Raw genomic sequence first — 113,427 nt, 5'->3', positions numbered from 1 at the left:
GAGTCGTCGACCGTGTCCAGCAGCATCAGCACCGGCAGGTCCTTGCCGCTGGCGTCGACTGCCTGCATGACCTTGGTGATCGGCACCAGCGTGGCCTCGCGCGCGGCGAGCACCAGGTCCGGCGACTGACTCGCGATGAGCGTGGCCAGTTCGTTCTCGTTTTCCGGTCGCGACGGCCGCACGGCGATGCCGCTGTTGCGCAGGCCGCTGACGATGGCCTCGGCTGCCTCGACGCTGTCGTCGACGATCAGCAGGCGCAGCGCCGTGTCTTTCCCGAATTGCATTGCGTCACCTCCCCATGCACGAGTTATGACATGAACGGGAGTGTTCAGTCCATTCACGCACGCCGGTTTTGGGGGATATGACGGTTTAGCGACCAACGCGGGCCGAACTTGAGACCGGCGTCGCGCTGGCACCGTCGAGTCCGACGAGGCGGCGGCGCTCGGCTCAGAGCGGGCGTTTGCCCGGGTCGCCCGCCACTTCGCGCACCAGCTTCGGCACGAGATAGCCCGACACCCGCGCGGCGAGTTCGCGATGCAGGCGCAGGGCGGTGTCGTCGGCGACCTCGAAGTGGGCCGAGCCCTGCACGCGGTCGAGCTGGTGCAGGTAGTAGGGCAGCACGCCGGCGGCGTGGCCCCGTTCGCTCAGCGCGGCGAGTGCGTCGACCGAGTCGTTGACCCCGCGCAGCAGCACGGCCTGGTTGAGCAGCATCGCGCCGGCGCCACGAAGCCGGGCCAGCGCCGCGTCGACGTGGGCGTCGAACTCGTTCGCATGGTTGGCGTGCAGCACGACGGTGACCGGCCAGGGGAGCGCGGCGAGCCAGGCGGCCAACGCCTCGTCGACGCGCTCGGGCAGCACGACCGGCAGCCGCGTGTGCACGCGCAGGCGCTTGAGGTGCGGCACCGTCGCCAGCGCATCGGTGAGTTCGACGAGCTTGGGCGTGGCCAGCGACCACGGATCGCCACCGGAGAGGATCACTTCGTCGATCGAGTCGTCGGCGCGGATCGCGGCCACGGCATCGCGCCAACCGGCCGCCGCGGCGGTTTCCTCGGCGTACGGGAAGTGGCGCCGGAAGCAATAGCGGCAGTGGATCGCGCACGAGCCGGTGGCGATCAGCAGCGCTCGACCGCGGTACTTGCGGATGACGCCGTGGCCGGCCTTGGCCGCCGAGTCGCCGACGGGGTCGAGCGTGAAGCCCGGCATCGGCTGCATCTCGGCGTCCAGCGGCAGCACCTGGCGCAGCAGCGGGTCGTGCGGGTCGCCGTGGTGCATGCGCGCGACGAAGCCGTGCGGCACCCGCAGCGGGAACTGCGCGGCTGCCTCGCCCGACAGGCGCAGGCCGGCCGCTTCCAGCCCCAGCATCGCCAGCAGCTCCCGCGGGTCGCGCACGGCGTCGCGCCACAGCTGTTGCCAGCGCGGCGGGGCGGCAGGGGACGGAGCAGGGTGAAGAGCGGTGGGGGCAGCAGGTATCATGGCGGACCGGTTTTCCTTGCGCCGCGGCCATCGGCCGGGCACAACAGCCCGACATTCTAGCCTCCCGCCTGCATTTCACCCGAAGTGGGGCGGCCCGGCGACACCTATTCACCTACGCAGGAGCTCCACTCATGGCCACCCTGGGCATGAACGACGTCAAGACCGGACAGAAGATCCTGGTCAACAACGACCCGTGCATCATCACCGAAACCGAGTACGTCAAGCCGGGCAAGGGCCAGGCCTTCACGCGCGTGAAGTACCGCAGCATCAAGTCGGGCCGCGTGGTCGAAATGACCATGAAGGCGACCGACAACGTCGAGCAGGCCGACGTCGTGGATACCGACATGCAGTACCTGTATTCGGACGGCGAGTACTGGCACTTCATGAACCAGGAGTCGTTCGAGCAGGTGCAGGCCGACAAGGCGGGCATGGGCGGCGCCGAGAAGTGGCTCAAGGGCGAGGAAGAGTGCGTGGTCACGCTGTGGAACGGCACCCCGATCGCCGTGCAGCCGCCGAACTTCGTCGAGCTGAAGATCACCGAGACCGACCCGGGCGTCCGTGGCGACACCTCGGGCGGCGGCGGCAAGCCGGCGACGCTGGAAACCGGCGCCGTGGTCCGCGTGCCGCTGTTCGTCGGCCAGGAAGAAGTGATCAAGGTCGACACCCGCTCCGGCGAATACGTCAGCCGAGTGAAGTGACGATCTGACCCGTGGCCGCTGCGCGGCCACGGCTTTGTCAGATCGTCATCCCGGCGAAAGCCGGGATCCAGCGTCATCCCGGCGAAAGCCGGGATCCAGCGTCATCCCGGCGAAAGCCGGGATCCAGGCTGTCACGCGACCCGGAAGAAACCGGGCCGTGACCTTCCCCAAACACCGGGAAGTCATCCTGGAACAAAGCGGGCCGCCCACGGCCCGCCTCCTCCCCAACCCTTCCCTGCAGGCAGGGGAGGGAGCAGACAAAGCGAGAACGCATGACCCACGACCGCACGCCCGAATCCTGCGATCTGCTGATCGAAGCCGGCTGGGTCGTGCCGGTCGTCCCGCACGGCGTGGTCCTTGAAGACCACGCCGTTGCCGTTCGTGACGGCGCGATCCTCGCCGTGCTGCCGATCCGCGAGGCGCGCGAGCGCTTCGCCGCGAAGGAAAACGTCTCACGTCCCGACGCCGCGTTGGTGCCGGGCCTGGTCAACGCGCACACGCACAACCCGATGACGCTGCTGCGCGGCATCGCCGACGACCTGCCGCTGATGGAGTGGCTGCAGGGCCATATCTGGCCGGTCGAAGGCGCGGTGATGGGGCCGGAGTTCATCGAGGACGGCATCGCGCTGGCCATCGCCGAAATGCTCCGCGGCGGCACCACCTGCGCCAACGAGAACTACTTCTTCCCCGACGTGCAGGCCGCGGTCTACAAGCAGCACGGTTTCCGCGCGCGCGTCGGTCTGCCGGTGATCGATTTCCCCACCGCGTGGGCGAAGACGTCGGAGGAGTATTTCGAGCGCGCCGGCGAAGTGCACGACCAGTGGCGCGACGACCCGCTGGTGGCGACGACCTTCGCGCCGCACGCGCCGTACACCGTGTCGGACGAGAACTTCGAGCGCATCCGCATGCTGTCGGACCAGCTCGACATCCCCGTGCACCTGCACACGCACGAGACGGCGCAGGAAGTCGTGGAGTCGCACGACAAGCATGGCCAGCGTCCGATCGCGCGCCTTGACCGCCTCGGCTTGATCAACGATCGCCTGATCGCCGTGCACATGACGCAGCTCACCGACGCGGAAATCGCGCTGTGCGCGCAGCGCGGCGTGAGCGTGGTGCATTGCCCCGAATCCAACCTCAAGCTGGCCTCGGGTTTCTGCCCGGTCGGCAAGCTGGTGAAGGCCGGCGTGAACGTCGCCATCGGCACCGACGGCTGCGCCAGCAACAACGACCTGGACATGTTCGGCGAAACGCGCACCGCCGCGCTGCTCGCCAAGGCCGTGGCCGAAGACGCGTCCGCGTTCGATGCCGCCACGGCGCTGCACGCGGCCACGCTCGGCGGCGCGCGTGCGCTGGGTTTCGACGCGACGATCGGTTCGATCGAACCGGGCAAGCAGGCCGACCTGGTCTGCGTCGACCTGGGCCAGATCGAGACGCAGCCGCTGCACCACATCGTCTCGCAACTGATCTACGCCACCGGGCGCCACCAGGTGAGCGACGTGTGGATCGCCGGCCGCGCGAAGTTGCGCGAACGCATGCTCGTCGACATGGACGCCGCCGCGCTGGTCGCCAACGCGCGGCAGTGGCGCGAGCGGATCGCGGCGATCCGTTTGACCTGACGGCGCAACGACGCTTCGTGCCTTCCTCCCCGCGGGGGGCGACGCTTCAACGAGGACTCCCATGACTGCCCAGACGTCCAGCGACACCAATTACACCCAGTCCGAACTCGACAAGTTCGGCGCGCTCGCGCAGCGCTGGTGGGATCCCGAAGGTCCGCAGAAGCCGCTGCACGCGCTCAATCCGGCACGCCTGGGTTACGTCGCCGCGCGCATGCCGCTGCGCGGTGCGCGCGTGCTCGACGTCGGCTGCGGCGCGGGGCTGCTGAGCGAGGCGATGGCGCGCGAAGGTGCGCAGGTCACCGCGCTGGACCTCGCGCCGGAGCTGGTGAAGGTCGCGCGCCTGCACGGCCTGGAATCGGGCGTGAAGGTCGATTACCGCCTGCAGTCGGTCGAATCGCTCGCCGGGGAAATGGCGGGGCAGTTCGATGCGATCACCTGCATGGAAATGCTCGAGCACGTGCCCGATCCGGGTTCGATCATCCGCGCCTGCGCGACGCTGCTGCGTCCGGGCGGCAAGCTGTTCCTGTCGACGTTGAACCGCACGCCGGCGGCATTCGCGCTGGCGATCGTCGGCGCCGAATACATCGCGCGCCTGCTGCCGCGCGGCACGCACCAGTACCGCGATTTCATCAAGCCGCACGAACTGGCGGCGTGGCTGCGCGAGGCCGGATTGTCGCTGGAAGACGTGAGCGGCCTGATGTACGAGCCGTGGCGCAACGGCGCGCGCATCATCCCGCGCACCGACGTGAACTACCTCGCCTGCGCGGCGAAGCCGGACGCCGCCTGATGGCCGTCGAGGCGGTGAAGTTCCCGAAGGCCGTGCTGTTCGATCTGGACGGAACGCTGCTGGACAGCGCGCCCGACATGGTCGCCGCCATCGACGCGATGCGCGCCGCGCGCGGCCAGCCGCCGATGTCGCTGGAGGCGTTGCGTCCGCATGTGTCCAAGGGCGCGCGCGCGATGGTCAAGGCCGCGTTCGGCGACGTACCGGAGGAAGAACGCGAGCGCTGGATTCCCGAATTCCTCGACTGCTATCAGCAGGCGCTCGGCAAGCACGGAACGCTTTTCGACGGCGTGGACGCGATGCTCGCCGCGCTGGAAGACGCCGGCTGCGTGTGGGGCATCGTCACCAACAAGCCCGAATACCTCGCGCGCGAGCTGATGCCCGTGCTGGGCTGGGAACAGCGATGCGCGGTGCTGATCGGCGGCGATACGCTGAGCGCGCGCAAGCCCGATCCGCTGCCGCTCATCGTCGCGGCCGAGCGCATCGGCATCGCCCCGGAAGACTGCGTGTACGTCGGCGACGACGAGCGCGACATCATCGCCGCGCGCGCCGCCGGCATGCCCTCGGTGGTCGCGCTGTGGGGTTATCGCCTCGACGAGGACGATCCGATCGCCTGGCAGGGCGACGTCATGATCGACGTGCCGTCGCAACTGATCGCCGCGCAGGCGTGGCCGACCACGCGATGAGCGATGCCGCACACGAGCCCGCCGGCCCGGCACGCGACGAAGCGCTCGACAGCTTCCTCGACAAATGGCGCGCGCGCTGGCCGGAATGGGCGGTCGCGCAGGCGTTCGTGCCGCCGCAGCAGCGCGACATCGCCATCGCATGGGCGGCGTTGCAGCAGGAGCTGACCGACGCGGCCTGGGGCGGCAGCGACGCGCGCCCGGGCGAGGCGAAGCTCGCGTGGTGGATGGAAGAACTGCAGGGCTGGTCGCGCGGCCTGCGCCGGCACCCGCTCGGCATCACGCTGCAGAAGCACGCCGCGCCGTGGACGAGCTTGGGCGCGGCGATTCCTTCGTTGCGCGACAGCCGGGAGCGTCCGCGCGATCGCGACGACGCCTTCGCCGCGTTGGCGCCCTTCGCGCAGGCGGTGGTGCAGATCGAAGCGGCGCTGTTCGACGCGGGCGCCGCCGATGCCGCCATCGTGCAGGCCGGGCTGCTGCAGGCGCGCCTTGCGCACACCGGTGAGGCGTCGGTGCCGATGAGCGTCATCGCGCGGATGGGCGAGGGCAGCACGCGGGCCTGGGCGGCGGAACTGCTCGATCACTGGCCGCACGGCGACGCCAGCCGTCCGCGCCGCGTCTGGAACGCCCTCGCACGCCAGCGCCTGCGGCGAGGCGATGCCTCGCTGCCGCTGCCGCCGTGGGCGGCCCTCTGGACGACCTGGCGTGGCGCCCGCGGCTGAGGTTTCGCGGCGCCTATCGCCACGATAGGCGCGCCGATGCGTCGAAACTGACTGTTGCAGCCTGTCCGACTGGCCGTCCGGATGCGGCCGCTACAATGGCCCGGCTTGCGCTCCCCCGCGCCAACCCCACATCGTCCGCCGTGACCACGACTTCCTCCACTCCGCGCCGTCTGCCCGATGTCGCCTTCGATGCCGCGGCCGCGGCGCGTCCGCTCGACTGGGTCGGCATGTCCAACATCGCCCTGCCGCTCCGCGTGGCCGGGCCCGACGGCGAGGCGATCACCGTCGCCGCCTCGGTCGACGTCAGTGTCGACCTCAAGGACGCCAACGCCCGCGGCATCCACATGTCGCGCATGTACCTGCAATTGCAGAACGCCTTCGCCAGCGAGACGGTGACGCCCGCCGGCCTGCGTCGCGTGCTGCAGACGCTCATCGAGAAGCAGGGAGGCATTTCCAGCGCCGCCCGGCTGGTCCTGCGCTACGAGCAGCTGCTGCTGCGCCGTGCCCTGGCCAGCGAAAACGCCGGCTGGAAGCGCTATCCGGTCGAGATCGACGCGACCCTGCGCGACGGCCACCTGCATCTGGGGCTGGCCTTCTCGGTCGAATACTCCAGCACCTGCCCGGCGTCGGCCGCGCTGTCGCGCCAGCTCAATGCCGAACGTTTCGCCGAGGATTTCGCCGCCGCGCGTCCGCTGTCCACGGCCGTGGTGAGCGAATGGCTGGCGTCCGAACGCGGCCTGGCCGCGACGCCGCATGCCCAGCGCAGCCGCGCCGACGTTCGCGTCGAACTGCGCCCCGCCTTTGACGAGGTGCCGCTCGCGGCGCTGATCGACGGTCTGGAAGCCGCCCTCGCCACGCCGGTCCAGACGGCCGTGAAGCGCGAGGACGAGCAGGCCTTCGCCCGCCTCAACGCCGAAAACCTGATGTTCTGTGAAGACGCCGCCCGCCGCGTCGCCGCCGCGCTGTCGGCCGACCCGCGCATCGAGCGCTTCGACGCCCAGGTCTCGCACTTTGAAAGCCTCCACGCCCACGACGCCGTCGCGCGTGTGACCGGGCAGGGCGCCGCCCAGGCCTGACGCTGCGGGGCACCGCCGGCCCCGGCGTCGCTGCCCTTCGTCGGAGGGTTTCGCGACCGGCGTCTCATTACGCTATGCTCCCCGACCTTGCTCGGGGACCTAGACGGGTTATGGGGAAACCCTTTCGTCGGTGGTGGCAGGCCATGCTGGCCGCGTTCGGCATGCTGGTGGCGACGTCCGCGTCGGCGCAGCTGTTCGACGTGTCCCGCCTGGACGGCGATCCCGTCCCGCTGGAAGTCCTCTCCGGCCGGCACCAGGGCGAGTTCGCCAGCGTCGAAGGCCAGGCCATCCACGAGACGAGCCGCCGCCCGCGCTGGTGGCGCCTGACCGCCCGCGAAGCGGTGCAGCCGGCCGATGCGCCGAACCTGGTCCTGCGCTTTCCCTACCTCAACCGCGTCGAAGTCTGGCGCCCCGGCGACGCGATCCCGCTGCGCCGCGCGCTGGTCGGCGGCGATGCCGACCTCGACTTCTCGACCCGCGCACTCGTCGTCCCGCTCCCGCAGGGCCTGGCGACCGGCGAATCGATCTACCTCCGCGTGACCGCCCTGTCGCCGACGCCGATGTCCGTCGCGGTCGAACCGCTGGCCGCCGTGCACCGCCAGGACCTGCGGCACGTCGCGCTGCGCACCTTCGTGCTGGGCACGCTCACGGTCCTCGCGCTGCTGGCGGTGGGGTTCTGGGTGGGAATAGGCGAGCGCACCTACGCCTACCTGTCGCTCACGCTCGCCGCGCAGGCGTTCTACCTCGCCTGCGTGGGCGGCGAGGTGCGCGCGCTGCCGTGGCTGGCCGAACTGGTCGGGTCCGATCCGCGCGTCGGGCGCATGTTCGGCCTGCTTGGCGTGGTGGCGAGCAACAGCTTCGTCGCGCTCTACCTCAATCTTCCCGAGCGGCATCCGCGCTTCATGCGCGTGCTCCACGGGTGCAATGCCGCGCTGCTGGTGCTGCTGCTGGCCAACCTCGGCACGATCGCCACGTGGTTGGCGTGGGTGGCGAACGTGGTGTTCCTGGTGTCGGCCGCGACGACCTTCGCCGTCAGCGTCACCGCCGCCTGGGGCCGCCAGCGTGAGGCGTATTTCATGGTGCTGTCGTGGGCGCCGATGATCGCGCTGGTGCTGCTGCGCGTGGGCGAACTGCTCGGCGGCTGGCGCAATCCGGAGTGGATGGAATATGCCTTCCCGATCGGCCTGGCGATGGGCGGCCTGGTGCTCACCATCGGCCTGACCGACCACATGCACCAGATGCGTCGCGATCGCGATCACGCGAGCCGGCTGGCGACCTACGACGTGCTCACCGGCGCGCTCACGCGTTCGGCGATCAACGAACGCCTGGAAGCGCTGGCCGAAGCCGCGCATCGCGGTCGCCGCCCGCTTTCGGTGGTGTTCTTCGATATCGATTTCTTCAAGCGCATCAACGACGCGCACGGCCATCGCGTGGGCGACCAGACGCTGCGGATCGTCGCGCTGCGCACGCGCAACCGGCTGCGCACGTACGATCTGTTCGGCCGCTACGGCGGCGACGAAATCCTCGTCGTGCTGCCCGACACGCAGCTGCGCGAGGCGCTGTGCGTCGCCGAGAACCTGCGCGCGGCGGTGAACTGCCGGCCGCTGTCGATCGAAAACCGCCTGTTCAACACCACGCTGAGCCTGGGCGTGGCGGAGCTGCATTACGGCGAGACGGTCGAGAAGCTCCTCGAACGCGCCGACGCGGCGCTGTACGCGAGCAAGGCCGCCGGCCGCGACCGCGTTACCGGCTACACCGCCTCCCGCCTGCGCACCACGGCGGCGACGCCAGTGTCGAATACGGCGAACTCGCACGGGGCGAGCACGGTGGTGTGAGTGACTTCGCCATCCGTCGACGACGGGGGTGAGCGAACGCGTCGTAGCGGTTCCATTCCGTCATCCCGGCGAAGGCCGGGATCCAGGCCGTCACGCCCTCAGCCAATGATTCCGTCATTCCAGCGAAAGCTGGAACCCATGTTGCTTTCGAAGCGCACTCCAACCGCCTTCCACGCACCGACCTAGGCGGCGCCATCTACGTATTTACTGCGTGCGCTCCAGCACCAGCAACGGATCCACGCGCACGTCGAACCAGTTCATCCCCCAATGCAGATGCGGCCCGGTCGCACGCCCGGTGGCGCCGACCGCGCCGATCACCTGTCCCTGCTGCACGCGATCGCCCACTTTTACGTCGATGCGCGACAAATGCAGGAAATTCGAGCTCACGCCGTGGCCGTGGTCCAGCAGCAGCGTGCCGCCGGTGAGGTAGAGATCGGGGCCCACGAACGTGACCACGCCCGATGCCGGCGCAAGCACCGGCGTGCCGGTCGGGGCCGCGATGTCCATGCCGGAGTGCGGGGATTTCGGTACGCCGTTGTAGACGCGCTGGTTGCCGAAGCGGCCGCTGATGCGGCCCTTCACCGGCCATACGAATGCCTGCGCGAAGTCGGCGCGATCGTCGTCGCGACCGCGCGCGGCGGTGACCTGCGCCTGTTCGCGCTCGATGCGCGCGGCGATCTCCGGCGGCGGCTCGACCGTCTTGGGCGGCACGCCGCGCACGTTTTCGACCGGCCAGTCGCGCGGCGTCACCGCGATGCTCGCGGTCTGCGTGCGCCCGTCGGCGGTGGTGACGTCCACGCGCACCGGGCCGGCTTCGTCGCGCCCGATGCCGAACACCACGGTGCCGTAGTTCGTCGGCCGCAATTCACGCGCGCCGTAGCGCACGCGCGCATCGGCCGGCACCTTGCCGAACACCAGCGAGCCCTGCTGCACGGACGCGGGAAACACGACGCGCGTATCGACCGGCACGTTCGCCGACGCCGAAGCCTGCGCAACCGCGGGGACCGCCGGCGACACCGGTGCCGCGGCACAGCCCGTCGACGCCATCGCCAGCAGCGACAGCGCGATCGTCCTTGCAAACCTCATCGATCGAACGCCAGGCGCTCGCCGCGCGGCTGGCCGACCAGCTGCCGCCCGTCCCACGCCAGTTCGCCGTTGACCCAGGTCGAGGCGATGCGCGAACGGAACGTCGTGCCTTCGAACGGCGACCACGCGCACTTGGACAGCACGTCCTCGCGCTGCACGGTGAACGGCGTGTCGTCGATGAGCACGAGGTCTGCCGCGTAACCTTCGCGAAGGAAACCGCGCCCCTTCACGTCGAACAGCTGCGCCGGCGCGTGTGCGAATTTCTGCACGACCTGCGCGGTGGTGAGGCGGCCTTCGTGCACCAGTTCCAGCGCGGCGACCAGCGCGTACTGCACCAGCGGCAGGCCGCTCGGTGCGCCGGTGTAGGGACGGGCCTTTTCTTCCAGCGTATGCGGCGCGTGATCGGTGGCGAGCACGTCGATCACGTCGTCGGCCAGCGCCTGGATCAGCGCTTCGCGGTCGCGGGCGTCCTTGATCGCCGGATTGCACTTGATCAGATGCCCCAGCCGCGCGTAGTCGGCGCGATCGAAGCGCAGGAAATGCACGCACGTCTCGGCGGTGATGCGCTTGCGGCTGCCGTCGGCGCGGATCAGCGGGCCGGTTTCGAACAACGCCAGTTCCTCCGCCGTGCTGATGTGCAGCACGTGCAGGCGCGTGTCGTGCTTGCGCGCGAGCGACAGCGCGAGCTGCGTCGACTTCATGCAGGCTTCGCGCGAGCGGATGTCTGGATGGCATGCGGCCGGGATGTCGTCGCCGTACTTCGCCTTGTAGCGGGCGAGTTCGGCATCGATCATCGGCGTGTCTTCGCAGTGCGTGATGATCGGCGTCGGCGCGTCGCGGAAGATGCCGTCGAGGATCTCCGGGTTGTCCACCAGCATGTTGCCGGTGGACGCGCCCATGAACACCTTGATGCCCGGCGCGGTGAGCGGATCCAGCGACTGGATCGCGGCGAGGTTGTCGTTGCTCGCGCCCAGGTAGAAGCCGTAGTTGCCCCAGGCACGGCCGGCGGCGCGGCGGTACTTGTTCTCCAGCGCCTCGGCGTCGAGCGTGGGCGGGTTGGTGTTGGGCATGTCCATGAAGGACGTCAGTCCGCCCGCGACGGCCGCGGCCGACTCCGTCGCGATGTCGGCCTTGTATTCCAGACCGGGTTCGCGGAAGTGCACCTGGTCGTCGATCATGCCCGGCAGCAGGCGACGCCCGCCGGCGTCGATCACGGTGTCGTTCGCGCGCGCCGACAATCCTGTGCCGATCTGGGCGATCCGCCCGTCCTCGAAACGCAGGTCGCCGTCGAATTCGCGGCCTTCGTTGACCAGGCGGGCGTTGACGATCAGTGTCGATGGCATGTGGTTTTCCCGGAAGGTGGTTCCGGCACGGGATCGATCCCGCCCGGGTGAAGGGGATGGCAACGCAGGATGCGGCGCAGCGCCAGCCAGCTGCCCTTGAACGCGCCGAAACGGGCGATGGCCTGCATGGCGTATTCGGAGCACGTCGGATGGAAACGGCAGCGCGGGCCAAGCAGCGGACTGATCCAGCGCTTGTAGCCTCGCAGAAGGACGATGAGCAGACGGTCGATCACGGTTCCTTAATGCGGACAGGCATCTGAATATGCGGTTGCCGCAGGTGCCGGGGCAGGGTATAACAGCGCGCTTTCCCGTCACAAGGCTCCAGTTTTCGTTCGATCCACGGATCGAACGACCTTCGCGGAACCAGCACGATCGAGGCTCCGCGGACGGTGTCCGGCACATGCATGCGATGTCATGCTGCGCGGACACGAAGTGGGGCATGCTGTGCTCCACACCGCCTTCGGACCCGTCGTCCGGAGGTCCTCAGGGATCAGAAGGACACGTCGCTCGTGGCAGTGAAAAAAACCGCGAAGAAGGCCGCCAAGGCCGTCAAGAAGACCGTCAAGCCGGCCGCCAAGAAGGCCGCGTCCAGCAAACCCGCAGCGAAGAAGACCGCGGTGAAGAAGCCGGCCGCGAAGAAGGCTGCGCCGGCCAGGAAGCCGGTGGCCAAGAAGGCCGCTCCGGCCAAGAAGTCTCCCGCCACCAAGCCCGTCGCCAAGAAGGCCGCGGTGGCGAAGAAGGCACCGGCCAAGCCGGTCGCCAGCACGAAGAAGCCCGTGGTCGCCAAGAAGGCGGCTCCGGCAGCCAAGCCGGTCGCCAAGCAGGCTCCGGCGCCCGCCAAGAAGGCCGCCCCTCCGGTGAAGTCCACGCCGGCGAAGGTCGCCCCCCAACAGGAAGGCAAGCCCACGGCCGCGAAGCCGGAGAGCAAGCCTGTCGTCAAGAAACCCGCAGCAGTGCGACCGGCCGCCGAATCCCCGGCGGCGAAACCGGTCGCCAGCAAGCCAGAAGTCGCCAAGAATCCAGTGACGCAACCCGTATCCAACAAGGCGCCTGCAACCAAAGCGGCGGCCGCAAGCAATCCCGCGACCAAGACCGCTCCGCGCCCGGCCGGCAAGGTGGCCGTGGCCGTCGTCGCAAAGCCGCAGACTCCTGCGCCCAAAGGCAAGGTCAAAGTCGTGCCGTACGAGACAGATGAGGCCACTGGCCGCCCGCTCGTCCCGCAGGGTTACAAGCCCGGCGTCGACGAGGAATACATGAACCCGCTCCAGCTCGAGTATTTCCGCAAGCGCCTGCTGCAGTGGCGTGCGGACCTGGTCGAGGAATCCAAGCAGACGATCGAGAACCTCAAGGACGAAGTCCGCGACGTCGGCGACGAAGCCGAGCGCGCCACCCGCGAGACCGAAAACTCGCTCGAACTGCGCACGCGCGACCGCTACCGCAAGCTGATCAGCAAGATCGACAGCACGCTCAAGCGCGTGGATTCGGGCGATTACGGCTACTGCGTCGACACGGGCGAGGAAATCGGCCTGGAGCGCCTGGAAGCGCGCCTCACCGCCGAGCGCACCATCGACGCGCAGGAGCGCTGGGAACACCTGCAGAAGCAGATGGGCGATTGATCCGCCGATCCTTCGTTCATCGCGACATGAAAAGCCCGGCCTCGTGCCGGGCTTTTTCTTTGCCTCATCGTCGCGAGACTCCCTGGACGGAGGGGTGGCAAGGCGGCTCGGTCCGCCCGCATTCGCACGGATGACGCCACCGGGGCCTTCGCTACGCGAGCGGCCCGATCCGGTCCATGCGCGCTCGACGCTGCAGGGGCATGCTGGTCCTCCCGCAAGTCCGGACCACGCCCATGCCCGAATCCATCGACTTCATGCGCGAAGCCATCGACCTCGCACGTGCGAACGTCGCCGCGGGCGGCCGCCCGTTCGGCGCCGTGCTCGTGCGCGATGGCGAAGTGCTCGCGCGTGCCGTCAATCGCATCCACGAAACCGGCGATCCCACCGCGCACGCCGAACTGCTGGCGATCCGCGATGCTGCGCAGCGTTCCGGTTCGCCGCGCCTCGACGGCGCGGTGATCTACGCCAGCGGCCATCCGTGTCCGATGTGCCTGGCCGCGATGCACCTGTGCGGCGTGGCGCGCGCGTATTACGCGTATTCGAATGAGGACGGCGAGCCGTTCGGGCTGTCCACCGCCGCGGTCTATGCGCAGATGGCGCGGCCGCCGGCACAACAGACGCTTGCGCTCCAAGCGCTGCGGCCAGCGGGCGAGGGCGGCTTGTACGAGGCGTGGGCCGCGGGACGCGGTTAATCCGTCGCGAGCGACTTGCGCATGAAAACGCGCGTGTGTGCGTCGGGATAACGGTCGAGCACTGCAAAGCGCTCGTAACCGTGGCGGCGATAGAACGCCTCGGCCTGCCAGTCGAAGGTGTCCAGTCGCGCCGAGTGCGCGCCCACCTGCATCGCGCGCCGCTCGCATGCGTGCAGCAACGCAGCGCCGTGCCCGTGCGCACGCGCGTCGTCGCGCAGCCAGAGGACGTGGATTTCGAGCCATCCAAGCAGCACGTCGCCGACGATGCCGCCCAGCAGTTCGCCTGCCTCGTCACGGGCGGCGAGCTGGATCGGCGTGGATTCGATCGACCCCACCACCGCGCGGTTGAACGCCTGCAGGCCTTCGCAGATGCGATGCGTTTCCAGCTCGCTCGCGTTGGTGATGTCGGCCATGCGGATTCGCCGGCGCTCAGTGCAAATCGCGCAGGTCCAGCCGGCGCAGTTTCGGCGCCAGCCTCGCCGTCGCGCCGACGACCGCCAGCGTCATGCAACCGCCGAAGATCAGTGACGGCACCAGGCCCATCAGCCGCGCCGCGACGCCCGACTCGAACGCGCCCAGCTCGTTGGACGAGCCGATGAAGATGCCGTTGATCGACGACACGCGGCCGCGCAGATGGTCGGGCGTGGCGAGCTGGAGGATCGTCGAGCGCAGCACGACCGACACGCCGTCGCACATGCCAGAGAGCATCAGCATCAGCGCCGACACCCACAGCTCCCGCGACAACGCGAAGCCGATGATGCTGAGGCCGAAGCCCGCGACTGCGATCAGCAGCACACGTCCGGCGTGGCGCTGCAGCGGGCGTCGCGCGAGGTAGATGCCCATCAGCACGGCGCCCGCCGCCGGCGCTGCGCGCAGCAGGCCGAGCGCTTCGGGCCCGTAGTGCAGGATTTCGCTGATGAACGCCGGCAGCAGGGCGACCGCGCCGCCGAACAGCACCGAGAACATGTCCAGCGCCTGCGCGCCGAGCACGACCTGCGTCTTGAAGACGAAGTTCAGGCCTTCGCCGATGCTCTTGAAGATGGGCGCGCGTTCGGCGGGCAGGGGCGGTTCGGTCACGCGGATCGTGATGACGGCGATGGCCGCCGCCGCGGCGAACGCTGCCGCCACCAGGTAGGCCGCGCTCTTGCCGCCCCACGCCACCAGCAGTCCGCCGGCCGCCGGGCCGAGCACCAGGCCCGACTGCATGACCACGCTGCTCACGCCCGCGCCGCGCACGAACTGCTCGCGCTTGAGCACGCGCGCGAACAGCGACATGTACACCGGCGCGAGGAACGCGCGCACCACGCCGTTCACCGCGATGGCCGCGTAGATGGTCAAGGTGCCGAACGACGAAGTCCCCGCCGGCAACACGCCGGACGCCACGCCTGCGAGCGTCAGCGTCGTCAGCAGCAGGCCGATGCACGCCGCCATGCCGAGCTTGCGGCGAGGCAGGTGGTCCACCGCATAGCCGGCGAACAGCGCGAAGCAGAAGTAGGGAATGACCTCGGCCAGGCCGATCAAACCGAGCGCGAACGCATCGCGCGTGAGTTCGTACACATGCCAGCCGACGGTGACCGCGACGATCTGGTACGACAGCATCGCCAGCAGGCGATACGTCATCAGCCCGGTGAAGCCGCGGTTCCGCAGCAGGTCGCCGACGCCGGGAGCGGCAGGCGCGTCGGCAGGTGCGGCGTCGCTCACCGGCGGTCGCTCACAGGGCCTGTCGGGCGCGTTCGCGGATGAAGCCCAGCAGCGCGGCCAGGCCGTTGCTGCGGGTCGGCGAGAGGTGCTTGGCCAGGCCGATCTCGGCGATGTAGTCGGCGTCCGTGTCGACGATTTCCTTCGCGCTGCGGCCCGAATAGACGCGCAGGGCGAGGTAGATCAGGCCCGAGACGATCGCCGAGTCGCTGATGGCGTGGAAATCGAGGCGATCGGCATCGCCCTGCGCGACGATCCACACCATCGACTGGCAGCCGTGCAGGCGATGTTCCTCCGTCTTCCACTCCGCAGGCAGGTCCGGCAGCTTGCGGCCGAGGTCGATCAGGTACTGGTAGCGCTCCGACCAGTCGCCGAAGAAAGCGAACTCATCGCGAATGGCCTGCTGCGCATCGTGCGTGCTGGCTTCGAGCGGGAACGGGCTGGTGGGGGAGGCGATGGCGTTCATTGTTTCGATTTTAATGCTCTAACAGCGTCCGCAGCTTCAAATCAGCGTGAAGACCTGACCATTTCGTAGTCGAATGCCCATCGGAGGTGATCGGCAAAATACGCTCCCTTTGATGCGGCATTTATTAGCCCAGCGTGCAGATCAGGGGAGACGTCGAAGTACTTATAAACGGCGCCGCTTTCAAACTCGATTTCCAATATTTTGCTTTGTGCGTCATAGCCCACGCTGATGATTCCGGACGACTGAACTACCACCTTTGTCGGTGTGTCTTTCAACGTCACTCCGAATGCGGCCAGTTGATCGCGGATCGCATCTGCTCGCGCGAAGTCCCGCGCCTGTTTGGCTTCGGCTCGCTGTTGAATCAAGTTTTCTAGCTGAGCGTCCTGGATGTTGGCCCCGCGCGCGAACCACGCCGCCGGCTCCTGTTGAAGCAGCCCGAGCGCCAGGCCGGCGCCAAGCAGCTCGGACTTCAGCCGCGCCTTATCGCTGGCCGACTCCGCCTTGCGCGCGTCGCCGGCGATGCGGGCGATCTCCGCCATCACCTGCGGCGTGTTGAGGTCGTCGTCGAGCGATGCCTCGACCGAGGCCGGAATCGCGGCGTCGGCCTCGACATCGGCCAGATCGCGCAGCGTTCCGTACAGGCGATCCAGCGTGCGCACGCTTTGTTCGATCAATCCATCCGACCACTCCAGCGGCTGGCGGTAATGCGCCGAGAGCAGCGCGAAACGCAGCGCCTCCGGCGGATACTGCTTGACCAGATCGTGCACGCGCTGGATGTTGCCGACGGACTTGGCCATCTTGGCGCCGCCGAAATTGAGCATGCCGTTGTGCAGCCAGTAGCGGGCGAAGATCTTGCCGCCGTGGGCGCACTCGCTCTGCGCGATCTCGTTCTCGTGGTGCGGAAACTGCAGGTCGACGCCGCCGGCGTGGATGTCGATGGTTTCGCCCAGATGCGCGGCGGCCATCGCCGAGCACTCGATGTGCCAGCCCGGACGGCCCCGACCCCACGGGGAGTCCCAGCCGGGCAGATCGTCGGTCGACGGCTTCCACAGCACGAAATCGCCCGCGTCGCGCTTGTACGGCGCGACGTCGATGCGCGCGCCGGCGAGCAGTTCTTCCGGATCGCGGCGCGAGAGCTTGCCGTACCCGGCGAAGGTGCCCACCGCGAAGAGCACGTGGCCTTCGGCCTCGTAGGCGTGGCCGGCGTCGATCAGGCGCTGGATCATCGCGATGATCTGCGGCACGTGCGCCGTCGCTTCGGGCTGGATGTTCTGCGGCTTCACGCCGAGCGCGGCCATGTCGTCCAGGTACGCGGCGGTGAAGCGGCCGGTGATCTCGGAGATCGGCACGCCGCGCTCGCGAGCGGCGTTGTTGATCTTGTCGTCGATGTCGGTGATGTTCCGGGCGTAGGCCAGCTCGCCGTAGCGGCGGCGCAGCACGTCGGCCAGCACGCCGAACACCACCGGCCCGCGGGCATTGCCGATGTGGACGAAGTTGTAGACCGTCGGCCCGCACAGGTACATCGTCGGGCGGGCGGGATTGAGGGGCGCGAACGGCTCGACCCGACGCGTCAGGCTGTTGAAAAGGTGCAGGCTCATGGGGTTACCGCCGGAAGTGCCGGCCATTCTAGCGGCAGCGCCCGGACGCGCGACGCGGGTCGGTCGAGGCGGCCGGCGGCGGCAAGCTAAAGGCGGGGTTCAGAACCGGCCCACCGTATCCGCTTACACTTTCTGAACATTTCCCCACCTTGCGAGCGTGATGGCCCCTCCAGTTCCGTCCCTGTCGGCGAAAGCGGCTCCCTCGCAGGGGCGCATCGCCGTGATGGCCATGGCGGTCCTGTGGGCGGCAGCGGCGCAGGCGCAGCAGGCGGCACCGACGCAGACCACGGTCATCCAGGCGGAGAACGTCCGCTTCGATTACGCCCAGGTGCTGCGCGTGACGCCGGTCTACCAGACGCTGAAGGCGAGCTCGGTCGAGGAACAGTGCGAGGAAGCCAAGGGCGACTCCAAGCTGTCGCGCGCCCTGGGTGCGGTGAAGGAAGCGCTCGGCCGCGAGGAAAAGCCCGACAAGCCCGCGGTGGTCCCCGACTGCAAGCCGGTGACGGTCGAGCGCGAGTTCCGACGCCCGATCGCCTACGACGTCGACTACACCTACAAGGGCGCCAAGTACCGCTCGCGCCTGCCGGACGATCCGGGCAACCGCCTGCGCATCCGCGTCTCCGTGACGCCGGTCGTACAGCCGCCACGAAGCCGATAGGTCCGGCCCGCGTGCCTTGCCGGATCATCGTCCCCGCGAAAGCGGGTACCCACGCGACGTTGGCATGACGCGCGGGCTTGCCGGATCGCTCCATTCCCGCGGGGCCGAAACCTTCCCATTGCAACTGCGCGCCACAAATGGGTTGCGCCGCCTTCCATCGCGTGCGAGCATTCGCCCCCTCATGAACCCCCTTTACGCCGACGCCGACGTGCTCACCTCCGCCTGGATGGCGGCGGGGATGACCTCGCGCGCGCGCCGACCGTACACCCACCAATCCGCTGGGTAGACGGTCGCACGCGCCATTCGCAACAGGCGAAGTGACACACGAAAAGCCCAGCCTACGCGCTGGGCTTTTTTGCTTTTCGGCCCAGCGATCCACTCCCCACCGGAACGCAGTCGATGACCCTCAGGCACTTCCTCAATACCCAGGACTGGTCGCGCGACGACCTCGACGCGCTGCTCGCGCAGGCCGCGCGGTTCAAGCGCAGCAAGCTCGGCGACCAGCTCCGCGGCAAGTCGATCGCGCTGGTGTTCTTCAATCCGTCGATGCGCACGCGCACCAGCTTCGAACTGGGCGCCTTCCAGCTCGGCGGCCATGCCGTGGTGCTGCAGCCGGGCAAGGACGCGTGGCCGATCGAGTTCAACCTCGGCACGGTCATGGACGGCGACACCGAGGAGCACATCGCCGAAGTCGCGCGCGTGCTGGGCCGCTACGTCGACCTGATCGGCGTGCGCGCGTTCCCGAAGTTCGTCGACTGGCAGTACGACCGCCAGGACATCGTGCTCAACAGCTTCGCGAAGTACTCGCCGGTGCCGGTGATCAACATGGAGACGATCACGCACCCGTGCCAGGAACTCGCGCACATCCTCGCGCTGCAGGAGCACTTCGGCACGAGCGACCTGCGCGGCAAGAAGTACGTGCTGACCTGGACCTACCACCCCAAGCCGCTCAACACCGCCGTGGCGAATTCCGCGCTGACGATCGCCACGCGCATGGGCATGGACGTCACGCTGCTGTGTCCCACGCCGCAATACGTGCTGGATGATCGCTACATCGGCTGGGCGGAGCGCAACGTCGCCGAGAGCGGCGGTTCGTTCCGCGTCAGCCACGACATCGAAAGCGCGTACAACGGCGCCGACGTCGTGTACGCGAAGAGCTGGGGCGCGCTGCCGTTCTTCGGCAACTGGGAGCCGGAAAAGCCTATCCGCGAGGAGTTCAAGCACTTTATCGTCGACGAGGCGAAGATGGCGCTGACCAACAACGGCGTCTTCAGCCACTGCCTGCCGCTGCGCCGGAACGTGAAGGCCACCGACGCGGTGATGGATTCGCCGCAGTGCATCGCCATTGACGAAGCCGAGAATCGCCTGCACGTGCAGAAGGCCATCATGGCCGCGCTGATGCAGGGCCGTGATTCGTGATTCGCTAATTGCGATTTCGAAAAAACAGTCGCGATCCAGTTCTCCACCTCTCTTCGAAATAGAGCCCCCCATGTCCCAGCAGAACGCTTCCACGAATCCCGAATCCCAAACCCCGAGTCATGGCGCCAGGGACATCGTCCTCGCCTTCTCCGGCGGCCTCGACACCAGCTTCTGCGTTCCGTACCTGAAGGAGCGCGGCTGGAACGTGCACACCGTGTTCGCCGACACCGGCGGCGTGGACGCGGAAGAACGCGCCTTCATCGAACAGCGCGCCGCGGAGCTCGGCGTGGCCTCGCACGTCACCGTCGACGGCGGCCCGGCGATCTGGGAAGGCTTCGTCAAGCCGTTCGTGTGGGCGGGCGAAGGCTACCAGTCGCAGTATCCGCTGCTGGTGTCGGATCGTTATCTCATCGTCGATGCCGCGCTGAAGCGTTGCAACGAGCTGGGCACCAAGGCCATCGCGCACGGCTGCACGGGCATGGGCAACGACCAGGTGCGTTTCGACCTGGCGGTGAAGGCGCTGGGCGACTATGAAATCGTGGCGCCGATCCGCGAGATCCAGAAGGAACACACCGAGGTCCGCGCCTACGAACAGAAGTACCTCGAAGACCGCGGTTTCGGCGTTCGCGCCAAGCAGAAGGCGTACACGATCAACGAGAACCTGCTGGGCCTGACGATGTCCGGCGGCGAGATCGACCGCTGGCAGGCGCCGGGCGAAGGCGCGATCGGCTGGTGCAAGCCGCGCAGCGAATGGCCGACGCAGCCGCTGCGCGTGAAGATCGGCTTCGTCAACGGGGAAGCGGTGACGCTCGACGGCCAGAAGATCGAAGGCCATGCGATGCTCGCCAAGCTCAACGGCCTGTTCGCGCAGTACGGCGTGGGCCGCGGTTTGTACACGGGCGACACGACGATCGGCCTGAAGGGCCGCATCATCTTCGAAGCGCCGGGCCTGACTGCGCTGCTCGCCGCGCATCGCGCGCTGGAGGAAGCCGTGCTGAGCAAGCAGCAGAACCGCTTCAAGCCCGAAGTCGCGCGCAAGTGGGTGGAGCTGGTGTACGAAGGCTTCTTCCACGATCCGCTGAAGACCGACCTGGAAGCGTTCCTGCAGTCGAGCCAGTCGACCGTCAACGGCGAAGTCACGCTGGAAACGCAGGGCGGCAACGTCACCGCGGTGGCGATCGACTCCAGGCACATCCTCAATGCTAAGGGCGCGACCTACGCGCAGGCGGCCGACTGGGGCGTGGCGGAGGCCGAAGGCTTCATCAAGCTGTTCGGCATGAGCAGCACCCTGTGGGCCGAGGTCAACCGGAAGGGCTGAAACGCGAGGAACAGCAGCGGGAAGCGGGCGAAACGGCTCGCTCCCCATTCCTCTCCACTCACTCCCGCATACGACATGCTCGACCAGACCCTCCAACATCTCGACGCGCTGGTGTCCTTCGACACGCGCAACCCGCCGCGCGATATCGGCACGGGCGGCATTTTCGATTACCTGCGCACGCAGCTTCACGGCTTCCGCATCGAGGTCGTCGACCACGGTGCCGGCGCCGTGTCGATGCTCGCGGTGCGCGGCAATCCGAACCGCCTGTTCAACGTGCACCTGGACACCGTGCCGTCGTCGGAAGCGTGGAGCGCCGATCCGCACGTGCTGCGCGTCACCGGCGACCGGGCCATCGGCCTGGGCGCGTGCGACATCAAGGGCGCCGCCGCGGGGCTGGTCACCGCGGCATCGCGCACGAAGGGCGATGCCGCGTTCCTGTTCTCCACCGACGAGGAAGCCAACGATGCCCGCTGCATCGCGGCGTTCCTCGCCACCGCGCATGCGTTCCAGGACGTGATCGTCGCCGAGCCGACGAAGTGCGAGGCGGTGCTCGCGCACCGCGGCATCAGTTCGGTGCTGATGAAGTTCCGCGGCATCGCCGGGCATGCATCGGGCGCGAACGCGATGCAGGCCAGCGCGTTGCATCAGGCGATCCGCTGGGGCGGCCACGCGCTGGATTTCGTCGAAAGCCAGGCGCACCAGCGTTTCGGTGGTTTGACGGGCCTGCGCTTCAACATCGGCCGCGTGGAAGGCGGGATCAAGGCGAACATGATCGCGCCCAGCGCCGAGCTGCGTTTTGGGTTTCGCCCGCTGCCGTCGATGTCGATCGATGCGCTGCACGAGCGTTTCGGCACGCTGGTCGAAGCCGGCGCGGTGGAGCGCTACGAGGAAACCTTCCGCGGTCCGTCGCTGCCGTCGGGCGACATCGCCGATGCGGAGAATCGCCGCCTGGAGGCGCGCGACCTCGCCGACGCGCTGGGTTTGCCGATCGGCAATGCGGTGGATTTCTGGACCGAAGCGTCGCTGTTCTCTGCCGCCGGCCTCACCGCGATCGTCTACGGCCCCGGCGACATCGCGCAGGCGCATACCGCCGACGAATGGGTCGCGCTGGAGCAGTTGCAGCGCTATACCGAATCGGTAACCCGCATCCTCGAACATTGACTGCAGCGCGATGCGGCAACCAGCCGCATCGGCGCCGCGATTCCCGGGTGGGCTGCGCTTACCCGGGCTACAGGACAGCACCACGTGAACGACACACGAGACATCCAGACCCGCCAGACCATCGTGCGCCTGCTTTCGAGCATGGCCAGCGCGAAGGAAATCTCGCAATACCTCAAGCGCTTCTCGCAGCTGGACGCCAAGCGCTTCGCCGTGGTGAAGGTCGGCGGCGCGGTGCTGCGCGACGACCTCGAAGCGCTGACCTCATCGCTCGCGTTCCTGCAGGACGTGGGGCTCACCCCCATCGTCATCCACGGCGCCGGCCCGCAGCTGGACGAGGAACTGTCCGCCGCCGGCATCGTCAAGCAGACGGTCAACGGCCTGCGCGTCACCTCGCCCGAAGCGCTCGCGATCGTGCGACGCGTGTTCCAGTCGCAGAACCTGAAACTCGTCGAAGCGCTGCAGGCGTTCGATGCGCGCGCGACGTCGATCGTCTCGGGCGTGTTCGAATCCGACTACCTCGACCGCGACACCTACGGGCTGGTCGGCGAAGTGAAGCGCGTGAACCTCGCGCCGATCGAAGCCAGCCTGCGTGCGGGCTCGATTCCGGTGATCGCAAGCCTGGGCGAAACCGCGTCCGGGCAGATCCTCAACGTCAATGCCGACTTCGCCGCCAACGAACTGGTGCAGAAGCTGCAGCCGTACAAGATCGTCTTCCTCACCGGCACCGGCGGCCTGCTCGACGACAACGGCCGGGTGATCGATTCGATCAACCTGTCGACCGAGTACGACCACCTGATGTCGCAGCCGTGGATCAACGGTGGCATGCGCGTGAAGATCGAGCAGATCAAGGACCTGCTCGACAAGCTGCCGCTGACCTCCTCGGTCTCGATCACCAAGCCGAGCGAGCTGGCGAAGGAGCTGTTCACGCACAAGGGCTCGGGCACGCTGGTGCGTCGCGGCGAACGCGTGCTGCAGGTGTCGAAGTGGGACGAGCTCGACCTCGAACGTTTGCGCGAACTCATCGAATCCGCATTCGGCCGCCGTCTGCTGCCGGACTACTTCGAGCGCACTACGCTGCATCGCGCGTACGTGAGCGAGAACTATCGCGCGGCGGTGATCCTCACCAGCGAGGATGCCGGCATCTATCTGGACAAGTTCGCCGTGCTCGACGAAGCGCAGGGCGAGGGACTCGGCCGCGCGGTCTGGCAGGTGATGCGCGAACAGAACCCGCGCCTGTTCTGGCGCTCGCGGCACGGCAACCCGGTCAATCCGTTTTATTACGCCGAGTCCGATGGCTGCCTGAAGCAGGAAAAGTGGAAGGTGTTCTGGTATGGCATTGAATCGTTCGACGAGATCGCCCGCTGCGTGGCGCACTCCGGCGGACGCACCGCGACGTTGAAGGACTGATGACGCGATGGGCGCGCAAGTCGACCACTGGAACACCGTTCCCAACCTGCGCGGCCAGCATGTCGCGTTGGAACCGCTGCGCGCGCAGCACGCCACCGGCCTGCGCGACGCGCTCGGCGATGGCGAGCTGTCGCGCCTGTGGTACACGAACGTGCCCGCGCCGCAGGACGTGGAGGCCTACATCGCCTCGGCGCTCCAGATGCAGTCGCAGGGCCGTGCCCTCGCATTCGCCGTGCACGACGCGCACGGCGAAGTGGTCGGCTGCACGCGTTTCTACGACCTCGATCCGGCTGTCCCGCGCGTGCAGATCGGCTACACGTTCTATGCCCCGCGCGTGCAGCGCACCGGGCTGAACACGCAGGCCAAGCTGTTGCTGCTCACGCACGCGTTCGAGACGATGGGCTGCGTGTGCGTGGGCTTCGAAACCAGCTGGTTCAACCACGCCTCGCGCGCGGCCATCGCGCGCCTGGGCGCGAAGCAGGACGGCGTGCTGCGCAGCCACCGCCGCCATGCCGACGGCAGCGTGCGAGACACGGTGGCCTTTTCCATCATCGAATCCGAATGGCCGGCGGTGAAGCGCAATCTCCAGCACCGGCTGCAACAACACGAACAGGGGAGCGACCACGCGTGAGCAGGTCCGTTGGCATCGTCGGCGCGCGTGGATACGTCGGCGCCGAACTCATCCGGCTCATCGCCGGCCACCCGGATTTCGAACTCGCGTTCGTGTCCTCGCGCGAACTCGTCGGCCACCGCGTCGCCGATCAGTTCGAAGGCGTGGTGGGCATCGATCCCGGGCTGCGTTATGTGTCGCCGTCCAACGACGAACTGCCGAATTTTGGTGCCGACGCCGTCGTGCTCGCGCTACCGAACGGGAAGGCGGCCTCGGCGGTGGCGGCATTCGACGCGGCAGGCATGGATCCCGTGATCGTCGATCTCTCGGCCGACTACCGCTTCGACGACGCGTGGTACTACGGCCTGCCTGAACTCACGCGCGCGAAGTACGCCGGCCAGCGTCGCATCAGCAATCCCGGCTGTTACGCGACGGCGATGCAGCTTGCCGTGGCGCCGATGCTCGATGCGCTTGCCGGCCCGGTACAGTGCTTCGGCGTGTCGGGTTATTCGGGCGCGGGCACGTCGCCGTCGGACAAGAACGATCCCGATAAACTGCGCGACAACCTGATGCCATACGCGCTGACCAACCACGTGCACGAACGCGAGGTCACGCGGCAGCTCGGCCACGAGGTGCAGTTCCTGCCGCACGTCGCGCCGCACTTCCGCGGTTTGACCATCACCGCAAATCTGCCGCTTTCCACGGCCTTCGAACGCGACGCCGTAATGGCACGCTATCGCGAGCGCTACGCGGGCGAGCCGCTCGTCGACGTGCTCGACGATGCGCCGTGGGTGAGCCGCATCGCCGGGCGGCATCACGTGGAGATCGGCGGATTCACGCTGTCGCCCGATGGCCGTCGCCTGATCGTGGTCGCGACCGAGGACAACCTGCTCAAGGGCGCGGCAACGCAGGCGCTGCAGAACCTCAACCTGGCGTTCGGTTTCGACGAGAACCGGGGCGTTCCGCAGGTGCGTCACGCGGCATAGTTCCAGCGACGTCCGCGCCAGCGCGGACGAGTACGAAGATCACGGAATATCGAGGCCGTCATGTCCGATCTGTTGTGGCAGAAACCCGGCGTCAAGGTCGACGCGCGGATCCAGAAGTTCCTCGCCGGCGAGGACGTGATCCTCGATCGCGAGTTCTTCGTGTTCGACATCCAGGCCAGCCGCGCGCACGCGCAGGGCCTGCAGCAGATCGGCATCCTCACCGCGGACGAACTCGCCGGACTCGAGCGCGAGCTGAGCGTGCTGGCTGACGATTTCACCGCCCGCCGCTTCGTCCTCGACGAGCAGTACGAGGACGGACACTCGGCGATCGAGGCGCGACTGGTCGAACGCCTCGGCGATGCCGGCAAGAAGATCCATACCGGCCGAAGCCGCAACGACCAGATCCTCGTCGCCACGCGTTTGTGGCTGAAGGATCGCCTGTCGCGTCTTCTCGCGACGTGCCGCGAAAGCGCGCAGGTCGCGCTGGCCCGCGCCGAAGCGGAGCAGGGCGTCCCCCTGCCGGGTTACACGCACCTGCAGCGCGCCGTCGTGTCGTCGCTGGGAATGTGGTGGGCCGCGTGGGCCGAAGGCTTCATCGACGACGCCCAGCGCGCGGCCGACACGCTGGCGTGGGTCGATGCGAATCCGCTCGGCAGCGCCGCCGGTTACGGCGTGAACCTGCCGCTCGCGCGCGACCACACCACGCAGGCGCTGGGCTTCGGGCGGATGCAGGTGTCGGCCGCGTACGCGCAGCTGTCGCGCGGCAAGTTCGAGATGGCCGCCATCGAGGCGCTGACCTCCGCGCTGCTCGACCTGCGCCGCCTCGCGTGGGACCTGAGCCTGTTCACGAGTGCCGAATTCGGCTTCGTCGCGCTGCCGTCGCAGTACACCACCGGCAGCTCGATCATGCCGAACAAGCGCAATCCCGACGTGATCGAACTGATGCGCGCGAGCTACTCCGCCGCCGCGGCGGCCCGCACCGAGATCGAACAGCTGCTGTCGCTGCCATCGGGCTATCACCGCGACCTGCAGTTCTCGAAGGGAGCGATCTTCCACGCATTCGGCCGTGGCCTCGACGCCCTGGAACTGCTGCCGGACCTGCTGCGCAACCTGGAATGGAAGACCGACCGCATGCGCCACGCGCTCGACCCGTCGATGTATGCGACGGACCTGGCCGTCGACATGGCGCGCGACGGGCTCCCGTTCCGCGAGGCCTACCGGCTGGCCGCCGATCCTGCCCGCTGGGCGGAAGGGGATCCGGACGCGAGCCTGCGCGCGCGCGTGTCGCCCGGCGCGTCGGGTGAGCTCCGCCTGGATGCGTTGAAGGAACGACTGGGCCGATTCACGGGCTGACCTCCGCCCATGCGCGCCGGATGCGGGCGCAGGGGTCCAATGCAGTTGCTGTCGCGGTTCCGCATCACACGGTTCGACCATGATGAAGGGGAGCTCCACGTGCGCCATTGGTTCATTGCATTGCTCGCGTTCGCGCCTGCTGTCGCGGCGGCGCACGAGGTGCCCGCGCCTGCCGCCATCGACGCCGAAGTCGCGCGGGTGATGCGCGAGACCGGCGCGAAGGGCATGGCGATCGCCGTCGTCGACGACGGCAAGCCGGTGCACGTCGCCGCGCACGGCGTACGCAACGCGGCAGGCGATCGGCTGACAACCGACACGATCATGTACGGCGCGTCGCTCACGAAGACGGTGTTCGCCTACACCGTGATGCGGCAGGTCGATGCGGGCCGTTTCACGCTCGACACGTCGCTGGCGGACATGTTGCCCAGGCCGCTGCCGTCGTACGCATCGGCCGACATCTCCAATCGCTACGCCGACTGGACCGCGCTCGACGAGCGCTGGCGCAAGCTCACGCCGCGCGTCGTGCTCACGCATGCGACGGGGTTCGCCAACTTCGGTTTCCTCGAGCCCGACGAGAAGCTGCACTTCCATTTCGATCCGGGCACGCGCTACGCGTATTCGGGCGACGGGCTGAACACGCTGCAGTTCGCGATGGAGACCGGCAAGGGGATCGACGTCGGCCGCGAGACCGCCCGCATCTTCGACGAACTGCGCATGACGCGCACCAGCCTGATCTGGCGCGACGACTTCGCCGGCAACCTGGCCGACGGCTGGGACGAGCAGGGCAAGATCGAGCCGCACGACGAGCGCTCGAAGGTGCGCGCGGCGGGTTCGATGGACACCACGATCGCGGATTTCGCGAAGTTCGTCGCTGCGTTCGTACGCGGCGATGGCCTCACGCGCGACAGTCGTGCGGAGATGGTGAGGCCGCAGCTTCCGATCACCACGAAATCGCAGTTCCCGACGTTGCAGCCGGAGCTTCCGCCGGCGCAGCGGCGGAAGGATCTTGCGGCGGGCCTCGGCGTGGTCGTGTTCGATGGCCCGCAAGGTCGCGGCTTCTTCAAGGGCGGACATAACGAAACGACGGGCAACACGCTGGTCTGCGTCGAAAAACACCGGCGCTGCGTGGCGATCCTGTCCAACGACGTGCGCAGCGAAGCCGGGTTCCCGCAGCTGGTGCGCTTCGTGCTGGGCGACACCGGCGTGCCCTTCGACTGGGAGTACGGGACGCAATGAACGCCCCGGTGTTCGCCGCGCAACCGCTGCCGCCGTGGCGGCGCGCCGTGCTGAAAGTCGGCAGCAGCCTGTTGTCGGGCGACGACGGGCTCGACCCGCGCCACGCCGGCGTGCTGGCGCGCTTCATCGAGCACGCGCGCACGCAGCAGCGTGAGGTCGTGCTGGTGTCGTCCGGCGCGGTCGCCGCGGGGCGGCACCGCGTCGGCGCCGGCGGCGATGGCCTCGTGCTGCGGCAGGCGCTCGCATCGCTCGGCCAGGCCGCGCTGGTGACGTTCTGGCAGCAACTGGTCGATCGTCCCGTCGCGCAGGTGCTGCTCACGCACGACGACCTGCGCAACCGGCGTCGTTATCTCAACGCGCGCGCGACGCTGCGCGAACTGTTGCGCCTGGGCGCGTTGCCCGTCATCAACGAGAACGATGCCGTCGCCGTCGACGAACTGAAGCTCGGCGACAACGACAACCTCGCCGCCGCGGTCGCATCGCTGGTGGATGCGGACCTGTTGCTGATCGCGACCGACATCGGCGGCCTCTTCAGCGCGCACCCGCGCGACCCGTCGGCGCAACCGATCACGCGCGTGGACTCGATCACGCCGGAACTGCTGCAGGCCGCGAGCGGCGGCGCGGGCACACTGGGCACGGGCGGCATGCGCACCAAGCTCGACGCCGCGGCGAAAGCGGGCGCGGCCGGCATCCCGACGGCCCTGTTCTGCGGTCGCGATGCGCAGGTCGTGCGGGCACTCCACGACGACCGCCTGCACGGCACGCTGGTGACGGCGCAGGGCGATCGCCTCCGCGCGCGCAAGCAGTGGCTGCGCCACGCCCCGTCGTCGGGCCGCCTGCGGGTGGACGCGGGCGCGATCGCGGCGCTGCACCGGCAGGGCGCGTCGTTGCTGCCGGGCGGGGTGGTGGTGGTAGAAGGCGAGTTCCGTCGCGGCGACGTGGTGGAGATCGCCGACGAACACGATGCCGCATTCGCGCGTGGCCTCGCGCAATACGGCGCGAACGAAGTGCGCAGGATCGCGCGCCGGCACAGCAACGAGATCGAGGCGCTGCTCGGATTCCGTTACGGCGAGTCGGTGGTGCATCGCGATGATCTCGTGCTGCTCGATGCGGCCACGAACCGGGAACCGACGCCATGACCGGTTACGTCCGCAACCTCGCCGAGCACGCGCGCGACGCCGCATCGGTCATCGCGCGGCTCGACGGCGACACGCGGCGGCGGTTGATCGAACGCATGGCCGACGCGCTGTCGGAGCGTCGTGCGCAGGTGCTCGCCGCGAACGCGGACGACATGGAGCGCGGCCGGGCGAACGGATTGAGCGATGCCGTGCTCGACCGGCTGAAGCTTGACGACGCGCGCATCGACGCGATCGCGCACGCGGTGCGCGAGGTGGCGGCGCAGGCCGATCCGCTCGGCGTCGTCACGCGTCGCGACGTGCGGCCCAATGGCGTGGTGGTGGAACGCCAGCGCATTCCGCTGGGTTTGATCGCGATGATCTACGAAGCGCGTCCGAACGTGACCGCCGATGCCGCCGCGCTGTGCCTGAAGGCCGGAAACGCGGTGCTGCTGCGCGGCGGTTCGGAGGCGCGCGCGAGCAACGCGGCGATCGCGGCCTGCCTGCATGCGGCGCTGCGCGCGGAAGGGCTGCCGGAAGCCGCGGTCTCGTTGATCGCGGATCCTGCGCGCGAACACGTGCTCGAACTGCTGCAGCTGACCGACCTGGTCGACCTCGCGATCCCGCGCGGCGGCGAAAGCCTGATCCGCTTCGTCGCCGAGCATGCGCGCGTTCCGGTGATCAAGCACTACAAGGGCGTGTGCCATCTGTACGTCGATGCGTCCGCCGACCTCGCGCAGGCGCTGGACCTGCTGGTCGACGGCAAGGCGTCGCGGCCGGGCGTGTGCAACGCGCTGGAAACGCTGCTCGTGCATCGCGATATCGCCGACGAATTCCTGCCGCGGGCCATGACGCGTCTGACCGGGCGCGGCGTCGAAGTGCGCGGCTGCGAGCGCACGCGCGCGATCGTTCCGCAGGCGCGCGAAGCGACGGACGACGACTACGCGGCCGAATACCTCGACTTCGTAATCGCCGCGCGCGTGGTGGACGACCTCGACGCGGCGCTGGCGCACATCGCCCGGTTCGGCTCGGATCACACCGAGGTGATCGCGACGCAGGACGCCGCCGCAGCCGACGCCTTCGTGCGCGGCATGCGCAGTTCGGCGGTGATGGTCAACGCGTCATCGCGCTTCAACGATGGCGGTCAGCTGGGCCTTGGCGCGGAGATCGGCATCTCGACCACGCGCCTGCATGCCTACGGCCCGATGGGCGCGGAGTCGCTGACGATCGAGCGCTTCGTCGTGCGCGGGGACGGGCAGGTGCGGCATGGGGAGTCGCGCGAGGATTGAACCGCGGGTTCACTCGCGCAACCGCTGCACGCCCAGCCAGCGCTCGCCGGGCGCGAGCGTGACCGGGTCCACTACCGTCCCGGCTTCAACGCAGACGAAACGCAGGTGCTCGCCGGCGCCGAGATCGCCCATGGAGGCCGCCAGCGTGGCGCCCGGATTCCACACGACCGTGTCGCGGAAGCCTTCGGCGTCCAGGTGCAGCGTCGCGTCGCCGTCGCGCAGCCCCAGCGCACGCGGCGCGTTGGCATAGACGCGGTCGAGTTCGCCTTCGAAGCGCACCGGCGCCCCCGACGCCGGCATCGGCGCGCTCCTGCGGGCGCTGTCCTCGTACGGCGTGGATTCCAGCCCGCACAGCTCCACCGCAGCCAGCTTCGCGACGCGAAGATACGTATGCAGCGCAGCGGTGAAGGCGAACGGCGATTCGTCGCGGTTGATCACTTCCAGTCCGACCTGGAGCGCATCGGCCGACAGCGCGACGTGCAGCCGCGCGCCGAACCGGTGCGGCCACAGCGAGCGGGTGTGTTCATCGTCGTCGAGTTCGAACACGGCCGACTCGCCGAACGGCGTGGCGTCGCGCAGCCCGGCGAAGCGCCACTCCAGCAGTCGCGCGAAGCCGTGCTTGGTCAGCGGACCGCGTGCGGCGAACTGCGGAAAGATCACCGGGATGCCGCCCCGGATCGCGCTGCCGGGCGCATGGCTCGCGTTGGGGCTCAGGTACAGGCGTTCGCGGGCGGGCGCGGGTTTCCATGAGAGCACGTGCGCGCCATGCAGGCTGACGTCGGCCGTGGCGCCGCCGGGGTGGCGCAGGCGCACGCAGGAGAGGCCGCGCTGTTCGAAGGGCTCGACGGACAGGGACATGGCGAGGGGGCCGGATGGACTGCGCCGCATGATGCCCGAGCGCGGATCGCTTCGCCGCCCGGATGCATCGCGAGCAAGGCGCCCCAACGAAAAACGCCGGCATCGGCCGGCGTTTTCTGTGTCAGCAACCGCATCGCTGCGGAGTTGGTCGGGGAGACAGGATTTGAACCTGCGACTTCTACGTCCCGAACGTAGCGCTCTACCAGGCTGAGCTACACCCCGACTGCTGAGCCGCAAATTCTAGTCAGTTCGACCGGGGCGAGGCAAGGGGTCTCGTGCAATTTCCTTCATCCCGGCGTCGGCGCGCTGGGGGAAGGCGGGGCTCAGCCGCTAAACTGTGGCGGTTTCCACCCTCGCGACGCGCCGCCGCAGGCGCGTCCGCCCGATCCACTGGAGTTCCGCTTGATCAAGCCGCGTACCCCGCCCGGGGTCATGGAGCTGCTGCCTCCTGACCAGATCGCTTTCCAGCGCATGCTGGATACGATCCGCCGAAATTTCGAACGCTTCGGCTTCCTGCCGGTGGAAACGCCGGTGATGGAGCTGTCGGAAGTGCTGCTGACCAAATCCGGCGGCGAGACCGAGCGGCAGGTGTATTTCGTGCAGTCCACCGGTGCGCTCGGCAAGGCCGAGGGCGCGGGCGAGGGCATGCCGGAGCTGGCGCTGCGCTTCGATCTGACCGTGCCGCTGGCGCGTTTCGTCGCCGAGCACGAGCATGAGCTCGCGTTCCCGTTCCGTCGCTACCAGATGCAGCGCGTGTACCGCGGCGAACGCGCCCAGCGCGGGCGTTTCCGCGAGTTCTACCAGTGCGACATCGACGTGATCGGCAAGGACGCGCTGAGCGTGCGCTTTGACGCCGAACTGCCGGCGGTGATCCACGCGGTGTTCAGCGAGCTGGACATCGGCGCGTTCACCATCCAGCTCAACAACCGCAAGCTGATGCGCGGATTCTTCGAGGCGCAGGGCGTTGCCGACGGCGAACTGCAGGCGCTCGTGCTGCGCGAGGTCGACAAGCTCGACAAGCGCGGCGAGGACTACGTGCGCGAGACGCTCACCGGCGAGGGCTTCAACCTGCCGGCCGATGGCGTGGAGAAGATCCTCGATTTCGTGAAGGTGCGGTCGACCTCGCACGCCGACGCGATGGCGCAGCTGGATGCGCTGGGCGAGGGCAACGACTCGTTGCGCGACGGCGTGGCCGAGCTGCGCGAAGTGCTGGAGCTGGTGCGCGCGCTCGGCGTGCCGGAAACGCATTACGCGCTGAATTTCTCCATCGCGCGCGGCCTGGATTACTACACCGGCACCGTCTACGAGACCACGCTCAACGACTACCCGCAGATCGGTTCGATCTGCTCGGGCGGTCGCTACGAGAACCTCGCCAGCCACTACACGAAGTCGAAGCTGCCCGGCGTGGGCATCTCGATCGGCCTGACGCGCCTGTTCTGGCAGCTGCGCGAGGCGGGCCTGCTCGGCAAGGCGACCGGCAGCACGGTGCAGGCGATGGTCGCGCTGATGGATGCCGATTCGCTGCCCGACGCGCTGGACATCGCGCGTCGCCTGCGCGGCGCGGGCATCAACACCGAGATGCAGATGGAAGCGCGCAAGATCGGCAAGCAGTTCCAGTACGCCTCCCGCGCCGGCATCCGCTTCGTCGTGCTGACCGGCGAGGACGAGCGCGCACGCGGCGTGGTCGCGGTGAAGGACCTGCTGCGCGAGGAGCAGTTCGAAGTCGCGCGCGAAGAACTCGCGAGCACGTTGCGCGTGGAGCTCGAGCAGGCGCACGTGCTGGCTGGACGTTAAGCCTTTCTCCTCCCTCTGTTTACAGGGGGAGGTTAGGAGCAAGCAGGTGAGGCGCGAGGCGCCGGGCGTTGCGGCGACCGACTTCACCACAACCCTCGCCGGCATTCGCAGGCGGGGAGTCAAAAACACAACGGAACCTCCATGAAACCCATCCGACTCGACGGCCGCTCCCTCACCCGCGCACAGCTGGTCGACGTGGCCTACGGCGCGCACGTCGAACTGGCGCAGGAGCAGCTTCCCGCCGTCGCGCGCGCCGCCGAATTCCTGGCCGAACAGGTCAGCCGCGAGGAGCCGATCTACGGCGTCTCCACCGGTTTCGGCAGCAACGCGGACCGCCTGCTCGGCAACCATCGCCTGCGCGATGAACTGCCCGGCAGCACGCGCTCGAACGAGTCGCTGCACGAGGAACTCCAGCGCAACCTCATCGTCACGCACGCGGTGTGCGTGGGTGAGGCGTTCGCGCCGGAAGTCGTCCGCGCGATGCTGTGCATCCGCATCAACACGCTCATGCGCGGGCATTCGGGCATCCGCGTGGAAACGCTGCAGGCCCTCACGGCGATGCTCAACGCCGGCATCGTCCCGGTCGTGCCGCAACTGGGTTCGGTCGGCGCGTCGGGCGACCTGGCGCCGCTGTCGCATCTTGCGATCGTGCTGCTCGGTGGCGGCGAGGCGTTCTACGAAGGCCGTCGCATGCCGGGCGCGCAGGCGCTGGAACGCGCCGGCCTGTCGCCGATCACGCTCTCGTACAAGGAAGGCCTCGCGCTCAACAACGGCACCGCGCAGATGCTCGCCTGCGGCGTGCTCGCGCTGGACAAGCTGGAAGACCTGCTCGACACGGCCGATCTCGCCGCGGCGATGACCATCGACGCCTTCGCCGGCCGGCTGGGCGCATTCGCCGAGGAAGTGCACGCGCTGCGCCCGCATCCGGGCCAGGTGCACAGCGCGGCGAACCTGCGCATCCTGCTGGAAGGCTCGACCCTGGCCGACATCCCGTACCACCTCGTGCCGAAGTTCCGCGCGTGGCAGCCGGGCAGCTGGGATACGGCGCAGGCGCAGCAGCTGCGTTTCGACATCGGCTGGGACTGGGTGCCGCTGGCGCAGCGCCACGGCCGCGAGAAGTTCTATCGCCGATTCCGCCCGTTCCGCGGCGGCAAGAAGCACCAGCCGCAGGACAGCTATTCGCTGCGCTGCATCCCGCAGGTGCACGGCGCGGTGCGCGACGCGATCGCGCAGGCCGCGCGCGTGCTCGACATCGAACTCAATGCGCTGACCGACAACCCCATCGTCTTCCCGGATGCGAAGGCGGAGTTCGTCGAGCAGCAGGTGATTTCCGCCGGTCATTTCCACGGCATGCCGCTCGCGCTGGCGATGAGCTACGTGAAGGCGGCCATTCCGGTGCTGGCAAGCATTTCCGAGCGCCGCCTCAACAAACTCGTCGATCCGTCGACCAACGACGGCCTGCCGGGCTTCCTCATCGGCAACGAGGACTCCACCGAATCGGGCCACATGATCGTCCAGTACACGGCCGCGGCGATCGTCAACGACCTGGCGAGCCGCGCGCATCCGGCGTCGGTGTATTCGATCCCGACCAGCGCCAACGCCGAGGACCATGTCTCGATGGGCGCGAACGAAGCGCGCCACGTGCTCGCGATGGCCGACGACCTGGGCAAGGTGATCGCGCTGGAGCTGTACACCGCCGCGCAGGCGCTGGACCTTCGCCGCGACATGATCAACGCCGCGCGCGACCTGGCGAACCGTGCCGACGCGGCGGCGCTGGCGGCCAAGATCGCCGGCGGCCCGACGCCGGGCACGCTGGAGTACGACGCCTTCCTCGACGAAGTCGAAGCGTTGCGCGTCGAGCTGGCGGACGCGGACGAATTCCAGCCGGGCCGTGCCGTGGCCGCGGCGCATGCGGCGATCCGCCGGGAGATTCCGTTCCTGGATCGCGATCGCGCGCTCGACGGCGAAGTCGCCACCGCGGTGCGCCTGGTCAAGGACGGCACGATCCTCGGCGCTGCGCGGGGATAAGGCAGGTCCCATGCGGCATTGCCGCGTGGCCTGCCGCACGTGCTAGGCGACTTCGCCCTGCGACGTGCGCACGCAATCGCGGCCGTCGGCCTTCGCGCGATACAGCGCCTGGTCGGCCAGCTGCAGCAACGGATCGACGCCGCCGAACGCGGCCGATCCGATCGCATGCACGCCGATGCTCGCCGTCACGGTGATCTCGTAGGTGCCGCTGCGGAACGGCGATTCGCGCAGGTGCTCGCGTAGATCCTCGGCGACCTGCGTCGCGGCAACGAGGTTCAACCCCGGCAGCACCACCACGAACTCCTCGCCGCCGAAGCGCGCCAGCAGCGTTTCCTGGTGCGGGCGCAGCGCATGCCCCAGCGTGCGTGCCGCCCAGCGCAGGCATTCGTCGCCGATCAGGTGCCCGTAGCGGTCGTTGATCGACTTGAAGTTGTCCAGGTCGATCATCAGCAGCGACAACGGCCGGCGGTGCTCGCGCGACTGGCGCAACAACGCATCGAAGCGGTCGCGGAAATGCGTGCGGTTGTGCAGCCCGGTCAACGCGTCGCGCTGGCTCGACTCGCGCAACCGCGCGTGCGCGTCCTCCAGTTGCACCAGCGCGCTGCGCAGCTCGGCGGTGCGCAGTTCGACCTTGTGCTCCAGCTGCTCTTTCGCATCGCCGGCGATGCGCTCGTTCTCGTTGCGGAACTGCGCGTAACGATGGCCCAGCGCGATCGAGAGCAGCAGCATTTCCAGCGCCGAGCCGATCTGCACGCCGTACTCGGTGAAGAAGTTCTTCGGCGCGAGCCCGAACGCGACGGCGACGAACAGTCCCGTACCGAGCAGGAACATCGCCCACGCCAGCAGGAACAGCCGCGCCGGCGCATAGCCGCGGCGCACCATCGCCACCGAGGCGAACGCGATCCACGCGATGCTCGCCAACACCGCCGCGCCGGCCACGGGCGTGGCGATGCGGTACGGCAGCCACATCGAGGCGACGCCCAGCAGCGCGAAGAACGCGATCAACGCCAGGCCCACGCGATCGCCGGGTGGCCAGCGTTCGCGCAGCCCGAGAAACACGCGGGCGAACTGCTGCATGCCGATCTGCGCCAGGCAGACCGACAGCGGGACCATCCGGTCGTTCAACCATGTCGACGTCGGCCACAGGTATTCGAAGCCCAGACCGTTGAGCGTGAACAGCACCAGCCCGAACGCCGACAGGTGCACCAGGTACCAGAAGTAGCTCGCATCGCGCAGGCTCAGCCACAGCGCCATGTTGTAGAAGAACAGCGCGAGCAGGATCCCGTAGTACGCGCCGATCACGAACTGCGCGTCGCGCGTGGTTTCGGCGAACGCGGGCACCGTGAGCAGCGACAGCGGCACCTGCATCGAACTTTCGCTGCGAACGCGCACGAACACGTCCACCGCTTCGCCGCGCGGCAGCGTTAGCAGGAAGTTCGGATGCCGGTAACGGATGGTGCGCACGCCGAAGGGCAGGTGGTCCCCGCCGCGTTGCAGCGACACGCGCCCGTCGGCGTGCCGCACGTGGACGTCGATGCGGTCGCTGAGCGCGTAACGTTGCACGAGCAGCCAGCGCGTTTCCGGGCTGTCGCGATTGAGCACGCGCAGGTGGAACCAGAACGCGCCTGTCTGGAACCCCAGCGAGGTCCGTCCGCCGGGCAGCGGCTGGAAGCGGCCTTCGTCGAGCCAGCGCATCGCGGTGTTCACATCGGCTTCGGCGGAGGCATCGCGGACAAGGCGCATCGCCGGGGCGAGGGTCACTTCGGTGGTGTCGCCCCGCAGTTCGACGGTCTGCATGGGCGAGCCCGCCGCCGGCCACGCGAGCGTCATCAACGCCGCGAGGCTGAGCCGGACCCATGCAGGCGCACGTTCCATGTCATCCCTTTGGTCGCGGGCTTTGCCCGGCGACCGTTCGATGATGGGCGGCGACGTGCCGCGGGGCGGGCCGCGACCCACGAGCGTCGCGGTGAGGCGGTCGTGACGCGGTCGTCACTATCGCCGCGAGGGGTGTGAACGAAGCGTTCAGGTCGGCCCGTCCAAGGGAACCGTCGTGGTTGACGCATCGGGGCTTGGAATGATCCAATGTATTAACGCGTTAATACATTGGTCCGCCATGAAGCGTCGTCCGCTCGAAAACGAACGCAGTGCCGAAAACCTCGCCTTCCTCGCGACGGCGCTCGCGAGCCTGCGCTCGGTCGAGGAGGTCCAGGCCTTCCTGGAGGACCTCTGCACGCCCGCCGAGCTGGAAGCGATGGGTGATCGATGGCGCGTAGTCCCGCTGCTGCAGGACAACGTCCCGTATCGCGAGATCCACGAACGTACGCAGGTGAGCGTCACCACCATCGGCCGCGTCGCGCGCACGCTCGAGCGGGGCGCCGGCGGTTACGGCATCGCCGCTTCCCGCCTTTCCACGCCTCCCGCCGCCGTCAACGCCGGCTGATCCGCTTCGGTTCCCAGAGATCCCCATGAGCCCGTCCCCCAACACGCCGGCGCGAGACCGCCTGCGCATCGCGATCCAGAAGTCCGGCCGCCTGGCCGATCCGGCCCGCGCCCTGCTGACCTCCTGCGGGCTGAGCTGGCGCGAGAGCCGCGACCGCCTGTTCTGCTACGGCGAATCGCTGCCCGTCGACCTGCTGCTGGTGCGCGACGACGACATCCCCGGGCTGATCGCCGAAGGCGTGTGCGACCTGGGCATCGTCGGTCGCAACGTGCTGCTGGAGCAGGGTTACGACCGCGTCGTTAACGGCAACCCGCCTGCGTTCCGCGAATGGCGCGCGCTCGGCTTCGGCGGCTGCCGCCTGGCGCTCGCCGTGCCCGACGGCTGGGACTGGCAGGGCCCGGAGCAGCTCGCCGGCAAGCGCATCGCGACCAGTTACCCGGCGTCGTTGACGCGCTGGCTCGCGGAGCAGGGCATCGATGCGAAGGTCGTGCTGCTCTCCGGTTCTGTCGAAATCGCGCCGCGCCTGGGCCAGGCCGACGCGATCTGCGACCTGGTCTCCAGTGGCGCGACGCTCGCGGCGAACCAGCTCAAGCCGGTGACGACGCTGCTGGAAAGCGAAGCGGTGCTCGCCGGCCCGGCGGAGCCGCTGGACGCCACGCGTGGCGAACTCGCCGACCTGCTGCTGCGCCGCCTCGACGGCGCGCTGCGCATCCGCCACAGCAAGCTGCTGCTGTTCCAGGCCTCGCGCCGCGTGCTGCCGGATCTATTGCCGCTGCTGCCCGATGCCGAAGCCCCGACCGTGATGCGCCTGGACGACAACGACGACCTCGCGCTGCAGGCGCTCTGCCACGGCGCCGTGACCTGGCAGCGGCTGGAGGAACTCAAGCGCGCGGGCGCGCGTGGCCTGATGGTGCTGCCAGTCGAGGGCATGCTGGCATGAGCGCCGTCGTCACCAGCGAGCCGCTGATGCGCCGCGTCGACTGGCGCCTGCTCGACAACCGCACGCAGACGCAGCTGCTGCGTCGTCCGGCGCAGCTCACGTCCAGTACGACCGCCTCGGCCGTCACCGCGATCATCGACGAAGTACGCGACAGCGGCGACGTCGCACTGCGCGCGTACGGCGAGCGTTTCGACGGCGTGGCGCTGGCCGATTTCGCCGTGGCCGACGCCGAGTTCGCCGCCGCCGAAGCGACGTTGTCGCCGCAGTTGCGCGCCGCGATCGACGAAGCGGCCGAACGCATCGCCACCTTCCATCGCGCCGGCATGACCGCGCCGTACAGCGTCGACACCGCGCCGGGCGTGCGGTGCGAGCGCGTGCTGCGGCCGATCCAGCGCGTCGGGCTGTACGTGCCGGCCGGTTCGGCACCGCTGCCGTCGACCGCGCTGATGCTCGGCGTTCCCGCGCGCCTGGCCGGTTGTCCCGATGTCGTGCTGTGCACGCCGCCGCGCCGCGACGGCAGCGCCGATCCGGCCGTGCTCTACGCCGCCCGACGCTGCGGCATCACGCGCGTGTTCAAGGTCGGCGGCGCGCAGGCGATCGCCGCGATGGCCTACGGCACCGCGACCATTCCGCGTTGCGACAAGCTCTTCGGCCCCGGCAACGCCTTCGTGACCGAAGCCAAGCGGCAGGTTGCGATGGACGTGGACGGGGCGGCCATCGACATGCCGGCCGGCCCGTCAGAAGTGCTGATCATCGCCGACGCGGGCGCGAATCCCGCGTTCGTCGCGGCCGATTTGTTGTCGCAGGCCGAGCACGGCCCCGACTCGCAGGTGCTGTTGCTCAGCGACGACGACGCGTTGCTCGACGCGGTGAGCGGGCAGCTCGCGGTCCAGCTCGCCCAGTTGCCGCGCGCCGATATCGCACGCCGTGCGTTGCAGTCGTCTAGCGCGATCCGCGTCGAGTCGATCGAACAGGCGCTGCAGGTGAGCAACCGTTACGCGCCCGAGCACCTCATCCTCGCGCTTCGCGACGCGCGCGCCGCTTTGCCGCGCGTAACCGCGGCCGGGTCGGTGTTCCTCGGCGACTGGGCGCCCGAGGCGCTCGGCGATTACTGCAGCGGCACCAACCACGTCCTGCCGACCAGCGGTGCGGCGCGCTTCGCGGGCGGGCTGAACATCGCGAGTTTCCAGGTGGCGATCACCGTGCAGGAAGTGCAGCCGCGTGGCATCGAGGCCATCGGCCCGTGCGCGGTCGAACTCGCGCGCGCCGAAGGCCTCGACGCGCACCTGCAAGCCGTCGCGCTGCGCCTGCAGGCGGTGGCGTCGTGAACGCCGTGGTCGAGACCAAGCGCGCCGCGAGCCCGCTCGCGCTGGTGCGCGAGGACCTGCGCGACTTCGGCGGTTACCGCTCCGCGCGCAGCGATCGCCTGCAGGGCGACGTGTGGCTCAATGCCAACGAATCGCCGTGGCCGAACCTGGCCGATGGCGACGGCGCGCTGCGCCGCTATCCCGACCCGCAGCCGCAGGCGCTGCGCGACGCGCTTGCCGCGCTGTACGACTGCGCGCCGGAGCAGCTGCTCGCCGGCCGCGGCAGCGACGAGGGCATCGACCTGCTCGTGCGCGCCGTCTGCCGCCCGGGCGGCGACGCCATCGTCGTCAGCACGCCGACGTTCGGCATGTACGCGGTGAGCGCGCGCCTGCACGGCACGCGCGTCATCGACGTTCCGCTGCGCGAAGGCGACGGCGAATGGCGCTGCGACTTCGAGGCCATCGGCGACGCGGCGCTCGCGCAGGACGCACGCATCGTGTTCCTGTGCTCGCCCGGCAATCCCACCGGCGCGCTGCTCCCCATCGGCGAAATCGCCGCCTTGGCCGACCGCCTGGAAGGCCGCGCGCTCGTGGTCGTCGACGAGGCGTACATCGAGTTCGCCGATGCGCCCTCCGCGACGCGCCTGATCGCCGCGAACCGCAACGTCGCCGTGTTGCGCACGTTGTCGAAGGCGCACGCGTTGGCGGCGGCGCGCATCGGCACGGTGATCGCCGATTCGGAGCTGATCGAGGTGCTGCGCCGCTGCCAGGCGCCGTATCCGCTGCCGTCGGCGTGCACGGACGAAGCGCTGCGTGCGTTGTCGCGCGACGCCGCGGCGCAGACGCGCGCCCGAATCGACACGGTGCGCGCCGAGCGCGACGCGCTCGCGCTGCGCTTGTCGTCGCTGTCAGGCGTACGTCGTGTCTACGCGTCGCGCGCGAACTTCGTGCTGGTGCGTTTCGCTGACGCGCAGTCCGCCTTCGATCGCCTGCTCGGTGCGGGCCTCGTCGTGCGCGACATGCGCGCCGCGCCCGGCCTCGGCGATGCGTTGCGCATCAGCCTGGGCACGCCGGAACAGAACGCCGCGGTGGTGTCGATCCTGGAGGCCCGCGCATGAGCACGACGCCGATCCTGTTCGTCGATCGAGACGGCACGCTGATCGAAGAACCGGCCGACTTCCAGATCGACCGCTTCGACAAGCTGCGCTTCGTGCAGGGCGTGATCCCCGCGATGCTGCGCCTGCGCGATGCGGGCTACCAGTTCGTGATGGTGACCAACCAGGACGGCTTGGGCACGGACGCGTTTCCGCAGGCGGATTTCGACGGGCCGCACGCGCTGATGATGCAGGTGTTCGAAAGCCAGGGCATCGCGTTCCGCGACGTGCTGATCGACACGAGCCTGCCGGCGGACAATGCGCCGACGCGCAAGCCGGGCATCGCGCTGGCGACGCCGCTGCTGCGCGATCGCGGCATCGACTGGTCGCGCTCGGCGATGGTCGGCGACCGCGAAACCGACAATGCCTTCGCGAAGAACCTCGGCATCCGCGCGTTCCAACTGCGCACCGCGCAGTTCGGCGGCGAATGGGACTGGCCGTCGATCGCGCACGAACTGGCCGACGCGCCGCGCACCGCGCGCGTGCGACGCCACACGCGCGAAACGCGCATCGACGTTGCAGTGGACCTCGATCACGCTGCCGAGCCGAAGGTGTCGACGGGGCTGGGCTTCTTCGACCACATGCTCGAGCAGATCGGAAAACACGGCGGTATTGCGCTGGAACTGCGCTGCGAAGGCGACCTGCACATCGATGAACACCACACCGTCGAGGACAGCGCGCTCGCGCTCGGGCAGGCGCTGCGCGAAGCGCTGGGCGACAAGCGAGGCATCGGCCGTTACGGCTTCACGCTGCCGATGGACGAGTCGCTCGCGAGCGCGGCGCTGGATTTCTCCGGCCGGCCATATTTCGTGTTCGACGGCGCGTTCGCGCGCGATCGCGTCGGCGGCTTGCCGACCGAGCTGGTCCCTCACTTCTTCCGTTCGCTGTGCGAAACCGCCGGCCTGAACCTCAACCTGCGCGTGCAGGGCGAGAACGACCACCACAAGGTCGAAGCCTGCTTCAAGGCCGTTGCGCGCGCATTGCGCCAGGCCGTGAAACGCGAAGGGCGCGAGCTGCCGAGCACGAAGGGCACGCTATGACCGACGTCGTCCTCATCGACTGGGGCGGTGGCAACATCGGCTCGGTTCGCTACGCCTTGGATCGACTGGGTGCGCGCTCCGTTCTCAGCGCCGACGCCGACACCATCGCCAACGCGCCGCGCGTGATCCTTCCTGGCGTTGGCGCGGCGGCCCCGGCAATGCAGCGCCTGCACGAACTCGATCTGGTGAACACGATCCGCACGCTCGACGCGCCGCTGCTCGGCATCTGCCTGGGCATGCAACTGCTGTACGAGACCTCGGAAGAAGGCGACGTGGAAGGCCTTGGCGTGCTGCGCGGGCGCGTCCGCCGCATCGAGGCCGCGCCCGGCGTGCGAGTGCCGCACATGGGCTGGAACCGCCTCCGGCGCGAACGCGCATCGCCGCTGCTCGAGGGCATCGAAGACGGCGAATGGGCGTATTTCGTGCACGGTTTCGTTGCGCCGATGAGCGATGACACGCTGGCGAGCAGCGAGTACGGCGGTGAATTCACTGCCGTGGCGGGGTGTGGTCGCCGCTTCGGCGCGCAGTTCCATCCCGAGCGCTCCGCGGCCACCGGGCAGCGCCTGCTCGCGAATTTCCTCGCGATGGAGGCCGCATGAACGCGTTTGCTTCCACGACGCCGCGTCGGGCGTTCGAACTGTATCCCGCGATCGACGTACGCGACGGCCGCGTCGTGCGATTGCATCAGGGCGACTACGAACGCGAGACGCGGTATGCGCCGTCGCCGATTGAGCTGGCCTCGCAATACGCCGAAAGCGGCGCCGGCTGGCTGCACCTGGTCGATCTCGACGCCGCGCGGGAAGGCGGCTACACGCTGCGCGCGCTCGTGCGCGAGGTTGTGACGCACACCGGCCTGAACGTGCAGACCGGTGGCGGCGTTCGCAGCGAGGACGACGTCGCGTTGATCCTCGATGCGGGTGCGCGACGCGTCGTCGTCGGGTCGCTCGCGGTGCGCGAAACCGAGCGCGTGCTGGGCTGGATCGCGCGTTTCGGTGCCGATCGCATCACCGTCGCGCTAGACGCGCGCCAGGACGCATCGGGCGCGTGGCGCCTGCCGACCGCCGGCTGGACGCAGGACAGCGGCGTCGAACTCGAAACGCTGGTGCGTCGTTTCGCCGATGGCGGGCTGCGGCATCTGCTGTGCACCGACATCGCGCGCGACGGCATGCTCGCCGGCCCGAACCTCGCGCTGTATCGCCATCTATCGAACCTTGCGCCCGAACTGTCCGTGCAGGCCTCCGGCGGCGTGCGCGATGTCGACGACATCGAAGGCGCGCGCGACGCGGGCTGCGCCGGCGCGGTGCTCGGCAAGGCGCTGATCGAAGGTCGCTTCGCACTGGAAGATGCTATGCGGAGGACGCAGCGATGCTGAGCCGCCGCATCGTGCCGTGCCTGGACGTGCGCGACGGTCGCGTCGTGAAGGGCGTGAAGTTCCGCGACCACGTCGACATGGGCGACATCGTCGAACTCGCGCTGCGCTATCGCGATGAGGGCGCGGACGAACTCGTGTTCTACGACATCACCGCGAGCCCCGAAGGCCGCAGCGTCGACCGCCAGTGGGTCGAGCGCGTGGCGCGCGTGATCGACATTCCGTTCTGCGTCGCGGGCGGCATCCGTTCCGTCGACGACGCACGAGCCGTGCTGCACGCCGGCGCGGACAAGGTGTCGATCAACACGCCGGCGCTCGATCGGCCGGAACTGATCGGCGAGATCGCCGAGGTCTTCGGCGTGCAGTGCGTGGTGGTCGGCATCGACAGCCTGCGCGACGAGGACGGCCAATGGCGCGTGCGCCAGTACACCGGTGATCCCTCGCGCACGCGGGCATTGGCGAAGCGCACGCTCGACTGGGTCGTCGAGGCGCAGGAGCGCGGCGCGGGCGAAATCGTCCTCAACTGCATGGGTAGCGACGGCGTGCGGCAGGGTTACGACCTTGAGCAACTGCGAGCCGTACGCGAACGGTGCGCGGTGCCGCTGGTGGCGTCCGGTGGTGCGGGCACGATCGCGCACTTCGCCGATGCGTTCCGCGACGCGGACGTGGACGCGGCGCTTGCCGCCAGCGTGTTCCACTCCGGCGCCGTGAAGATTCCCGAACTCAAAACCTACCTGCGCGGGCAGGGCATCGAGGTGCGCGATGTCGCGTGACATGACGTCCGGGGCGATCGACGCGCTCGCATGGGACAAGCAGGGCGGCCTGCTGCCAGCCGTCGTGCAGGACGCCGACACGCTGCGCGTGCTGATGCTCGGCTACATGGACCCGGCCGCGCTACGCACGACGTTGGACACCGGCCACGTCACGTTCTTCAGCCGCAGCCGCAACACGCAGTGGACGAAGGGCGAAAGCTCGGGGCATTTCCTCGACCTGGTCGCCATCGACGTCGATTGCGACAGCGACACGCTGCTGGTGACCGCGCGACCGCACGGTCCGACCTGCCACCTGGGTCGCACAAGCTGCTTTGCGGACGCGCCCGGTACACCGCCGTCGTTCCTGCACGAGCTCGATGCGCTGGTCGCCAGTCGCGAACGCGATCGTCCCGCGGGCAGTTACACGACGCAGCTGCTCGATGGCGGCATTCGCCGCATCGCGCAGAAGGTGGGCGAGGAGGGCGTCGAAACCGCGCTGGCGGCCGTCGCGCAGTCGGATGCGGAGCTGCTGGGCGAGGCCGGCGACCTGCTGTACCACCTGCTCGTGCTGTTGCGGGCGCGCGGGCTTGGCCTCGCGGATGTCGAGGCGCTGCTGCGGAACCGTCACGCCCGCTGAGGCAAGGCCTCCCGCTTCCGGCGGGCTCCGGCGCGGACGATAATCGCGCGAACCCGCCGCGCCGAGCCCGCCATGCCGCATGCCGTTCCAGCCGTCCTCATCGCCCTGTTGGCTACGTCGGGCGGCGCTGCGGCGCAGACCCCGATCGCCGGGCGCGTGTTCGACGATGCCAACGGCAATGGCGTGTATGACGTTCGCGAACGCGGCATCGCCGGCGTCAAGGTGTCCAACGGTCGCGATCTCGCCGTGACCGACGCACAGGGGCGCTACACCGTTCCGATGCGCGAGGGCGCGACGGCGTTCGTCGTGAAGCCGCCGCATTACGCCACCGCGTCGGGCGCCAATGGCTTGCCGTTGTTCTGGCATCACCTGTTTCCCGACGGCTCGCCTCCGCTGCGGTTCGGTGGGATCGCCGCGACCGCGCCGCTGGCCTCGTACGATTTCCCGCTTCGTCCGATCGCGCAACGCAAGGGCGATCTGAAGCTGCTGGTGTTCGGCGATCCGCAGCCCAAGAGCCTGGTCGATGTGGGGTATTACGAACGCGACATCGTCGATCCGATCGTCGGCAAGCACGATGCGCAGCTCGGCGTGAGCATGGGCGACATCGTCAACGACGACCTCTCGCTGTATCCGGCGGTGAATCGCGTCACCGCGAAGCTCGGCGTGCCGTGGCTGCACGTGGCGGGCAACCACGACCTGGATTTCGACGCGAAGCGCGACGAGGAAGCACTGCTCGGTTTCCGCAACGTGTTCGGTCCCGATACGTACGCGTGGGAGGAACCGCAGGCAAGCTTCATCGTCATGGACGACGTGGTGTACATGCCGGGGAAGAAGCCGTCGTACGTGGGCGGTCTGCGCGAGGACCAGTTCGCGTTCCTCGACGCCTACCTGGCGACGCTGCCGAAGGAACGCCGCGTCGTGATCGCCGTGCACATCCCGTTCTTCGAGCCGGTGCCCGGCGTGGAAACCTTCCGGCGTGCCGACCGCGACCGCCTGTTCGCGATGCTGGCCGATCGCCCGAACGTGCTGCTGCTCAGCGCGCACACGCACAACCAGCGTCATTACTTCCACGACGCCTCCACCGGCTGGCACGGCGCGAAGCCACTGCACGAGTACAACGTCGGCGCGACCTGCGGCGCGTTCTGGTCCGGCGTGAAGGACGCGCAGGACATTCCCGACACGACGATGAGCGACGGCACGCCCAACGGCTATGCGTGGGCGACGTTCAAGCCGGACGGCTCGTACTCGCTGCGTTACCAGGTCGCACGGGGCGCGAAGGATGAGGCGATCGGCCTGCACGCGCCGAAGGTGCTGCGGCGCGGGGCCTACCCGGCGTTCGGCGTCTTCGCGAACGTGTTCATGGGCGATGCCGCTACGCGCGTCGAGGTCCGCATCGACGGCGGCGAATGGAAGCCGATGAAGCGCGTCGAGCAGCCCGATCCGCGGCTGGTCGTGGAGAACATCGCGGACGATATGTCGCCGGCGCTGCGCGGCTACGATCGTTCGCCCGAAGCCGATCCGTCCACGCATCTGTGGCGCGGTGCGTTGCCGACCGACCTGCCCGTTGGCGAACATCGGATCGAGGTGCGCGCGTTCGACCGCTGGCAGGGCGAGCAGCGCGCGCAGTCGAGCTATCGCCTGGACGACGCGAAGGAGTAGGTGCCATGACCGCGCAGCTGCCGACCGACCTGCCGATCAAGCTGTTCAAGACGGAAGCGGCGTGGGAAACGTGGCTGGCCGCACATGGCGATCAGGCAGGCGTCTGGCTGAAGATCGCCAAGAAGGACACCGGCGCGAGGTCGGTCAGCTATTCGCAGGCACTCGACGTGGCGTTGTGCCACGGGTGGATCGACGGCCTCAAGCGCAGCTGCGACGCGCGGTATTTCCTGCAGCGCTTCACGCCGCGCAAGGCGAAAAGCCTGTGGTCGAAGCTCAACGTCGCGCGCGTGGAGAAGCTTGTCGCGGCCGGTCGCATGCAGGCGGCGGGGTTGCGTGAGGTCGACGCGGCGAAGGCCGATGGCCGCTGGGATGCGGCGTACCAGGCGGCGAGCGTCATGGAAGTCCCGCCTGAACTCGCCGCCGCGTTGGCGAAGAATGCGAAGGCCCGAAAGGCGTTCGACGCGCTGGATCGCACCAACCGCTACGCGTTCTGCTGGCGCGTGCACACCTCGAAGAAGCCCGAAACGAAGGCCGCGCGCGTGGAGAAGTTCATCGGGATGCTGGAGCGCGGGGAGAGGATCCACGGGTGATCGCCCGCGTTGGCCGGCGGGCGTGCGTGGTGGTGTGGGCTGCTGTTGTAGCCCGGGTAAGCGAAGCGCACCCGGGGCCTTGGGAGCGTCGATCCCGGGTGCGCTTCGCTTACCCGGGCTACAAAGGCTCAGCGGTGGTACGCCGAGTTGAACTTCGGCGAAGCGCGCGATGAAGCTTGCCGTGTGAAGCGGGCACCGCGAATGTCAACGCGTTCGCGCGCGCCGCCCCTCACTCCAACCCCCCTCCCGAAGGGAGAGGGGTTAGCGTTCAGCGAACCGACACGTCCGCGAACGTCTCGACGCGCGTGTGGCCATGCGTGGCGTCGCCGGAGCGTGGCGTCGCGTAATCCTCGAGACGGTCGATCAGCACCGTCTGCAATCCCGCTTCGCGCGCGGCGTCGAGTTCCTCGACGACGTCGGACAGGAACAGGATCTCGCCGGCCGGCAGGCCGATGGATTCGACGATGTTGCGATAGCTCTGCGCCTCGCGCTTGCCGCCCATTTCGGTGTCGTACCAGCCGGAGAAGAGCGTCGTCAGGTCGCCGGCGTCGCTATGGCCGAAGAACAGGCGCTGCGCGGGGACGCTGCCGGAGGAATACACGTACAGCGGCAGGCCGGCCGCGTGCCAGTCGCGCAGCGCCTTGGCCGCGTCGGGATAGATGTGTGCGGTGAAATCGGCGCTGCGATAGCCGTCGGCCCAGATCATGCCCTGCAGCGCCTTCAGCGCCGTGTGCTTGCGGTCCTCATCGATCCAGCCCTGCAGCACCTCCACGATCATCTCGTCCTGGCACATGCCGCCATTCTCGGTCGCCACCGCGTCGAGCCACTTGCGCACGCCCGGCTCCTTGCCGCGCGCGGCGACGAAGCGGGGCAGGGCACGGCGCGCGTACGGGAACAGCACGTCCTTCACGAACGAGATGCTGCTGGTGGTGCCTTCGATGTCGGTGAGGATGGCGGATATGGTCATGGCGCGAACGATTGGGTGCGAAGCAAGAAAGGAGAACTGGAACGAGCAACGAGTGGATGCGGCGAGCCAGGCCGAACGGACGGCCTGCGCGTCAGTCGCTCCGATGCGGAAGGAGTCGGGAGGCTTGAACGTGCGGAGCGCTTGATCGTCCTCGTTCCGTCCCACTCGTTCCGGGCGCTGTCAGCCGGCCTGGCCCTTCTCGTAGCGCGGGAAGCGCTGGGCGATGTCGGTGCCGGTGAAATGGCCGACCCAGCCGTCCGGCTCGGTGAAGAAGCGGATCGCGACGAAACTCGGCTCCGGACCCATGTCGAACCAGTGCTTCGTGCTGTCGGGAACCGCGATCAGGTCGCCCTGTTCGCACTTCACCTCGTACACCTCGCCCTCGACGTGGAGCGTGAACAGGCCGGAGCCCGCAACGAAGAAGCGGACCTCGTCTTCCTTGTGGAAGTGCTCGTCGAGGAACTTCGTGCGCATCGCCTCGCGCTGCGGGTTGTCCGGTGCGATGCTCACCACGTCAACGGTCTTGAAACCGTGCTGCGCGACGAGGCGGTCGATGTCGGCGCGATAGGCATCCATGATCGCCTCGGGCGCGTCGCCCGGCTTGACCGGCGCGGTTGCCTGCCACTGCTCGAACGCCACGCCGATCTTCCCCAGTTCCGTCGCCATTTCGGCGTGGTCGGACGTGGACAGGCGCGGGTTGGACGGATCGTTCTCGGTAAAGATGCGCAGGCGGCTCATCGCTGCAGTCTCCTCAGTTCAAGCTCGCAGCCGAGCAGGAATTCGAATGCTTCAAGGTGGCGCCGGGCTTCCGGCATGTCGCGGCCCCATGCGTAGAGGCCGTGGCCGTCGATCAGGTAGCCCCACATCGCCTGGCGGTCGAGCAGGCAATCGACCTGCGCGGCGAGCGTGTGCATGTCCTGGCTGTTGGGCAGCACGGGCAGCTCGACGCTGATTTCGTGGGTGGTGTTGCCGGAGAAGGCTTTCAGGAGTTCATAGCCTTCCAGGTGCACGTGCCCCGGGCCGGCGTACAGCCTGGACGCCACGGTCTGCACTTTCGAATGCGTATGCAGGACGCAGCCGATCTCGGGGAAACGCTTGTACAGCTGCGTGTGCAGCAGGGTCTCGGCGGAGGACTTCTGCGCGGTCGCGACCGGCTCGCCGTCGAGGTCGACCACCATGATGTCGGCTTCGGTCAGCTTGCCCTTGTCGCGCCCGGACACCGTGATGGCGATGTGCTGCTCGTCCATGCGACGGGAGAAGTTGCTGCTGGTCGCCGGCGTCCAGCCCAGCGCCGACAGCTCGCGCACGTTCACGATGATTTCCCCGGCGCAGTGCGCCAGGCGCTGGGGATCGTAGGGGACGGGGGTGTTCATGCCCGCAAGTGTAGCGGACCGGGGGTAAGAGACCGTTCCGGAAGGGGAAATCCGGCGTGCCGCCAGCGGGATGCCGCGTCGTTCACTCGGCGGAAACGACGAAGGCGCCGCGTGGGCGCCTTCGGGCGATGCCGGAGCCGCGTCAGCCGCGACGCAGGCGGCTGTGCCGGTAGCCGTAGAGGAAGTAGATCAGGAAGCCGACGGCGGTCCAGACGATCATCAGGAACCAGTTGTGCGCGGTCATCGTCGACAGCAGCGCGAGGCAGCTGAGGATGCCGGCGCCGCAGATCAGCCACGCCGCCGGGATGCGGAACGGTCGCGGCAGGTCGGGCTGCGTGCGACGCAGGATCAGCACGCCGCCGCAGACCGCGGCGAAGGCGATCAGCGTGCCCATCGAGGTGAGTTCGCCCAGCACGTCCAGCGGGAACAGCGCCGCCAGCAGCGCGATGCCGATGCCCGTGATCACCGTGTTGATGTGCGGCGTGCGGTATTCGGGATGGATCTTGGTGAACACCGGCGGCAGCAGGCCGTCGCGCGCGATGATCATGAAGATGCGCGGCTGACCGATGATCATCACCAGCACCACCGACGACAGGCCGATCAGTGCACCGATCTCGACCACGACGCGCAACCAGCCCAGCTCGGGATGCGCGGCCACGGCGGTGACGACGGGTTCGTCGGTGCCCAGCAGGTTGAACGGTACCAGTCCGGTCATGACCGCGGCCATCGCGATGTACAGCACCGTGCAGATGGCGAGCGAGGCGAGCATGCCGATGGGCAGGTCGCGCTGCGGCTTGTGCGATTCCTGCGCCGCGACGGAGACGGCCTCGAACCCGATGTAGGCGAAGAACACCATCGACGCCCCGCGCAACACGCCTTCCCAGCCGTATTTGCCCGGCCCTTCGTTCGCGGGGATGAAGGGGTGCCAGTAGTCGGGGTTCACGTACTTCCAGCCGACGAAGATCACCAGCAGGATCAGGCCGGTCTTCAGCACGACCATCGCCATGTTCATCGCCGAGGACTTGCGGATGCCGACATAGCACAGCCACGTCAGCAGCAGCACGATGGCCGCGGCGGGAAGGTTTGCGATCGCGCCGGTCGGCCGCAGCTGGCCGTCGAGCGGCGCGCTGACGAGTTCCCTCGGCAAGGTGATGTCGAAGTGTTGCAACAGGCTGAGGAAGTAGCCCGTCCAGCTGACCGCGACCGCGGATGCGGACACGCCGTATTCGAGCACCAGCATCCAGCCGATGAACCACGCCGCCAGTTCGCCCAGCGTCGCGTAGGTGTAGGTGTAGGCACTGCCGGAGACCGGCACCATCGAGGCGAACTCGGCGTAGGCGAGGGCGCAGAAGGTGCAGCAGATCGCCGCGAGGACGAAGGACAGCATGATCGCCGGGCCGGCGTGGTTCGCCGCGGCCTGGCCGGTGATGACGAAGATGCCGCCGCCGATGACCGCGCCGATGCCCAGCGCCGTCAGGCCCCACGGCCCGAGCGTGCGGTGGAGGCTCAGCCCTTCGGCCTCGGCGTGAGCGGCATGGGGATGCTTGGTCGCCCAGAGTTGTTGAAACATCGTGATTCCCGAAGCCGACGCATGCGATGGCCGGCGAAATGTGGAGCCGAAAGGAACGAGGCCGGCGGGAATGCCGCCGGCCTCGTGATCGCATCAGGGATCAGCGCGCAGCCTTGCGCACCTTGCTGTTGCGGTAGCCGTAGAAGAAGTAGATCAGCATGCCGATGGCCGTCCAGCCGGTCATCAGGTGCCAATGCTCCGAGAAGGGCTGCCAGAAGAGGTACAGACACGCCGCCATGCCCAGCGGGCATACGATCCACACGGCCGGCACGCGGAACGGACGCACCAGGTCGGGACGCTTGTAGCGCAGCACCAGTACGCCAACGCACACGGTGGCGAAGGCGAGCAGCGTGCCCATCGAGACCAGATCGCCCAGCAGGCCGATCGGCAGGAAGCCGGCCAGCAGGCAGGCGAACACGCCGACGATGATCGTGCCGACATACGGGGTCTGGAACTTCGGATGGACCTTGGCGAAGACCTTCGGCAGCAGGCCGTCCTTCGCCATCGAGTAGAAGATGCGCGGCTGGCCCATCAGCATGACCAGGATGACCGAGCTGAGGCCGGCGATGGCGCCGATTTCGACGATCTTCTTCAGCCACAACAGCGACGGATACGCTTCCAGCGCGGTGGCGACCGGCTTCGGCGTGGACAGCTCGTAGTACGGCAGCAGGCCGGTCAGCACCAGCGCGACGACGATGTAGATGATCGTGCAGATGACCAGCGAACCCAGGATGCCGATGGGCATGTCGCGCTGCGGATTCTTTGCTTCACCGGCGGCCGTGGAGACCGCGTCGAAGCCGATGTAGGCGAAGAACACGGTGGCAGCGCCGCGGATGATGCCCTGCGGTCCGTAGTGGCCGACGCCGTTGGCATCGATGATGCGGTCGGGAACGAAGGGATGCCAATGCGCCGTGTTGACGTACTGGGCGGCGAAGGCGATGAACATCACGATGACGATGACTTTAATCGCGACGATGACCGAGTTCACCATCGCCGACTGCGTGATGCCGACGTAGCACAGGCCGCTGAGCGCTGCGACGATGGCGACCGCTGGCAGGTTGATCAGCCCGCCGGTGTAGACGATCGAACCGTCCACGACGTTGAGCGGCGCCGCTGCGAGCGCTGTCGGCAATGCGAGGCCGATATCGCCCAGGAAGCTGTTGAGGTACCCCGACCAGCCCACCGCGACGGTGGAGGCGGCGAACATGTACTCCAGCACGAGGTTCCAGCCGATGAACCAGGCGACGAACTCGCCCAGCGTCGCGTAGGAATAGGAATAGGCGCTGCCCGAAACCGGGAGCATCGCCGCGAACTCCGCGTAGCACAGGCCCGCGAGGGCGCAGGCGAAGCCGGCGATGATGAAGCTGATGACGATGGCCGGGCCGGCGTGTTCGGCGGCGGCATGGCCGGAGAGGACGAAGATACCCGCGCCGATCACGGCGCCGATGCCCAGCATGACCAGTTGCGTTGCGGTGAGCGACCGCTTGAGCGTGGCCTCGCCCTGGAGGCTGCCCTCGACGGGCTCACCGGCGTCGACGTGCCCGGCAGGCTCGACCGGCTTGGTGAGGAACAGGTTCTTGAACATCGAATTCCCCTGGGAATGGAAGATCTGCGCCCGTTCAGGCGGGCGATGAAGCGTATGGCCGTGGGGGGCGGGCCACCATAACCCACGCGGGAAAGTACCGGCAAGCGCGCGAGGTCACGGTGGGAACCGCCGGGAAACAGCCCTCGCGCCACGGTGTCGCGAGGGCTTGGAGGGGCATCAGAACACCATGTTCACCGCGATCTGCGGAGCGAAGATCGCCGCGGCATTCCGGCCATCCAGCGAGACCTGCGCGCCGGCGATGACGCCGACCTTGTCGCTGAGGTTGTATTCCACCGCCGGTGCCAACGACACGCGCCAGGACATCGGAAGCTCCGTGTCGTAGGCCGAACGCACGCCATCCGACGAGGTCACGATGCCACGCACGTGCGCGCCGCGATCCTGTTCGTAGATGACGTCGGTGGCGACGACCCATTCGGGGTTGAAGCTGTACTCCAGGCCGATCGATGCGTGCGACGCCGCGTGCAGTTCGGCCTGCCCGCGGAAACCCTCCGGCGTGCCGTAACCGCTGTCGCCGTCGAGCGACGCGTGCCGGCCCGGCAGGCGCCAGCCCGCGCTGAAGCGGCCGCGCAGGTTGCGGTCGGCGAGGAAGTACGCCTGGCCGGAGAGCGACAGCTGCGTGGTCGCCGCCCCGGTGCCGGTGGCTTCGGCGAGGCCGTGTCGATGCAGGCGATCGGCCTGGCCGCTCGGGATGTTCTGCTTGATCGTGGCCGTCAGCGACGAGTTGTGCTTCTCGCCGCTCGCCAGCAGGTAACCGGCCGACACGCTCGTGTCGCCGAGTTCCCACTTGCGACCGCCGGAGACGGTGCTCGCGTCGTTCGCGGAGAAGGTGGCGCCGACGCCGAGGCGATCGGTGAGGCCGTAGCCCATCGGCACGACGAGCGCCCATCCGTCCGGTACGCCGTCGACGTGGTGGCGGTCGCCGTGTTCGTCGTACACGCCGTGGACCTGCGTGTTGATGAGGTAGGGCTCGACGTTCGCCAGGCCCTTGGGCAGCGGCGGGCCGCCGGTGGCCAGCGGCCCGGTGAAGCGGACGTCCGGTTCGGCGGACACGCCGGTATCGGCGTGGGCCGACACGGCGAGCAGGCCCAGCGCCAGACCGGCGACGGTCGAAAGTGCGTGCGCGGGGGCGGCGCGGTGCGAAGTGGAACGAAGTACTGCCATGTGGGCCTTCTTGCGTTGATGAACACCGAAGAAGTTGCCGACTGGCGTCGCGCTGCGGCATCGGACGATTCCGAAAATCGTCATCCTCTCGTTGCGACGACATGCAAGCGGCAATTGGCAGGCATCGCGCGCCGGGAAATGACACCGAAGTACACTGGCGCGCCCGACGGACAGGCATCGCCCTTGGACACTTCCGCATCGTCTTCGCAGATCGCCTCGCTGCGCGACGCGCTGGTTTCGTATGCGCGGCGCTGGCCCGAAGAGGAGGCGGTCGCGCGTTCGTTCGCGGCGTTCCTCGACCAGGCGCCGACGGTGTTCGAGCGCATCCACCTGGAAGGGCACTTCACCGCGTCGTCGTGGCTGGTCGATCGCAGCGGCACGCGCGCGCTGCTCACGCATCACCGCAAGCTCGAGCGATGGCTGCAGCTCGGCGGTCACGCCGACGGGGATCGCGACCTGGCCGCCGTCGCGTTACGCGAGGCGGAAGAAGAGTCCGGGCTGACGGACCTGCACGTGGAGCCGGAGATCTTCGATCTGGATCGCCACTGGATCCCCGAGCGCGGCGACGTCCCCGGCCACTGGCACTGGGACGTGCGTTACGTGGTGCACGCGCAGGGCAGCGAAGACTATGTCGTCAGCGAGGAATCGCACGATCTCGCGTGGCGTCCGGTCGACGAGATCCTCGCCGATCCGTCCAGCGATGAATCGATGCGGCGCATGGCAGGAAAGTGGAAGGCGCGGTCGCAACCGCGCTGATCCGCGCTTTGTAGCCCGGGTAAGCGAAGCGCACCCGGGCATGCAACGATCGCGTTCGGATTCGCCGTGATGGGAGCAGGTCGAAACGGTCGCAGGCCGCATCGCATCATTCCAGCGAAAGCCGGAATTTTTTTGATCCGCGTGTTCGCACATCGGGAAACACAGTGCAGCGTTGCGCGGCACTAACGTCCCATCGATCCGGCTTCGTTGCCCCTCACCCCAACCCCTCTCCCGACGGGAGAGGGGCTCAGGCTCCGCCGAGCGGTGCTTTCAATACAAACGCCTCAATACAGGACGCGCGTCCGCAGCGTTCCCGCGATGCGCGCCAGTTCCTCGCGCACCTGCGCGGCCTGTTCCTGCGTGGCGGTGACGTCGATGACGACGTAGCCCACCTTCGGGTGCGTGCGCAGGAACTGGCCGTCGATGTTCACGCCCAGTCGCGAGAACACGTCGTTCACCTGCGACAGCACGCCCGGCACGTTGCGGTGGATGTGCAGCAGGCGCGTGCTGCCGGTGTGTTCGGGCAGCGTCACTTCGGGAAAGTTCACCGCCGATAGCGTCGAACCGTTGTCGCTGTAGCGGATCAGCTTGGCCGCCACTTCCAGTCCGATGTTTTCCTGCGCTTCCAGCGTGCTGCCGCCGATGTGCGGCGTGAGGATCACGTTGTCCAGGCCGATCAGCGGCGAGACGAACGGGTCGGCATTGCCCTGCGGCTCGACCGGGAACACATCGATGGCCGCGCCGCCGATGGCGCCGGATGCAAGCGCACCCGCCAGCGATTCGATATCCACCACGGTGCCGCGCGAGGCGTTGATCAGGTGCGCACCCGGCTTCATCTTCGTGACCTGCGCCGCGCCGAACATGCCCTGCGTCGCCGGCGTTTCCGGCACGTGCAGCGTCACGATGTCGCTGCGTTCGAGCAGGTCGTCCAGGCCCAGCGCCATGCGCGCGTTGCCGAGCGCCAGCTTGGTTTCGATGTCGTGGAAGATCACCTGCATGCCGAGCGCCTCGGCGATCACGCCGACCTGCGTGCCGATGTGGCCGTAGCCGACGATGCCCAGCGTCTTGCCGCGCACCTCGTGGCTGCCGGCGGCGGATTTGGACCACCCGCCGCGATGGCACTGCGCGCTCTTCTGCGGGATGCCGCGCATCAGCATGATCGCCTCGGCGACCACCAGTTCGGCGACGCTGCGCGTGTTGGAGTAGGGCGCGTTGAACACCGGGATGCCGGCCAGTTCGGCGGCGTCCAGGTCGATCTGGTTGGTCCCGATGCAGAACGCGCCGATCGCCATCAGGCGGCGCGCGTGCGACAGCACCTCGGCGGTCAGCTGCGTGCGCGAGCGGATGCCCACGATGTGCGCCTGCGCGATCTCCTGCTGCAGCAGGTCGGCCGGCAACGATTTGTCGTAGAGCTGGATGTTCGAATAGCCGGCGTTGCGGAAGCTTTCCACGGCGGTCGGCGCGACGCCTTCGAGCAGCAGCACGCGGATGTCGGACTTCGGGAACGAGGTCGTCGGGCTCACGACGGTATCGGGTGTGGGCGGGCCTTGGACTATGTCAGAAATCCGACCCGGTTGCTGCGCTGCATCACTGGACGGCGGCGCGCGGCCGGTGGCAGGCTGGGGCTCCCGTCCGGCCGCCGTCGCGCCTCCCGCCCATGACCGATCCGCGTCCCCTCGATGCCCGCCTGGAACGCCTGCAGACGCAGGTGCCGGGATTGCGGCTGACCACCGATCCGGCCGATGCCGAGCACTACGGCCGCGACTGGACGCGCCGCTGGACGCCCGCCCCGCTGGCCGTCGCACTGCCGGGCTCGGTGGACGAGGTCGCGGCGATCATGCGCTGGGCCGTCGAGGAAGACGTCGCCATCGTGCCGTCGGGCGGACGCACCGGGTTGTCGGGCGGCGCGGTGGCCGCGAACGGCGAGCTCGTGCTCAGCCTGGAACGGATGAACCGCGTGCTCGATTTCGACCTCGTGGATCGCACGCTCACCGTGCAGGCCGGCATCGCGCTGGAGGCGGTGCACAACGCGGCGCGCGAACACGGGCTGGTGTATCCGGTGGATTTCGCCGCCCGCGGTTCGTGTTCCATCGGCGGCAACATCGCGACCAACGCCGGCGGCATCCGCGTGATCCGCTACGGCAACACGCGCGAGTGGATCGCCGGGCTCAAGGTCGTGACCGGCAACGGCGACGTGCTCGAGCTCAATCGCGCGCTGATCAAGAACTCCAGCGGTTACGACCTGCGCCAGCTGATGATCGGTTCCGAGGGCACGCTCGGCATCGTGGTCGAGGCGACGCTGCGGCTGACCGATCCGCCGCCGCCGACCAACGTCATGCTGCTGGCGCTGCCGTCGTTCGAGATGCTGATGCAGGTGTTCGCCGCATTCCGCGAGCGCCTGACGCTGGAGGCGTTCGAGTTCTTCACCGACCGCGCGCTGCGCCACGTGCTCGCGCATGGCGCGCAGAAGCCGTTCGACGAGGTGCATCCGTTCTACGTGGTCACCGAGTTCGCGGTCGGCGACGAGGCGGAGGACGCCGCGGCGATGGCGGCGTTCGAATACTGCCTGGAGAACGGGCTGGTCAGCGACGGCGTGATCAGCCAGAGCGACGCGCAGGCCGCGCAGCTGTGGCGCCTGCGCGAAGGCATCACCGAAAGCCTGGCGAAGTACAAGCCGTACAAGAACGACGTGTCGGTGCGGATCTCGGCCATGCCGGCGTTCCTGGCCGAAACGCAGGCGCTGCTGGCGCGCGAGTACCCGCAGTTCGAGGTGGTCTGGTTCGGCCACATCGGCGACGGCAACCTGCACATCAACGTGCTCAAGCCGGACGATGCGGACTACGCCGTGTTCGTTGACCAGTGCGAACACGTGACGCAGCTGCTGTCCGATGCCCTGGCTCGCCATGGGGGCAGCATCTCGGCCGAGCACGGCATCGGCCTGGTGAAGAAGCCCTATCTGCTGGGCACGCGTTCCGCCGCGGAAATCGAGGCGATGCGCGGGATCAAGCGCGTGCTCGATCCGAAGGGGCTGCTGAATCCGGGGAAGGTATTCGACGCCTGATTGCGTGTTGACGCGTTTGTAGCCCGGGTAAGCGAAGCGCACCCGGGGCTTCTCGCCTCAGACGTTCCCCGGGTGCGGCCTTTGGCCTTACCCGGGCTACAAGAGCGCAGTCGGGATGACGGCCAACCGTGCCCGCCCGACAAGTGAACGCCCCGCGGATGCGAGGTGCCGCGCACCGATTTTCGGCCCGTAACCCGTTACCCTTCGCACGCCGGCCGCGATGCGGCCTTCCAACGAACCGGGAAATCCTGATGAAGCGTTCCGCCCTGCTGCTTGCTCTCGCCCTGATGGCCGCCACGCCGGCCGCCTTCGCCTCCAGTTTCGCCGGTACGTCGGCGGGCTCGTCCGCCGGCGGCAGCTCGGCGTCCAGCGGCGCCAGCTCCGATTCGAGCTCCGGCAAGGACGACAAGGTGGTGCAGGCCGCGCGCGAGGACGCCGCCAGCTTCGTCGCCAGCAACGGCGCGATCCGCGGCGCGCAGCTGGAAGCGGCGCTGCATCATCTGCGCGAGCAGGTGCCGCAGGCGCGCGAGGCCAGCGATCTCGAACTGGCGCAGGCCATCCTCGCGCAGTGAATGCAGTGACCGGCCGCCGCGGAACCTTTCGCGGCGGCCTCGTTTCGCTCGTGCTGGCGACGGTGGCGTGGAGCGGCGGCGCCCACGCATCGCTGAACCTCGATCCGACCGGTCTGTCGCCGCAGGAACGCCTCGCCACGCAGGGGCTTCTGGATGAGGCACAGGCGCGATTGCCGGCGCGCATGCGTGCGTTGGCCGATCGCGACATCGCCGTCCGCTGGGACGCGCTGGATGCCGACGTGCATGGCCACGCCGGCCGGGCGGAACTGCAGCTCAACCGCGGACTGCTCGCCCCGATGGTGGCCGGCGATGCGGCGGCGCACCGGGCGGCGCTCGCGGCGATGCTTCACGAACTCGCGCATTTCCACGACCGCATCGACGGCGTGTCGCGCGATCCGCGCTTCCTCGACCTCGCCGGCTGGCAGGTGCGCGCGACGCGCTTCAACACGCGCGTGGCCGGGCGCGTGCGCGAGAACCGCTTCGTCGAGCGCAGCCCCGATCCGTACGAGCTGACCCGGCCGTCGGAGTATTTCGCCGTCAACGTCGAGCACTACCTGCTCGATCCGCAATACGCCTGCCGCCGCCCGGCCATGCAGCGGTATCTGGAAGAACGGCTCGGCGCGTCGAAGGCGAGTGCGTCCTGCGCGAACGACCTGCTTTACGTCGATGCAGGCGAAGGCGAGGGCGGCGCGCTGGCGGCGATCGATCCCTCGCGCGTCTACGCCATCGAGTACCTGCTCGCGGAAGGCAATGCGCAACCGATGAGCCGATGGGGCCACAGCATGCTGCGCCTGGTGGTGTGCGCGCCGGGTCGTCCGCCCGGACCCGATTGCCGGCTCGACCTGTCGCACCATCGCGTGCTGTCGTTCCGCGCGTTCGTCGACGACGTGCGGATTTCCAGTTGGCGCGGGCTCGCCGGGCGTTATCCGTCCCGCCTGTTCGTGTTGCCGATGCAGCAGGTCGTCGACGAGTACACGAAGGTCGAACTGCGCGGCCTGCGATCGGTGCCGTTGCGGTTGTCGCGCGGGGAGATCGCCGCCGTGCTGGAACGGGCCGCGCAGCTGCACTGGAGCTACGACGGCCGCTACTACTTCCTCGGCAACAACTGCGCCGCCGAAACCTGGAAACTGCTGCACGACAGCGTGCCGCGGCTCGCGGGGCAGGGCATCGGCAGCATCACGCCCACCGGGCTGCTGCGCCGGCTGCAGAACGCCGGCGTGGCCGACGCGTCGGTGTTCGACGATCGCGACGGTGCCCTGCGCCTGGGCTACCGATTCGAATCGCAGCGCGCGTACTTCGACCAGCTCTACGCATCCGCCCGAACGGCGCTTTCGCTGCCGTCTCGCACGGTGACGCAGTGGATGGATCTCGCGCCCGAACAACGCCGGCCGTGGATCGAGCGCGCCGACCTGCGTACCAGCGCCGCGCTGCTGATCCTCGAGCAGGCGGCACAGCGGCGCACGCTCGCGCAGGTGCGCGAGACGTTGAAGAGGCGCTATCTCGCGTCGGATCGCAACGAGGGCGACGCGCCCGACGTCGTGCGTCGCCTGATGCAGGAAAGCGCGTATCTGGGCCGACCGTCGCGCCTGCTCGATGGCAGCGGTTACGGCATTCCGCAGGCCGACGAGCGCGCGGCGCTGGAGGCGCGAAGCGCCACCCTGCGTGCCGATCTGCAATCGATGCGGGCCGCACTCGAGCAGGGTGCACGCGAATGGATGGGCCCGCAGCGCCGCGAGCGCCTCGACGGCATCGCCGCCAATTCGGAACTGCTGGGCAAACGGCTGCGTGCGTTGCATGCGGAGCAGGGTGGTTTGCGGTTGCCGTAAGTCTGTCTTTCGCGCTGGCGGCGGGGCTTGCCGGGCTACGACAACATTCGCGTGAGGCTACTTGAGCCGCTTCGACATCAATCGCCGCGGGTGAAGCGTGTAGCCGCGCCGACGGTAGATCTCGCGCGCGTGCTCGTTGTCGTCGCTGACTTCCAGCCGCACGCATTCCAGTCCTGCGGCGATGCAGAGGGACTCGACTTCCTCCAGCGCACGCTTGCCGATGCCGCCGCCACGATGCGCGGGCAGCACGTACAACTCGTCGAGCAGGCCGAATCGTCCACCGAATTCCAGGCTGAAGCAGAATCCGACGACGAGATAGCCGGCGAGTTCGCCGTCGAGTTCCATCAGCACGAGCTTCCCGTTCGCTGCGTCGCCGATCAGTGCCTGCATCGCCGAACGGACGCCGGGCTCGTTCCATTCGATGCGTTCGTCCGAATGGAACTGCCGGACCACGGGCAATAGCGTCGCGAGATCAGGAAGCGTCGCGGGCCTGAAGCTCAACATGGCGCAGGCAACAGGCGATGCGCGCGGCGGCGCATCGCCCTTGCGACCTCAGTCCGCGCGACCGGCGAACTCGCCCGTCGTCGTGTTCACCAGCACGCGTTCGCCGTTGCCGATGTACTCCGGGACCATGATCTCGATGCCGGTCGACAGCTTCGCCGGCTTCGGGCGCTTGGTGGCGGTGCCGCCCTTGAGTTCCGGCGGGGTCTCGATCACTTCGATCGCCACGCTCTGCGGCAGCTGCAGCGCGACCGGCGCGTCGTCGATGATCTGCACGTAGCAGCCGGTGAGGTCGGCCACGATGTAGCCGGCCAGGTCGCCCACGACGTCGGCGTCCAGCGTGTACGGCGTGTAGTCCTCGTCGTCGAGGAACACGAACGCGTCGCCGTCCTTGTAGGAGAACGTCGCCTGGCGGCGGCTGAGTTCGACTTCCTTCAGCTCGTCTTCCGCGCCCATGCTCACGTCGAGCTTGGTGCCGCCCGGCACGCTGTACATCGTGAAGCGGAACTTGACGTTGCCGCCGCGACCCTGCGGCGAGCTGCGCTCGATGTCGCGGATCTGGTAGACCGCGTTGTTGTACTCGACAACGTTACCTTTCTTTACGTCGTAGGCTTTCATGGCTTTTTCGGGAATGGGGAATCGGGAACAGGGAATGGGTAAGGCAGGGGTGCATCGAATGGGAAGGCGCTTTCGTTTTCACGATTCACCATTCCCCACTGCCGGTTCCCGGCTTACTTCGGCGCCAACCGCGTAGCGCCGTCCAGGCGGATCGTCTCGCCGTTGAGATACGTGTTGCCGAGGATGTACGCGACCAGGTCGGCGAACTCCTTCGGCTGGCCCAGGCGTGAGGGGAACGGGATGGAGGCGGCAAGCGACTGCTGCACGGATTCGGGCATGCCGTCGACCATCGGCGTCCAGAACACGCCCGGGGCGATGGTCATCACGCGGATGCCGAAACGCGACAGTTCGCGCGCCATCGGCAGGGTCATGGCGACCACGCCGCCCTTCGAAGCGGAGTATGCGGCCTGGCCGATCTGGCCCTCGTACGCGGCCACCGAGGCGGTGTTGACGATCACGCCGCGCTCGCCGTCGTCGCCGGCTTCGTTGTGCTGCATCAGTTCGGCCGCGGCCTTGGCGACGTTGAAGCTGCCGACGAGGTTGACCATCACCGTCGACTGGAACTGCGACAGCGGCATCGCGGCCTCGCGGCCGAGCACGCGGCCGGCGCCGAGGATGCCGGCGCAGTTGACGGTGACGTTCAGGCCGCCGAGGAAGTCGCGCGCCGCCTTGACGTTCTCGACGACGCCGGCTTCGCTGGTGACGTCGGTCTTGAAGTAGCGCGCGTTGGCCTCGCCCAGTTCGGCGACGGCGGCGGTGCCCTTCTCGTCGTTCACGTCGAACAGCGCGACCTTGCCGCCGTGGGCGACCAGGTGCTGGGCGACGGCGAGGCCAAGGCCGGAAACGCCACCGGTGACGATGGCGCGGGCGGATTGAAGTTGCATGGGCTCAGGTCCTGGTCGCGGAAAGGCGGGATTTTAGCGTTGGAATGCCGGTTCCCGCAGCGATCGGCGCAGCGTCCGTGTGGCGATCGGAGCCACCGTCGTGCCTCGACCCCACCCAACGCCTCGCCAGGCCTGAGAGGAGCTCGGAGGTTTACGTCACGCAACCGTCGGATAGCGCTCGCGCAGCTCTTCAGGCGTCATGCCGGGGGCGAACAGGAAGCCCTGGCCCACGTTCACGCCCAGCTGCAGCAGGAAATCGCGGTGCTGTTCCGTCTCCACGCCCTCGGCGACCAGCGCCAGCCCAAGGCTGCGGGCGATACCGGTGACCGCCTGGCAGATCGCGACATCGGACTGGTTGTCCGGCACGCCCTGCACGAACAGCTGGCTGAGCTTGAGCCCGTGGATCGGCAGGCGGCGCAGGTAGTTCAGCGCGCTGTAACCCTCGCCGAAATCGTCGATCGTCAGGATCACGCCCAGCTGGCGCAGCGCGGCGAAGGTGCGAAGCGTGTCGGGCGCGTCCTCGATCAGCACGCGTTCGGTGAATTCCAGTTCCAGCGCGTGGCCGGGCAGGCCGTACTCTGCGAGCACCGCGCCGACCGTGCTGGCGAGGTCCTCGCCGAGAAACTGCCGGTACGAGACGTTCACCGCCACGCGCGGGATGTTCAGCCCCGCGTCCTGCCATTCGCGCATCTGGCGGCAGGCTTCGTTGAGCACCCAATCGCCGATGCCGACGATGTCGCCGGTGGTTTCGGCGTGGTCGATGAACTTGTCCGGGCGGATTTCGCCGAGCGAATGATTGCGCCAGCGGATCAGCGCTTCGGCGGCCACGACGCTGCCGTCGCGCATGTCGATCTGCGGCTGGTAGACGAGGTGGAACTCCTCGTTGTTCACCGCGCGGCGCAGGTGCGTCTCCAGCTGGAGACGATGCAACTGCTGCTCGGCCAGCTCCGGCGTGAAGGTCTGCCAGCCGTTACGCCCGCGGCGTTTGCTGTCGTACATCGCCACGTCGGCGCTCTGGATCAACTGTTGCGAACGCACGCCGTCCAGCGGCGCCTGCGCGATGCCGATGCTCGCGGTGATGCTGAATTCCTCGCCGTCCAGGCGGAAGCTGTCGCCGAAGATTTCCAGGATCGCGTCGGCCATCCGCTCCGGGCGCGACGGATCGCTGCCGGTATCGCACAGGATCAGGAACTCGTCGCCGCCGAAGCGCGCGATCAGGCCTTCGTTGCCGATGGCGCGCTGGATGCGGCGCGCGGCCGAGGCGAGCAGGCGATCGCCCGCGGCGTGGCCGAGCACGTCGTTGACGACCTTGAAACGATCGAGGTCGACGTACAGCACCGCCAATTGCGAGCGCAGCGGATCGTCGAGCCGGCTTTCCAGTTCCGCCAGCACGGCGTCTCGATTGAGCAGCCCGGTGAGCGGATCGCTGCGCGCCTGCACGCGCAGGGTTTCCTCGTCGTGCTTGCGTTCGGTGATGTCCTGCAGCGTGCCGGTGAGATGCGAGTTGAGCGGATCGCCGGCTTCGGCCTCGCCAATCACGCGCACCCAGAACGAGCGGCCGTCGGCGCGATGGCCCTGGACTTCCAGATCGAGGTTGCGGCCGAACGAAATCGCCTGCCCGAGCGAGGCGCGCAGGCGTTCGCGATCCTCGCTCCTCAGGCAGGCGAGCATGCCTTCGATGGTGTCCGGCGCCGGGCGATGTCCCAGGATGCGCTGCGCTTCCTCGGTGAGGTAGAGCCGGTCGGGCGTGACGTCCCATTCCCAGCCGCCGATGTGCGCCATGCTCTGCGCGCGATCGAACAGCGTGCTGTCGCGCTTGAGCGCGGTGACGTCGGAAAACAGCGACAACACCTGCTGCGGCTTGTCGCCGCCGGGCGGGAACTGCGGCACCGCGGTGACCGACAACCACATCAGCTGCTGCCGCGTGCGGTGGTACAGGCCGAGCAGGGTGCTTTCGATGATGCGACCGGTCTGCAGCGCGCGCGTGGACGGATAGCGTTCGCTCGGCAGCTCGCGCCCGCGCTCGTCCACGACCAGCCACTGGTCGGCCCGCAGCGCGTCGTTCACCAGTTCGCCTTCGCCGACGCCGAGAATCTTCATCGCCGCGACGTTGGCGTAGGTGATCTGCAGGTCCGCGTCCTGCACGAGGATGCCACGATCCACCGCTTCCATCAGCTCGCGATAGCGCAGTTCGGCGGTGTGGCGGCTGCTCAGGTCGCGCGCGACGGCGACCATCGCCTTGTGGCCGTCGAAGGTGAGCCCGGCGGTGTGCACTTCGACCGGAAAGCGCGTGCCGTCGCCGCGCATGTTGGTGACTTCCACGACATAGGTGTCGCCGCGATTGAGTGTTTCCCACACTGGGACCATGTGGTCCTGCGGCAGGTCGGGATTGAGCGTTTCGATCGGCTGGCCGACGATTTCCTCGCGCGGCCGGCGGTACGCATCCATGCCGGCCTTGTTGAGGTCGAGCACGGTGCCGTCCCACGCGATGATGCTCACCGGATCCGGGACCGCGTCGAACAGCGTGCGATACCGCGCGCGTTCGGCTTCGCATTCGGCCAGCGATGTCGCCAGCGCCGCATGCGCCTGCAGCAGCAGTTCGCGCGTTGCGGCGGGAAGGGCCTCGTCGCGGGCCGCCTCCTGCAACGCCGCCAGCGTGGAAGTCGCGTCCGCCGGAGTGGGCGGGGCGGTGTCCTGCGCGGGCGTGCGTCGCTTCATGTGGTCGACCGGTCAGGTGGTGGTCAGTGCCTTGCCGACCTTGCTGCCGGTTTCGCGCCCGAGTTTCGAGGCGAGCCACCGGCCGGTGTCGGCGAGTCTGGGCAGGTCGATACCGGTCTCGATGCCGAGGCCGTGCAGCATGTACACGACGTCCTCGGTCGCCACGTTGCCGCTCGCGCCCTTGGCGTACGGGCACCCGCCGGTGCCGGACACCGCGGCGTCCACCACCGCCACGCCTTCCTCCAGGCACGCGAGCACGTTGGCGAGCGCCTGTCCGTAGGTGTCGTGGAAGTGCACGGCGAGCGCGTTGACCGGCACTTCGGACGCGACCGCGAGCAGCATCGCGCGCGCCTTGCCCGGCGTGCCGACGCCGATGGTGTCGCCGAGGGAGACCTCGTAGCAGCCCATCTCGTGCAGCGCACGCGCGACGCGCACCACGTCGGTGAGCGGCACCTCGCCCTGATAGGGGCATCCGAGCACGGTGGAGACATAACCGCGCACGGCGACGCCGTCGGCGCGCGCGCGTTCCATCACCGGCGCGAAGCGTTGCAGCGACTCGTCGATGGAGGCGTTGATGTTCTTGCGGTTGAACGCCTCCGACGCCGCGGTGAACACGGCGATCTCGTCCACGCCAACCGCGCGGGCGCGTTCGTAACCCTGTTCGTTCGGCACCAGCACGGGATAGCGCACGCCGGGTCTGCGCTGGATGCCGGCGAATACGTCCGCCGCGTCGGCCAGCTGCGGCACCCATTTCGGGCTGACGAAACTCGTCGCCTCGATGCTGCGGAGGCCGGTGTCGGACAGCCGGTCGATCAGCTCGATCTTGTCGGCGGTCGCTATCGTCGCCTTTTCGTTCTGCAACCCGTCGCGCGGGCCGACTTCGACGATGCGGACGGAGGACTTCATGGTGGCCGGCCTCATTCGTCCTGCGCCAGCGCGACGAGCACGGCATCGGCCTCGACGAAGTCGCCCGCGGCCGCGCGCACCTGCGCGATGGTCCCCGCGCGCGGCGCCTTCAGGCTGAGCTCCATCTTCATCGCTTCGATCACCATCAGCTCCTGTCCGGACTCCACGGCATCGCCCTCGGCGGCCTTCACCAGCACCACGCGCCCCGGCATCGGCGCGAGCACGTGGTGGCCGGCGCTGCCGCCGCCGCTGCGCTCGTGGCGATACATCGGCACCCCCAGCAGGCGCAGGCGGCGTTCGCCATCGTGCACCACCAGACGCTGGCGACCTTCGGCCAGCGTATCCAGTTCGAACGTAAAGCGGCGTCCATGTCCGCCAATGCGCAGGCTGAGCGTGCCTTCCGGGCCGATGCGCGCGCCCTCGACCCGATGCGACTGGCCGGCCAGCTCGATCCGGTACTCGCCCGCGGCGCCTTGCGCGTGCAGTTCGACGCGGGTGTCGCCGTGCAGGAACGCCAGGCTGCGGTGGCCGCCGTGGCCCAGGCGCCAGCCGTCGGCGATGGCCCACGGCGAGGTCGGGTCGGTCGACGCCGCCGCGCGCGTACGGGTGTCGTGTTCCTGCGCGAGCAGCAGCGCGGTGGAGCCGGCAAGCAGCCGCTCCGTGATGTCTTCCTCGGCGGTCGCGAGGAACTCGTCGAGGTGGCGGTCGAGGTAGCCGGTATCGATCGTGCCATCCACCACCGCCGGATGGCGCGCGAGGCGTTCGAGGAATTCGATGTTCGATTTCGGACCGGCGATGTCGCACGACGCCAGCGCGCTGCGCAGCCGCGCGAGCGCGGCGGGGCGGTCGGCGGCGTGGACGATGAGCTTGGCGATCATCGGGTCGTAGAAGATGGTGACGGTGTCGCCTTCCACCACGCCCGAATCGATGCGCACACCCTCGCTGGCATGCGGGAGGCGCAACCGTTCGAGCCTGCCCGAACCCGGAAGGAAGCCCGCGTCCGGGTCTTCGGCGTACAGGCGCACTTCGATCGCGTGGCCGTCCTGCGCGATGGCGTCCTGCGCCAGCGGCAGCGCGTCGCCGGCCGCCACGCGCAGCTGCCATTCGACCAGGTCGAGCCCGGTCACCATCTCGGTGACGGGATGCTCCACCTGCAGGCGCGTGTTGATTTCCATGAAGTAGAAGCCGCCGTCCTGCCCGACGATGAACTCGACGGTGCCGGCGTTGACGTAGTCGATCGAGCGCGCGGCGAGCACCGCGGCATCGCCCATCGCACGGCGCAGGTCCGGCGTGAGGAACGGCGAGGGCGATTCCTCCAGCACCTTCTGGTAACGCCGCTGCGCCGAGCACTCGCGTTCGTTGAGGTGGATCGCGTTGCCGTGCGTGTCGGCGAAGACCTGGATCTCGATGTGGCGCGGTTTCTCGACGTAGCGCTCGAGCAGCACGCGGTCCCGACCGAAGGCGTTGGCGGCCTCGCGCTGGCAGCTTTGCAGGTTCGCCGCGAACTCGCCGCTCGTGCGCACGATGCGCATGCCCTTGCCGCCGCCGCCGTGCGCGGCCTTGATCATCAGCGGATAACCGATGGCGTCCGCCTCGCGTTGCAGGCGCTCGGGCGACTGGTCCTCTCCGGTGTAGCCGGGAACGACGGGCACGCCCGCGGCCTGCATCAACTCCTTCGCACCGGCCTTGCTGCCCATCTTGCGCATGGACGCGGCCTTCGGGCCGATGAAGGCGATGCCGGCCGCTTCGACGGCGTCGGCGAAATCGGCGTTTTCGCTGAGGAAGCCGTACCCCGGGTGCACGGCCTGCGCGCCGGACTTCAATGCGACCTCGATGATCGCCTCGCCGCGCAGGTAGCTGTCCTGCGGACGCGGGCCGCCGATGGGCCACGCTTCGTCCGCCTGGCGCACGTGCTGCGCGTCGGCATCGGCTTCGGAATACACCGCGACGGTGCGGATGCCCAGGCGCCGGCAGGTGCGGATGACGCGGCAGGCGATTTCGCCGCGATTGGCGATCAGGACTTTGTCGAACAGGCGGTGCTGGGGCATGGGGTCACTCGGGACGGTGGCACACGGCTTCGATGTTGTTGCCGTCGAAGTCGATCACGAAGGCGCCGTAATAGTTCGGGTGGTAGTGCGGTCGCAGGCCCGGGGCGCCGTTGTCGCGTGCACCGTGCTGCAGGGCGATGGCGTGGAATTCGTCGACCGCCGCGCGCGAGGCCGCGACGAATGCGATGTGCACGCCGGTGCTCGGCGTGTCGCCGGTGCCGATCCAGAAGTCGGGCTTCTTGTCACCGAAGCCGCAGCCTTCGTAGCCGCCGCTTTGTTCCTTCGTCACGTCCATGACGATGCCGTAGTCGAGCACGCCGAGGATGCGCTCGTAGAAAGCGCGCGAATGGGCGTAGTCGGAAACGGTGATACCGGTGTGGTCGAGCATGTCGTTTCTCCGTAGTGCTTACTGGCACCAGCGCGGCTTGCGCTTGTCGAGGAACGCCGTGAGGCCTTCCTGTCCTTCGTCCGATACGCGCAGGCGCGCGATCAGCGCGGCGTTGTCGTGGTCGAGCCGGTCGCGGTCGCGTTCGAATGCCACGCGCCGCACCAGCGACTTCGCCTGCGCGCTGGCGTGCGGGCCGGCCTTCAGCAGCAGGTCGACCTGACGCTGCACCGCGGCGTCGAGCGCGTCGCCTTCGACGACCTGGTGCAGCAGGCCGATCTCCAGCGCGGTCGCGGCATCGAAGATTTCCGCCGTGGCGAACCAGCGGCGCGCCTGGCGCGGGCCGATGGCATCGAGCACGTACGGCGAGATCACCGCCGGCAGCAGGCCCAGCTTGCTTTCGGTCAGGCCGAACTTCGCGTCGGTGGCGGCGATGGCGATGTCGCAGCAGGCCACCAGCCCGACGCCGCCGCCGAACGCCGCGCCCTGCACGCGGGCGACGGTCGGGCGGGGCAGTTCGTCCAGGGTCCGCATCAGGCGGGCGAGGGCGAGGGAATCGGTGCGGTTGGCCTCCTCGCTGGCGGCGGCCATGCCGCGCATCCAGTTGAGGTCCGCGCCGGCCGAGAACGAGGGCCCTTCGCCTTCCAGCACCACCACCCGGACGCTGTCGTCCTCGGCCACGGCCTCCAGCGCGCCGGTCAGCGCGGCGATCAGCATGGCGTCGAAGGCGTTGTGCAGCTCCGGACGATTCAGTCGCAGCCGGGCGACGGGCCCTTCGCGCAGGTTCAACAGCGGATTGGTCATCGGCCGGAATGCTTGTTGGAGTCTGGCGAATGATAGCCGGTGCCTTCCAACGGCCATGCTGCAACCGCGTTCGGCGGACCGGGTGCTACAATTGAGAACGATTCCCATCTTGTCGGCCCGTCGCCCCGCGGCGGACCGGCCCACAGGTGAACCTTGAAGCTGTCCGAACTGCCACGCCGTACCGCCGCCACCGTCGACGCCGTCGAGGACCTGGCGCCCAACGATGCGATCGCGCGCCGCCTGCGCGAGCTGGGCTTCGTGCGCGGCGAACGGGTGGAAGTGATGGCGGCCGGGCCGGTGTCGAAGGAACCGCTGCTGGTGCAGGTCGGCTTCACCCGTTTCGCGCTGCGTCGCACCGAAGCGGCGCGGGTACGCGTGTCGCTCGACGCCATCGTCGACGGAGCGATCGCATGAGCGCGGCGGAAGGTGCGGTGAAGGGCGTGGCGGCCGTGCAGAGCGCCGCGGCGCATAGCGTGCGCGTCGCGCTCATCGGCAACCCCAATTGCGGCAAGACGGCGCTGTTCAACCAGCTCACCGGCAGCCGGCAGAAGGTCGCGAACTACGCCGGTGTCACGGTGGAGCGCAAGGAAGGCCGCTTCCACGCGCCCTCGGGCCGCCATTACGCGGTGCTCGATCTGCCGGGCGCCTACAGCCTGCACGCGGCGAGCCTGGACGAAGCGGTCGCGCGCGATGTCTGCCGCGGCTTCTATCCCGGCGAACCCGCGCCGGACGTGCTGGTGTGCGTGGTCGATGCGACCAACCTGCGCCTGCATCTTCGTTTCGCGCTGGAAGTGCGCGAACTCGGCCGGCCGATGGTGCTCGCCGTCAACATGATGGATGCCGCCAAGCGTCGCGGCATCGAAGTCGACCTCGCCGCGCTGGAGCGCGAACTCGGCGTGCCCGTCGTGCCGACCGTCGCGGTGCGCAATGGCGGCGCGCGCGAGCTCGTCGCAATGCTCGACCGCGTCGCCGGCAAGCTGCACGAACCCACGTCGCACCTGCCGGCCGAGCTCGTCCACGACCCCGACGCGCTGCACGCCGAAACGCGCCGCCTGCTGTCGCTGGCCGTGACCATGCCGCGCCGCACCGCCGAGGTGGACGACGTGCTGGACAGGTGGCTGCTGCATCCGGTGATGGGGCTCGTGTCGTTGGCGATTGTCATGTTCCTGATCTTCCAGGCCGTGTACGCCTGGGCGACGCCGCTGATGGACCTCATCGAAGGCGGCACCGGCCTGCTGGGCGAGACGCTCGGCAACGCGTTGCCCGATGGCCCGCTGCGCAGCCTGCTGGTCGACGGCATCATCGCCGGCCTCGGCAGCGTGGTGGTGTTCCTGCCGCAGATCCTGATCCTGTTCGCCTTCATCCTCGCGCTCGAGGAATCGGGCTACCTGCCGCGCGCGGCGTTCCTTCTGGATCGCCTCATGTCGAAGGCGGGCCTGTCCGGACGCTCGTTCATCCCGCTGCTGTCGAGCTTCGCCTGCGCTGTCCCGGGCATCATGGCGACGCGCTCGATCCAGGACCCTCGCGACCGCCTCGCCACCATCCTGGTCGCGCCGCTGATGACGTGCTCGGCGCGCCTGCCGGTGTACGCGTTGCTGATCGGTGCCTTCATTCCGCAGCGGCAGGTCGCCGGCGGTTTGCTCAACCTGCAGGGACTCGTGCTGTTCGCGCTGTACGCGGCCGGCATCGCCAGCGCGCTGGCGGTGGCGTGGATCATGAAGAAGTGGCGACGCGACAAGAGCGAGCACGCGCTGCTGCTCGAACTGCCGTCGTACCGCATCCCGCACCCGCGCGATCTGCTCATCGGCCTGTGGGAACGCGCGTGGATCTTCCTGCGCCGCGTCGGCGGCATCATCCTCGCGCTGACGATCCTGCTGTGGTTCCTGCTGTCGTTCCCGGCGGCGCCGGCCGGCGCGACGGGCCCGGCCATCGACTACAGCTTCGCCGGCCGCATCGGCCACGCGCTGACGGCGGTGTTCGCGCCGGTCGGCTTCAACTGGCAGATCTGCATCGCGCTGATTCCCGGCCTCGCCGCGCGCGAAGTCGCCGTGTCGTCGCTGGCGACCGTGTACGCGCTGTCGGCCGCCAACGACGAAGCTGCCGCGCAGGCGCTGTCGCCGATCATCACCGGCTCGTGGTCGCTGGCCACCGCGCTGTCGCTGCTGGTGTGGTTCATCTACGCGCCGCAGTGCATCTCGACGCTGGCGACGATCAAGCGCGAAACCAACTCCTGGAAGCAGGTGGCCATCGCCACCGGCTATCTGTTCGGACTGGCGTACCTGGCGTCCTTCGTGACGTACCACGTCGCCGTGGCGCTGGGCGCGGGCTGACGATGGACGCCGGCCTGCTCGCGCAGTACGCGATCATCGCCGTGGCGGTGGTCTTCAGCGCGTGGTTCGTCGCGAAGCGGCAGTTCCCGAACGCGGTGCGCCGCTTGCGCCTGGCCATCGCGGTTCCGATGGTGCGTGGCGGGCGCGCGCCGTGGATGCAGAAACTGGGTCGGCAGATCGCACCGCCGGCGATGTCGAACGACGGCGCGTGCGGCGGATGCAACAGCTGCGGGCCTTCGGAGCCCAAGCGGCACTGAGGCGGCGCTACTGAGGCTGCTCGCAACCCCTCTCCCGCAAGCAGGAGAGGGGCAGGTTGCGAGCCGACGGGTTCGAGCGGAGCTAGTGCTTCCGCCGAGCCCGATACCCACGCACTTCGACGGCCTCGACTTCCAGCGTGAACGAGCGCTCCTCGCCGTTGAACAACGCACCCACGCCCATCACCTGGCGCTCGATTTCCTCGCCGTCCGCGTTGCGGATGGTGAGTACCACCGAGTACTCCAGCGCGTTGTCGCCCGGCGGCGGCTTGATCGTGCCCTCCACGCGCAGCGGCACCGACCGCAGCTGCGCGGATTGCGCGGCGTCCGGATCGAAACGCAGGTGATGCCGGCACGAGGGACAGACGTTCGCGCTTTCCAGGATCGTCGTCTTACAGTGCGGGCACGTCCGCGTCGCGCCGGGTGTGCCGGGGCGCGCGAGGCTCATGACGCGGCGGACGCCTCGGTCTTCGGTTCGCCCTTGTCGGCCTTGTCGTGCTTGTCGGACTTGCCGCTGCTGCGGGCGTCGCGATCGTCGAAGCCGAAGTCGACCTGGCCGCGCATGCGCGAACCCGGGGCGATGCTCACCACGCCGGCCTTGATGTCGCCGACCACCACGCCGCCTTCGAGCAGTTCGACGTGCTGCGCCGACTCGACGTTGCCTTCCAGCTCGCCGGCGATCACGACCTTGCGCGCACGCACGCCGCCGTTGACCTTCGCGCCGACTTCGATGGTCAGGTCGCCTTCGACGTGGACGTCGCCCTTGAAGCGGCCGGCGATGCGGATGTGGCCGGCGCCGTTGATCTTGCCTTCGATCGACAGGTCGGCGGCGATCACCGATTCCTTGCCTTCGCGTTCGGCAGGACGCGGGTTCGACGCCTGTGTCGGCGCGGGCGCGGGTGCAGCAGCGCTGGTGGCGGCGGGCTTGGGCGCGCCGAAGGAGAACTCGTCGCGTGCCGGTTCCTTCGGCAGCGCGGACTCGGTGGGATTGGACGGGGCAGGGCCGTTGTCGCGCTTGGGCGTGGAGGGCTGTGGGGAATTGAAAATCGCCATGACGCACTTCCTCGATTGGCAGGGGCGGGGCAATGCACGGGGGTGCAGAGATCGGGGTGCAACCCACCCGAGGCTACGCCCGCCAATTCACCCTGCGTGTGACTCGCCTCACCCAATCGTCGGCTGGTTGGGCTCGTTCATTTGCGGATCACCTCCCTGAATCCGAAGCAGGCCGCCTGCAGCCGGGAGGGCGTTACATGCGGAACACGCCAAAGCGCGTGCTGCCGTCGCCCGGCGCGCTTTCGATGGGCGCGTTGAAGCTTGCAGAAAGCGCAAGGCCGAGCACGCGCCGCGTGTCGGCCGGATCGATGATGCCGTCGTCCCACAGGCGCGCCGTCGCGTAATACGGATTGCCTTGCGATTCGTACTGCTCGCGGATCGGCGCCTTGAAGGCATCTTCCTCCTCGCTCGACCACGTTTTGCCGGCGGCCTCGATGCCGTCGCGCTTCACCGTCGCCAGCACGCTCGCGGCCTGCTCGCCGCCCATCACGCTGATGCGCGCGTTCGGCCACATCCACAAAAAGCGCGCGCCGTACGCGCGGCCGCACATCGCGTAGTTGCCCGCGCCGAAACTGCCGCCGATCACGACGGTGAACTTCGGCACGTGCGAGCACGCCACGGCCGTCACCATCTTCGCGCCGTCCTTCGCGATGCCGGCGTTCTCGTATTTGCGCCCGACCATGAAACCGGTGATGTTCTGCAGGAACACGAGCGGGATGCCGCGCTGGTTGCACAGTTCGATGAAGTGCGCGCCCTTGAGCGCGCTTTCGGCGAACAAAATTCCGTTGTTGGCGACGATGCCCACGGGATAGCCATGCACATGCGCGAAGCCGGTGACCAGCGTCTTGCCGTAGCGCGCCTTGAACTCCTGGAACTCGCTGCCGTCCACCACGCGCGCGATCACTTCGCGGATGTCGAACGGACGGCGCGTGTCCTTCGGCACGATGCCGTACAACTCGCCGGGCGGATACGCCGGTTCGCGCGATTCGCGCACCGCGACCGGCAGCGTCTTGCGGCGGTTGAACGTGCCGACGATGTCGCGCGCGATCTGCAACGCGTGGCGGTCGTCCTCGGCGAAATGGTCCGCCACGCCCGAGATGCTGGTGTGCACGTCGGCGCCGCCGAGCGCTTCGGCGTCGACGACTTCGCCGGTGGCGGCCTTCACCAGCGGCGGGCCCCCGAGGAAGATCGTGCCCTGTTCCTTGACGATGATCGATTCGTCGCACATTGCCGGCACGTATGCGCCGCCGGCGGTGCACGAACCCATGACGACGGCGACCTGCGGGATGTTCTCCGCGCTCAACCGCGCCTGGTTGTAGAAGATGCGGCCGAAGTGTTCCTTGTCGGGGAACACCTCGTCCTGCAGCGGCAGGAACGCGCCGCCCGAATCGACGAGGTACACGCAGGGCAGGCGGTTCTCGCGCGCCACTTCCTGCGCGCGCAGGTGCTTTTTCACCGTCATCGGGAAGTACGTGCCGCCCTTGACCGTCGCGTCGTTGGCGACGATCACGACTTCCTGGTCCATCACGCGACCAATGCCGCAGACCATGCCGGCGGCTGGCGCCGCATCGTCGTACATGCCTTCGGCGGCGAGCGGTGCGATTTCCAGGAACGGCGAGCCCGGATCGAGCAATGCGGCGATGCGGTCGCGTGCGAGCAGCTTGCCGCGTTCGGTGTGCTTGGTGCGCGCCTTTTCGCCGCCACCGCCGGCTGCGCGTGCGAGGCGGGCATCCAGTTCGTCGACCAGCGCGCGATGGTAGGCGACGTTGTCCTGGAAATCCTGCGAGCGGGGATCGATGTTGGAAGTCAGTGCGGGCATCGATGCAGCGGCGTGCGGAAGATGCGGCATCAGACCATAAAGCGCAGGCTTCGGCCAATTGCGCGGGTCGTGTCGGCGGCGCACAGGCGTCGTGATGGGGCATCACGCCAAAAGGAAAGGCCCGCGCGAGCGGGCCCTTCCCATGGAACGTATCGCGGCCTGGCGGCAGCGCCTTACTTGCGTTCGGCGGCTTCCTGCTCGGCCTTCTCGGCGGCGTTGTCGGCCTTCTCGGCGACCTTGCTCGCCGCATCGGCGGTGGCCTGTGCGGCGTCGGCAGTGGCGGCAGCAGCGCCGGCCGCAGCGTCGTTGGCGACTTCGCGCGAACGCTCCGCCGCGTTGTCCACCGCGACGCTTGCGCGGTCGGCGGCTTCGCTCGTGGCGGCAGCGGCGGCTTCGGCCGATTCCTGCGCGGCGTTGGCGGAGGCGTCGGCTGCCTGGTGGGCAGCGTCGGCGGCTTCGGCCGCTTCGCTCTGCGTGTCTGCCTGATGGCAGGCCGACAGCGACAGCGCGGCGACGGTCATGGCAATGGCAGCGTAAAGCTTGGTGTTCATTGGGTTTCTCCGATTGACGGGGTTGGGTCCCAGCCGGGGCGCACGATGCCAGCGGGCGCGCGAAGAAAAAGTCATCGTCCGGTCGCGGTGCGTCCGGGCAGATGAATCACGGAGAAACCGTCGGGGCTCTCAGCAGGGCGGTGGCGTCGTGCCGTCAGCGACGGCGCGCGTTCGATTCGTGCACTGCACGCGATGCATCGCGCATGCGTCCGCAGGACCGTGTCGCTGCAAATCAATCGCACCAAAAGAAAAAGCCGCCGGAATCCGGCGGCTTTTTCGAGAGGAAGTCACTCGGGCAATTGCTTGCCCGCAGTGATTACTTCTTCTCTTCCTTCGAAGCTTCAGCAGCCTGGTCGGCGGCGTCAGCAGCCTGGCCGGCAGCGTCAGCAGCCTGCGAAGCGGCGTCGGCAGCAGCGTCGGCAGCGGCCGGAGCAGCAGCGGCGGCGGTGGCGTCGGCCGAAGCGGCGGCGGCGTCAGCAGCCTGGGCAGCGGTGTCGGCAGCGGCCTGGGCAGCGTCGGCAGCAGCGGCGTCGCCCGAAGCAGCGGCGTCGGTGGCGGCAGCAGCGGCTTCGGTCGAAGCAGCGGCGGCGTCAGCAGCGGCTTCGTCAGCCTGCTTCTGGTTCGAGCAGGCGGCCAGAGCGGCAACCATAGCCAGGGCGATCAGCGCCTTGTTGAAGGTCATGATTTTTATCCTCGTCGTTTAGTTAGGCAACGCGCAATTGCGCGTCAATAACATGATGACAAGCCGGTGACGCGTGTCAAGCGGCTTGGCCGGTTTTTTTTAGGTAATGCGTTCTTAACGTCTTATAACAGCTCGATGGCGACAGCGGTAGCCTCGCCACCCCCGATGCACAGCGATGCCACGCCCTTCTTGACGCCGCGTGCACGAAGCGCGTGCAGCAACGTCACGACCAGACGCGCACCACTGGCGCCGATGGGATGCCCCAGGGCAACAGCGCCGCCGTTGACGTTGAGCTTCTCGTGCGAGATGCCCAGGTCCTTCATCGGCGCCATGGCCACACAGGAAAACGCTTCATTGACCTCGAACAGGTCAACGTCCTCGACCGACCAGCCGGCCTTGGCCAGCACGTTTGAAATCGCTTTCACCGGCGCGGTGGTGAACCACTCGGGCGCCTGCGCGTGGCCGGCGTGCGCGACGATGCGCGCAAGCGGCTTCAGTCCGCGCTTGCCGGCTTCCTCGGCGCTCATCAGCACGGCGGCGGCGGCGCCGTCGGAAATCTTGGAAGACGAGGCGGCGGTCAGCACGCCGTCCTTGCCGAACGCCGCGCGCAGCGTCGGGATCTTCGCCAGGTCGATCTTGCCCGGCTCCTCGTCGGTGTCGACGACGACCTCGCCCTTGCGACCCTTGACGGTCACCGGCACGACTTCGTCCTTGAACGCACCACCGCTCACCGCGGCCTGCGCGCGACGTGCGCTTTCGGTGGAATACGCATCGAGCGCTTCGCGATCGAAGCCGTACTTCTCGCACGCCATGTCGCCGAACACGCCCATCGCCTTGCCGTCGTACGGGTTGGTCAGGCCGTCCCACGCCATGTGGTCGAGGAACTCCGCGCTGCCGTAACGGATGCCGGTGCGCGAGTTGTTGAGCAGGTGCGGCGCATTGGTCATCGACTCCATGCCGCCGGCCACGATTACCTGCGCCGAGCCGGCCTTGATCAGATCGTGCGCGAGCATGATCGACTTCATGCCCGAGCCGCAGACCTTGTTGATGGTGGTGCAGCCGGCGGAGGTGGGCAGGCCTGCACCGAGCGCGGCCTGGCGCGCGGGCGCCTGGCCGAGACCGGCCGGCAGCACGCAGCCCATGATGACCTCGTCGACCTGTTCGGCGGCGACGCCGGCGTGCTCCAGCGCACCCTTGATGGCGGCCGTGCCCAGCGCGGGGGTCGGGACGCCGGTGAACTGGCCGAGGAAGGAACCGATGGCGGTGCGCTTGGCACCGACGATGACGACGTCGCTCATGGGAACTCCAGCAGAAGACGGACTGTGACCGCGCCGGCGCGGGCCGGAACCCGCCGATTATGCGGGGGCGTGCTGCGCCGCGGCAAACCGGGGTCGGGCGAGCTTCAGCAGGTAAAGCGCCCGACCGCGCCCGGGCGGCCCCTGTCGCTGGAACCCCAACGGCTCATAAAGGGAAGGAACGCCCGTCCAGACGAACGCGCCGCCCTGACGCTCGCCGGGATCGAGCGATTGCGGGTAGGCCTCCACTTCCTCAGCCCCCTGCTGCCGTGCCAGGTCGATGGCGCCGGCCACCAGCGCCCGCGCCACGCCCCGGCCCCGCCACGGCGCGGGGACATACAGACAGTTGAGCGACCACGTCGCGGGCGACCATGGGCGCACCAGCGCCTTGCTTCGCTCGACACGCGGGAAGTCCGCGCGCGGACCGATGGCGCACCAGCCGACCGGCTCGTCCCCATGGAAGGCGAGCACGCCCGATGCCTTCCCCGAGTTGACCAGTTTGCGAAACGCGGCGCGGTTGGGTTCGCCCTTCGCCGCGTCCCACGTGCGTCCACCCATCGGCACGCGCCACCACATGCACCAGCAGCCGCCGCATGCGCCGCGCGGGCCGAACAGCGTTTCGATCGTGGTCCAGTCGTCGCGGCGCAGGGACCGGGTGTGGAGCGCGTTCATGGCGTTCATCGATGTGCGCGAATTGTGGCGTGTGGCGTGGATCTCATCACCGGATCGTGCGTACCGATTGTGGACGATCCGGTTTGGGTCAATACTCGTTTTTCGCGATCGCTGGGGAGCGATGCGATCTTTACGGGGAGCGTCATGCAATACACGCAGAAGGAATTGGTGACCGCGATGCGCAGCGTCCTGCTGTGCACGGGGCTGATGGGTCTTGCCGCCTGTGGCGGCGGTGGTGGCGGCAACGTTCGCGAAACGCCGCCGCTGTACGGGCCGCAACCTCCGACTGCGCCGACGACGCCCCCTCCCACGACGCCCACCGCGCCCGTGGTCAGCACGCCCAATCCCGCCTACAGCCAGCACATCGCACTGACCAACACGGCGCCGGCGCACCAGGCCGGTTTCACCGGCGCAGGGCTGCGCATCGGCGTGCTCGACAGCGGCGTGATGCGCAACCACCCGGCGCTCGCGCCGCGCGTGGTGGCGAACTTCAACTACGTGTCGTCCCCGCCGAACAACCTGCAGGTCGATGACGTGCTCGGCCACGGAACGGAAGTCGCGCAGCTCGCCGCCGGTACGCCGTTCGGTGCGTGGCCTGGCGGTATCGCGCCCGGCGCGCAGATCGTGTCGGCGCGCATCCTCGCCGACAAGCCGCCGAGCGATGACGGCAGTGGACAGGGCAATGAAGTCGATGGCGAACTGGGCCTGCGCGAGATCCACCAGCAGCTGATCAGCAGCGGCGTGCGGATCATGAACAACTCCTGGGGCGGCCTGTACTGGACCAACACCGTCGCGACCAATCCGATCGCCGACGAGTACCGCCCCTTCGTGCTGGGCAACAACGGCCTGGTGGTCTTCGCCACCGGCAACGACGCGCGCGCGAACCCCGACAGCATGGCCGGACTGCCAAGCCAGCCGGGCCCGAACGGCACGTTGCCGGCGGCGGACCTGGAACGCGGCTGGCTCGCGGTGACCGCGGTCAATCCGAACAACGTGCAGCAGCTCGACGTCGGTCCGGACGGCGCCGTCTACGCGAACGCATGCGGCATCGCGGTGCGTTACTGCCTCGCGGCCCCGGGCACGACGGTGTTCACCGGGGCCACCGACGGCCCGACTGCGCCCACGTACTGGAAGGGCTCGGGCACGTCGTTCGCCGCGCCGCAGGTGTCGGGTGCGGCGGCGCTGGTGTGGCAGGCCTTCCCGTACTTCACCAACGACCTGGTGCGGCAGACGCTGCTCGGCACCGCGACGGACCTCGGTACGCCGGGGCCGGACGGCATCTTCGGCTACGGCCTGCTCAACGTCGGCCGCGCGATCAACGGACCGGGTCGTTTCGACTGGGGCGAGGTGTCGGTCGACGTCGGCGGTACCAGCCGTCCGTGGAGCAATCCCATCGCCGGCAGCGGCGGGCTTCGCAAGCGCGGCGCGGGCACGCTCGCGCTGACCGGCGCCAACACCTACACCGGCCGCACCACGGTCGAGGCAGGCATCCTCGAAGTGCAGCGTGCGATGCCGGGCGGCGCGACCGTGCAGGGCAGCGGACGCCTTCGCCTTCGCGCAGGCCTGCAGGGCAATCCGGTGTCGGCCAACGTCGGCTCGCTCGACAACTCCGGCACCATCGAATTCCTCGGCGGCGATACCGCGCAGGGCGCGACGTACGCCATGTCGAGCTTGCGCAACAACGCCAGCGGCGCGATGGAACTGCAGATCGGCGCGCACCTGGACGTGTCCGGCACGGCGACCCTGGGCGGCGAACTGCGACTGACCGGCCGCGCGCCGAACTACATCATCGCCACGCCGAGCATCAACACGCCCACGCGCGAGACCTTCCTCAATGCCGCCTCCGTGAGCGGCACGTTCGCGACGGTCACGTGGTCGCCGTTCGTCGCCGGTTCCGTCGCGTATGCGGCGACCGACGTCTCGCTGCTGCTGTCGCGTGCCGATGTCGCCACCACCGCGTCCTCGCTCGGGCTGACGGCCACCTCGCTGTCCAGCGCGCAGCGCATGGAAGGTGCGATGGACCAGATCGACGCGAGCATCGCCAACGGCGAAGGCGCCAGCAACGACGTGCTCGCCGGCGCGATCGCCTTCCAGGGCACGCCCGACGCCGCCGCGGCGGAACGTTCGCTCGCCAGCCTCTCCGGCGAACTGCACGTCGCCGACGCTTCATTCGCGATGATGGCGATCGAAGGCAACCGTCGCGCGCTGGAATCGCGTATCGACGCGCTGCAGGAGGCGCCGCTCGGCGGCGCCTGGTTCGACGACCTGGACTCGCAGCGTGCGCTCGCGCGTTTCGACATGCAGGCCGAAGGCTGGATGGCCGGCCAGGATCGCCGCCTCGGCGCGCTTACCGTCGGCGCCGCGCTCGCGCAGACCGAAGGCTGGGCGCATCACGAACAACGCTTCGATCGCGAACACAACCGCCAGCTCGAAGCGCAGTTCTACGCCAGCTACGACCTGGGGCAGGGCTACCTGCTCGGCAGTCTCGCCGTCGGACGCATGCAGCGCTGGACGCGTCGCGACGTGCTGCTCGGCGTCGACGCGTTCCGCCTCGGAACCGATTACGCGCAGCGCTACGCGAGCGTCGGCATGCAGGCCGGCCTGCCGATGCACGTCGGCGAAGGCCGCATCACGCCGTACGTCGGCGTGCAGAACCTCCAGCTCGAGCGCGACGGTTTCAGCGAGAACGGCGCATCCGGTTTCGGCTTGAGCGCCGACGGCTCGTCGATGCGCGTCAGCCAGGCGCTGCTCGGCGCGCGCTATGCGACGCAGTGGAGCATCGGTTCGGCGCAGTGGGACCTGCAGGCGCGCATGGAATGGCAGCGCCTGCTGTCGCAGTCCGGCGGCGACGTCCAGGCGCGTTTCACCGCGCTCGACGTGTGGTCGCCGATCGTGGGCGGGGCGCTCGATCGCGATGTCGGCGTGCTCGGCTTCGGCGTCGGCACGTGGTTGCGCAACGGCAGCCGCCTGAGCCTCGACCTCGATGCACGCAACGACCACGGCCAGACCTGGACGCAGGCGATGCTCAACTGGTCTGCGGGGTTCTGATCCACCGATAGCAAAACGGCCGCCCCAGGGCGGCCGTTCTGTTTTCAGTGCACACCGCCGAGGCGGGCAGATCGGCTCAATGCCGCTCTTCGAACAACTCTCGGCCGATCAGCATGCGACGGATCTCGTTGGTGCCCGCGCCGATGGCGTAGAGCTTCGCGTCGCGCAGGATGCGGCCGGTCGGGAATTCGTTGATGTAGCCGTTGCCACCCAGTGCCTGGATGCCTTCCAGCGCGACCTGCACTGCCGCTTCGGACGCATGCAGCAGGCACGAGGCCGCATCGACGCGGCTGCGATGGCCCGCGTCGAAATCGCGGCCCACCTGGTAGGCGAACGCGCGGCTGGACTGCAGCGCGGTGTACATGTCGGCGATCTTGCCCTGCATCAGCCCGAAGGTGCCGATGGCCGCGTTGAACTGCTTGCGCTCGCGCACGTAGGGCAGGGAGATGTCGAGCGCGGCCTGCATCAGCCCGATCGGCCCGCCGGTCAGCACGAGCCGCTCGGTGTTGAGGCCGCTCATCAGCACCTTCACGCCGCGGTTCACTTCGCCCAGCACGTTTTCGGCCGGAATCTCGCAGTCCTCGAACACCAACTCGCAGGTGTTGGAGCCGCGCATGCCGAACTTGTCGAGCTTCTGCGCGGTGGAGAAACCCTTCATGCCCTTCTCGACGAGGAACGCCGTCATGCACTGGCTGCCCGCGTCCTTGCCGGCGGTGCGCATGTAGACGATGAGCACGTCGGCCTCGGGGCCGTTGGTGATCCACATCTTGTTGCCGTTGGCGACCCACACGCCATCGCGAAGCTCGGCGCGGCAGCTCATCGAACCGACCACGTCCGAACCCGCACCCGGCTCGCTCATCGCCAGCGCGCCCTTCCATTCGCCGCTGCACAGCTTCGGCAGGTACTTCTGGCGCTGCGCTTGCGTGCCGTTCGCGTAGAGGTTGCTCACGCACAGATTCGAATGCGCGCCGTAGCTCAGGCCCACCGAACCGGACGCGCGCGAGATCTCTTCCATCGCGACCAGGTGCGCGAGGTAGCCCATGTCGCTGCCGCCGTATTCGCCCGGGACGGTCATGCCGAGCAGGCCCATTTCGCCGAGCTTCGGCCACAGGTCCTGCGGGAACCAGTTCTCCTCGTCGATCTGCGCTGCGCGCGGTGCGATCTCGGCCTCGGCGAAACGTCGCACGGCATCGCGCAGGGCATCGATTTCGTCACCGAGAGGGAAAGGGCGCATGGGAATCCTGTGTGTGGCGGAAGGAGGACGCGTGGCAGGCCGACGCGCGATGCGTCAATTCTAGGGGCGCGCGGTGAAACGGTCGTCGTGCGGTGCAATAAAACCGCCGGGCCAAGGGCCTGGAAAGCAGCGCGCCCCGCCACCGTACGCAACGGTGCGGGGCGCGCCAGAGCGGGCGTGCGGTCGCGATCAGCCTTCGGAATGCACCAGCGGACGGCCGTTCAGCGGCTGCACGTTGCGGTTGTTGTGGCGGTAGTGCGCCAGGAACGCGTCGATCTGCCTGCGCGACATCGCGACCGGCGTCGGCAGCACGTACCACTCGACGTTCTCGGTGAGCGGCGGCGTCGTCAGCGAGCCCAGGTAGTGGTAGTAGCCGCGGTTCGCCGGCAGTAGCGCGTCGATGTCGACCTCTTCCGGCGCGTGCTTCGCGTGCGCGAGGTTGTCGAGCACCGCCTGCGCCTGCGCGTTCGGCTTGCCCGCTTCGTACATCACGCCGACCACGGCGAGCCGGCCGTCCTGCGCCTTGAACACGTAATGGCCTTCGAGCGGGTAGTGCTTGCCGTCGAGGGTGTGTTCGCTCGCGGCGTGGAAATGGAACTGCGCCAGCGTGAAGTGGCGGCCGCGGATCGTGGCCTGCGTCGAATGGGTTTCGACTTCCACCGCGTGGCCGTTGTCGACGGCTTCCATCGGCGCGTGCGTGTGCTCGAACACCAGCGCCTGCGGCTCGTCGTCGCGTGCGGAGACGGCGTCATGCGTGACGATGTCGATGGGCGACTGCGCCATGTCGTGCGCGGATTGCCACTGGTCCTGATGGTCGTAGTCGATGCGGCCGTCGCCGGCATGCGCGACGAAGGCGGCAGTGAGGAACAGCGCGGCAAGGGGAAGGGCGATGCGCATGGCGGCGACTCCGATGGGGGGAAGGCCACTGTGCGCCGACGGACTTGCTGCGTCTTTCGGAATCGCCTGAAAAAAGAGCCGTTTGTCGGTGACTTTGGTGGTATCCAGCGCCCCGTTATTCCGTCAGCCCGGCGGACGCCGGACGCAAGCGGTCTGGCTCGAACGTCACCTTTGCGCGTCATTCCCGCGAAGGCGGGAATCCAACTGCAAGCGCATCACGCCATTCGTAGGAGGTGATACGTCGGATGCATGGATCCCCGCCTGCGCGGGGATGACGGTAAAGAACGCGGGGATGACGGTAAAGAACACCGCGACGCATCGGCGCACCCAAGCGGAAAAAAGAAAACGCCCGGACAAGCCGGGCGTTCTCGACATCAGTCCGAACCGCAAGACGGAATTAATGCCCGCCGCGGATGCGCCCCTGGAAGCGCGGAGCCGAACGGCCCAGCGGCAGCTTCAGCTTGCCGATCGCGGTGATGCGCTCTTCCGCCAGGCGGTCGGCCGCGCGGTAGGTCGGGATCGCGTCACGCTCGGCGATCTCGAAGATGCGCGCGAGGTTGTGGTAGATCGTGCGCATCATGCGCATGGCGCGCTCGCGGTTGTAGCCGTCGAGTTCCAGCGCCACGTTCATCACACCGCCCGCGTTCACCGCGTAGTCCGGTGCGTACAGGATGCCGCGCTTGGCCACTTCGTCGCCGATGGCGTTGTTGGCCAGCTGGTTGTTGGCCGCGCCGCAGATGACCTTGGCCTTCAGGCGGGGCAGGGTGCCTTCGTTGACGGTGCCGCCCAGCGCGCACGGCGAGTACACATCGGCCGGCACGTCGTAGATCTCGTCCAGGCCCACGGCTTCCACGCCGTATTCCGAAACGGCCTTGTCGACCAGGCCCTTGTTGATGTCGGTTGCGAAGATCTTCGCGCCGCGCTCCTTGAGCAGCTTCACGAACTCCATGCCGACATGGCCCAGGCCCTGCACGGCGTAGGAGTACTTGCCGACTTCCTCGTCGCCGAAGCGCTTGTTCAGCGTGGCCATCAGGCCCTGCAGCGTGCCGTACGCGGTGAACGGCGACGGGTCGCCCGAACCGCCGTGGACCTGGTGCACGCCGGTGACGTACTCGGTCTCGCGGTACACGTATTCCATGTCGTTGACGTCGATGCCGACGTCTTCGGCCGTGATGTAGCGGCCGCCCAGCGATTCGACGAACTGGCCGAACGCGCGGAACAGCGCCTCGGACTTGTCGGCGGCCGGATCACCGATGATCACCGCCTTGCCGCCGCCGATGTTCAGGCCGGCGACCGCGTTCTTGTAGGTCATGCCGCGCGAGAGGCGGAGCACGTCGTTGAGCGCGTCCTGCTCGGTCTTGTACGGCCACATGCGCGTACCGCCGAGGGCCGGACCGAGCACGGTGTTGTGGATCGCGATGATGGCCTTCAGGCCCGCGTCCTTGTTGTGGCAAAACACGACCTGCTCGTGGCCGAAGGTGTCCAGCGTTTCGAAAATCATCGGGTGCTCCGCTGTTGGCGCGAGAGGTTGCGCGTCGCGCTTTACGCCAACTGTGATGGGTAAGTCGTTGAATCGAAATGGAAATGCCGCTGCAAGTGGGGTCCATGACCCCGCCGCAGGCGCGACAGTCTAATCCAATCGGCCGGGAGGGACAGGCATGCCGACGGACGGCTTGGAGGGCGCCGCCCGTTCAGTAACTTCCGTTCAGAAGCGCCGGTACGGGGCCTGCCGCAGCCAGAGCGTCGCCAGCCATTTCTCCCCGCGCTCCACGGGAAGCCCCGCGTGCAGCGAATCCGGGTCGGGCGTGCCGTCGGCGTGCAGGTTCTCGAACACCACCGCGCGCCCCGGCCGCGGTTCGACCTTGAGCCCGGCAACCGGAAACTCGGTCTGCCCACCGGCCTCGACCGTGTTGAGGTACACGCAGATGGTGCGCAGGCGATTGCCGGCGTCGGGGCGATCGCGTTCGATCGAACTGGGCGGGCGGTAATCGCGATGCGGACGATACTCCTGGCCGGGTTCGTAGCGCAGCACCACCAGGTGCTCGGCATGATCCAGCGGCAACCCGGCGGCGGAGGCCATGCGCAGTTGCACGCAGCGCAGCGCAAGGTCTTCCAGGATCGCGTCGAAGGCGGCGTCGCTGCTGGTGCGGATCTCTTGCTCGAACGGCAATCCCGTTTCCGGATCGACCGTGCGCGAGCGCTGCAGATGCGTTTGGGCATTGGCGATCAGCAGCCGGCATTCCTCGGCGCTGAGCAGGCCGTCGACGGTTGCGACGTTCGGGCGCGCGGATTGCGCCGTGAGCGCGACAGGCTGCAGCACGTCTTCCATCGACAGCACGCCCGGCGCGGAGGCGTTCGGCGCGTAGTCCGGCACCACGATCTCCGGCAACGGCCCGATGCCGATCGCCTGCAACTGCGCGCGCAGATCGGCGGCGGCTTCGGGCTGTGGCGTGTCGCCTTCGCCGCGCCTCATGCGCTCGACCAGCAGCCGCGCCGCGACCACGTCGCCCAACCCGGCGCCGCGTTCGAGCAGTTGCAGGCAGCGCAGCTGGTCGGCGGGATCGGCCTTGCGACCGAAGTGCACCGCAGCCGCGCGCAGGGCGGGCGGGTAATCGGCGCGCACGGCACGCAGCACGCGCTCGTTGATGCGTCCATCGCGCGGCAGCGTGCGCCCGCCGAGCGACATCAGCGCCAGGAAATACGACGCGATCGGGCTTCCCGCCGATTCGGCGCGCAGCAGCCACTCGGCCGCGCGCACGGGTTCCGCATCGCAGCCGACGCCGTACATCAGCATGCGGGCGTATTCGATCTGCGCGTTCGCCAGTCCGGCTTCCGCTGCGCGGCGGTGCAGGGTGAACGCTTCGTCCAGCTCGTGCCGTGCGACCAGCGCCGAGGCCAGCTGGTACAGCGCCTGAGGCGCGCCGTCGTGTGCGCGGCGACGAAGGTCGAGCAGGGCGGCGTCTTCGTTCATGGCGGCTCGCGGGATCGGAGGGCGAGTGTAGCCAGAAAGGAAGTTCGACTTTGCCGAACGGGTCGATTGCTGCGGTAGCACGGTGTCCCCAACCAACGCGATCGCGACGTGCCGGCATGCGGGCGGCGTCGTGTCCATGAACCAGCGTCATCCCGGCGAAGGCCGGGACCCAGGCCCGCAGCTTCGAAAGCCGCGAGTGATTCGTATGAACGCGTGACCGCCTGGATCCCGGCCTTCGCCGGGATGACGAGCTCCTGTAGCCCGGGTAAGCGAAGCGCACCCGGGGTAGGTGGCCGGCGACCCCGGGTGCGCTGGCGCTTACCCGGGCTACAAAGGCCAAACGCCACGCCCGTCAATCCCGCGCCGCACAACAAGCCCCTAATCCCCCTCGGGCTACAATACGGATTCGATCGTTTCCGTATCTGAGCGCAATGAGCACCCCCGCCAGCAACCTCCCCGAAGCCGCCTCCGAGACCACGCCGCTGCGGTTCGTCACCGCCGCCAGCCTGTTCGACGGGCACGACGCCGCCATCAACATCATGCGGCGCCTGATCCAGGGGCAGGGGGCGGAAGTCATCCACCTCGGCCACAACCGCTCGGTCGAGGACGTCGTCCGCGCCGCGCTGCAGGAAGACGCCGACGGCATCGCCCTGTCGTCCTACCAGGGCGGCCACGTCGAGTACTTCAAGTACATGGTCGACATGCTGAAAGAACGCGGCGCCGGCCACATCCGCGTGTTCGGCGGCGGCGGCGGCACGATCACGCCGGAAGAGATCCGCGAACTCCAGGCCTACGGCGTGGAGCGCATCTACCACCCCAACGACGGCATGCACATGGGGCTGGTGGCGATGATCGAGGACGTCGTGCGTCGTGCCGGCGATGCCCGCAAGGCCGCGCAGCATCCCGACAAGTCGGCCGACATCGACGACGAGATCAGCATCGGCCACACGCTCAGCGCCATCGAGGAGGGCGTGTTCGACGAGGCCCAGCTCACGCACCTGCGCAAGCAGTGGCAGCTCGCCGGCGGCAAGACGCCCGTCATCGGCATCACCGGCACCGGCGGCGCCGGCAAGTCGTCGGTCACCGACGAACTGCTCAACCGCTTCCTCGCCAGCTTCCCGGAGATGCGCATCGCCGTGATCTCCGTCGATCCCACGCGCCGCCGCACCGGTGGCGCGCTGCTGGGCGACCGCATCCGCATGAATTCGCTGCGCAGCAAGCGCGTGTACATGCGTTCGATGGCCACGCGCCGCCAGCACGCCGCCACCAACACCGTGCTGAAGGACTGCATCGGCTTCCTCAAGGGCCTGGGCTACGACCTGGTCATCGTGGAAACCGCCGGCATCGGCCAGTCGGATTCGGAAATCGTCGACCTCGTCGATTTCCCGATGTACGTCATGACCAGCGACTTCGGCGCGCCGAGCCAGCTGGAGAAGATCGACATGCTCGACTTCGCCGAGCTCGTCGTGCTGAACAAGTTCGACAAGCGCGGCGCCGAAGACGCGCTGCGCGACGTGCGCAAGCAATGGAAGCGCAACCGCGTCGCCTTCCAGACCAAGGACGAGGACGTCCCGGTCTATCCGACCATCGCCAGCCAGTTCAACGACCCCGGCATCAGCTGGATGTTCGCCAACCTGTGCCGCCTGCTGCGCGACAAGCTGTCGCTGCCGGCCGAAAAGTGGACGCCGCAGATCGACACCTCGCTGAAGGAACCGCGCGCCACGGTGCTGATTCCGGGCAGCCGCGTGCGGTATCTGGCTGAAATCGCCGAGCAGGGTCGCGGCATCAACGCGCAGATCGAAACGCAGGCGGAAATCGCCGATCGCGCGCAGAGCTACTGGCAGTCGCTCAATGGCCTCGGCGACGACGCGCTGCCGAAGGCGCTCGATCTGTACGCGGCAGATGCCCTCACCAGCGGCGGCGACAAGACGCTGCTCACGCTGCGCCAGCGCTACAACGACGCCGTGCAGTCGCTCACGTCCGAGGCGCTCAAGCTCCTGCGCGAGTGGCCCGCACGCCTGAAGTCGATCACCGACGAAGTCAACGAATATCAGGTGCGCGACAAGACCATTCGCGTCGAGAACTACCGCGAATCGCTGAGCCACCAGAAGATCCCGAAGATCGCCGCGCCCACCTACAAGAGCTGGGGCGAGCTGCTGACGTTCCTGCAGAAGGAAAACCTGCCGGGCTACTACCCGTACACCGGCGGCGTGTATCCGTACCGCCGCACTGGCGAGGATCCCATCCGCATGTTCGCCGGCGAAGGCACGCCGGAGCGCACTAACCGCCGCTTCCATTACCTGTCCGTCGGCCAGCCGGCCGCGCGTCTTTCCACCGCGTTCGACAGCGTCACGCTCTACGGCGAAGACCCCGCCGTGCGCCCGGACATCTACGGCAAGATCGGCAACTCCGGCGTCAACATCGCCACGCTGGACGACATGAAGAAGCTGTATTCCGGCTTCGACCTGTGCGCGCCGAGCACCTCGGTGTCGATGACCATCAACGGCCCGGCGCCGATCATCCTGGCGATGTTCATGAACACCGCCATCGACCAGCAGGTCGAGAAATACCTGCGAAGCGATGACGCGCGCTGGACGGACGCGCACGAAAAAATCGACGCGCTGTTCGAAGGCCGCAAGCGCCCCGAATACAGCGGCATGCTGCCCGAAGGCAACGACGGCCTCGGCCTCGGCCTGCTGGGCGTGACGGGCGATCAGATCATCGACGCCGAGACCTACGCCAACATCAAGGCGCAGACGCTGGCGACCGTGCGCGGCACCGTGCAGGCCGACATCCTGAAAGAAGACCAGGCGCAGAACACCTGCATCTTCAGCACCGAGTTCGCCCTGCGCATGATGGGCGACATCCAGCAGTACTTCGTGGACAAGAACGTCCGCAATTTCTACTCGGTGTCCATCAGCGGTTACCACATCGCCGAAGCCGGCGCGAACCCGATCAGCCAGCTCGCCTTCACGCTGAGCAACGGCTTCACCATCGTCGAGTACTACCTCGCGCGCGGCATGAAGATCGACGACTTCGCGCCAAACCTGTCGTTCTTCTTCTCAAACGGCATGGACCCGGAATACACGGTGATTGGCCGCGTCGCCCGTCGCATCTGGGCGCGTGCGATGCGCGAACGCTACGGCGCGTCCGCGCGCAGCCAGATGATGAAGTACCACATCCAGACCAGCGGCCGTTCGCTGCACGCGCAGGAAATCCAGTTCAACGACATCCGCACCACGCTGCAGGCGTTGTACGCGCTGTTCGACAACTGCAACAGCCTGCACACCAATGCGTACGACGAAGCCATCACCACGCCGACCGAAGAAAGCGTGCGCCGCGCCGTCGCCATCCAGATGATCATCAACAAGGAACTGGGGCTCAACTTCAACGAGAACCCCTGGCAGGGCAGCTTCATCGTCGACAAGCTCACCGACATCGTCGAAGAAGCGGTCTACAAGGAGTTCGAAGCCATCAGCGAGCGCGGCGGCGTGCTGGGCGCCATGGACACCATGTACCAGCGCGGCAAGATCCAGGAAGAGAGCCTGTACTACGAGCACAAGAAGCACGACGGCACGCTGCCGCTGATCGGCGTGAACACCTTCCTCCCGAAGGACCACGGCGGCGACATCGTCACCGAGATCGAACTGATCCGCTCCACCGAAGGCGAAAAGGGCCAGCAGATCGACAACGTCGCCGGCTACCAGGGCAACCGCAACGGCTATGCGCCGGAAGGGTTGAAGGCGCTACAGGCGACGGCGCGGGAGCGGCGGAATGTGTTTGCCAGTTTGATGGAGGCGGTGAAGACGCATAGCCTTGGGCAGATCAGCCATGCGCTTTATGACGTGGGTGGGGAGTATCGGCGGAATATGTAACCGGAACTGGCAACTCTGCTTGAGTCAAACGGAGGAGTGATGCTTCAAGTCGTTGGGTTGCATGGATTCAAATCGTTCTATGGAACAAAGTCAGTATCCTTTGGGAGCTTGACCATTCTTGCCGGCGCTAACAGTTCCGGTAAGTCGTCGCTCATGCAGCCGCTTCTCCTCATGAAACAAACCTTGGAGTGCCCATTCGATCCAGGCCCACTCTTGCTCGAGGGGCCGAACGTCCGCATTACCTCTGCTGATCAGGTCCTTGCTAGGCAAAGAACCGCAGGCGAGGACAGGGTGGGCGTCGTTGTTGGGCTGCGCGGTGCACCTATGTACTCTGCGTTGTTCAAGAAGGCTCCAAGAGGATTCGCGCTTTTCGAACAAACGCTTGGCAATCCGCGTCGGCCTAACGACAAAGGCGTGGCCCTTAAGGAGGGGGTTTCCCTAAGCGTCAAGAGCGATGAGATACAGGCGCTGTCGAAGCTAAACAACATGGTGCGCGCGTGGTCTCAGATCAGTCGAACAAAGAAGCCAACGTTCGGTACGGTCCGAGATCGCTGCTTCATAGGGCTGTCCGTTGACATTGAAGGAGGCGATGCAAGCAATAAGCCGAACGTTGATATCGATATCGCTTCGTTCGTTGCGGAAGCGCTTAAATCGCTTATACATATCCCGGGGCTGCGAGGGAATCCGGAGCGTACATATAAAACAACGGCCGTAGGTAGCAGTTTCCCTGGTACTTTCGACAATTATGTCGCCAGCGTTATTCAGTCCTGGCAGGCAAAGGGTGCCGTGGAACTGCGCCAGCTAAACCAAAATCTAGCCCAAGTCGGTTTAAACCCCGGCGTGAGCGCTACCGAAGAGCTGGATACGCGTGTCGCAATTGAAGTCAGTCGAGTAGCTGGTGTAAGCGCGATCGATGATCGAGTAAGTATCGCAGACGTCGGCTTAGGTGTTTCGCAAGTATTACCATTCTTGGTTGCTCTACTCGTCGCACGTCCCGGACAGATTGTCTACGTTGAGCAGCCTGAGCTCCACCTACATCCAGCGTCGCAATATCGGCTTGCCGAGGTAATTCAGCATGCCATTGTGAGGGGCGTTCAGGTGATCATGGAAACGCATAGCGCGATTCTGATTAGAGGCGTGCAAACTCTGGTCGCTCAGGGGCGTATTGAATCCGATCAAGTTGTATTGAACTGGTTCTCTCGAAATGAGGGTGGCGCAACTCGTGTCGATTCGAAAACACTCGATAAGGATGGTTCGGTCGGTAGTTGGCCCGCTGACTTTGACGAGGTCAGTTTGGCCGCAGATACGGCCTATTTGGACGCCGTTGCCGAAGTCCATGGCCAGTCTCTGTCTGAAGAGCAACTATGAACTTCACAGTTGATGCGTGTGTTGTGCGCGCCTCAGGTGAAAGTGGATCTGGTGCATCGTCAGTCTGCCGGAGTGCGCTGCTAGCCCTCTCGCATAGGAGCGTCAGACTGGTTTGCTGTCCGACATTGAAGGATGAGTGGCGAAGGCATGCGTCACGTTTTGGAACGGCCTGGCTCGCCAGCATGGCGTCGAAAGGGCTGCTTCGTTATGTTTCGTTGAATGCGGTCCATCAAGCTGGAGTCGTCAACGCGATCGCAACTCTCCCGCCGTGCGACACTCCCGTGGCGATGAAGGATGCGCATTTAGTTGTGAATGCTATATCAAACAATGCAACCGTCCTTTCGTTGGAGGTTCGTTGCCGAGCTAAGTTTCATCTCGCATGTGCAGCGTATCTCGCGCTCGGCGCGAAAAGTGGGGCGCTCACGTCCTGGGTCGTCTGGCTGTATGTTGTTCTCTTTGTCGGCGCGGCATTCTATTGCCTGGCACGTCACGACACGCTCGTTACAGCCGAACGGGCGATGGAACGCTGGATTCGACTAGCTCCGAGAGTGGAGCGCGAAAGTCCCCACGCAGTGGCGGACGCACCGGCGACTTCTTCTCCCGCATTGCGGGCTGCAAGTGCACCCTCATGCGACGCATCAGCGTGATCCTAAGGACGGCCCACGGGTCGTCGGGGGGCGTTTACGGGAGTTGAGACATGACGAAGAAGGACATCCACGTGGCGCCGCACAAGGACGGCTGGGCGGTAAAGAAGGAAGGCGGCGAGCGCGCCAGTTCGGTTCGACGAGCTCGATTGGAATGTGGCCGCGTGTCGATTGCTCGGATGCGTGCACCGCGCCGCGTTGAAACGGTGATGTGGACACGAAGAGCCCGTGCGCAAAGCCGCCCAGCGTGAGCGCGCCCAGAAATGCTCTTACCTGCTCCACCTCTATCGAGCGCCGCTGTCGTTTTACTTGCACTCCGATCTTCCTGTCGTCGCAGCCATACAGAACTACATCGATGCCTCCATCATTGGTGTACGCCGTCACCTCGGACCTGAACCCGATGTCTCTGAAAACGCTCGCTACTGTTTCTTCGTAGACCCGAGGATTCAACAAGTACCTTGATTCGTATCGCCTGCGTAGGAATTTCCTGACTTCTGTCAAAGGCTGATCGATGTCACTAGTGTCCAGCTCCATGAGGATCGAGGCGCAGACCAGGTACAGCAACCAAGCCTGGGAACCGGCAGCAAGGAGGATTGCCTTATCTATCGCTACCCACCAACCGCACATCGGGCAGATGTGAAGCGCCGACGTTCTGGCTGACATCTCACCGCGAAGCCTTAGATGGGGCTCAGCATTTGTGAAGCCCTCGCGTCGCAGGTAGTCGGCATTGGCCTCGTGGTGCTCGGCAAACTGCTGATAGCCGATTGGCCATCTCTCCTCGTCGCCGATGTATTCGAGTGCGCGGAAACCGCAATGAACGCATTCGACACTGTCGATGGGAATATTTCCGTACTTGTACGTCTCAAATCGAATATCAAAATCGGTATCGATGTGCAGCGGGGCCATGTGGTAGCGCATCGTGACGCTCCTATGTGCTGGCAGTTCGCGGCCTGAGCTTACCCCTTCGATTATCGATGCACGTGCATGCGGAACTGATGGGTCCACGCCATGGCTACGCGTAGAAAGGCACGATTCGCCGCCTTCTCGCGGAGGCGGGCCGTCAGCGCCCCCCGTGACTATCGACATTGCCGCCTTGGCGCCACGCACGTCTAAAGTCATATGAACGTGACAGAACGCCTGCCGCCCGGCGGGCCGCCCGCCCAACCAGGAGCCATCCGATGACGACCCGCCGTGACCTGCTCAAGTTCAGTGCGCTTGCCGCCGCTGCCGCGACGCTTCCGTCGTTCGCGCTCGCGGACGAGAAGGCCAAACCCGTGGGCCGCGCGAAGAAGCCGCTGGACATCCTCATCCTCGGCGGCACCGGGTTCACCGGGCCGTTCCAGGTGAACTACGCACTCGCGCGCGGGCACAAGGTGACGCTGTTCAACCGCGGCAAGCGGCCGTCGCCGGAGTGGCCGGGCGAGGTGGAGCAGCTGTTCGGCGACCGCAACACGGGCGACCTCAAGTCGCTGGCCGGTCGCAAGTGGGACGTGTGCATCGACAACCCGACCAGCCTGCCGTTCTGGGTGCGCGACGCCGGCAAGGTGCTGGCTGGCAATGTCGGGCACTACCTCTTCATCTCGACCATCTCCGTGTACGCCGACGGCAGCACGCCGGGCATCGACGAGGACGACGCGCTCGCCGTCTACAAGGGCCGTGACGCGATGGCCGAGACGCAGGACTCGCTGCGCGCCGACATCGAAAACCTCTACGGCCCGCTGAAGGCGCTGAGCGAGGCCGAGGCGCGCAAGCAGTTCGGCGAGCGCGTGACGATCGTGCGGCCCGGCTACATCGTCGGCCCGCGCGACGAGACCGACCGCTTCACTTACTGGCCGCATCGCGTCGCGCAGGGCGGCGAAATGCTGGTGCCCGGCGACGGCGCCGATCCGGTGCAGGTCATCGACGGTCGCGACCTGGGCGAATGGATGATCCGCCTTGCCGAAGCGGGCACGCTCGGCACGTTCAACGCCGTCGGCCCGGAGAAGCCGCTGACCATGGACGGCATGCTGCGCGCGTGCGAGCGCGCCACGGGCGGGAAGCCCAAGTACACCCACGTCACGCCCGAGTTCCTGGAAGAACAGAAGGTTGCCGAACTGCCCATCTGGGTGTCGCGCAAGGCGGGCCCGTTCGCCGGCTATGGCGCGGTGAGCAACGCGCGCGCGATCCAGGCGGGCCTGACGTATCGCCCGCTCGAAACCACCGTGACCGACCTGATGGCCTGGTTCCGCAGCCAGCCCGCCGAACGCCAGGCGACCCTGCGCGCCGGCATCACGCGCGAGCAGGAAGCGGCACTGCTCAAGGCGTGGCACGCGCGCAAGGCGTAGCGCACGGGGCATTTCGCCGCTACTCCGCGCGACGGCGGGTGACGGCACAAGGAACACCGACGCATGGCGCCGCGGCTGCCCGCGGCGCCTGAAAACCGCGGCGGCGCGCGCCAGCGCGAGCGATCGCCGGGCCGTCCGCACGCCCGGCGACCACCCCTGTCCACCGCTCCCCAACTGCGCTAGCGTTGCTGGCACAAAGGGGAGAAAACATGCCAGGGATCCGGATTGCCGTCGCAGGCGTCGCGCTGGGGAGCGCGATGCTGTTCCAGCCAACGCACGCCATGCCACCGCCGCCGCCCACCGTGCCGACGCCTGTCGCGCCGCCAGCGGAGTTCGCGGATTACATCGCGCAGGTCCGGCTCGCAGACGCGATGCCGGACGAGGAGGCGCGCTGCAACGCGCATCCGGACCTGCCCGGCAACCAGTGGCTTGCTGGCGCGGCGCAGGGCCGTTGCGCGATGTTGCGCGCGCCGGCGCTGACGCTCGACAAGATCGACTCGCTGCTCGCCACTCCTGCGGGCGTGGCCGCGCTGGAAAGCGGGTTCGCGGGGCTGCTGGATGCGCACTATCGCGATCCCGCCCAGCGCGACCAGATCTTCATCGCGGTGCGCGTGTTCGACAAAAGGCCGCGCGCCGGCGAAATCTCGCAGCGCTGGCTGCAGGCAGCGCCGGAAAGCGCATTCGCGAAGTTGGCGGCCGGTGCGCACTTCGCCGCGGCCGGGTGGAGCGAGCGCGGCACCGCGGTCGCCTCCCGGACGTCGCCCAGGCAACTGGAGCGCATGCACGGCTATTTCGCCCAGGCCATCCCGCTGCTCACGCAGGTGCTGGAAATCGAACCGCGCCTCACCCCTGCCTGCACCCGGCTCAACGCCATCGGGCGCCAGAGCTCGGATGCACTGGAGACGTTCGCGGCCACGCACTGTCGGAAGACCGATCCCGACTCGTACTTCGTCGAAGGCGAACTGATCCGCGCGGCCGAGCCGCGATGGAGCGGGTCGCACGAGGCGCTGGAGCGCGCGGTCGCCTTCGCTGCCTCGCGCACGGAGCACAACCCGGCGCTCGGCGTTTTCCTCGGTGATGCGGCGGGGTACGAGGCGTCTGCGGCGGACAGCCACGGTGAGGTAGTCCAGACGCTGGTGGCCGCCGCGAACATGGGGCCGAACCCGACGCTGTTGGCCGATGCCGGCAGTGGCTACTGGGACATCCGCCAGCACTGGCTGGCGGTCGTGTATTACTCGCAGGCGCTGCGATTCGAGCCGAACGACGCGTGGAACCGCTATGCGCGCGCCGGCCTGATGACCGACCACTTCCGCGATTACGACTGGGCGCGTTCGGACATGCGCATCGCCCTGCAGAAGGAACCGGACGAACCCAGGTTCCTCCTGCTGATGGGGGACATCGCCCGCGTGACGGAAACGAGTGCGGCCGCGCGCGATTACTACCGGCGCGCGATGGAGGGCGATTCGCGCGGCGAGGCGATGCTCCGGTATTGCCAGACGTTCCTGACTCCGATGATGCCGAAGGAAGCGGATGCCTGTACGCACGATCTGGTGACGGAGTTCGCGAACTCCGCATCGGCCTGGCTCACCCGCGCGCGGGCGTTGGCCCCGCACGATGCCGATGCCGCGTTGGCGGCGCTGGAGCAGGTGAAGGTCCTGGCCGACCCGCAGAAAAGTTTCGATCGGCGAACGGTGGTCCGCGCACAGGAACTCGAGGAAGAACTGAAGGCGCGGTCTACGCAGACGCCTGTGCGACCCGCGGGCAGATAGTCGTGCGTGCGTGGGTGCCGATCATGCGCTGCAGCAGCCCGCGATGTTTCGGTCGCGCGGCGCTGCCGATATCGTGCGACGTGCTGCAGGAATCGGCCGCGCAGCGCCGCGATTGGCTGGCGAGCACGTTCGCACTGATCGCGGAGGCCGCATGCTGAAGCCCGTCAGGAACCGCCGCAGCGACGCCCTCTCGCGCGTCGGCTGGGATCAGCTCGAAGCGCTGCTCGCCTCGTACTACCGCAGCGAGGGCTACGACGTCGAACACGTCGGCACGGGCGCCACGGCGGCGAAAACCGACGGCGGCATCGACCTGAAGCTTCGCCGCGGCGAGCAGTTCGTCATCGTCCAGTGCAAGCACTGGAACGCGATGAAGGTGCCGCACAACGCCGTGCATGAGCTGCTTGGGCTGATGGTGAATCACGGCGCAACCGGCGCGATCCTCGCGAACAGCGGCGAGTTCACGAAGGCCGCCATCGAGGCCGCGCAGAAGCTCGGGCATGTGCAACTGATCGATGGCGACGAATTACGGATGATGCTCGGGCCGATCCGCGAGCCCGCGCCGGCGTTCGAGGTCCGCATCGGTGCGACCGATGGCATGCCCGCCGCCGTTGCGCGACGCGTCGGGGAGCGCCTGCTGTCGGCTGCCGAGGATCGCATTCGTTACGGCACTGCGGGGCGGGGGCGACGCGCCGGCGCGCGCAGCCTCATGGCCATGTTCGCGGTGAAGATCGCAGCTGCGCTGGTCTTTCTTGCGTTCATGGCGTTCATGACGCAGTACATCGTGCGGACGCTACAGAGCACGCTCGCCCCGACGGTACCGCGTGCCACGGTGGTGCCGGTTCGCGCGGCGACGCCCCAGACGGTGTCGCAGCCGTCCAGGTGACAGGCAGTCAAGTCGATCCTTGTAGGGAGGTCGTGGATGCGCCGTCAGGCACCTGGATCGACCACTGCGCTCGGACGACGCAACAACCGCCAGCCAGATCCAACCGCGAACAACAGCGCAGAGCGGAGGAAGCGATGAAGGTCATCGCCGACTCCACTCCGGAGCTGTGAACGTCGGGCACATCCACTCACGACCAAGCGCAGGGGGCGTCATGGACGGAGCAGGGCAAGGGGAATCGCAACCTACGCAATCGATAAGGGAAGCAACGCCCATCGACGTACCGCCCGACCTGTTGCGGCAGTACACCTACCTGGGCGACAAGTGCGACAGCTATTCGCGCAGTTCGTTCGAGGATTTCGGGCTGTTGTTCTCGACCGGCGCGATGGCCGCGTGGGTGCCGGTGTCGGCGCAGTTTCCCGCGGCCGCGCTCGGCCGATGGGCGCCGCTGACGGGCTTCGTCGCCATCCTGTTCTTCATCGCCATCGTCGGCACGCGAACGCTCGCCAAGCAGGCGCTGGTGCAGTACTACCTCTCGCACATCGCGCGCGTCGAGGCGAGCATCGCGCAGCGACTCGCGCCCGCTGACGCGGACGCCTTCGCCTTCGCGCGCCGCTGGCCGCAGTGGCAGGCGGCACATTACGAACCGCTGATGCAACGCTTCCTGCTGTTGTTCGCGCTGTTCCTGTCGACCGTGCCGATCGTCGCGTTGTGGCTCGGCTCGGGGTTCACGCAGGCGGCGATCTACGCCGGTTGCTTCCTCATCGCGGGCGGCATCTACGCCTCCGCGGCGGGCAGGCTGCGCGGCGCCGCGATGGGTGACGCCTGATGGAACTGGTGGAAGAACGGGTGAGCATCACCGACCTGGGCAGCCGCATCCTCAAGGTCAACCATGCGGGCGAATTCGGCGCCATCTCGATCTACACCGGCCAGATCGCGATGGCGCGGCTGCTGGCGCCGGAACTCGTGGCGGAGCTGATCGAGTTCCGATCGCACGAGCGGCGTCATCGCGAGATCTTCGGCGCCGAACTCGCCACGTGCGGACGCCGGCGCTGTCGCGGCTACTGGCTGTGCGGCCTCGGCGGACTGACGCTGGGATTGATGACCGGCGTGCTTGGCAAAGCGGCGATATCGGCCACGACGGTCGCCGTCGAGAGCGTCGTGCTCCGTCATCTGGAGCACCAGTTGGTCCTGTTGCGCGGCGTGGACGCGGCCGCGGTGGACGCCATCAACGCCATCGCCGAAGAGGAACGCGCGCACCACGACCAGGCCGCGACGCATGTGGACCAGCGCGGCGTGCTGTATCGCGTGCTGCGGCCCATCGTGTCGTGCGCCACGCAGACGGTGATCTGGCTGGGGATGAAGCTCTGAGCGTCGCCTCGCGCACGCTGGGCGAAACGCGCGCCATCGCGGAATAATGCCGCTTTCGCGCACTCGCCTCGCCCCATGACCATCGTCCTTACCGACTTCGCCCGCCCACGCCTGTTCCCGCGCGAGCCGCGGCGCAACACGATCCAGGACTGCACGCCGGAGCAGTTCGAACGCCATCTCAACGACGTGCCGCCGCTGAAAGTGCTCGACGGCTACGCGCCGTTCTGCAAGCTGCACGTGCATCGCAACTGGACGTCGACCAAGTGCCTGGCGGTGCCGATCACCGACGCGAACCGGCACCTGCTGCGGACCGACTACGACGCGCGCACGCGCGATGAGCTCCCCGTGCTGGTGCGCTGGTTCGAAGGCTTGGAACCGCCCGTGGCCGAATACCTCATCGTCATCCTCTACAGCCGCGAGCAACTGGCCAAGGAAGGTACCGACATCGACGCCGACTGGGGCGTCGTCGGCTGCATGTATACCGCCGAGCCGGAGGAAACACCGATGGCGCCCATCACCATCATGCGCAACGCGCTCGGCGTGGAAGAAGGCGGCTCCGGCGTGCGGCTGGACCGCGACGCGTACCTGCGCAGCGTGGCGTTCTGGCGCACGCACGCGAACTGGCGCGGCTGACGGATTCGCGCCTGTAGCCCGGGTAAGCGAATCGCATCCGGGTGGTGCGTACGGGCCCGCGCTGCAAACAACGCGACGCACGTCACGCCCCGCAACACCCGTCAGCCACCTTTACGCCCGTCTTACCCCTTCTTCACTCTCGCCGCGCCATCGCTCACCTCGAAATGCCTGCGTTCACCACGAACACAGGAGATCGACATGAGGAAGTCAGCCACCATCAGCGTGATGTCGCTCGCGCTGCTCGCATCGGGCGCGGCCATGGCGGCCATCACGCACGTGTCCGGCTCGGGCATCAGCTACGACCCGGGCATCGCGCTCGAAGCCGCACGCGCCGATGCCGTATCCAGGTGCAGCGCGCAGGGCGGCGAGCCGATCGAGGAGGTCTACAACCACCTCACGCGCGCGAACCAGTGGATCGCCAGCTCCGTCTGGTCGTGCGAGGTGCCGGACGCACCGTAGGGCGCTGCCATATTGCCGACGCCGCGCCCGCCGTATGGCGGGCGTTGCGCATGCGGCATGGCGAATGTCCCGATGCTAGAGTCCGCGTTCACCCCAAGCACCGAGCATCGCGCATGAACCACACGGCCCCGTATCCCATTGGCACCTCCGGCACGCCCTGGGGCGCGGCGGAGAAAGCGCAGTGGCTCGCCTCGCAGGTGCGCCGTCGCAGTTATGCCGACGAAGTGGTCGCCGCGGTGGACGGATTGCGCTCGACGTTCGACGTCGTCGAATACGGCACCGTGGAATACGGCGACGAACGCTTTGCGCTGCTTGCCATCCGCAGCCGCGACTGGAACGACGCCTTGCCGGTCGCGCTCGTCACCGGCGGCGTGCACGGCTACGAAACCAGCGGCGTACATGGCGCGTTGCAGTTCGTGCGCGAGCATGCGGCCGATTTCGCCGGCCGCGTGAACCTGCTGGTCGCGCCGTGCGTGAGTCCGTGGGCGTACGAGCGCATCCATCGCTGGAATGCGAACGCCATCGACCCGAACCGTTCCTTTCGCGACGACAGCCCCGCGCAGGAATCGGCGGCGCTGATGAAGCTGGTCGCGCCGGTGCGCGATCGCGTGCTGGTGCACATCGACCTGCACGAAACCACCGACACCGACGAGTCCGAGTTCCGCCCGGCGCTCGCCGCGCGCGATGGCAAGCCGTTCGAACCCGATGGCATTCCCGACGGCTTCTACCTCGTGGACGACAGCGAGAACCCGCAGCCGGAATTCCAGAAGGCCGTGATCGACGCGGTATCGAAGGTCACGCACATCGCGCCGGCGGACGCGCAGGGCCGCATCATCGGCTCGCCGGTGGTGGCGCCGGGCGTGATCGAGTATTCGCTGCGCAAGCTTGGGCTGTGCGCCGGCATCACCGACGCGCGCTACAAGACCACGACCGAGGTCTATCCCGACAGCCCGCGCGCGACGCCGGAACAGTGCAACACCGCGCAGGCCACCGCCGTTTGCGCCGCGCTGGAGTACGCGCTGGCGCATCCGTAATTCCATCGCATCGCATGACCGGTCGACCCCTCGAGACGCCACCATGCCCAATCCGCATCGCCGCAGGTTCCTCGCCGAAACCGCCATCGCGCTGGCCGCCGCGCCGTTCATCAGCACCAGCGCCACGCGCGATAAATCGCGGCAGTCGCGCAAACTCGGCGTCGCGATCTGCGGGCTGGGACGACTGAGCGAGAACCAGATCGCGCCGGCGCTGATGAAGACGCAGCACTGCCGGATCGCAGGCATCGTCACCGGCACGCCGGCGAAGGCGGCGGCGTGGCAGGCGAAGTACGGCATCGCCGACGGCAGCGTGTACTCGTACGACACGATGCATCGCATGGCCGACAACCCGGACATCGACATCGTCTACGTCGTGACGCCCAACGCGTTGCACGCGCCGCACACCATCGCCGCGGCGAAAGCCGGCAAGCACGTGTTCTGCGAGAAGCCGCTGGAAATCTCGGTCGAACGCTGCCAGTCGATGATCGACGCCTGCCGCAGCGCGGGCCGCCTGCTCGGCACGGCGTACCGCTGCCAGTACGACCCGCATCATCTGGAATGCATCCGACTGGTGCGCGAGGAAGTGTTCGGCAAGCCGACGATCGTGCAGACGGGCTTTGCGATCGACGTGGGCGATCCGACGCAGTGGCGCCTCAAGCGCGACCTCGCCGGTGGCGGCGCGCTGATGGACGTGGGCATCTACGCGCTGCAGGCCACGCGTTACCTCACCGGCGAAGAACCCGTGCTGGTGTCGGCGATCGAGACGAAGACCGACCCGATGAAGTTCGCGCAGGTCGACCAAACCATGGTGTGGACGACGAAGTTCCCGAGCGGGGTCGTCGCGTACTGCAGCACCAGCTACCAGGCCGGGCGCATCCAGAACCTGCGGGTGAACGCCGAGCGCGGCTGGTTCGAGCTCGACCCGGCATTCTTCTACGACGGCAACCACGGGCGTCGCAGCGACGGCAAGGAAATCCGCTTCCCGGAGATCGACCTGTTCGCCGCGGAAATGGACGATTTCGCCCGATGCATCCTCGAGAACCGCCCCACGAAAGTCCCGGGCGAGGAAGGCCTGCGCGACGTGCGCATCATGCAGGCGATCTACGAGTCGGCGCGGACGGGCAGGGCGGTGACGCTGACGTAGGCGCGTTTCGCCGAACCTGCAGCGAAGCGTGCAGTCGGCTCGTTGCGGTATCGTTCGTCACCCCCAACGAGACGCCTGCATGCTTCGCCAACGCCTCGCCGCCGCCGCCATCGTCCTGTCCGCCTTCGCCGCGCCGGTGTTCGCCGCCGAACCGATCATCGGCGCGTATTACCCGGGCGGAAACGCCGCGCGGTATCCCGTGTCGAACATTCCCGCCGACACCGTCACGCACCTGTTCTACGCCTTCGCGCGCATCGAGGACGGCCGCTGCGTGGTGGACGCCGACGCGCCGGCGCGTTTTGGCGAGCTGGCCGCGCTGAAGAAGCAGCATCCGAAGCTGCGCAGCATCATTTCGATCGGCGGCTGGGAAGCGGGCGGTTTCTCCGATGCGGCGTTGACGGACGAGAGCCGGAAGCGCTTCGTGTCCTCGTGCTTGGCGATGTTCTTCGATACGCATCGCGGCAGCTTCGACGGCGTGGATCTGGACTGGGAATTCCCGGTGTACGGCGGGCCGAAGGAAATCGCCGCGCGGCCGGAGGATCGCGAAAACGCAACGCTGCTGGCGAAGGAATTCCGCCGCCAGCTCGACGCGAAGGCGAAGCAGCGCGGGCAGGCATACCTGCTGACCGCGGCACTGCCGGCCGGTCGCATGCAGTCGGCTGGACCCTACGATCCGGCGAAGAGCTACGACCTCAAGGCGCTGGGCGAGGTGCTCGATTTCGTCAACCTCATGAGTTACGACATGGGCACCGCGTTCTCGAGCGTGTCCACGTTCAACGCGCCGCTGCGCGAAGTGCCGCAGGATCCGCTGCCGCCGGAGCTTCGCCGCGCGAACAACGTCGAAGGCGCGGTGGATTTCTACCTGCAGCATGGCGTGCCGGCCGACAAGCTGGTGCTGGGCGTGCCGTTCTACGGTCGCGGCTTCCGCGTGAAGCGGGCCGCGAACAACGGCCTGTACCAGCCGTACACCGAGCCCTATGCCGCCGGCGACTGGCGCGACATCCAGTCCAAGCTGCTGAAGGATCCCCGGTGGGTCCAGCATTGGCACGACGTCGCGCAGACGCCGTACCTGTTCAATGCCGACGAGAACATCTTCGTCAGCTACGAGGACGCGAAATCCATCGCGCTGCGCTCGCAGCTGGCGAAGGAGCGCGGGCTGCGGGGCGTCTTCATGTGGGAGATCACCGGCGACGACGACCAGCGCAGCCTGTTGAAGGCGATGGTGGCGCCGTTCGAGGCTAAGGGCGCGACGCCGGCGCGGTGAATCGCATGTGAAGCCGCACTCGCCGCAGCGGGCGCACAATGGCGCACCCCGCGAGCGAGGCGGCTTCCATGGCACATCCGACCGACGACACGGCGACGTTGCAGGCCCTGCTCGATCGCCTGGTGAAGTTCCGCCTGCCGCGCGCGATGGCGCTGAAGCAGCGCGTCGATGCGGGCGAGCGCATGAGCGATGCGGATATCGCCTTCATGAAGGAATCGCTGGAAGACGCGCAGGACGGGCAGCACTTCGTCGCGCGCAATCCGGAGTTCCACGCGCTCGGCGCGCAGCTGGTGCAGCTCTACGAGGAGATCGTGGAGAAGGCGACGGAGAACGAGAAGAAGGCGGCGGACGACGCGTGATGCGTCGTCCGCGTTCCGTCGACGTTACTTCGCCGGTGCGCGCGGCAGCGACGCGAGCGTCTGCGTGGCGACGGCGTCGAGGTTCAACTTGCCCGAGTCCTTCGCCTTGATCGAACCGCGGTAGAGCGCGCGCCACAGCACGCGGATGTCGGCGGGCTGGATCACTTCGACCTGCAGGCCACCCTCGACCGTATCGACGGTGTGCACCTTGAACGTCGGCACGCCCTCGGCGCCCTTCGACAGGATCTGCGAGCAGCCGTACGGGCCGCATTCCATGGCGCTTTCGCGCACCACGCCGCCCTGCTGCATGCGCTCGGTGACGCTGGTCTGCTGCACGTCCTGCACGCCGACACGGTAGGCGACGGCCAGGTCGGCCTTGCGCACATCGTCGATGCGGCGATAGCCCTTGGCCTGCAGCGCCTTGTCGAGCGACGCCTGGAGGCGCGTGCGGAAGGCGGGATCCTGCGCGCGCTTGTCGAGTTCGGCCTGCAGTCGCGCGGGCATCGGCACCCAGGCGTAGGTCGATCCGGGGAGCGTGCTCGCGCCTTTGGATACTTCGACCTGCGCCGTGGGCTGCTTGCGCGATTGCGCGGGCGCGGACGGCGCGAGGAGGGCGAGCAGCGTGCCGCAGACGAGCGCGAAGGCGAGCGTTCTCATGGTGCGTCCCCGACCGGAAGGTGGCGCCACTGTGGTGGCCGGTGCATTAGGACGGCGTGAGGCGGGCCCGGCCGTCCACGGCGCGCCCGCGGACGATGCGCTAGGTTGCCTGCATCGGCGAAGGAGGCGGCATGCGCAACCTGGATTTCAGCTCGTGGCAGGCGGTGCTGTCGACGCTGGTCGGACTGGCGGTGATCACGCTGATCGGCGTGGGCATCCGCCTGATGTTCATGCAGATCGTGCAGGCGCGGCGCGAGCGCGAGAACCGCCAGATCAACGAACGCCTGCGCACGTTGATCGCCGCGTACAAGACGCTCGGCGGCTCGTTCACGGGCGATCTTTCGGTCGATCCCACGCACCTGCGCGACGTGCAGCGGCGTGGCGGCACGGCCGGCGTGGAACCGGGCAATGCGGAGCTCGCGTGGCCGAGTTCGGACCGCTCGCGCCGCATCCGCGATGCGGTGGAGGCGGCGCTGTCGGACATCCTGCTGCTGGGCACCGACGAACAGGTGCGGCTGGCGGCGCGCGCGGCGTCGGAACTGGTCGCGGGCCGGCCGGTGCACACGGCGGAGCTGGTCGTGTCGCTGCGCGACTTCATCCGCGGCGTGCTCGACCTGGAGCCGGTGCCGGCGAACCTCGACCTGCCGAAACAGGGACCTAGTCGGCCGTCGTCGTCGTCGAAGGGAAAGGGCGAGGGCGGTCGCGAGGAAGGAAAGCAGGGCGGCCGCGGCGGCGGGATGGGCGGTGGCGGAATGGGCGGCGGGCTCGCCGCGGGCGGGCTCGGGATGGGGCTGGGTGCGGGGCTTACGGATGAGGCGGAGGAGGGTGGGCGGTAGGCGTAGCGCTGTACCGCCCAGACCGTTCAACGCACCCGCTCGTTACCCCTCCCCCCAACCCCTCTCCCGGTGGGAGAGGGGCTCAAGACGCAAGCATCGCTCTTCGTCATTCCAGCGAAAGCTGGAGCCCATGTTGCTTTGCGCGGGGCGTGTGTCTTGGAGCAGACGCGCAGCGCTGTACCGCCGCGGCCGTTCAGCGCATCCGCTTCGTTACCCCTCACCCCAACCCCTCTCCCGGTGGGGGAGGGGCTCAAACGCAGGCATCGCTCTTCGTCATTCCAGCGAAAGCTGGAACCCATGTTGCTTTGCGCGGGGCGTGTTCCTTGAAGCAAACGCGCAGCGCTGTACCGCCGTGGCCGCTCAGCGCCTCCGCTTCGTTACCCCTCACCCCAACCCCTCTCCCGGAGGGAGAGGGGCTTATGACGGCTCGACGTCGATGACGAGTGCAGTACCAACCCGCTTACTTCTTCTCCAGCGCCGCCACCGCGTCCAGCGTCTCCTTCACGTGCTTCTGCGGATTGAGGTCCGAATAGACGTGCGAGATCGTGCCGTCCGGTGCGATCACATACGAGGTGCGATCCGACCACTCCGGCTTCTTGGCGAGGATCGCGTCGTACTTCGTGGCGATCTTCGCGCCGGTGTCGGCGGCGACGGGGAACTTGCCGCCGCAATGTTCGGTGGACTTGGAGAACGCCGCGAGCTGGTCGGTGTTGCCGGCGGTGATGCCGATCACCGTGGCCTTTTCGGCCTTGAACTTGTCGATGGCCTCGGAGAACAGGTGCGCCTCCAGGTTGCAGCCCGGGGTGAAGGCAGCCGGGAAGAAATACACCACGACCGGGCCCTTCTTCAGCGCATCGGACAGCTTGAACGTGAACGGCTCGCCGGCGAGGTACGCCGGCGCGCTGAAGTCGGGCGCCTTCGCGCCGGCCTTCAGCGCGGCAACGGCGGGCGCGGCCAGCGCGACGGTGACGACGAGGCCGGCGACGGCCTGCTTCAACACTTGTTTCATGACGCGCTCCAGTACGGACGGGTGTCCATACGATACGGGTTTCGCGTGACGCGGGCCGCCGCCGGTCAGGCGCTCGCGCGCGCCGGCACCTTGCGTGCGCGCTTGACCGCATACATCGCCGCGTCGGCACGGGCGATGAGGGCGTCCGGGTCCGGCTGGTCGTCCCCGGCGACCACCGCGCCGACGCTGGCGCCGTCGTAATCCACCACCACGCGGCCCAGGTCGAAGGTGCGGCGCGTCGCCGCGGCCAGCCGCTCGCGGAAGGCTTCGACGCGGTCCGGCCCTTCGACGTGCGCCACCGTGCCGACCACCACGAACTCGTCCCCGCCCAGGCGCGCGGCGAAGTCGTCGGCGCGCAGGGCGCCCTGCAGCGTGCGCCCGATCGCCGCGAGGAAACGGTCGCCCGCTTCGTGGCCGTGGCGGTCGTTGATGGCCTTGAAGCCGTCCAGGTCGATGAAGGCCACCACCAGCGATTCGTGCTGGCGCTGGCAGTGCGCGATGCGGCGCGTGAGTTCGGCCATCAGCGCACGACGGTTCGGCAGGCCCGTCACGGTATCGACCAGCGCGCTCGCGGCCAGCGCCGCGTTGGCTTCCTGCAGGCGGTCGACCAGGCGTTCGCGCTCCAGCTGCTGGCCGATGAGGCGCGAGAACATCTGCAGGGCGCGCTGCGCGTCCTCGGGCATCGGCAGCGGGCGCGCACTGGCGGCGCACAGCGTGCCGTAGAGCGAGCCGTCCTCCAGCCGCACCGGCGTGCTGACGTAGGTCTGGATGCCCAGCGCCCGCGCGGCATCGGAATCGCCCCAGCGCGAGGGCACGTCGCTGGTGTAGGTGCAACCTTCGTCCAGCGCACGCTGGCACAGCGTGTCCGACCACGGCACGGTGAGCTGCTCGGGCACCAGCAGGCGCTGCGTGTTTCGGGCGAACAGCACGTGCTGCACGCCGGCGTCGGCGTCCACGGAGGTGAGGTAGGTCGATTCCATGCCGGTCAGCGTTTCCAGCACTTCCAGCAGCGGCCGTACCAGCTCCTCCAGCGAGCGCGCGCCGGCCACCGCGTCGGCGATGCGGGCGAAGGGGAGGGCGGTCACGGAGGCATTGGCGGTTTCCATGCGCGCATTATCGGCCGACTGGCCGCGGTATTGACTCCCCATCGCCGACAATCGGGCGATGTCGAATCCCTCGCCGAACCCCACGCCCAATCCCTCGCCGGCCCCGCACCGCAGCATCATCGGGCGCGTGCTCTGGCTGGTGCCGGTCCTCGCCGCGATGGGCTTGGCGTGGGCGCTCTGGTCGGGCCGCCTCCGCGTGCCGGAGGCCTGGAATCCATGGGCGCCGCTGCGCATCGACGCGCCCCCGGACCTGCTCACGCGTTTCAAGCTCGACCGCGCGGTCGCCGACCGCGTCGCGTGCCAGGCGGCGCTCGCGCAGGCCGACATGCGCCTGTCGCCGGTGGACGACCGCGTCACCGGCGAGCACTGCGGCTTCGCCAATGCCGTGCGCATCCAACGCACGAGCGTGGCGGTGGGATCGGACTTCACCCTGAGCTGCCGCACGGCGTTGTCGCTGGCGATGTGGGAACGCCACGTGCTGCAGCAGGCCGCGCAGGCGAACCTCGCATCGCGCGTGGTGCGGATCGAACATCTGGGGTCGTACGCGTGCCGCAACCTCTACGGCGAACAGGGACGCCGTCGCAGCCAGCACGCCACCGCCGACGCGCTGGACGTCGCGGGCTTCGTGCTGGACGACGGACGACGCGTGCGCGTCGTGTCGGACTGGCGTTCGTTGCCGACCACGCCGGATGCCGCGGACGCCGATGCCTCCGGTGCGCAGCGCGATGCGGATGAAGCCCGCTTCCTGCGCGCGGTGCACGACGGTGCGTGCGACTACTTCGACGTCGTGCTCGGGCCGGACTACAACCGTGCCCATGCGGATCACTTCCACTTCGATCGCGGCGCATATCGCGCTTGCCGATAACGCAAGCCGTGCGACGTCGCCGCATCCGGGCTTGCCGCTGGAACGCGTTGCCCGGCTTTCTTCCCGCACCGCAACACGCGGCTTCGCTCACGCCAGAACGACAACGTCGCGACTACCGTCGTTCGCAACGAAGTTGCACGGAGCTGTTTCCATGTTGAAGTGGGCCATCATTTTCGCGGTCATCGGCCTGATCGCCGGTGCGCTGGGTTTCACCGGCGCCGCCGGTGCGGCCATGGGCATCGCCAAGCTGCTGTTCTGGGTGGGCCTGGTGATAGCCGTCATTCTTTTCATCTTGGGCGTGACCATCGCCAAGAAGGTGACGTAAGTCGCCACCGCCGCCGGTGCGTGGGGCATCGGCGGCGGTCTTTTTTCGACAGTGCGCCTGTCGTACCGCCCCGGTCAGTGGGCGCCGCTTTCGACACGCACCGGCCTTCGATGGCTCCCTGTTCGACCCGGTCCGTCGCGCCAATCCCTCCGGTCGCCTCACGATCCGCACGGCGTCACGCGTTCGCCGTTATCCTCGCCGGCACGTTCCGACCCCTGCCGCGGAGGTTCCCATGGCCGACACGCCACGTCGCAAGGCCAGCGACTTCGATCCGGAAGTAATGCGTCTGTTCGACCAGTACGTGCACGGCGTCATCGATCGCCGCGGGTTCCTGACCGGTGCCGCGCGTTTCGCGGTCGGCGCGGCCGGTGCCGCCGGGCTGCTCGCCGCCCTCACGCCGAACTTCGCCGCGGCGCAGCAGGTCAAGCCCGACGACAAGCGGCTGGTCGGCAAATACCTGGAATTCCCCTCGCCGCAAGGCTACGGCACCGCGCGCGGCTACCTGGTGCGTCCGGCGAAGAAGAGCGGCCCGCTGCCCGTCGTGCTGGTCGTGCACGAGAACCGAGGGCTCAATCCGCATATCGAGGACGTGACGCGTCGCCTCGCGTTGGAGGGCTACATCGCCTTCGCGCCGGATGCGCTGTTCCCGCTCGGCGGCTATCCGGGCGACGAGGACAAGGCGCGCGCCGAATTCGCCAAGCTCGACCAGGCGAAGACGCGCCAGGATTTCATCGCCGCCGCGAAGATGCTGCGCACGATCGACGGCGGCAACGGGCGCCTGGGCGTGGTGGGCTTCTGCTACGGCGGCGGGATGGCGAACTTCCTCGCCACGCAATTGCCGGACCTCGACGCCGCCGCGCCGTTCTACGGTGCGCCCGCACCGCTGGAAGGCGTGCCGAACATCAAGGCCCGCATGCTCGTCGTGCTGGCGGAGAACGACGAACGCGTCAACGCGGGCTGGCCCTCGTACAAGGCCGCGTTGGACGAGGCGGGCGTGAAGTACGAGCTGTTCCAGCCGCCGGGCACGCAGCACGGTTTCAACAACGACACCACGCCGCGTTACGACCAAGCCGCCGCGCGCGAGGCATGGAAAAAGACGCTCGCGCTGTTCGACCAGACGCTGCGCAAACCCGCGGCGTGAGGCAGTTATCGCCGCATCGCATGACGCGATGCGGCGATCGACTTTTCAGAGTTTCGCCGTCGCCGCTGACGTTTCGCCCGCGGCGATGGGGGCATCCTCGAACCACGACGCATACGCGGGCGCGACCAGCGACCGCAGTTCGCTGCCCGCGACTTCGACTTCGTCGCCTGCGTCCGTGCGGAAACGCAGGCCGGCGATGCGGCCGCTCGAATTGAAGCGCGGCACGAACACGCGTTGCATCGCGCGTCCGGCGGCGGGCGCGGCGAGCGAAGCCGATTCGTTACGCTGCAACTGGCGGATGTCGTCGTGCAACCGCGCCCATGCGGCGGGATTGGGGATCATCTCATCCGGCGAGAGCAGGCGGTTTTCTGCCGGGAGCCACAGGAACACCGTGCGATCCGGGCGGCTCGCCGCGCCGCCGGTATACAGCTCCTCGTCGGCCGTCACCACGAACATGCGCGCGGCGTCGGCCACGGTGCTGAACCGCAACGTGAGTTCGAACGGCACCGTCGGGCGCGGCGTGGTTTCCAGCGCCGCGGCAAGTGCGGCGCGACGTGCCTGCGCGTGCGCGACGAGCAGCTTGGCGAGCGCGGGATAGCGCTCGAGCCCCGGCGGATAACTGATGCCGACGATCGCGTGCGCGTCGCGTTCGAACACGTCCTGCGGCGCGACGAACGGCTCCGGTGCGGGCGTCGTCGTCGCGATCGCGTCTTTCGGCGGTGCATGGGCGCGATCGCATGAGGCGAGAAGGACAACCGCGAGACACACGAACGCGGCGACGGAGAGGCGCGACACGGCGCGCGAGCGGAAAGGGTTCGGCACGGCGGCGAAGGCAGCGGAGGGCGCCGAACGTTAGCAACGCCGCTGCGTGCGATCTCTCGGAATCCTCCGAAAATCCGCGGGGTTGGAGCGATCGCCCCGTTAAGCTTGCAGTCGGTGGTTCTTCGCGCTGTGTTTCGGTGCGTTCTGGCAGGGTGGGGCTCCGCGAGCCAACCGAGTCGAGGTGACCACCATGCATGAACGATCCACGCGCACCGTCCTGGGCACGCTGACCAGCGCCGCGCTGGCCTTCGCTGCCGGCGCCCTCGTGATGTACCTCATGGATCCCAACACCGGCCGTCGCCGCCGCGCCATCGTGCGCGACCGCAGCGTGTCGATGCGCCACGACGCCGAGCGCTACGTGCGCGGCAAATCCAAGCGCGCCGCCGACCGCCTGCGCGGCGTGGCCGCACGCACGCGTGCGAGCCTGGCGTCCGAGCCGATCGACGACGACCTGCTGCACGAACGCATCCGCGCGCGTCTTGGTCGGCTAGTCGGGCATCCGCACGATGTCGAAGTGCACGTGCGCGACGGCCGCGTGCAGTTGAAGGGCCACGTGGCGGAAGAGGAGTTCCATGACCTTCTGCACACGGTGTCGTCGATGCGCGGCGTGCAGAATCTGGAAAGCCTGCTGCGCACGACCTCGCAGTCGTCGTTGTCGCAGTCTTCCGCGCCGCACTGAGCGCACCACGCCACAGGGACGGGACCATGGAAACCCAGGAACTCCACCGCGGCCGGTTGATCGACCACCTGCAACTCGTGGTGCGCGATCTGCCCGCGAGCCGCCGCTTCTACGACGCCGTGTTCGACGTGCTCGGTGTGCCGCTCGGCGGCACGATGGACGATGCGTTCTGGTACGACGAGTTGTTCGTCTCCACCGCGCAGAGCGAAGCGGCGCAGGGCGAGTTGACCGGCCGCCACCACCTTGCGTTCCAGGCGAAGGATCGCGCGGCGGTGGATGCGTTCTACCAGGCGGCGCTCGCTGCCGGGGGCCGCGACAACGGCAAGCCGGGCGAGCGGCCGTACCATCCGGGCTACTACGCGGCCTTCGTGCTCGACCCCGACGGAAACAACATCGAAGCGGTGTACCACGGCGAGCACAAGCGCAGCGCGGCTTCGGTGAAGGTGACGTTCTGAGGCTTCGGCCCGTCTTCGAGCGGGCGCTGATGTTGCGTGCTGCGTAGCGCTGCTGGCTGCGCAAACGCGGCCTGCTTCTAGCCCCTCTCCCACCGGGAGAGGGGTTGGGGTGAGGGGCAACGGAGCGGTTGTGCTGACCAGTCCTTGCGGTACAGCGCCGCGCGCTGGCTATAGTTGCGAACGGGCACGGCGCAAAAATGGGCTCCAGCTTTCGCTGGAATGACGAAGTGGCGCTGATGACGAGACGGCGCGGACAGCGTGACGGCCTGGGTCCCGGCCTTCGCCGGGATGACGTTTTTGCTTGGGTGCCGGCTTTCGCCGATGACGTTTTGCGGCGCCTCGTGCTGCTCGCACCGCTTAGCGTTCCGGGCCTCGACGACGACCAAACGCAGTAGCGCGCTTGAGCCCCTCTCCCACCGGGAGAGGGGTTGGGGTGAGGGGTAACGAAGCGGTTGCGGCGACCTGTTTCGCGGAACAGCGCTGCGCTGTTGTTCTTCGTCACGGAACAGCGCAAAGCAGATGGGTTCCGCTGGAATGACGAAGCGGCCCGGATGACGAAGTGGCGCTGATGACGAGATGACGCGGACAGCGTGACAGCCTGGGTCCCGGCCTTCGCCGGGATGACGGTTTTGCGGGGGTCCCGGCCTTCGCCGGGATGACGGACTGACGTGCCGCGATCGCCGTCATCCGACGACCCAACAATCCACCTTCCCAACCCATCCGCTCACTTCACCCGCGCCGCCAGCACCTTCCCGATGAACGTATCGAGCGCATCGCCGCGATCGATCCAGCGCACGACGATCAGTAGGTCGTTGTCGCGGTCGATGTAGACGATGTTCTGGCCGTTGCCGCGGAACGTCACGCTGCTTTCCGGCGCGGACGGCAGCGATTTGCGGCCGGTATTGAGGAACCAGTTGCAGTAGCCGTACTCCGGGTTGTCGGTGCCCGGCGTGCGCGCCTTGGCGATCCATTCGCGCGACACGATCTGCTTGCCGTCCCAGCGGCCATCGCGCAGGAACAGGTAACCAAACCGCGCCAGATCCCACGCGTCGATGAACATGCCGCCGCCCCAGTGGCCGCCGCCGGAGACGGACTGCATCTTCTGGCCGTCGAGTTCGACCCACGAATTACGGTAGCCGTGCCAGCGCCATCGCGTGCTCGCGCCGATGGGCTCCATCACGTTCTCGCGCAGCACCTCCGTCAGCGGCCGACGCCACACCTGCAGCGCGGCGAGCGCGAGCACGTTCACGCGCACGTCGTTGTACATGTAATGCGTGCCGGGGACGTGGCGCTCGCGGTTCGGCCACTGTTCCGGCGGGCCCGACGGCCGGTCGCCCCAGTCCGGCTTGCCCCACAACGTGCCCTGCCAGTCGCTGGTCTGGCGCAGCAGGTGGTCCCAGGTGATCGGCGCGTTGTGTCCGGAAGCGAACAGGTCGACGTCGCGCGGCATGTAATCGGCGACGCGGTCGTTCGTGTCGCGGATCAGCCCACGCTGCCACGCCACGCCCACCACCGTGCTCAGGAAGGTCTTGGTGACGCTGTGGCTCATGTCGACGGCGCGCGTGTCGCCGAATTCGGCCACCACCCTGCCGCGATGGACGATGATGCCGTTGAGCGGCGCACGCACCGCGGTCGGGCCGATCTGCCCTTCGAAGAACGGCTCCTTCGCACCGAAACTCTGCGCGAGCGAGACGGACTGGTCGCGCGGCTCCTTCGCCTCGTGGGCGATGGCGTAATCGACCGCCTCCTGCAGGCGCTTCGGGTCGAACCCCGCCTGTGCCGGCGTCGCCCGGGCCCAGTCGCCGCGCGGCGGGAAATAGCCGCCCTGCGCGAAGGCCGGCGCGGCCAGCAGCAGCCACAACAGGAGGAAGGCACGGGCGTGCAGGGCGGCGGGTCGGGTCATCGGGCGCGTCGCGTGTGGCAAGGGAATCGCCGCAGCATACCGGCCGGCCCGCCGCGAGACTTCGACGCGATTTGTCGATTCCGCACGGCCGGGCTCGTCGAGTCACTGAAGGGCGCACTTCCGCGCCCGCGAACCGAAGGAGATCTCATGCGTTTCATGTCCCTGATCCGAGTCGACGAGAACACCGGCCAGGTGCCGAGCCAGCGGCTCATCGACGAGATGACCGTGCTCATCGGCGAGATGCGCGCCTCCGGCAAGCTCGTCGACACCGGCGGCCTGCAGCCCACCTCGAAGGGCCGCCGCGTGAAGCTGCACAACGGCAAGCTGTCGAAGATCGACGGCCCGTTCGCCGAAGCCAAGGAAGTCGTCGGCGGCTACGCGATCCTGGAGGCGGCCGACCTCGACGAGGCGACCGAACTCACGCGCCGCTTCGTCGCCATCCACGGCGACGAGTGGAACATCGAATGCGAGGTCCGGCAGATCGAGGAGCCCGGCGTCTGATTCGACGCCTTGGCGGCGGTCGCGGAATGCCCGCGCCGCCGCAACGGTGCGTCAGCGGCGTGCGCGGCGTTCGATGAGGTCGAGCAGCGGGCCGGTCATGGCGGTAGTCACCAGCGCCATGATCACCAGCACGGCGAAGAGGCGGTCGCCGATCAGGCCCATCTCGTAGCCGAGGTTCAGCACGATCAACTCCATCAGGCCGCGCGTGTTCATCAGCGCCCCCAGGCGCATCGCGTCGGTATTGGGCATGCCGGCGCTGCGTGCGGCCAGCCACGTGCCCACGCCTTTGCCGATCGTCGCCACGGCGATCACCACCACGCCGAGCAGCAGGTCCGACGCCTGCCAGCCGTCCACGCGCAGGCGCAGGCCGGTCATCGCGAAGAACAGCGGCAGCAGCAGCGAGATCGCGAACGGCTCCACGCGTTCGACCAGCAGGTGCCGCAGGCGCGCGTTGCCCGACACCGCGATGCCGGCCAGGAACGCGCCGAACAGCGCATGGATGCCCAGCGCCTCGGTCACCAGCGCGCACAGCAGCGCGAGCAGGAGCAGCCCGATGAGCGCGCGGCCTTCGCGTTCGACGGGGATCTCGCGGCGCGTGATCCACGGCCGCGCGAACGCCAGCACCGCGACGGCGAACAGCAGCGTGCCGGCAAGGCTCACCGCGGCCATCGTCCAGCCCGTGGCCTGCACGGTGGCGACGATCACCGCGAGCAGGCACCACGCGCTCGCGTCGCCGAGCGCGGCGCAGGCGATCGCGATGCGGCCCATCTGCGTCTGCGTGATGCCGCGGTCGGACAGGATGCGCAGCAGCACCGGGAAGGCGGTGATCGCCAGCGACACGCCCATGAACAAGGCGAATCCCGCGAAGCCGACGCCGGGCGGTGCGTGTTCGGCGAACAGGAACAGCGCGAGCAGCACGCCGCCCAGGAACGGTAG

At 68.0% G+C, this 113,427-nt stretch carries 106 protein-coding genes, 1 tRNA gene and 1 pseudogene (2 of these 108 cut by a window edge); 62 read left to right on the top strand and 46 right to left on the bottom strand.

Going from position 1 to position 113,427, the window contains the following annotated elements; genetic code table 11:
* Positions 1–284: the start of an EAL domain-containing response regulator gene (locus LA521A_RS11995; protein WP_281779133.1), read on the bottom strand. 1,789 nt of this gene lie to the left of the window's left edge; only the first 284 of its 2,073 coding nucleotides appear in the window; it begins with the start codon at positions 282–284; the stop codon falls past the left edge of the window.
* A 163-nt stretch (positions 285–447) separates the two neighbouring features.
* The gene (gene epmB, locus LA521A_RS11990) at positions 448–1,473 is read right to left on the bottom strand and encodes an EF-P beta-lysylation protein EpmB (RefSeq protein WP_281779132.1); all 1,026 of its coding nucleotides are present in this window, start codon (positions 1,471–1,473) and stop codon (positions 448–450) included.
* A gap of 131 nt (positions 1,474–1,604) precedes the next feature.
* On the opposite strand from epmB, the gene efp reads away from it, so the two are divergent.
* The 7 genes from efp to LA521A_RS11955 all read left to right on the top strand — a co-directional run bounded on the left by efp (position 1,605) and on the right by LA521A_RS11955 (position 8,887).
* On the top strand, positions 1,605–2,171 hold the full coding sequence (gene efp, locus LA521A_RS11985) for an elongation factor P (protein WP_281779131.1): 567 nt from the start codon (positions 1,605–1,607) through the stop codon (positions 2,169–2,171).
* Positions 2,172–2,443: 272 nt separating this feature from the next.
* Complete coding sequence (locus LA521A_RS11980) at positions 2,444–3,787, top strand: TRZ/ATZ family hydrolase (protein WP_281779130.1); 1,344 nt, start codon at positions 2,444–2,446, stop codon at positions 3,785–3,787.
* Between the two features lie 61 nt (positions 3,788–3,848).
* The gene (gene ubiG, locus LA521A_RS11975) at positions 3,849–4,574 is read left to right on the top strand and encodes a bifunctional 2-polyprenyl-6-hydroxyphenol methylase/3-demethylubiquinol 3-O-methyltransferase UbiG (protein ID WP_281779129.1); all 726 of its coding nucleotides are present in this window, start codon (positions 3,849–3,851) and stop codon (positions 4,572–4,574) included.
* Entirely contained in the window at positions 4,574–5,257 is a 684-nt protein-coding gene (locus LA521A_RS11970; RefSeq protein ID WP_281779128.1) for a phosphoglycolate phosphatase, read from the top strand. The genes ubiG and LA521A_RS11970 overlap by 1 nt, the downstream gene beginning before the upstream one ends.
* On the top strand, positions 5,254–5,976 hold the full coding sequence (locus LA521A_RS11965; protein ID WP_281779127.1) for a phytoene/squalene synthase family protein: 723 nt from the start codon (positions 5,254–5,256) through the stop codon (positions 5,974–5,976). Before LA521A_RS11970 ends, LA521A_RS11965 begins: the two co-directional genes overlap by 4 nt.
* 140 nt (positions 5,977–6,116) lie before the next feature.
* Complete coding sequence (folE2, locus tag LA521A_RS11960) at positions 6,117–7,052, top strand: GTP cyclohydrolase FolE2 (RefSeq protein ID WP_281779126.1); 936 nt, start codon at positions 6,117–6,119, stop codon at positions 7,050–7,052.
* A gap of 143 nt (positions 7,053–7,195) precedes the next feature.
* Complete coding sequence (locus tag LA521A_RS11955) at positions 7,196–8,887, top strand: GGDEF domain-containing protein (RefSeq protein ID WP_281779125.1); 1,692 nt, start codon at positions 7,196–7,198, stop codon at positions 8,885–8,887.
* A 204-nt stretch (positions 8,888–9,091) separates the two neighbouring features.
* On the opposite strand, the gene LA521A_RS11950 is transcribed toward LA521A_RS11955, so the two are convergent.
* From LA521A_RS11950 to yidD, 3 genes are read right to left on the bottom strand one after another with little or no spacing between them, the layout of a single operon-like run.
* A complete protein-coding gene (locus LA521A_RS11950; protein ID WP_281779124.1) occupies positions 9,092–9,973 on the bottom strand; it encodes a M23 family metallopeptidase in 882 nt (293 codons plus the stop codon).
* Entirely contained in the window at positions 9,970–11,316 is a 1,347-nt protein-coding gene (locus tag LA521A_RS11945; protein WP_281779123.1) for a dihydroorotase, read from the bottom strand. The genes LA521A_RS11950 and LA521A_RS11945 overlap by 4 nt, the downstream gene beginning before the upstream one ends.
* Positions 11,301–11,549: a membrane protein insertion efficiency factor YidD gene (gene yidD / locus LA521A_RS11940; RefSeq protein ID WP_157030615.1), complete on the bottom strand. Its 249-nt coding sequence runs from the start codon at positions 11,547–11,549 to the stop codon at positions 11,301–11,303. The genes LA521A_RS11945 and yidD overlap by 16 nt, the downstream gene beginning before the upstream one ends.
* Positions 11,550–11,825: 276 nt before the next feature.
* Here yidD and dksA point away from each other — a divergent pair, with 276 nt between their 5' ends.
* Positions 11,826–12,932: an RNA polymerase-binding protein DksA gene (gene dksA / locus LA521A_RS11935; protein WP_281779122.1), complete on the top strand. Its 1,107-nt coding sequence runs from the start codon at positions 11,826–11,828 to the stop codon at positions 12,930–12,932.
* 233 nt (positions 12,933–13,165) lie between these two features.
* Positions 13,166–13,624, top strand: coding sequence for a nucleoside deaminase (locus LA521A_RS11930; protein WP_281779121.1), 459 nt, complete (start codon positions 13,166–13,168; stop codon positions 13,622–13,624).
* On the opposite strand, the gene LA521A_RS11925 is transcribed toward LA521A_RS11930, so the two are convergent.
* The 5 genes and pseudogenes from LA521A_RS11925 to cysS form a co-directional block, all read right to left on the bottom strand.
* The gene (locus tag LA521A_RS11925) at positions 13,621–14,037 is read right to left on the bottom strand and encodes a GNAT family N-acetyltransferase (RefSeq protein WP_281779120.1); all 417 of its coding nucleotides are present in this window, start codon (positions 14,035–14,037) and stop codon (positions 13,621–13,623) included. The genes LA521A_RS11930 and LA521A_RS11925 overlap by 4 nt on opposite strands.
* Positions 14,038–14,053: 16 nt before the next feature.
* Positions 14,054–15,325, bottom strand: coding sequence for an MFS transporter (locus LA521A_RS11920; protein ID WP_425494510.1), 1,272 nt, complete (start codon positions 15,323–15,325; stop codon positions 14,054–14,056).
* Positions 15,326–15,335: 10 nt separating this feature from the next.
* Positions 15,336–15,788 carry a SufE family protein gene (locus LA521A_RS11915; RefSeq protein ID WP_281779119.1) on the bottom strand — a complete coding sequence of 151 codons (453 nt, stop codon included), beginning with the start codon at positions 15,786–15,788 and terminating at the stop codon, positions 15,336–15,338.
* Between the two features lie 41 nt (positions 15,789–15,829).
* Complete coding sequence (locus tag LA521A_RS18945; protein ID WP_343226717.1) at positions 15,830–16,012, bottom strand: KTSC domain-containing protein; 183 nt, start codon at positions 16,010–16,012, stop codon at positions 15,830–15,832.
* 27 nt (positions 16,013–16,039) lie between these two features.
* Positions 16,040–17,386: pseudogene (gene cysS / locus LA521A_RS11910) on the bottom strand (cysteine--tRNA ligase); the annotation flags it as partial.
* A 220-nt stretch (positions 17,387–17,606) separates the two neighbouring features.
* Between cysS and LA521A_RS11905 the strand changes: the two are divergent.
* The 11 genes from LA521A_RS11905 to LA521A_RS11855 all read left to right on the top strand — a co-directional run bounded on the left by LA521A_RS11905 (position 17,607) and on the right by LA521A_RS11855 (position 29,938).
* Positions 17,607–18,044: a hypothetical protein gene (locus LA521A_RS11905; RefSeq protein ID WP_425494597.1), complete on the top strand. Its 438-nt coding sequence runs from the start codon at positions 17,607–17,609 to the stop codon at positions 18,042–18,044.
* A 399-nt stretch (positions 18,045–18,443) separates the two neighbouring features.
* Positions 18,444–19,463, top strand: coding sequence for an N-acetylornithine carbamoyltransferase (locus LA521A_RS11900; protein WP_281779117.1), 1,020 nt, complete (start codon positions 18,444–18,446; stop codon positions 19,461–19,463).
* 70 nt (positions 19,464–19,533) lie between these two features.
* Positions 19,534–20,781: an argininosuccinate synthase gene (locus LA521A_RS11895; RefSeq protein ID WP_281779116.1), complete on the top strand. Its 1,248-nt coding sequence runs from the start codon at positions 19,534–19,536 to the stop codon at positions 20,779–20,781.
* Positions 20,782–20,856: 75 nt separating this feature from the next.
* Positions 20,857–21,942 (top strand): acetylornithine deacetylase, encoded by a 1,086-nt coding sequence (locus LA521A_RS11890; RefSeq protein ID WP_281779115.1) that lies wholly within the window; start codon positions 20,857–20,859, stop codon positions 21,940–21,942.
* A gap of 141 nt (positions 21,943–22,083) precedes the next feature.
* Positions 22,084–23,349: an acetylglutamate kinase gene (locus tag LA521A_RS11885; protein WP_281782081.1), complete on the top strand. Its 1,266-nt coding sequence runs from the start codon at positions 22,084–22,086 to the stop codon at positions 23,347–23,349.
* 7 nt (positions 23,350–23,356) lie between these two features.
* Complete coding sequence (locus tag LA521A_RS11880; RefSeq protein ID WP_281779114.1) at positions 23,357–23,980, top strand: GNAT family N-acetyltransferase; 624 nt, start codon at positions 23,357–23,359, stop codon at positions 23,978–23,980.
* Positions 23,977–24,945: an N-acetyl-gamma-glutamyl-phosphate reductase gene (argC, locus tag LA521A_RS11875; protein WP_281779113.1), complete on the top strand. Its 969-nt coding sequence runs from the start codon at positions 23,977–23,979 to the stop codon at positions 24,943–24,945. The genes LA521A_RS11880 and argC overlap by 4 nt, the downstream gene beginning before the upstream one ends.
* 60 nt (positions 24,946–25,005) lie before the next feature.
* Entirely contained in the window at positions 25,006–26,298 is a 1,293-nt protein-coding gene (argH, locus tag LA521A_RS11870) for an argininosuccinate lyase (protein ID WP_281779112.1), read from the top strand.
* Positions 26,299–26,397: 99 nt separating this feature from the next.
* Positions 26,398–27,534: a serine hydrolase domain-containing protein gene (locus LA521A_RS11865; protein WP_281779111.1), complete on the top strand. Its 1,137-nt coding sequence runs from the start codon at positions 26,398–26,400 to the stop codon at positions 27,532–27,534.
* Positions 27,531–28,673 carry a glutamate 5-kinase gene (gene proB / locus LA521A_RS11860; protein ID WP_281779110.1) on the top strand — a complete coding sequence of 381 codons (1,143 nt, stop codon included), beginning with the start codon at positions 27,531–27,533 and terminating at the stop codon, positions 28,671–28,673. Before LA521A_RS11865 ends, proB begins: the two co-directional genes overlap by 4 nt.
* Positions 28,670–29,938: a glutamate-5-semialdehyde dehydrogenase gene (locus LA521A_RS11855; RefSeq protein ID WP_281779109.1), complete on the top strand. Its 1,269-nt coding sequence runs from the start codon at positions 28,670–28,672 to the stop codon at positions 29,936–29,938. Before proB ends, LA521A_RS11855 begins: the two co-directional genes overlap by 4 nt.
* Before the next feature lie 9 nt (positions 29,939–29,947).
* Here LA521A_RS11855 and LA521A_RS11850 read toward each other — a convergent pair whose 3' ends face one another.
* Both LA521A_RS11850 and LA521A_RS11845 read right to left on the bottom strand, forming a co-directional pair.
* The gene (locus LA521A_RS11850; RefSeq protein ID WP_281779108.1) at positions 29,948–30,796 is read right to left on the bottom strand and encodes a D-hexose-6-phosphate mutarotase; all 849 of its coding nucleotides are present in this window, start codon (positions 30,794–30,796) and stop codon (positions 29,948–29,950) included.
* Between the two features lie 145 nt (positions 30,797–30,941).
* Positions 30,942–31,018, bottom strand: a tRNA-Pro gene (locus LA521A_RS11845).
* A gap of 180 nt (positions 31,019–31,198) precedes the next feature.
* Between LA521A_RS11845 and hisS the strand changes: the two genes are divergently transcribed.
* Both hisS and LA521A_RS11835 read left to right on the top strand, forming a co-directional pair.
* Positions 31,199–32,590 (top strand): histidine--tRNA ligase, encoded by a 1,392-nt coding sequence (gene hisS, locus LA521A_RS11840; RefSeq protein ID WP_281779107.1) that lies wholly within the window; start codon positions 31,199–31,201, stop codon positions 32,588–32,590.
* 141 nt (positions 32,591–32,731) lie between these two features.
* Entirely contained in the window at positions 32,732–34,618 is a 1,887-nt protein-coding gene (locus LA521A_RS11835) for an HAL/PAL/TAL family ammonia-lyase (protein ID WP_281779106.1), read from the top strand.
* A 42-nt stretch (positions 34,619–34,660) separates the two neighbouring features.
* On the opposite strand, the gene LA521A_RS11830 is transcribed toward LA521A_RS11835, so the two are convergent.
* A complete protein-coding gene (locus LA521A_RS11830) occupies positions 34,661–36,493 on the bottom strand; it encodes a diguanylate cyclase (protein ID WP_281779105.1) in 1,833 nt (610 codons plus the stop codon).
* A 238-nt stretch (positions 36,494–36,731) separates the two neighbouring features.
* On the opposite strand from LA521A_RS11830, the gene LA521A_RS11825 reads away from it, so the two are divergent.
* The 11 genes from LA521A_RS11825 (at position 36,732) to LA521A_RS11775 (ending at position 46,506) form a co-directional block, all read left to right on the top strand.
* Positions 36,732–37,058, top strand: coding sequence for a YerC/YecD family TrpR-related protein (locus LA521A_RS11825; protein WP_281779104.1), 327 nt, complete (start codon positions 36,732–36,734; stop codon positions 37,056–37,058).
* 25 nt (positions 37,059–37,083) lie between these two features.
* Positions 37,084–37,998, top strand: a complete 915-nt coding sequence (gene hisG, locus LA521A_RS11820) for an ATP phosphoribosyltransferase (protein WP_281779103.1) — start codon at positions 37,084–37,086, stop codon at positions 37,996–37,998.
* A gap of 26 nt (positions 37,999–38,024) precedes the next feature.
* Complete coding sequence (gene hisD, locus LA521A_RS11815) at positions 38,025–39,326, top strand: histidinol dehydrogenase (RefSeq protein ID WP_281782080.1); 1,302 nt, start codon at positions 38,025–38,027, stop codon at positions 39,324–39,326.
* Positions 39,327–39,331: 5 nt separating this feature from the next.
* Positions 39,332–40,423, top strand: a complete 1,092-nt coding sequence (hisC, locus tag LA521A_RS11810; protein ID WP_281782079.1) for a histidinol-phosphate transaminase — start codon at positions 39,332–39,334, stop codon at positions 40,421–40,423.
* Entirely contained in the window at positions 40,420–41,499 is a 1,080-nt protein-coding gene (hisB, locus tag LA521A_RS11805) for a bifunctional histidinol-phosphatase/imidazoleglycerol-phosphate dehydratase HisB (RefSeq protein ID WP_281779102.1), read from the top strand. The genes hisC and hisB overlap by 4 nt, the downstream gene beginning before the upstream one ends.
* Positions 41,496–42,098, top strand: coding sequence for an imidazole glycerol phosphate synthase subunit HisH (gene hisH, locus LA521A_RS11800; RefSeq protein ID WP_281779101.1), 603 nt, complete (start codon positions 41,496–41,498; stop codon positions 42,096–42,098). Before hisB ends, hisH begins: the two co-directional genes overlap by 4 nt.
* The gene (gene hisA, locus LA521A_RS11795; protein ID WP_281779100.1) at positions 42,095–42,871 is read left to right on the top strand and encodes a 1-(5-phosphoribosyl)-5-[(5-phosphoribosylamino)methylideneamino]imidazole-4-carboxamide isomerase; all 777 of its coding nucleotides are present in this window, start codon (positions 42,095–42,097) and stop codon (positions 42,869–42,871) included. The genes hisH and hisA overlap by 4 nt, the downstream gene beginning before the upstream one ends.
* Positions 42,865–43,641: an imidazole glycerol phosphate synthase subunit HisF gene (gene hisF, locus LA521A_RS11790; protein ID WP_281779099.1), complete on the top strand. Its 777-nt coding sequence runs from the start codon at positions 42,865–42,867 to the stop codon at positions 43,639–43,641. Before hisA ends, hisF begins: the two co-directional genes overlap by 7 nt.
* Positions 43,631–44,257: a bifunctional phosphoribosyl-AMP cyclohydrolase/phosphoribosyl-ATP diphosphatase HisIE gene (gene hisIE, locus LA521A_RS11785; protein ID WP_281779098.1), complete on the top strand. Its 627-nt coding sequence runs from the start codon at positions 43,631–43,633 to the stop codon at positions 44,255–44,257. The genes hisF and hisIE overlap by 11 nt, the downstream gene beginning before the upstream one ends.
* Before the next feature lie 72 nt (positions 44,258–44,329).
* The gene (locus LA521A_RS11780) at positions 44,330–45,916 is read left to right on the top strand and encodes a calcineurin-like phosphoesterase C-terminal domain-containing protein (RefSeq protein WP_281779097.1); all 1,587 of its coding nucleotides are present in this window, start codon (positions 44,330–44,332) and stop codon (positions 45,914–45,916) included.
* A 5-nt stretch (positions 45,917–45,921) separates the two neighbouring features.
* A complete protein-coding gene (locus tag LA521A_RS11775; protein WP_281779096.1) occupies positions 45,922–46,506 on the top strand; it encodes a YdeI/OmpD-associated family protein in 585 nt (194 codons plus the stop codon).
* Positions 46,507–46,774: 268 nt separating this feature from the next.
* Here LA521A_RS11775 and mtnC read toward each other — a convergent pair whose 3' ends face one another.
* The 6 genes from mtnC to LA521A_RS11745 all read right to left on the bottom strand — a co-directional run bounded on the left by mtnC (position 46,775) and on the right by LA521A_RS11745 (position 53,183).
* Positions 46,775–47,473, bottom strand: a complete 699-nt coding sequence (gene mtnC / locus LA521A_RS11770; RefSeq protein WP_281779095.1) for an acireductone synthase — start codon at positions 47,471–47,473, stop codon at positions 46,775–46,777.
* 180 nt (positions 47,474–47,653) lie between these two features.
* Entirely contained in the window at positions 47,654–48,211 is a 558-nt protein-coding gene (locus tag LA521A_RS11765; protein ID WP_281779094.1) for a 1,2-dihydroxy-3-keto-5-methylthiopentene dioxygenase, read from the bottom strand.
* Positions 48,208–48,846 (bottom strand): methylthioribulose 1-phosphate dehydratase, encoded by a 639-nt coding sequence (locus tag LA521A_RS11760; protein ID WP_281779093.1) that lies wholly within the window; start codon positions 48,844–48,846, stop codon positions 48,208–48,210. Before LA521A_RS11760 ends, LA521A_RS11765 begins: the two co-directional genes overlap by 4 nt.
* A 142-nt stretch (positions 48,847–48,988) precedes the next feature.
* Positions 48,989–50,416, bottom strand: a complete 1,428-nt coding sequence (locus tag LA521A_RS11755) for an amino acid permease (protein WP_281779092.1) — start codon at positions 50,414–50,416, stop codon at positions 48,989–48,991.
* A 100-nt stretch (positions 50,417–50,516) separates the two neighbouring features.
* Complete coding sequence (locus LA521A_RS11750) at positions 50,517–52,001, bottom strand: amino acid permease (RefSeq protein WP_281779091.1); 1,485 nt, start codon at positions 51,999–52,001, stop codon at positions 50,517–50,519.
* A gap of 177 nt (positions 52,002–52,178) precedes the next feature.
* On the bottom strand, positions 52,179–53,183 hold the full coding sequence (locus LA521A_RS11745; RefSeq protein WP_281779090.1) for a hypothetical protein: 1,005 nt from the start codon (positions 53,181–53,183) through the stop codon (positions 52,179–52,181).
* 183 nt (positions 53,184–53,366) lie between these two features.
* On the opposite strand from LA521A_RS11745, the gene LA521A_RS11740 reads away from it, so the two are divergent.
* Complete coding sequence (locus LA521A_RS11740) at positions 53,367–53,939, top strand: NUDIX hydrolase (protein WP_281779089.1); 573 nt, start codon at positions 53,367–53,369, stop codon at positions 53,937–53,939.
* Positions 53,940–54,223: 284 nt separating this feature from the next.
* Here the strand turns inward: LA521A_RS11740 and serA are convergent, their stop codons facing one another.
* A complete protein-coding gene (gene serA, locus LA521A_RS11735; protein ID WP_281779088.1) occupies positions 54,224–55,462 on the bottom strand; it encodes a phosphoglycerate dehydrogenase in 1,239 nt (412 codons plus the stop codon).
* Positions 55,463–55,596: 134 nt separating this feature from the next.
* On the opposite strand from serA, the gene LA521A_RS11730 reads away from it, so the two are divergent.
* The 3 genes from LA521A_RS11730 (at position 55,597) to LA521A_RS11720 (ending at position 59,398) form a co-directional block, all read left to right on the top strand.
* Complete coding sequence (locus tag LA521A_RS11730) at positions 55,597–57,000, top strand: D-2-hydroxyglutarate dehydrogenase (RefSeq protein ID WP_281779087.1); 1,404 nt, start codon at positions 55,597–55,599, stop codon at positions 56,998–57,000.
* Positions 57,001–57,251: 251 nt separating this feature from the next.
* Positions 57,252–57,572: a DUF2388 domain-containing protein gene (locus LA521A_RS11725; RefSeq protein ID WP_281779086.1), complete on the top strand. Its 321-nt coding sequence runs from the start codon at positions 57,252–57,254 to the stop codon at positions 57,570–57,572.
* Positions 57,569–59,398, top strand: coding sequence for a DUF7844 domain-containing protein (locus LA521A_RS11720; RefSeq protein ID WP_281779085.1), 1,830 nt, complete (start codon positions 57,569–57,571; stop codon positions 59,396–59,398). Before LA521A_RS11725 ends, LA521A_RS11720 begins: the two co-directional genes overlap by 4 nt.
* Before the next feature lie 57 nt (positions 59,399–59,455).
* On the opposite strand, the gene LA521A_RS11715 is transcribed toward LA521A_RS11720, so the two are convergent.
* The 8 genes from LA521A_RS11715 to LA521A_RS11680 all read right to left on the bottom strand — a co-directional run bounded on the left by LA521A_RS11715 (position 59,456) and on the right by LA521A_RS11680 (position 68,262).
* Entirely contained in the window at positions 59,456–59,851 is a 396-nt protein-coding gene (locus LA521A_RS11715) for a GNAT family N-acetyltransferase (protein ID WP_281779084.1), read from the bottom strand.
* A gap of 99 nt (positions 59,852–59,950) precedes the next feature.
* The gene (gene yeiP / locus LA521A_RS11710; protein WP_115841783.1) at positions 59,951–60,517 is read right to left on the bottom strand and encodes an elongation factor P-like protein YeiP; all 567 of its coding nucleotides are present in this window, start codon (positions 60,515–60,517) and stop codon (positions 59,951–59,953) included.
* 113 nt (positions 60,518–60,630) lie between these two features.
* Positions 60,631–61,401 carry an SDR family NAD(P)-dependent oxidoreductase gene (locus LA521A_RS11705; protein ID WP_281779083.1) on the bottom strand — a complete coding sequence of 257 codons (771 nt, stop codon included), beginning with the start codon at positions 61,399–61,401 and terminating at the stop codon, positions 60,631–60,633.
* Positions 61,402–61,557: 156 nt separating this feature from the next.
* Entirely contained in the window at positions 61,558–64,119 is a 2,562-nt protein-coding gene (locus tag LA521A_RS11700; RefSeq protein ID WP_281779082.1) for a sensor domain-containing protein, read from the bottom strand.
* 12 nt (positions 64,120–64,131) lie between these two features.
* Positions 64,132–65,025: a hydroxymethylglutaryl-CoA lyase gene (locus tag LA521A_RS11695; RefSeq protein ID WP_281779081.1), complete on the bottom strand. Its 894-nt coding sequence runs from the start codon at positions 65,023–65,025 to the stop codon at positions 64,132–64,134.
* A gap of 11 nt (positions 65,026–65,036) precedes the next feature.
* Entirely contained in the window at positions 65,037–67,073 is a 2,037-nt protein-coding gene (locus tag LA521A_RS11690; RefSeq protein ID WP_281779080.1) for an acetyl-CoA carboxylase biotin carboxylase subunit, read from the bottom strand.
* Between the two features lie 4 nt (positions 67,074–67,077).
* A complete protein-coding gene (locus LA521A_RS11685) occupies positions 67,078–67,461 on the bottom strand; it encodes a VOC family protein (RefSeq protein WP_281779079.1) in 384 nt (127 codons plus the stop codon).
* An 18-nt stretch (positions 67,462–67,479) separates the two neighbouring features.
* Complete coding sequence (locus LA521A_RS11680; protein ID WP_281779078.1) at positions 67,480–68,262, bottom strand: enoyl-CoA hydratase-related protein; 783 nt, start codon at positions 68,260–68,262, stop codon at positions 67,480–67,482.
* 153 nt (positions 68,263–68,415) lie between these two features.
* Between LA521A_RS11680 and LA521A_RS11675 the strand changes: the two genes are divergently transcribed.
* The 3 genes from LA521A_RS11675 to LA521A_RS11665 are packed head-to-tail and all read left to right on the top strand — an operon-like array spanning position 68,416 to position 70,849.
* Positions 68,416–68,676: a FeoA family protein gene (locus tag LA521A_RS11675; RefSeq protein ID WP_281779077.1), complete on the top strand. Its 261-nt coding sequence runs from the start codon at positions 68,416–68,418 to the stop codon at positions 68,674–68,676.
* On the top strand, positions 68,673–70,592 hold the full coding sequence (feoB, locus tag LA521A_RS11670) for a ferrous iron transport protein B (RefSeq protein WP_281779076.1): 1,920 nt from the start codon (positions 68,673–68,675) through the stop codon (positions 70,590–70,592). The genes LA521A_RS11675 and feoB overlap by 4 nt, the downstream gene beginning before the upstream one ends.
* Positions 70,593–70,594: 2 nt before the next feature.
* Positions 70,595–70,849 carry a DUF6587 family protein gene (locus LA521A_RS11665; RefSeq protein ID WP_281779075.1) on the top strand — a complete coding sequence of 85 codons (255 nt, stop codon included), beginning with the start codon at positions 70,595–70,597 and terminating at the stop codon, positions 70,847–70,849.
* An 82-nt stretch (positions 70,850–70,931) separates the two neighbouring features.
* Here the strand turns inward: LA521A_RS11665 and LA521A_RS11660 are convergent, their stop codons facing one another.
* The 7 genes from LA521A_RS11660 to LA521A_RS11630 form a co-directional block, all read right to left on the bottom strand.
* Positions 70,932–71,294, bottom strand: a complete 363-nt coding sequence (locus LA521A_RS11660; RefSeq protein ID WP_281779074.1) for a hypothetical protein — start codon at positions 71,292–71,294, stop codon at positions 70,932–70,934.
* On the bottom strand, positions 71,291–71,899 hold the full coding sequence (locus tag LA521A_RS11655) for a bactofilin family protein (RefSeq protein WP_281779073.1): 609 nt from the start codon (positions 71,897–71,899) through the stop codon (positions 71,291–71,293). The genes LA521A_RS11660 and LA521A_RS11655 overlap by 4 nt, the downstream gene beginning before the upstream one ends.
* Before the next feature lie 193 nt (positions 71,900–72,092).
* Positions 72,093–73,718: a carboxyl transferase domain-containing protein gene (locus LA521A_RS11650; protein ID WP_281779072.1), complete on the bottom strand. Its 1,626-nt coding sequence runs from the start codon at positions 73,716–73,718 to the stop codon at positions 72,093–72,095.
* Between the two features lie 173 nt (positions 73,719–73,891).
* On the bottom strand, positions 73,892–74,269 hold the full coding sequence (locus LA521A_RS11645; protein ID WP_281779071.1) for a hypothetical protein: 378 nt from the start codon (positions 74,267–74,269) through the stop codon (positions 73,892–73,894).
* Positions 74,270–74,585: 316 nt separating this feature from the next.
* Positions 74,586–74,951 (bottom strand): hypothetical protein, encoded by a 366-nt coding sequence (locus LA521A_RS11640; protein ID WP_115841772.1) that lies wholly within the window; start codon positions 74,949–74,951, stop codon positions 74,586–74,588.
* Between the two features lie 122 nt (positions 74,952–75,073).
* Positions 75,074–76,249, bottom strand: coding sequence for a thiolase family protein (locus tag LA521A_RS11635; protein WP_281779070.1), 1,176 nt, complete (start codon positions 76,247–76,249; stop codon positions 75,074–75,076).
* Between the two features lie 57 nt (positions 76,250–76,306).
* Positions 76,307–76,918 (bottom strand): GNAT family N-acetyltransferase, encoded by a 612-nt coding sequence (locus tag LA521A_RS11630; RefSeq protein ID WP_281779069.1) that lies wholly within the window; start codon positions 76,916–76,918, stop codon positions 76,307–76,309.
* A 144-nt stretch (positions 76,919–77,062) separates the two neighbouring features.
* On the opposite strand from LA521A_RS11630, the gene LA521A_RS11625 reads away from it, so the two are divergent.
* Entirely contained in the window at positions 77,063–79,966 is a 2,904-nt protein-coding gene (locus LA521A_RS11625) for an autotransporter serine protease (RefSeq protein WP_281779068.1), read from the top strand.
* A gap of 76 nt (positions 79,967–80,042) precedes the next feature.
* Here LA521A_RS11625 and LA521A_RS11620 read toward each other — a convergent pair whose 3' ends face one another.
* The 4 genes from LA521A_RS11620 to LA521A_RS11605 form a co-directional block, all read right to left on the bottom strand.
* On the bottom strand, positions 80,043–81,200 hold the full coding sequence (locus LA521A_RS11620) for an isovaleryl-CoA dehydrogenase (RefSeq protein ID WP_281779067.1): 1,158 nt from the start codon (positions 81,198–81,200) through the stop codon (positions 80,043–80,045).
* 189 nt (positions 81,201–81,389) lie between these two features.
* Entirely contained in the window at positions 81,390–82,097 is a 708-nt protein-coding gene (locus tag LA521A_RS11615) for a carbonic anhydrase (protein WP_281779066.1), read from the bottom strand.
* Between the two features lie 397 nt (positions 82,098–82,494).
* On the bottom strand, positions 82,495–83,598 hold the full coding sequence (locus LA521A_RS11610; RefSeq protein WP_281779065.1) for a Glu/Leu/Phe/Val dehydrogenase dimerization domain-containing protein: 1,104 nt from the start codon (positions 83,596–83,598) through the stop codon (positions 82,495–82,497).
* 204 nt (positions 83,599–83,802) lie between these two features.
* Positions 83,803–85,068 carry a 2OG-Fe(II) oxygenase gene (locus LA521A_RS11605; protein ID WP_281779064.1) on the bottom strand — a complete coding sequence of 422 codons (1,266 nt, stop codon included), beginning with the start codon at positions 85,066–85,068 and terminating at the stop codon, positions 83,803–83,805.
* A 431-nt stretch (positions 85,069–85,499) separates the two neighbouring features.
* Here LA521A_RS11605 and LA521A_RS11600 point away from each other — a divergent pair, with 431 nt between their 5' ends.
* Both LA521A_RS11600 and LA521A_RS11595 read left to right on the top strand, forming a co-directional pair.
* On the top strand, positions 85,500–88,943 hold the full coding sequence (locus LA521A_RS11600) for a methylmalonyl-CoA mutase family protein (RefSeq protein WP_281779063.1): 3,444 nt from the start codon (positions 85,500–85,502) through the stop codon (positions 88,941–88,943).
* 39 nt (positions 88,944–88,982) lie between these two features.
* Positions 88,983–90,311 (top strand): AAA family ATPase, encoded by a 1,329-nt coding sequence (locus tag LA521A_RS11595; RefSeq protein ID WP_281779062.1) that lies wholly within the window; start codon positions 88,983–88,985, stop codon positions 90,309–90,311.
* Positions 90,312–90,949: 638 nt separating this feature from the next.
* On the opposite strand, the gene LA521A_RS11590 is transcribed toward LA521A_RS11595, so the two are convergent.
* Entirely contained in the window at positions 90,950–91,873 is a 924-nt protein-coding gene (locus LA521A_RS11590) for a restriction endonuclease (RefSeq protein ID WP_281779061.1), read from the bottom strand.
* A 260-nt stretch (positions 91,874–92,133) separates the two neighbouring features.
* Between LA521A_RS11590 and LA521A_RS11585 the strand changes: the two genes are divergently transcribed.
* From LA521A_RS11585 to LA521A_RS11530, 12 genes are all read left to right on the top strand, one after another.
* Complete coding sequence (locus LA521A_RS11585; RefSeq protein WP_281779060.1) at positions 92,134–93,279, top strand: SDR family oxidoreductase; 1,146 nt, start codon at positions 92,134–92,136, stop codon at positions 93,277–93,279.
* A gap of 209 nt (positions 93,280–93,488) precedes the next feature.
* Positions 93,489–95,048: a tetratricopeptide repeat protein gene (locus LA521A_RS11580; RefSeq protein ID WP_281779059.1), complete on the top strand. Its 1,560-nt coding sequence runs from the start codon at positions 93,489–93,491 to the stop codon at positions 95,046–95,048.
* A 23-nt stretch (positions 95,049–95,071) separates the two neighbouring features.
* On the top strand, positions 95,072–95,206 hold the full coding sequence (locus LA521A_RS11575; protein WP_281779058.1) for a hypothetical protein: 135 nt from the start codon (positions 95,072–95,074) through the stop codon (positions 95,204–95,206).
* On the top strand, positions 95,200–95,931 hold the full coding sequence (locus tag LA521A_RS11570; RefSeq protein ID WP_281779057.1) for a restriction endonuclease: 732 nt from the start codon (positions 95,200–95,202) through the stop codon (positions 95,929–95,931). The genes LA521A_RS11575 and LA521A_RS11570 overlap by 7 nt, the downstream gene beginning before the upstream one ends.
* Before the next feature lie 292 nt (positions 95,932–96,223).
* Positions 96,224–96,757: a hypothetical protein gene (locus LA521A_RS11565; protein ID WP_281779056.1), complete on the top strand. Its 534-nt coding sequence runs from the start codon at positions 96,224–96,226 to the stop codon at positions 96,755–96,757.
* On the top strand, positions 96,757–97,299 hold the full coding sequence (locus tag LA521A_RS11560) for a demethoxyubiquinone hydroxylase family protein (protein WP_281779055.1): 543 nt from the start codon (positions 96,757–96,759) through the stop codon (positions 97,297–97,299). The genes LA521A_RS11565 and LA521A_RS11560 overlap by 1 nt, the downstream gene beginning before the upstream one ends.
* Before the next feature lie 75 nt (positions 97,300–97,374).
* Positions 97,375–97,932 carry a DUF3228 family protein gene (locus tag LA521A_RS11555; protein ID WP_281779054.1) on the top strand — a complete coding sequence of 186 codons (558 nt, stop codon included), beginning with the start codon at positions 97,375–97,377 and terminating at the stop codon, positions 97,930–97,932.
* A gap of 198 nt (positions 97,933–98,130) precedes the next feature.
* Entirely contained in the window at positions 98,131–98,391 is a 261-nt protein-coding gene (locus LA521A_RS11550) for a hypothetical protein (protein ID WP_281779053.1), read from the top strand.
* Positions 98,392–98,504: 113 nt separating this feature from the next.
* Positions 98,505–99,425, top strand: a complete 921-nt coding sequence (locus tag LA521A_RS11545) for a M14 family metallopeptidase (protein WP_281779052.1) — start codon at positions 98,505–98,507, stop codon at positions 99,423–99,425.
* 43 nt (positions 99,426–99,468) lie between these two features.
* The gene (locus LA521A_RS11540) at positions 99,469–100,569 is read left to right on the top strand and encodes a Gfo/Idh/MocA family protein (protein ID WP_281779051.1); all 1,101 of its coding nucleotides are present in this window, start codon (positions 99,469–99,471) and stop codon (positions 100,567–100,569) included.
* Positions 100,570–100,648: 79 nt separating this feature from the next.
* The gene (locus LA521A_RS11535; protein WP_281779050.1) at positions 100,649–101,833 is read left to right on the top strand and encodes a glycoside hydrolase family 18 protein; all 1,185 of its coding nucleotides are present in this window, start codon (positions 100,649–100,651) and stop codon (positions 101,831–101,833) included.
* Between the two features lie 68 nt (positions 101,834–101,901).
* Positions 101,902–102,192, top strand: a complete 291-nt coding sequence (locus LA521A_RS11530; protein WP_281779049.1) for a hypothetical protein — start codon at positions 101,902–101,904, stop codon at positions 102,190–102,192.
* A 24-nt stretch (positions 102,193–102,216) separates the two neighbouring features.
* Here the strand turns inward: LA521A_RS11530 and LA521A_RS11525 are convergent, their stop codons facing one another.
* Entirely contained in the window at positions 102,217–102,849 is a 633-nt protein-coding gene (locus tag LA521A_RS11525) for a DUF4136 domain-containing protein (protein WP_281779048.1), read from the bottom strand.
* Positions 102,850–102,980: 131 nt separating this feature from the next.
* Here LA521A_RS11525 and LA521A_RS11520 point away from each other — a divergent pair, with 131 nt between their 5' ends.
* The gene (locus LA521A_RS11520) at positions 102,981–103,685 is read left to right on the top strand and encodes a hypothetical protein (protein WP_281779047.1); all 705 of its coding nucleotides are present in this window, start codon (positions 102,981–102,983) and stop codon (positions 103,683–103,685) included.
* 460 nt (positions 103,686–104,145) lie between these two features.
* On the opposite strand, the gene LA521A_RS11515 is transcribed toward LA521A_RS11520, so the two are convergent.
* Together LA521A_RS11515 and LA521A_RS11510 are read right to left on the bottom strand one after the other, a co-directional pair.
* Positions 104,146–104,694: a peroxiredoxin gene (locus tag LA521A_RS11515; protein ID WP_281779046.1), complete on the bottom strand. Its 549-nt coding sequence runs from the start codon at positions 104,692–104,694 to the stop codon at positions 104,146–104,148.
* 65 nt (positions 104,695–104,759) lie between these two features.
* Entirely contained in the window at positions 104,760–105,779 is a 1,020-nt protein-coding gene (locus LA521A_RS11510; RefSeq protein ID WP_281779045.1) for a GGDEF domain-containing protein, read from the bottom strand.
* 79 nt (positions 105,780–105,858) lie between these two features.
* Here LA521A_RS11510 and LA521A_RS11505 point away from each other — a divergent pair, with 79 nt between their 5' ends.
* The 3 genes from LA521A_RS11505 (at position 105,859) to LA521A_RS11495 (ending at position 108,131) form a co-directional block, all read left to right on the top strand.
* Positions 105,859–106,665 (top strand): extensin-like domain-containing protein, encoded by an 807-nt coding sequence (locus tag LA521A_RS11505; protein ID WP_281779044.1) that lies wholly within the window; start codon positions 105,859–105,861, stop codon positions 106,663–106,665.
* Between the two features lie 151 nt (positions 106,666–106,816).
* Positions 106,817–106,990, top strand: a complete 174-nt coding sequence (locus LA521A_RS11500; RefSeq protein ID WP_281779043.1) for a DUF1328 family protein — start codon at positions 106,817–106,819, stop codon at positions 106,988–106,990.
* Between the two features lie 232 nt (positions 106,991–107,222).
* Entirely contained in the window at positions 107,223–108,131 is a 909-nt protein-coding gene (locus LA521A_RS11495) for a dienelactone hydrolase family protein (RefSeq protein WP_281779042.1), read from the top strand.
* Between the two features lie 45 nt (positions 108,132–108,176).
* Here the strand turns inward: LA521A_RS11495 and LA521A_RS11490 are convergent, their stop codons facing one another.
* Positions 108,177–108,926, bottom strand: coding sequence for a hypothetical protein (locus LA521A_RS11490; protein ID WP_281779041.1), 750 nt, complete (start codon positions 108,924–108,926; stop codon positions 108,177–108,179).
* 217 nt (positions 108,927–109,143) lie between these two features.
* Between LA521A_RS11490 and LA521A_RS11485 the strand changes: the two genes are divergently transcribed.
* Positions 109,144–109,632, top strand: a complete 489-nt coding sequence (locus LA521A_RS11485; RefSeq protein ID WP_281779040.1) for a BON domain-containing protein — start codon at positions 109,144–109,146, stop codon at positions 109,630–109,632.
* A gap of 26 nt (positions 109,633–109,658) precedes the next feature.
* Positions 109,659–110,087: a VOC family protein gene (locus LA521A_RS11480; protein WP_281779039.1), complete on the top strand. Its 429-nt coding sequence runs from the start codon at positions 109,659–109,661 to the stop codon at positions 110,085–110,087.
* A gap of 724 nt (positions 110,088–110,811) precedes the next feature.
* Here LA521A_RS11480 and LA521A_RS11475 read toward each other — a convergent pair.
* Positions 110,812–111,990 (bottom strand): serine hydrolase domain-containing protein, encoded by a 1,179-nt coding sequence (locus LA521A_RS11475; RefSeq protein ID WP_281779038.1) that lies wholly within the window; start codon positions 111,988–111,990, stop codon positions 110,812–110,814.
* Positions 111,991–112,137: 147 nt separating this feature from the next.
* Between LA521A_RS11475 and LA521A_RS11470 the strand changes: the two genes are divergently transcribed.
* Positions 112,138–112,491 (top strand): YciI family protein, encoded by a 354-nt coding sequence (locus LA521A_RS11470; protein WP_281779037.1) that lies wholly within the window; start codon positions 112,138–112,140, stop codon positions 112,489–112,491.
* A 51-nt stretch (positions 112,492–112,542) separates the two neighbouring features.
* Here LA521A_RS11470 and LA521A_RS11465 read toward each other — a convergent pair whose 3' ends face one another.
* Positions 112,543–113,427, bottom strand: partial view of a cation:proton antiporter gene (locus LA521A_RS11465; RefSeq protein ID WP_281779036.1) — the 3' portion only. 513 nt of this gene lie beyond the right edge of the window; 885 of the gene's 1,398 nt are visible here — the last part of the coding sequence; its start codon lies beyond the right edge, outside the window; it ends in the stop codon at positions 112,543–112,545.

The organism is Lysobacter auxotrophicus (genome assembly GCF_027924565.1).
Taxonomy (GTDB): domain Bacteria; phylum Pseudomonadota; class Gammaproteobacteria; order Xanthomonadales; family Xanthomonadaceae; genus Lysobacter_J; species Lysobacter_J auxotrophicus.
This window is presented reverse-complemented; position numbering and strand designations above follow the sequence as displayed.

What these genes read in the sequence shown, in the direction of transcription:
- epmB (WP_281779132.1), bottom strand. Translation starts at nt 1,473, where the DNA reads ATGATACCTGCTGCCCCCACCGCTCTTCACCCTGCTCCGTCCCCTGCC.
- efp (WP_281779131.1), top strand. Translation starts at nt 1,605, where the DNA reads ATGGCCACCCTGGGCATGAACGACGTCAAGACCGGACAGAAGATCCTG.
- LA521A_RS11980 (WP_281779130.1), top strand. Translation starts at nt 2,444, where the DNA reads ATGACCCACGACCGCACGCCCGAATCCTGCGATCTGCTGATCGAAGCC.
- ubiG (WP_281779129.1), top strand. Translation starts at nt 3,849, where the DNA reads ATGACTGCCCAGACGTCCAGCGACACCAATTACACCCAGTCCGAACTC.
- LA521A_RS11970 (WP_281779128.1), top strand. Translation starts at nt 4,574, where the DNA reads ATGGCCGTCGAGGCGGTGAAGTTCCCGAAGGCCGTGCTGTTCGATCTG.
- LA521A_RS11965 (WP_281779127.1), top strand. Translation starts at nt 5,254, where the DNA reads ATGAGCGATGCCGCACACGAGCCCGCCGGCCCGGCACGCGACGAAGCG.
- LA521A_RS11955 (WP_281779125.1), top strand. Translation starts at nt 7,196, where the DNA reads ATGCTGGCCGCGTTCGGCATGCTGGTGGCGACGTCCGCGTCGGCGCAG.
- LA521A_RS11950 (WP_281779124.1), bottom strand. Translation starts at nt 9,973, where the DNA reads ATGAGGTTTGCAAGGACGATCGCGCTGTCGCTGCTGGCGATGGCGTCG.
- LA521A_RS11945 (WP_281779123.1), bottom strand. Translation starts at nt 11,316, where the DNA reads ATGCCATCGACACTGATCGTCAACGCCCGCCTGGTCAACGAAGGCCGC.
- LA521A_RS11930 (WP_281779121.1), top strand. Translation starts at nt 13,166, where the DNA reads ATGCCCGAATCCATCGACTTCATGCGCGAAGCCATCGACCTCGCACGT.
- LA521A_RS11925 (WP_281779120.1), bottom strand. Translation starts at nt 14,037, where the DNA reads ATGGCCGACATCACCAACGCGAGCGAGCTGGAAACGCATCGCATCTGC.
- LA521A_RS11915 (WP_281779119.1), bottom strand. Translation starts at nt 15,788, where the DNA reads ATGAACGCCATCGCCTCCCCCACCAGCCCGTTCCCGCTCGAAGCCAGC.
- LA521A_RS11900 (WP_281779117.1), top strand. Translation starts at nt 18,444, where the DNA reads ATGACCCTCAGGCACTTCCTCAATACCCAGGACTGGTCGCGCGACGAC.
- LA521A_RS11895 (WP_281779116.1), top strand. Translation starts at nt 19,534, where the DNA reads ATGTCCCAGCAGAACGCTTCCACGAATCCCGAATCCCAAACCCCGAGT.
- LA521A_RS11890 (WP_281779115.1), top strand. Translation starts at nt 20,857, where the DNA reads ATGCTCGACCAGACCCTCCAACATCTCGACGCGCTGGTGTCCTTCGAC.
- LA521A_RS11885 (WP_281782081.1), top strand. Translation starts at nt 22,084, where the DNA reads ATGGCCAGCGCGAAGGAAATCTCGCAATACCTCAAGCGCTTCTCGCAG.
- LA521A_RS11880 (WP_281779114.1), top strand. Translation starts at nt 23,357, where the DNA reads ATGGGCGCGCAAGTCGACCACTGGAACACCGTTCCCAACCTGCGCGGC.
- argH (WP_281779112.1), top strand. Translation starts at nt 25,006, where the DNA reads ATGTCCGATCTGTTGTGGCAGAAACCCGGCGTCAAGGTCGACGCGCGG.
- proB (WP_281779110.1), top strand. Translation starts at nt 27,531, where the DNA reads ATGAACGCCCCGGTGTTCGCCGCGCAACCGCTGCCGCCGTGGCGGCGC.
- LA521A_RS11855 (WP_281779109.1), top strand. Translation starts at nt 28,670, where the DNA reads ATGACCGGTTACGTCCGCAACCTCGCCGAGCACGCGCGCGACGCCGCA.
- LA521A_RS11850 (WP_281779108.1), bottom strand. Translation starts at nt 30,796, where the DNA reads ATGTCCCTGTCCGTCGAGCCCTTCGAACAGCGCGGCCTCTCCTGCGTG.
- LA521A_RS11835 (WP_281779106.1), top strand. Translation starts at nt 32,732, where the DNA reads ATGAAACCCATCCGACTCGACGGCCGCTCCCTCACCCGCGCACAGCTG.
- LA521A_RS11830 (WP_281779105.1), bottom strand. Translation starts at nt 36,493, where the DNA reads ATGGAACGTGCGCCTGCATGGGTCCGGCTCAGCCTCGCGGCGTTGATG.
- LA521A_RS11825 (WP_281779104.1), top strand. Translation starts at nt 36,732, where the DNA reads ATGAAGCGTCGTCCGCTCGAAAACGAACGCAGTGCCGAAAACCTCGCC.
- hisG (WP_281779103.1), top strand. Translation starts at nt 37,084, where the DNA reads ATGAGCCCGTCCCCCAACACGCCGGCGCGAGACCGCCTGCGCATCGCG.
- hisD (WP_281782080.1), top strand. Translation starts at nt 38,025, where the DNA reads ATGCGCCGCGTCGACTGGCGCCTGCTCGACAACCGCACGCAGACGCAG.
- hisB (WP_281779102.1), top strand. Translation starts at nt 40,420, where the DNA reads ATGAGCACGACGCCGATCCTGTTCGTCGATCGAGACGGCACGCTGATC.
- hisH (WP_281779101.1), top strand. Translation starts at nt 41,496, where the DNA reads ATGACCGACGTCGTCCTCATCGACTGGGGCGGTGGCAACATCGGCTCG.
- hisA (WP_281779100.1), top strand. Translation starts at nt 42,095, where the DNA reads ATGAACGCGTTTGCTTCCACGACGCCGCGTCGGGCGTTCGAACTGTAT.
- hisF (WP_281779099.1), top strand. Translation starts at nt 42,865, where the DNA reads ATGCTGAGCCGCCGCATCGTGCCGTGCCTGGACGTGCGCGACGGTCGC.
- hisIE (WP_281779098.1), top strand. Translation starts at nt 43,631, where the DNA reads ATGTCGCGTGACATGACGTCCGGGGCGATCGACGCGCTCGCATGGGAC.
- LA521A_RS11780 (WP_281779097.1), top strand. Translation starts at nt 44,330, where the DNA reads ATGCCGCATGCCGTTCCAGCCGTCCTCATCGCCCTGTTGGCTACGTCG.
- LA521A_RS11775 (WP_281779096.1), top strand. Translation starts at nt 45,922, where the DNA reads ATGACCGCGCAGCTGCCGACCGACCTGCCGATCAAGCTGTTCAAGACG.
- mtnC (WP_281779095.1), bottom strand. Translation starts at nt 47,473, where the DNA reads ATGACCATATCCGCCATCCTCACCGACATCGAAGGCACCACCAGCAGC.
- LA521A_RS11765 (WP_281779094.1), bottom strand. Translation starts at nt 48,211, where the DNA reads ATGAGCCGCCTGCGCATCTTTACCGAGAACGATCCGTCCAACCCGCGC.
- LA521A_RS11760 (WP_281779093.1), bottom strand. Translation starts at nt 48,846, where the DNA reads ATGAACACCCCCGTCCCCTACGATCCCCAGCGCCTGGCGCACTGCGCC.
- LA521A_RS11755 (WP_281779092.1), bottom strand. Translation starts at nt 50,416, where the DNA reads ATGTTTCAACAACTCTGGGCGACCAAGCATCCCCATGCCGCTCACGCC.
- LA521A_RS11750 (WP_281779091.1), bottom strand. Translation starts at nt 52,001, where the DNA reads ATGTTCAAGAACCTGTTCCTCACCAAGCCGGTCGAGCCTGCCGGGCAC.
- LA521A_RS11745 (WP_281779090.1), bottom strand. Translation starts at nt 53,183, where the DNA reads ATGGCAGTACTTCGTTCCACTTCGCACCGCGCCGCCCCCGCGCACGCA.
- LA521A_RS11730 (WP_281779087.1), top strand. Translation starts at nt 55,597, where the DNA reads ATGACCGATCCGCGTCCCCTCGATGCCCGCCTGGAACGCCTGCAGACG.
- LA521A_RS11725 (WP_281779086.1), top strand. Translation starts at nt 57,252, where the DNA reads ATGAAGCGTTCCGCCCTGCTGCTTGCTCTCGCCCTGATGGCCGCCACG.
- yeiP (WP_115841783.1), bottom strand. Translation starts at nt 60,517, where the DNA reads ATGAAAGCCTACGACGTAAAGAAAGGTAACGTTGTCGAGTACAACAAC.
- LA521A_RS11705 (WP_281779083.1), bottom strand. Translation starts at nt 61,401, where the DNA reads ATGCAACTTCAATCCGCCCGCGCCATCGTCACCGGTGGCGTTTCCGGC.
- LA521A_RS11700 (WP_281779082.1), bottom strand. Translation starts at nt 64,119, where the DNA reads ATGAAGCGACGCACGCCCGCGCAGGACACCGCCCCGCCCACTCCGGCG.
- LA521A_RS11695 (WP_281779081.1), bottom strand. Translation starts at nt 65,025, where the DNA reads ATGAAGTCCTCCGTCCGCATCGTCGAAGTCGGCCCGCGCGACGGGTTG.
- LA521A_RS11690 (WP_281779080.1), bottom strand. Translation starts at nt 67,073, where the DNA reads ATGCCCCAGCACCGCCTGTTCGACAAAGTCCTGATCGCCAATCGCGGC.
- LA521A_RS11685 (WP_281779079.1), bottom strand. Translation starts at nt 67,461, where the DNA reads ATGCTCGACCACACCGGTATCACCGTTTCCGACTACGCCCATTCGCGC.
- LA521A_RS11680 (WP_281779078.1), bottom strand. Translation starts at nt 68,262, where the DNA reads ATGACCAATCCGCTGTTGAACCTGCGCGAAGGGCCCGTCGCCCGGCTG.
- feoB (WP_281779076.1), top strand. Translation starts at nt 68,673, where the DNA reads ATGAGCGCGGCGGAAGGTGCGGTGAAGGGCGTGGCGGCCGTGCAGAGC.
- LA521A_RS11665 (WP_281779075.1), top strand. Translation starts at nt 70,595, where the DNA reads ATGGACGCCGGCCTGCTCGCGCAGTACGCGATCATCGCCGTGGCGGTG.
- LA521A_RS11660 (WP_281779074.1), bottom strand. Translation starts at nt 71,294, where the DNA reads ATGAGCCTCGCGCGCCCCGGCACACCCGGCGCGACGCGGACGTGCCCG.
- LA521A_RS11655 (WP_281779073.1), bottom strand. Translation starts at nt 71,899, where the DNA reads ATGGCGATTTTCAATTCCCCACAGCCCTCCACGCCCAAGCGCGACAAC.
- LA521A_RS11650 (WP_281779072.1), bottom strand. Translation starts at nt 73,718, where the DNA reads ATGCCCGCACTGACTTCCAACATCGATCCCCGCTCGCAGGATTTCCAG.
- LA521A_RS11645 (WP_281779071.1), bottom strand. Translation starts at nt 74,269, where the DNA reads ATGAACACCAAGCTTTACGCTGCCATTGCCATGACCGTCGCCGCGCTG.
- LA521A_RS11640 (WP_115841772.1), bottom strand. Translation starts at nt 74,951, where the DNA reads ATGACCTTCAACAAGGCGCTGATCGCCCTGGCTATGGTTGCCGCTCTG.
- LA521A_RS11635 (WP_281779070.1), bottom strand. Translation starts at nt 76,249, where the DNA reads ATGAGCGACGTCGTCATCGTCGGTGCCAAGCGCACCGCCATCGGTTCC.
- LA521A_RS11630 (WP_281779069.1), bottom strand. Translation starts at nt 76,918, where the DNA reads ATGAACGCGCTCCACACCCGGTCCCTGCGCCGCGACGACTGGACCACG.
- LA521A_RS11625 (WP_281779068.1), top strand. Translation starts at nt 77,063, where the DNA reads ATGCAATACACGCAGAAGGAATTGGTGACCGCGATGCGCAGCGTCCTG.
- LA521A_RS11620 (WP_281779067.1), bottom strand. Translation starts at nt 81,200, where the DNA reads ATGCGCCCTTTCCCTCTCGGTGACGAAATCGATGCCCTGCGCGATGCC.
- LA521A_RS11615 (WP_281779066.1), bottom strand. Translation starts at nt 82,097, where the DNA reads ATGCGCATCGCCCTTCCCCTTGCCGCGCTGTTCCTCACTGCCGCCTTC.
- LA521A_RS11610 (WP_281779065.1), bottom strand. Translation starts at nt 83,598, where the DNA reads ATGATTTTCGAAACGCTGGACACCTTCGGCCACGAGCAGGTCGTGTTT.
- LA521A_RS11605 (WP_281779064.1), bottom strand. Translation starts at nt 85,068, where the DNA reads ATGAACGAAGACGCCGCCCTGCTCGACCTTCGTCGCCGCGCACACGAC.
- LA521A_RS11600 (WP_281779063.1), top strand. Translation starts at nt 85,500, where the DNA reads ATGAGCACCCCCGCCAGCAACCTCCCCGAAGCCGCCTCCGAGACCACG.
- LA521A_RS11595 (WP_281779062.1), top strand. Translation starts at nt 88,983, where the DNA reads ATGCTTCAAGTCGTTGGGTTGCATGGATTCAAATCGTTCTATGGAACA.
- LA521A_RS11590 (WP_281779061.1), bottom strand. Translation starts at nt 91,873, where the DNA reads ATGCGCTACCACATGGCCCCGCTGCACATCGATACCGATTTTGATATT.
- LA521A_RS11585 (WP_281779060.1), top strand. Translation starts at nt 92,134, where the DNA reads ATGACGACCCGCCGTGACCTGCTCAAGTTCAGTGCGCTTGCCGCCGCT.
- LA521A_RS11580 (WP_281779059.1), top strand. Translation starts at nt 93,489, where the DNA reads ATGCCAGGGATCCGGATTGCCGTCGCAGGCGTCGCGCTGGGGAGCGCG.
- LA521A_RS11575 (WP_281779058.1), top strand. Translation starts at nt 95,072, where the DNA reads ATGCGCTGCAGCAGCCCGCGATGTTTCGGTCGCGCGGCGCTGCCGATA.
- LA521A_RS11570 (WP_281779057.1), top strand. Translation starts at nt 95,200, where the DNA reads ATGCTGAAGCCCGTCAGGAACCGCCGCAGCGACGCCCTCTCGCGCGTC.
- LA521A_RS11560 (WP_281779055.1), top strand. Translation starts at nt 96,757, where the DNA reads ATGGAACTGGTGGAAGAACGGGTGAGCATCACCGACCTGGGCAGCCGC.
- LA521A_RS11555 (WP_281779054.1), top strand. Translation starts at nt 97,375, where the DNA reads ATGACCATCGTCCTTACCGACTTCGCCCGCCCACGCCTGTTCCCGCGC.
- LA521A_RS11550 (WP_281779053.1), top strand. Translation starts at nt 98,131, where the DNA reads ATGAGGAAGTCAGCCACCATCAGCGTGATGTCGCTCGCGCTGCTCGCA.
- LA521A_RS11545 (WP_281779052.1), top strand. Translation starts at nt 98,505, where the DNA reads ATGAACCACACGGCCCCGTATCCCATTGGCACCTCCGGCACGCCCTGG.
- LA521A_RS11540 (WP_281779051.1), top strand. Translation starts at nt 99,469, where the DNA reads ATGCCCAATCCGCATCGCCGCAGGTTCCTCGCCGAAACCGCCATCGCG.
- LA521A_RS11535 (WP_281779050.1), top strand. Translation starts at nt 100,649, where the DNA reads ATGCTTCGCCAACGCCTCGCCGCCGCCGCCATCGTCCTGTCCGCCTTC.
- LA521A_RS11530 (WP_281779049.1), top strand. Translation starts at nt 101,902, where the DNA reads ATGGCACATCCGACCGACGACACGGCGACGTTGCAGGCCCTGCTCGAT.
- LA521A_RS11525 (WP_281779048.1), bottom strand. Translation starts at nt 102,849, where the DNA reads ATGAGAACGCTCGCCTTCGCGCTCGTCTGCGGCACGCTGCTCGCCCTC.
- LA521A_RS11520 (WP_281779047.1), top strand. Translation starts at nt 102,981, where the DNA reads ATGCGCAACCTGGATTTCAGCTCGTGGCAGGCGGTGCTGTCGACGCTG.
- LA521A_RS11515 (WP_281779046.1), bottom strand. Translation starts at nt 104,694, where the DNA reads ATGAAACAAGTGTTGAAGCAGGCCGTCGCCGGCCTCGTCGTCACCGTC.
- LA521A_RS11505 (WP_281779044.1), top strand. Translation starts at nt 105,859, where the DNA reads ATGTCGAATCCCTCGCCGAACCCCACGCCCAATCCCTCGCCGGCCCCG.
- LA521A_RS11500 (WP_281779043.1), top strand. Translation starts at nt 106,817, where the DNA reads ATGTTGAAGTGGGCCATCATTTTCGCGGTCATCGGCCTGATCGCCGGT.
- LA521A_RS11495 (WP_281779042.1), top strand. Translation starts at nt 107,223, where the DNA reads ATGGCCGACACGCCACGTCGCAAGGCCAGCGACTTCGATCCGGAAGTA.
- LA521A_RS11485 (WP_281779040.1), top strand. Translation starts at nt 109,144, where the DNA reads ATGCATGAACGATCCACGCGCACCGTCCTGGGCACGCTGACCAGCGCC.
- LA521A_RS11480 (WP_281779039.1), top strand. Translation starts at nt 109,659, where the DNA reads ATGGAAACCCAGGAACTCCACCGCGGCCGGTTGATCGACCACCTGCAA.
- LA521A_RS11475 (WP_281779038.1), bottom strand. Translation starts at nt 111,990, where the DNA reads ATGACCCGACCCGCCGCCCTGCACGCCCGTGCCTTCCTCCTGTTGTGG.
- LA521A_RS11470 (WP_281779037.1), top strand. Translation starts at nt 112,138, where the DNA reads ATGCGTTTCATGTCCCTGATCCGAGTCGACGAGAACACCGGCCAGGTG.